Source organism: Oryzobacter faecalis (assembly GCF_046764005.1).
Lineage (GTDB): Bacteria > Actinomycetota > Actinomycetes > Actinomycetales > Dermatophilaceae > Oryzobacter > Oryzobacter faecalis.
The window spans coordinates 56,109-169,741 of the sequence record NZ_JBKOFW010000003.1 but is presented as its reverse complement, the minus strand read 5'-3'; the positions used below and the strand labels follow the sequence as shown (position 1 = coordinate 169,741).

Sequence of the window (113,633 nt, the reverse complement as noted above, 5' to 3'; positions counted from 1 at the left end):
GACGAGGAGCGGGATGCCGGCGGTCGCCGTCACGAGCGCGTACACGACCGTGGTCACCGCGACCGCGTGCCGGCGGCCGACCCCCGCGTAGAGGGCCCCGCGGAAGTACAGCTCCTCGGCGATCCCGTTGACGACGGTGATGACGGTGACGAGCCCGAGCGACCCGACCCGGGCGTGGTCGAGCAGCTCCTGCACCGGGTCGCGGAGCACCGGCACCTGCGCGACGACGACCGCCCCGGCCATGAACAGCCCGAGCAGCAGGGCACCCAGGGCGAGGGACTGCACGACCGCCCGGCTCGAGCCCCGACCGGCGCGGGTGTGGGCCCGCCCCAGGTGGAGGGGTCCGGACAGCAGCGCCCCGACGGCCCACACCCCCGCGAGGGCGAACGTCGCCGCGTAGAACGTCGGGTCGCCGGGCTCGATCCGCAGGGCCCACGCGAGGACGGCCGCCCCGACGACGAGGGTCACCACGGAGACGACGCGCCGGCGCCGGAAGGCCCAGTCGGGCTCGGTGTGGTCACGCTCGACCGGCGTGACGAGCGCGGCACGGACGAAGGCGCGCAGCTCGGCGACGGGGTTCACCACGAGGCGCTCACCGCCCTCCGGGTCGCCCCGCCGTCACGAGCCGGCCCGCCGTCACGAGCCGCCCCCGGCCCACGCGGGGTCGGCGGCCGTGACCCGCGCGGGGTCGACGGTGCCGGGCTCGGGTCGGGGGTCGGCCCCGTCGCCGGCGATCGCGTCGGCGACGGCCCGGTCGAACGACAGCGCCCCGCCCTCGGGCTCGCCGACGTACCCCTCGAGGTCGTGCTCGGTGCGGACGACCTCGTGGAGCAGGCTCCCGACGAGCGGCTTGGCGACACCCGTGGGCACCGGCGTGACGAGGCCCACCCACTGGCTGGCCAGGTGCGGCGTCAGCACCGGGACGGTGACGATGCCGCGCGGCCGCAGCCCCGCGATCCGCGCGAACCGGGTGATCATCTCGCGGTAGGTGAGGACGTCCGGCCCACCGATGTCGAAGGTCCGGTTGACGTCCGGCGGCAGGTCGGCGGCCCCGACGAGGAGGTGGAGGACGTCGCGGATGGCGATCGGCTGGATCCGGTTGTCGAGCCACTTGGGGGTGACCATGACGGGCAGGCGAGTCGTGAGGTGCCGCAGCATCTCGAACGACGCCGACCCCGACCCGAGGATGACCGCCGCCTGCAGCACCGCGGTCGGGACGCCGCTCGCCATCAACAGGTCGCCGACCTCGACCCGCGAGGCGAGGTGGTCGCTCAGCGGCCCGTCGTCGGGGTGCAGCCCGGACAGGTAGACGATCCGGCCGACCTCGGCCTCGAAGGCCGCGACCCCGAAGGTGCGCGCGAGCTCGCGGTCGCGTTCGACGAAGCCACCCTCGCCGTCCATCGAGTGGAGGAGGTAGTACGCGACGTCGACCCCCTCGAGCGCCTCGCGCAGGACGTCGCGCGAGGTGGCGTCGCCCTCGACGACCTCGACCTCCGGCCGCCACCACCGCTCGGCGACCTTGGCCTCGTCGCGCGTGAGGACCCGCACCTGCCACCCCTCGTCGACGAGGCGGGGGACGAGTCGTGAGCCGATGTAGCCGGTGACTCCGGTGACGAGGGCGCGGCGGGGTTGGCTCACAGACGGTCCAGGGCCTGCTTCAGCTGCGCGCCCGTGTCGTTGCCCAGCTTCTCGAGGAACGGCTTGAGGATCGGCGCGGCGTACTTCGCCAGCCCCGTGAACGAGAAGTCGGCGCGGTAGGTGACGGTGGACCCGCCATCCGGCCCGGGGGTCACGGTGATCGTGTCGTGGCTCGTCGTCGTGTCGTTGCGACCGACGATGACGAAGCGCGGCTGGGCGACCTCCTGCGTCGTGTACTCGAGCTCGACCTCGTTGCCCATGAAGCGGGAGACGTTGCGGTACACCGTTCCCGGGCCCCCGTCACCGGAGACCAGGTCGCACGAGACGGTTCCGGAGTCCCAGTCGGTCGCGTTGGTGAAGTCGACGAGGTACGGGAACACGACGTCCGGGGCGGTGGTCGTCGTGACGGTCCGTTCGACGGTGGTCATCGGGCCTCCTTGCGGGCCAGTCGGATCTGTGCGACATCGAGGTAGTGCGTCGCGAACCCCGCTTCACAGTAGGCGAGGTAGAACTCCCACATGCGGCGGAAGGTCTCGTCGAACCCGAGGGTGCGGATCTCCGGCCACCGGTTGTCGAAGGTCTCCCGCCAGCGGCGGAGGGTCTCTGCGTAGTCGGTGCCGAACGCGTGGACGCGCTCCACGCGCAGCGACGTGGCGTCGCGGGTGACCTCGTGGATCGCCTGCATCGACGGGATGAGGCCACCGGGGAAGATGTACTTCTGGATCCAGCCGAACGAGCCGCGCGTCGCGAGCAGGCGGTGGTGCTCCATGAGGATGGCCTGGATGGCCACCGCGCCTCCGGGTGCGAGGACGTCGTCGATCTTCTGGAAGTAGGTTCCCCAGTACTCCTCGCCCACGGCCTCGATCATCTCGACGCTGACGACGGCGTCGAACCGGCCGGTGACCTCGCGGTAGTCCTGGAGGAGGACCTCGACCCGGTCGGCGACACCGGCGGCGGCGATCCGCTCCATCGCGAGCGCCCGCTGCTCGGCGGAGAGGGTCACGGAGACGACGGTCGCGCCGCGCCGGGCGGCCCGGATGGCGAGCTCGCCCCAGCCGGTGCCGATCTCCAGGACGCGGCTGCCCTCGCGCACCGACGCGGCGTCGAGGACGGACTCGACCTTGCGGACCTGTGCCTCGTGGAGGTCCTGGTCGGCGAGCGGGCGGGCGGGGTCGAAGATCGCCGAGCTGTACGACATCGAGGGGTCGAGGAAGGCCGCGAAGAGGTCGTTGCTCAGGTCGTAGTGGGCGCTGATGTTCGAGCGCGAGCCCTCGAGGGTGTTGCGCTGCCACCGGGGGATGGCGCGGTCGACGACGGCCCGCATCGACAGCAGCGGCCGCGGGACGAGGCGGCCCATCCGGGCGGCGAAGGGCATGAGGGCCCGGGCGAGGTCGGTGCCGGGGGCGGCGCGCCAGTCGCCGGCCATGTAGGCCTCGCCGAGTCCGATCTTCGGGTGGGCCTCGAGGCGGCGGTACAGCGCACCGGGACGGACGACGTCGAGGACCGGCGAGCCGGGGCCGCCACCGCCGACCTCGGTGCCGTCGGGGTAGCGCAGCCGCACGTCCATCCCCGCGACCGTGGCGTGGACGATCCGGCGGGCGACGGACCCACGGGTCAGCACGCGGGACAGGCCGAGCGTCGGGGTCAGCTCGAGCCGGGGGGCTTCGGTGGTCATCTCACACTCTCCAGCGAGGTGGCGGGACGGGGACGGACCGGGAGGCGGCGCAGCCACAGCCAGATGCCGTGCACCCGGATGAGCCCGCTCACCCGCTGTGTCATCAGCGGGTGTCGCAGCACCGTGCGCACGACGGCCGGCGTGGTGGCCGGCTCCGGCACCCCGGTGACCGAGGCGGTCACGAGGGGTTCGGCACCGACGAGCAGGCGGATGGCGACCCCGACCCTGCCGGGCGCGAGGTGGAAGCGGATGGCGTAGTCGCCCTCGACGTCGTTGAACGGCGAGACGTAGAACTCCTTGGCCGTGTCCGCGCGACCGGTGGCGTCGGGTCGCAGCACGTAGGCGTGCCGGCCGCCGTAGGTGTTGTGGACCTCGACGAGGACGGCCCGCAGGGCGCCGTCGGCGCCGAAGCACCAGAAGGCGCTCATCGGGTCGAAGGTGTGCCCGAGGACACGGGCGTTGGCGAGCATGACGATGCGGGTGACCTCGTCCGCGGCGATGCCCTCGCGCTCGAGGACGCGCAGCACGTTGGCGCGCAGCGCGCCCGTCCCCGGGTTCCCCGACAGGTGGTCCTCGCCGCGGAAGGTCGCCAGGGGCTGCAGCCACCGCGGCAGGCGCGGCAGGTCGTCGAGGTCGACGAGCCACTGGTAGTGGCGGTGGGTGAAGGCGTGCCGCACCGGCCGGTGGCGCGTGTGGTGGACCCGGCCCACGACGAGCGCCGGCAGGTCGGGCAGGTCGGCGACGGTGGTCACCAGGTGACCCCGAAGGCCGCGGCCGCCTCGACCCCCGACCGGCAGCCGTCCTCGTGGAACCCCCAGCCGTGGTACGCCCCGGCGAACGCCGTCGTGTCCGTGGCCAGCCCGGCCAGGCGGCGTTGGGCGCGCACGGCCGCGAGGTCGTACAGCGGGTGGCGGTACTCCATCGTGGCGACGACGCTCCGGGGGTCGATGCGCTCCGTGGCGTTGAGGGTCACGAAGAAGGGCTCCGCGGCCGGCAGCCCCTGGAGGCGGTTCATCCAGTACGTGACGACGGCGCCCTTCGCGGGGTCGGTGCCGACGAGGTAGTTCCAGGACGAGCGGGCCAGGCGGGCGCGCGGCATCAGGGACCCGTCGCGGTGCAGGACGGCCTCGTTGCTCGTGTACCTGAACGCGCCGAGGACCTCCTTCTCCCCCGGCGAGGGGTCGGCGAGGAGCGCGAGCGCGTCGTCGGCGTGGCAGGCGAGGACGACGCGGTCGAAGCGCTCGACGGTGCCCGAGCGGGTGCGGACCTCGACGCCGTCGAGCGCCCGCAGCACCGAGGTGACCGGGTCGCCCGACCGCACGTCGCGCAGCCGGGCCGCGAGGAGGTCGACGTAGGTGCGCGAGCCGCCGACGACGGTCATCCACTGGGGGGAGTCGCCCACGGAGAGCATCCCGTGGTGGTCGAGGAACTGGAAGAGGTAGCGGGCCGGGTAGCCGAGCGCCTCCTCGCCGCCGCTGGACCAGACGCAGGCGACGAGCGGAACCGCGTAGAGCCGGGTGAACGACTCGGGGAACCCGCCGTCCCGGATGAAGTCGCCGTAGGTCGTCGTGTCCTCGTCGGTCGTCTCGTCGAGGAAGGTGCGCGCGAGGACGTGGAAGCGGCGCACCGAGCGGAGCATCCCGACGTACTCGCTGTCGAGCAGCTGGCGTGGCCGGGCGACGAAGCCCTTGAGGCCGCGTCCGCCGGCGTACTCGGTGCCGGTCGCCTCGTCGCGGATGCTCATCGACATCTCGGTGTCGCGCGCCTCGACGCCGAGCTCGCCGAAGAGCCGTCGCAGCAGCGGGTAGGTGCGGTCGTTGTGGACGATGAACCCGCTGTCGACCCGCAGCTCCCCGACGGCCGTCTCGACCGTGTGGGTGTGCGCGTGCCCGCCGAGGCGCTGGTCGGCCTCGAGGAGGGTGACGTCGAAGGACCTGCTGAGGACGTGGGCGGCGGTGAGCCCGGAGACCCCCGCGCCGACGACGGCCACCCGCTCGCGGCGGGCGTCCTGTCGTGCGGCACCGTCCGGGGCGAGAGGTGGCATGGCCATGACCGTAGAACCCTCCGACCAGCGTCGTCAAATGTTTGTCAAATCTCCGTCACCGGGTTACGGTGGCTGTCGTGAGAGGTTCGGTCCCACCCACGATGCGGATTGGGGAGCTGGCGGCCCGCGTCGGCGTCAGCACCCACGTCCTGCGCGCCTGGGAGAGCCGGTACGGGCTGCTCAAGCCGATCCGGTCAGCAGGCGGCTACCGCCTCTACGGCCCCGAGGACGAGCGCCGGGTCCGCGAGGTCGTCGCGCTGCGCGACCAGGGGGTCAGCGCGGTCGAGGCGTCCCGGCGCGTGCTGGCCGCCGAGCGCGCCGGTGTCAGCGCCCTCGACCCGTCCCCGGGCGACGAGCGCGGGCACGCGGCGCCCCGGGCATCCGGTGAGGAGGTCACCGGTGACCCCGGCTCGGCCCCGTCGAGCCTGCGGGCCGACCCCCCGATGCTCGTCGCCCAGCTGCTCGACGCCGTCACCGCCCTCGACGAGGACCGCGCCCACGCCGTCCTCGACACCGCCTTCCTCGAGCGCTCGGTCGAGAGCGCGATCATCGACGTCACCCTCCCGCTCCTGCGCCGCATCGGCGAGATGTGGGAGCTCGGACGCATCGGTGTCGCCCAGGAGCACTTCGCGAGCAGCCTCCTGCGCCGGCGGCTCGGGGCGCTGTCCCTGACGTGGGGCGTGGGGTCCGGACCGGTGGCGGTGTTGGCCTGTCCCCCGGGGGAGTTCCACGACATCGTGCTGCTCGGCTTCGGGGTCCTGCTCGGTCGGGCGGGGTGGCGGATCCGCTACCTCGGTCCGGACACGCCGGTCCACTCCCTCGCCGGCGCGGCCCGCATCGCCCAGGCCGACGCCGTCATCCTCGCCTGCCGCCGTCCGTCGGGGTTCCGCGCCCACGGCGCGGCGCTGCGGCGCCTCGGCGAGCAGTACCCGCTGTGGCTGGCCGGGCGGGGGGCGACGCCGCGCGTCCTCGAGGAGGTCGGCGTCGGCCTCCTCGGCCCCGACCTGCTCGCCGCCGTCGCCGAGCTGACTGCCTCCGCCCGCGAGCGGCGGTCCCGCCGCGAGGCGACGGGCGCCGACCGGGCATCCGGGGACCACGCCGGCGCCGAACCGCCCACTGCCTGAGACCACCCGTTCGACCGCCACTCGCTCGAACGCACTCGCTCGACCTGGTTCTTTCGACCCACCGCCCGCCCGGCAGGAGGCCGCCCCATGACGCTGACCCACGACCGCCCGACCCCCGCAACCACCGACTCCGACGCTCCGGTGAGCCCGCCGCCCGGTGGGGTGGCCCCGAGGATCGAGGCCGCGCTGCACCCGCTGCTGCGCGGGCCGCTCCCGGTGCGCCTCCGGGCCTGGGACGGGTCGGAGGCCGGACCGGAGGACGCCACCGTCGTCGAGGTCCGCACGCCGCAGGCCCTGACCCGGCTGCTGTGGCACCCGGGCGAGCTCGGCGCGGCGCAGGCGTACGTCACGGGCGAGCTCGAGGTGCACGGCGACATCGGCGGCACGCTCGACCTCGTGCGGGCCACGGTCGCCGAGCGTGACCTCCCGCCGTTGACACCCGCGAGGGTCGCCCGCCTCCTCCCCGACCTCGTGCGCCTCGCCCGCGAGACCGGGGCGCTCGCCCGGCGGCCGGCCCCGCCGGCGACGCAGGCCGTCATCAAGGGGCGCCTGCACTCCCTCGCGCGGGACCGGGCGTCGATCAGCCACCACTACGACCTGTCGAACGACTTCTACGAGCTGCTCCTCGACGACCACATGGCCTACTCCAGCGCGTACTTCGCCGACGGGCCGGACATGGCGCTCGAGGACGCGCAGGCCGCGAAGCTCGACCTCGTGTGCCGCAAGGTCGGCCTGCGCGAGGGGATGCGCTTCCTCGACGTCGGGTGCGGGTGGGGGTCGCTGTCGCTGTACGCCGCGGAGCACTTCGGGGCGCAGGTCACCGGCGTGACGATCGCGGCCGAGCAGAAGGCCTTCATCGACCGCCGGATCGCCGAGCGCGGGCTCGGCGACCGGGTGCGGATCGAGCTGCGCGACTACCGCGAGATCGGCTCCGGCCCGTACGACGCCGTCGCCTCGCTCGAGATGGGCGAGCACGTGGGTGAGAAGAACTACGCGACGTACGCCGAGGTGCTGCACCGCTGCGTGCGCCCCGGTGGCTACGTCCTCGTGCAGCAGATGTCGCGCTTCGCCGGCCACCACCCCGGCGGCGGGCCGTTCATCGAGTCCTTCATCGCCCCGGACATGACGATGCGCCCGGTCGGGGAGACCCTCGGGTTCCTGCAGGGCGCCGGGTTCGAGGTCCGCGGGGTCCACGCGCTGCGGGAGCACTACGTGTGGACCGTCGACGCCTGGCACCGCACCCTCGAGGAGCGCTGGGCCGAGGTCGTCGACCTCATCGGCGAGGAGGCGGCGCGGGTCTGGCGGCTCTACCTCGTCGGCGGCTCGCAGGCGTTCCGGGACGGGCGGATGGGGGTCGACCAGCTCCTGCTCCGGCGCCCCGGCGGCCCGGCGGTCGTGTCCGACCCCGCGCGCTGATGGGCGGCACCCTCCTGGCCGTCTGCCTCGCGTCGCTGGCGACCGCGGCCGTCGCCATGGGGGTGACGGCCGTCGTCGCCCGCCGCCTCGGTCGGGTGGCGGTCGTCGACGTCGCGTGGGGGCTCGTGTTCGTCGCGATCGCCTGGGTGGCCCACCTCGTCGGGACCGGCTCCGTGCGCTCGCTGCTGCTCGCCGTGCTCGTCACCGCGTGGGGCGGGCGGCTGGCGTGGCACATCCGGCGGCGGGCCGTCGGCGCCGGTGAGGACCCGCGCTACGAGAAGCTGCTGTCGGAGGCGCCCGAGGGGCGGCGGTTCGCGTTCGCCGTGCGCAAGGTGTTCCTCGTCCAGGGCCTCGCGGCGTGGTTCGTCTCGCTGCCGCTCCAGGTGGCCGCGGCGACCGACCGCCCGCTGGGCTGGGTCGCGGCGCTCGGGGTGCTCGTCGTCGTCGTCGGCGTGACCTTCGAGGCGGTCGGTGACGCTCAGCTCGCGGCGTTCAAGCGCGACCCGGCGAACAGGGGGAGGGTCATGGACCGCGGGCTGTGGGCATGGACCCGACACCCGAACTACTTCGGCGACTCGGCGGTCTGGTGGGGCCTGTTCGTCGTCGCGGCGGAGGCCTGGCCCGGCGTCCTGACGGTGCTCTCGCCGGTCGTCATGACGTACTTCCTCGCCTTCGCCACCGGGGCCCGGCTGCTGGAGTCGGAGATGGCGAAGCGCCCCGGCTACCCCGAGTACATGGCGCGGACGAGCATGTTCGTCCCACTCCCCCCTCGGAAGCGCGCCCGCCGGCCCTGACGCACGCGGGCGGCACACGCGCCCGGGCGGGTCCCCTGTCCGCGGACTACGCTTTGCTCCCCCACACGAGGCAAAGCGGGCCGCCTCCCCACGCGACGCAGCCACTTTCACCCCACCACACGAAGCACAGCGCGCTGCCTCCCCACGCGACGCAGCCACCTTCGCCCCACCACACGAAGCACAGCGCACTGCTCCCCCGGGGGAGGCAAAGCGTACTGAGCGCACACACCCGTACGCGACGGCAGCCGGGCGACGTGGCCAGGCGCCGTCGTCAGCCCACGATGAGCATGGCGGTCAGCCGGGCTGGTCGTCGACCGTGGCGTCGTCGGGGTTGGGGTTGACCGATGCGATGCGGTTGACGGGCGCCGCCTCCCACCGTTCAGCCGCCGATGGCCTGCGCCACCCCGTGGATGACGAGCCCCGCCAGCGCGCCCACGACCGTGCCGTTGATCCTGATGAACTGCAGGTCGCGACCCACGTGCAGCTCGATCCGCTCGGCGGCCTCCTTGCCGTCCCACCGGTCGACCGTGACCGAGATGACCTCGGCGAGCTCGTGGCCGTAGGTGTTGACGAAGAACGAGACCGCCTCTCCCAGACGGGCCTCCAGCCGCCCCCGCCACGCCTCGTCCTCGACGAGGTGGCGCCCCAGGTGCTCGAGCAGCTCGTCGCCGCGGGTGTGGAAGTAGGAGGTGTCGTCGTCCATCGCCACCGTGAGCGCCGCCCGGAACGAGCGCCACAGCCCCACTGCGGTCTCCGGTACCTGGGGGTGGGTCAGCAGCCGCTCCTTGAGGGCCTCGGCCCGCGCCATCACCTCCTCCTCCTCCTGGAGGTCGGTCGCGAGCCGGGCGAGCAGGTCGTCGAACGCCTGCCGCGCCGGGTGGTGGGGGTCGTCGGCGATGTCGCGCACCCAGGCGAGGACCTGCTGGTAGGTCCATCCGATGACGCGCTCGTCGAGCCAGGGCGGGCTCCACCACGGGGCGCGGTCGCCGAGGACGGCCGCGTAGGTTCCCGGGTTGGCGCCCAGCCACGCGTGGAGCTCTTCGAGGGCGAGGTCCACGACGCCGTGGTGGGTCCGGTCGGCCACGACGTCGGCGAGCAGCGCCCCCGCGATCGGGGCGGCGGGCTCGCGCACGAGCCGCGGCACGAGGAAGTCCTCGACGATCGAGCGCACCTCCTCGTCGGAGAGCCGCCCGAGCCCGGCCCGGGCCACCCGCACGACTTCGGTCATCACCCGGCGCCGGTGGGCGGGCGACCCGAGCCACTCCCCGACCCGCTGCCCGACGCGGGCCGCGGCCAGCCGCTCACGGGCGATCTCCTCGGTGAGGAAGTTCTCGGTGACGAACTCCTGCAGGTTGCGCCCGATCTCGTTCTTGCGTTTGGGGATGATCGCCGTGTGCGGCACCGGGAGCCCGAGGGGGTGCCGGAACAGCGCGGTCACGGCGAACCAGTCGGCGAGCGCCCCGACCATCGCCGCCTCCGCCGCCGTGTTGACGTACCCCCAGACCCCGTCGTGCGGCAGGCGCAGCGTCACGACGAACATGACCGCCGCGAGGAGGAGCAGGGAGAGCGCGAGCAGCCGCATCCGCCGCAGGCCCGCGCGACGGGCCTCGTCGGCAGGGGAGGGCGCCATGAGACTCACCCGCCGATCCTCCCCCATCAGGCCTCGGCCGACCCGCGGCGGCGCGCCTACGCTGGGTGCGTGCGCTTCCTCAACGACCTCCGGCCGCAGCTCGACCTCACCTACGACGACGTGTTCATGGTCCCGAACCGGTCGACGGTGACGAGCCGCCTCGACGTCGACCTCGCGACGGTCGACGGCAGCGGCACGACGATCCCCCTCGTCGTCGCCAACATGACGGCCATCGCCGGGCGCCGGATGGCCGAGACGACGGCCCGCCGCGGCGCGCTCACGGTCATCCCGCAGGACATCCCGGTCGAGATCGTCCGCGACGTCATCGCCTGGCAGAAGAGCCGCCACCTCGTCTATGACACCCCCATCACGCTGTCGCCGACGATGACCGTCGGCGAGGCGCTCGTCCTGCTCCACAAGCGCGCCCACGGCGCCGCGGTGGTCCTCGAGGGCGAACGACCGGTGGGCCTGGTCACGGAGACCGACCTCACCGGGGTCGACCGGTTCACCCAGCTCGAGGACGTCATGGTCCGCGAGATGGTCACCCTCCCCGACGGCGTCGACGTCGAGGACGCGTTCGACACCCTCAGCCACGCCCGCCGCCGCCTGGCGCCGGTCGTCGCCGAGGACGGACGCGTCGTCGGCATCCTCACGCGGTCCGGGGCCCTGCGCGCCCACCTCTACTCCCCCGCGACCGACGCCGACGGCGACCTGCGGATCGCGGCGGCCGTCGGCATCAACGGCGACGTCGCCGCGAAGGCCAAGGAGCTGCTCGAGGCCGGAGCCGACACGCTCGTCATCGACACCGCCCACGGCCACCAGGAGAAGATGCTCGACGCCCTGCGGGCGGTCCGCGGCCTGGACCCGCAGGTCCCCGTCGTCGCCGGCAACGTCGTCTCCGCCGCCGGTGTGCGCGACCTCGTCGAGGCCGGCGCCGACATCGTCAAGGTCGGAGTGGGTCCCGGCGCGATGTGCACGACCCGGATGATGACCGCGGTCGGCCGCCCGCAGTTCTCGGCCGTCCTCGAGTGCGCCTCTGCCGCAAGGGAGCTCGGCAAGCACGTCTGGGCCGACGGCGGGGTGCGCCACCCGCGCGACGTCGCTCTCGCCCTCGCCGCCGGCGCCTCCAACGTCATGATCGGCTCGTGGTTCGCCGGGACGCTCGAGTCGCCCGGGGACCTCTACACCGACGAGAAGGGCCGCCAGTACAAGGAGTCGTTCGGGATGGCGTCGAGCCGCGCCGTCCGCAACCGCACCGCCACCGACTCGGCGTACGACCGCGCCCGCAAGGCCATGTTCGAGGAGGGCATCAGCACCGCCCGGATGTACGTCGACCCGGCCCGCCCGAGCGTCGAGGACGTCATCGACGAGATCGTCGCGGGCCTGCGCAGCTCGTGCACCTACGCCGGCGCTCGCACCCTCGAGGAGTTCCACGAGAAGGCGACCGTCGGGCTGCAGAGCACCGCCGGTTTCGCCGAGGGCCGCCCGCTCCACACCTCTTGGTGAGTCCCCACTTTCCCGCCTGATGCCGGAACCTTCGGTGGGGCACCCCGAAGCTCGGGGTGCCCCACCGAACCTTTCGGCATCAGGCGGGAAAGTTGAGGCGGGGGGGGTGGGGGTCGCCGGGGTGGGTTGGCAGGATGGCGCCATGCCCTACGACGTCGATGCCGTCCGCGCCCGCTTCCCCGCGCTCGCCGAGGGCGCGGCCCACTTCGACGGCCCGGGCGGCAGCCAGGTCCCCGACGTCGTCGGCCGCGCCGTCGCCGACACCCTGACGAGCGCCATCAGCAACCGGGGGACCGTCACGCCGTCCGAGCGACGGGCGGAGGCGGTCGTCACCGACGCCCGGAACGCGCTCGGCGACCTCCTCGGAGCGGACCCGCGCGGGATCGTGTTCGGGCGCAGCGCGACCCAGCTGACGTACGACCTGTCCCGGGCGCTCGCCAAGCAGTGGGGTCCCGGCGACGAGGTCGTCGTCACGCGCCTCGACCACGACTCGAACATCCGCCCCTGGGTCCAGGCCGCCGAGGCCGTGGGCGCCACCGTCCGCTGGGTCGACTTCGACCCGGTGACCGGTGAGCTGTCGGCGGAGGCCGTCGCCGACGTCCTCAGCGAGCGCACCCGGCTCGTCGCGACGACCGCCGCGTCCAACCTCATCGGCACCCGACCACCGGTGTGCCGCATCGCCGACCTCGCGCACGAGGTGGGGGCGCTGCACTGGGTCGACGGGGTCCACGCCACGGCCCACGCGTCGGTCGACCTCCCGGCCCTGCGGGCCGACGTGTGGACGTGCTCGCCCTACAAGTTCCTCGGGCCCCACTGCGGCGTGGTGGCGGCCTCCCCCGAGCTCCTCGAGGGCCTCCACCCCGACAAGCTGCTGCCCTCCACCGACGCCGTCCCCGAGCGGTTCGAGCTCGGCACCCTCCCGTACGAGCTGCTCGCCGGCTCGACGGCCGCGGTCGACTTCCTCGCCGCCCTCGCCGACACCGACGCCCTGGGCGAGCCCGGTCACCCCCTCCCGGACGCCGGCCACGACACGCGGCGCGAACGGTTGGTCGCCGGGATGAAGGCGCTGCACGCCCACGAGCAGGCCCTCCTCGACGTCCTCGAGCCGGCCCTGCGCGACCTGCCCGGGGTCACGGTCCACAGCAACGCGGCGAAGCGGACCCCGACCCTGCTGTTCTCCGTCGACGGGCGCGACCCGCAGGAGGTCCGCAGCGCCCTCGCCGAGCGCGGCGTCAACGCCCCGGCGGGCAACTTCTACGCCATCGAGTGCTCGCGGCACCTCGGCCTGGGGGACGCGGGCGCCGTGCGCGTCGGCCTGGCCCCCTACTCCTCGCAGGACGACGTCGCCCGCCTCCTCGACGGCCTGCGCGAGGTCACCCGGTGAGCCCGGCCCCTGCGACGCGCCACGACCCGGTCCTCGTGACCGGCTGCTCGACCGGGATCGGACGCGCCACGGCCGAGGCGCTCCTCGACTCGGGCCACACCGTCTGGGCCACGGCCCGGCGCCCCGAGACCCTGGCCGACCTCGCCGCGCGCGGCGCCCGGACCACCGCGCTCGACGTCACCGACGAGGCCTCGATGACGGCAGCCGTCGCCGAGGTGGTGGACGCCCACGGCCGGGTCGGCGCGCTCGTCAACAACGCCGGCTACGGCGAGTACGGCGCCGTCGAGGAGGTCGACCTCGACAAGGTGCGCGCGATGTTCGAGACGAACGTCTTCGGGCTCGCCCGGATGTGCCAGCTCGTCCTGCCCTCGATGCGAGCGTCCGGGTCCGGCCGCATCGTCAACATCGGCTCCATGGGTGGGCGCTTCACCTTCCCGCTGGGCGGCTACTACCACGCGACGAAGTACGCGGTCGAGGCGCTGAGCGATGCCCTTCGGGTGGAGGTTCGAGGCTTCGGCATCGATGTCGTCCTCGTCGAACCTGGCGTCACGAGAAGCGAGTTCATCGGTACCGCTGGCAGCTCTGACGGACTCGGCGACGCCGACGGCTCGCCCTATGCGTCCATGCGCGACTCCGTCGGCCGCACGAACGCCGAGGCCTACGACAACCGGATGATGTCCGCCTCCTCCTCGAGCGTGGCCGGCGTCGTCGTCAAGGCCGTGGAGGCCGCCCGGCCCCGGGCCCGCTACCTCCTGACCCCGGGCGCGCGCGTCATGGCCGTCACGCGGACCGTGGCGGGAGACCGCGGCTGGGACGCCCTCATGGCCCGGCGGTTCGGTCTCTGATGGTCGCCCTGCTCGAGCCGCTCGAGGCGCCGGTCCACCCCATCGAGGCGCTGCGGCGCATCGCCTTCCTCCTCGAGCGCACGCGCGCCGGCACGTACCGGGTCGAGGCGTTCCGCAACGCGGTGAAGACGCTCAAGACGGTCCCCGTCGAGGAGGTCGAGGAACGAGCGGCCGCGGGCTCCCTCCAGGAGCTGCCCGGCATCGGGAAGTCGACGAGCGGTGTCATCGAGGAGGCGGTGAACGGCGAGGTGCCCGCGTACCTCGCGACGCTGCAGGAGAGGTCGGGCGGCGCCCTCGTCGACGGTGGCGAGGAGCTCTACGCGGCGCTGCGGGGCGACTGCCACCTGCACAGCGACTGGAGTGACGGCGGCAGCCCGATCGACGAGATGGTCCTCACCGCGATCGAGCTCGGCCACGACTGGATGGTCCTCACCGACCACAGCCCACAGCTGCGCGTTGCGAACGGCCTCACCGTCGAACGGCTCACGAAGCAGCTGGCCGTCGTCGACGCCGTGAACCGGTCCGTCGGAGAACGCTTCCGGCTCCTCAAGGGGATCGAGGTCGACATCCTCGACGACGGCTCGCTCGACCAGACCGACGCGATGCTCGCGAAGCTCGACCTCGTCACGGCGTCGGTCCACAGCAAGCTGAGGATGAACCGCGCCCCGATGACGAGCCGCATGGTCGCGGCGGTGTCGAACCCACGCGTCAACGTCCTCGGGCACTGCACGGGCCGGCTCGTCGAGGGCTCCCGCGGCACCCGGGCACAGTCCGAGTTCGACGCCCGCGCCGTCTTCGAGGCCTGCGCCGAGCACGACACCGCGGTCGAGATCAACAGCCGGCCCGAGCGCCGCGACCCTCCTGACGAGCTGATCCGCCTCGCCCTCGACATCGGCTGCCTGTTCTCGGTCGACTCCGACGCGCACGCTCCGGGGCAGCTCGACATGAAGGCGTACGGGTGCGAACGCGCCGAGCGCCTCGGCGTCCCATGGGACCGGATCGTCACCACGTGGGACGCCGACCGCGTCCTCGCGTGGGCGAACCAGGGACGGTGAGCGCGGTGGCGCGGGTGACGACGGCGATGGACGGGCTCCTGCGGGTCGACCCCTCGTCCGGGGAGGCGCCCTTCGAGCAGGTCCGCCACCAGCTCGCCGAGGCGGTCGGCGACGGTCGCCTCCCCCCGGGGGCGAGGCTGCCGACCATCCGCGGGCTCGCCGGCGAGCTCGGCCTCGCGGTCAACACCGTGGCCCGGGCCTACCGCGAGCTCGAGGCCGCCGGGCTCGTCCTCACCCGGCGCCGGCTGGGCACGGTGGTCTCGGCGGAGGCGGCCACGGAGCCTGCCGCGACCGTCGCCCTCCGGCTCGCCGCCGCCGACTACGCCCGGGCCGCGCGGGCCGCCGACTGCACCGAGTCGGAGGCCGTGGGACTCGTCCGCGACGCCTTCCGACGACTGTCCTGAGCAGGTCCGGGCCCCGTTTTGGTGGCCGCGGCGTTGTCCCCTATGCTTTCGGAGTCCTCGACGGATCCGAGCGCCGGGTTGCTGACGAAGAGGGTCCGAGGAGATCGGGTCCCCATCGTCTAGCGGCCCAGGACCCCGCCCTTTCACGGCGGTAGCACGGGTTCGAATCCCGTTGGGGATACGCACCAGGTCTTGCACCACACAAGGCCCCGTAGCGCAGTTGGTTAGCGCGCCGCCCTGTCACGGCGGAGGTCGCGGGTTCGAGTCCCGTCGGGGTCGCTCCTTCATGGAAGGGCCGGTTCGCCGGCCCTTTCGGGCAAGGTCCGGCCAGGTAGCTCAGTTGGTACGAGCGTCCGACTGAAAATCGGAAGGTCGGCGGTTCGACCCCGCCCCTGGCCACCACCCGTCGCCGCAGGTCACCCGACCTGCGGCGATTCGCGTCCCGGCACGACGGGTGGCCGGTGAGGGCCGATGACGTCCTGGACGAGGTTGGCTCCTCGGGTCGGGCCTCACAGCCCCCTCATCCGCAGCGCCGCCTGTGTGCGGTCCCGGACCTGGAGCTTCGCGAGCACGTTCGAGACGTGGTTCTGCACGGTCTTGAGGCTGAGCCCGAGCGCTCGGGCGATCTCGGCGTTCGACGACCCCTCGGCCAGGAGCGCGAGCACCTCCGACTCCCGCGGCGTGAGGGCGACCGGTGGTCGCGTCCGGTCATGGCCGGTGCCGCGGCCCGTCACGGTGCCACCGGCGGCCACGGTCCGGATCGCCGCGAGGACCTCCTGCTGGCCGGCCTCCTTGAGCAGGTAGCCGCTCGCGCCGACCCGCAGCGCCGAGGTCACGCTCGCCTGGTCGGCCTGCATCGTCAGGACGAGAACCCTGCAGTCGGGTCGCTCCGCGAGGATGCGTCGGGTGGCCTCCAGCCCTGGCATCCCGGGCAGGTTGAGATCCATCAGCACGACATCGGGACGGGTCTGCGACGCCATCGCCACGGCAGTGGCGCCGTCTCCCGCGGACCCGACCGTCACGATGTCCGCGACGGTCCCCAGGAGTCCGACGAGGCCGTCGCGGAAGAGCGGGTGGTCGTCGACGACGAGAACCCGCGTCACGGTGCACCTCCGGTACCCAGCGGAAGCCGGAGCAGCACCCGCGTGCCCCTCGACAGGCGGCTCACCTCGACGCTCCCACCGATCTCGCCCGCGCGCTCGCTCATGCTGCGCAGGCCAAGCCCCCGGGACCGGCCGGGGTCCTCCGACTCGACGGCTCCTCGGCCGTCGTCGGTCACCTCGAGGGCGAGCAGGCCACCAGAGACGGTCGCAGCCACCCGACAGCTCGTGGCCCCGGCATGCCGGACGACGTTCGTCAGCGCCTCCTGGGCGACCCGGAACGCCACGACCTCGACGGCTGCGGGGAGGGAGGGTCGAGCGGCAGGCAGATCGAGGGCGAGGTCCAGTCCCGCACCGCCGACCAGCTCGTGGCCCAGCTCGGCGACTGCGACGAAGAGGCCGAGGTCGTCGAGGGCGGGTGGCCGCAGCCCGTCGACGATCCGCCGCACCTCGACGACGGTCCCTCGCAGCCCGGCCTGGAGCAGGTCGAGCCGGGCGTCGACCTCCTGCCCGGACCGGGCCAGGTTCGTGATCGTGTCGACCTGGAAGCCGAGGCCCGCGAGAGCCGGTCCGAGTCCGTCGTGCAGGTCGCGCCTCAGCCGGCGGCGCTCGTGCTCGCGGGCGGCGACGAGGCGCTCCTGCGCCGCCCGTAGCTCCTCGACGAGCCCGGTGGTGTGCACCACCCCGCCCACCTGCCGCGCCACGTCGGCCAGCAGGCGGTTCTCGTGCTCGCGCAGGGCTCGACCGCTCCAGTGGAGGGCGCCGACCTCGCGTCCGTAGGCCGTGAGTGCGAGCCGTCGTGGGTCGGCACCCGGGCTCCCGCTCGCGGCGAGCGTGCGGCCGCTCCGGTCGGCGATCCGGACGTGGTCCAGCTCCATGCCGTCCGCGAGCTCGTCGGTGAGCGTGCGGAGGAGCGCGGGTCCGTCCGCGGCGTCGGCCAGGCGTCGACCCGTGTCGGCCAGCACCTCTGCGGGTGCGGCCCACCGGCCGTAGGTGAGCCGGTTCGCTCCCCTCTGGAGCGAGTCGCGCAGCGGGGCGAAGGCCACCGCGACCACGCCGGTGGCCACCCAGGGAAGCCACCGTGCCTCCTGCTCGGCGAGCAACGCCCCCACGCCGCCGACGACCAGCGCGTAGAGCCCGGCGAGCGCGACCGAGAGCCCGACCCACGTCACCGACCTGCTGAGCGCGACGTGGACGTCGTAGAGGCGACGCTGGAAGAGGGCGAACGCGACGGCCACCGGGACGGGCACCATGACCAGGGCGAACATCCACGGTCGCGCCCAGGGTGTGGCGACCACGGGAAGCAGGAGGAGCGGGAGGGCGAAGGCGGTCACGAAGACGAGCACGCGCTGGCGCTCCCAGTCGTCTCCGCGGCGCCATCGACGCACCATGGCGATGACGGCGAGCACGAGGCAGAGGAAGGCCAGGGCCAGGGCGCTCACGGCCATGAGGTCAGCGGCCAGACCCCACCTGCCCCGCAGCCCGATCGGGTTGTCGACCTCGCCGAGCCGGGCGTCCAGGGGCACCGGGGCCAGGACCGACCCCAGGACGAGCAGGACGACGGACAGCACGCTCAGCCGCGCCGCGCGTCTGGGTGGCCGTCCGTCCGGGAACAGGAGGGGCAGCCCGACGACGAGCGCGACCCATCCGACCCCCCTGACAGCCGTCCCGGCCACGCCCGCGAGGACCGCCGCCTCGCCGCTCCCGGAGGTGCGGACCGCCAGGGCGATCAGCGCCTCACCGGCTCCCCAGGCCGCCGCGCCGACGAGCATGAGGCGACCCACCCCGTGGCCCGGCCTCGCGAGCACGACGACCGTGCCGACGAGGGCGTAGCTCGCCACGACGGCGACGATCGACACGTCGTCGAAGAGGCCCCGACCGCTGGCCCCCACGAGCGCCGGGACCAGAGCGCAGGCGACGGTGAGGGCAGCACCGAGCGACGTCAGGGCTGCCCTCACCGGTCGCATGACTCACCTCGGCTCAAGACTGCACGAGCAGGGCCGGCTCCGCGGTCGTTCCCGCGGATTCCACGCGCGGTCCGCGACGGAGGAGGACGACGGCGGTGCCGACGAACCACACGAGCCAGACGAGCGTGCCGATGTCCTGCCACTCCACGGCCGTCAGCGGGGGCGAGGCGAAGAGGGTCAGGGCCGTGACGACCCCGAAGCCCCCGACCCACTTCACGTGCACGCCGTCCGAGATCGCCGACAGGGCGACGCCCAGGGTCGCCCCACCGAGCAGGAACGCGCTCAGGAAGTGGGCGAACAGCCGGATGTTGTTGATGGCGAACGCGGTGTCCGTGTCGAGGCCGCTCTGTGCCCCGTACATCGCCGCCGCACCGGCCGGGAACCCGACCGCCATGACGACGGCGACGTAGGCGAGGCCGCACCCGAGTGCGCTCCATGACGCCCAGCGACCTGCCTCGCTCCGGGTGCCGAAGCACCGGGCCAGCATGACGAGCACGGGGACGAGCAGGACGAAGCCGAACGCCTCGAGCAGCCCGCCGGTGAACGACCGGGTGAGGTTGCCCGCGACGTAGGAGTCCTCGATCCCCTGGACGCCGTCCGCGAACAGCGGGCCCTGCTGGAGCCAGAGGCCCGCGAAGATGAGCAGGACGTGGGTGAGTGCGAGGGCCCCGGCGGTTCGCCGGAGTGGGACGGGGACGTGCGACATGGTGCGCTCCTCGGGTGGGGCCACGACCGCCGGTCGGCTGTGGCGTCCCTCGAGGATCGCGACGGTGTGGCGCGGTGGCACGGGCCACCTTCCCGGAACACCCGGGAAGTCCTCCCGGTCGACGTCCGAGCCCCGCGGCCCGGGCTCAACAGGAGGCGGCAGCAGCACCCGAACCGAGCTGGAGCAGCTGCGGCGTCGTGGGGGTGCAGCAGCCGGGCGCGGTGTCGCCGGACTCGTCGAACAGGCCTGCGCCGCCGCAGACACCCGTCTCGGGAAGGGTCAGCTCGACGCGCGCGGCCGCCTCGTGGTCACCGGCGATCGCGGCGACAACCGAGCGCACCTGCTCGAAGCCCGTCATCGCGAGGAAGGTCGGGGCGCGCCCGTAGGACTTCATCCCGACGAGGTAGACGCCCGGCTCGCCGTCGTGGGACAGCTCGGCGACGCCGTGGGGGTACACGGTGCCGCAGGAGTGGACGTTGGGGTCGATGAGCGGGGCCAGGCGGACCGGCGCCTCGAGGCGCCCGTCGAGGTCGAGCCGCAGCTCGCCGAGGATCGTGTGGTCGGGCCGGAACCCGGTGAGTCCCACGACCTCGTCGAGGCCCGCGACGACGTCACCGTCCTCGCTGCGCAAAGCCACGCTGCTCCCGACGAGCTCGACCGCGGCCGTGCGGAACCCGGTGACGACCCGGACGTGGCCGGCCTCGACCGCGCGCCGCGCCCGCTGCCCGAGGGCCCCGCGCGCGGGGAGCTCGTCGGCCTCACCGCCCCCGAAGGCGTCACCGATGCCGCCGCGGCGCAGCACCCACACGACCTCGGTCCCGGGAACCCGCTCGGCGAGCGCCGCCAGGGCGACGATGGCGGTCAGGGCCGAGTGACCTGCTCCGACCACGGCCGTGGTGCGGCCGCTGTAGCGCGCGACGTCGGCGGGGTCATCGACGTCCGGGACCCGGTAGGCGATGCGCTCGGCCGCAGCGCGCTCACCGTCGGCCGGGTAGCCGTCGCCGCCGATCGGGTTGGGCCGCAGGAACGTTCCGGAGGCGTCGAGGACCGCCGCTGCGGTGACGCGGGTCGGTCCGCCGTCCTCGGCCTCGACGTGCACGGTGAACGGCTGGTCGGCGCGGCCCGAGTCGACGACGCGGTCGCGGCCCCGCCGGGCGACGCCGGTGACCGTGGCCCGGTACCGGACCCGGTCGCCGAGGGCGTCGGCGAGCGGCTGGAGGTAGGAGTCGGCCCACTCCGCGCCGGTCGGGTAGCCGTCGGGGTCGGGCGCGACCCATCCGGCCTGCTCGAGGAGGCGACGCGCGGCTGGGTCGACGAGCTCGGACCAGGGCGAGAACAGCCGCACGTGCCCCCACTGCCGGACGGCGGCGCCCGCGCGAGGACCGCGTTCGAGGACGAGGACGTCGAGCCCACGCTCGACGAGGTTGGCGGCGGCGGCCAGGCCGGTCGGTCCGGCGCCGATGACGACGACCGGGTGCGTCGTCTCCACGATGGCGGCGGTCATGGGGTGCTCCTTGGTTCGATGAACGTCGATGTGTGGACATCTTGCTCGTGGATATCGACAGATGTCAAGATAGACCCATGTCGAACTCCTTGACCCTCGAGCGGGCCTCCGCGCCGGTCCCGGACGTGGGCTGCTGCCCGCCGCTGACGCGGAAGGCCCTCAGCGCCGACCAGGCCGAGACCGCGGCGGTGGTGTTCAAGGCGCTCGGCGACCCCGTGCGGCTGCGGATCTTCTCGATGATCGCCTCCTCCCCCGGCGGCGAGCTGTGCGTGTGCGACGTCCTCGACGTCGGTGTCTCGCAGCCCACGGTGAGCCACCACCTGCGCAAGCTGCGCGAGGCCGGTCTCGTCACGAGCCGCAAGGACGGCACGTGGGTGCACTACCGCGTGGCCCCGGAGGTCCTCGCGGCGACGGCCGCCCTCCTCGAGTCCCCGGCCTGAGAACCGCCGTCGTGGCCACCCCATCGACCCGGGAGTCGGTCCACGACGAGCTCGAGCGCGTTCGCCGCCGCTTCCACGACCTCGTGGACGGCGCCACACCCGCCGACCTGCGCCGGGGCTCGGACGGCACCCGCTGGACCAACGGGCAGCTGCTGTTCCACATGCTGCTCGGCTTCTTCGTCGTACGGAGCCTGCTGCCCCTCGTCCGCTTCCTCGGCCGTCGCCCCGCCGGCGCCGGGCGCGCCTTCGCCGCGGTCCTGGACGCGGGAACCCGACCGTTCCACGCCGTCAACCACCTCGGCGCCTGCGGTGGGGCACTCGTGCTGCGGGGTCCGCGCCTCCTGCGACAGGCCGACCGCACCATCGCCGGGCTGCACCGCGCCCTCGACCGCGAGACCGAGGCCACCCTGGCGCTGCACATGCCGTTCCCCCAGGGGTGGGACCCCTACTTCACGGACCACATGAGCGTGCTCGACGTCTACCACTACGGGACGGTGCACTTCGAGCACCACGAGCGCCAGCTGACGCTCGGGGCGCCCACCTGAGGGCGCCGCCGCGGGTCAGGCGCGCACCGGCTCGACGCCGAGCTCGTCGAGGAGGAGCAGGACGCGCGCCTTGATGTCGTCGCGGATGGGGCGGACGGAGTCGACGCCCTTCCCGGCCGGGTCCTCGAGCTCCCAGTCCTCGTACCGCTTGCCCGGGAAGATCGGGCAGGTGTCGCCGCACCCCATGGTGATGACGACGTCGCTGGCCTGCACGGCGTCCGTGGTGAGGACCTTCGGGGTCTCGGCGGTGATGTCGATGCCCTCCTCGGCCATCGCCTCGACGGCGGACGGGTTGACCTGGTCGGCCGGCGCGGACCCGGCGGACCGCACCTCGACGGCGCCGCCGGAGAGGTGGTGGGTGTACGCCGCGGCCATCTGCGAGCGCCCGGCGTTGTGGACGCAGACGTAGAGGACGGACGGCTTCGTGGCGGTGGTCATGGAGGGCTCCTCGAGCGGGTGGTGGCGGACGGGTGGGTGGGTCAGAGGTCGCGCAGCAGCGCGGTGACGGGGTCGATCTCTGGGGGGAGAAGACACCGTCGTGGGAGTAGGCGAGATCCTCGGTGATCCCGACGTAGGATCCGCGGCGCGGGTGGCGGCGCTCATGGCCGGGTCCTTCCTCAGACCGGGGTCGAGCGGGAGGGGTGCGGGAGGACGACGTCGTCGGCGCGGGTGGCGGCGTCGGGGTAGAGCGCCAGCGTCATCGCCACGCCCACGACGAGGCCGACGAGCTGGGCCCCCACGAAGGCCGGAGCGGACGCGGGGGCGATGCCGGCGAAGGTGTCGGAGAAGACGCGGCCGACCGTGACGGCCGGGTTGGCGAACGACGTCGAGCTCGTGAACCAGTAGGCGGCTCCGATGTAGGCGCCGACGGCAGGGGCGGCGAGCGCCCCGCGACCACTGCGCACGAGCGCGAAGACCAGCGCCACGAGCACGCTCGTGGCGACGACCTCGGCCAGCAGGTGCGGCCCCGTGGCACGCTCGGTGCTCGACAGCGTGGTCGGGGCGCCGAACATGAGGTTGGCGAGCACGGCGCCGCCGACCGCGCCGACGACCTGGGCCGCGGCGTAGGCACCGACCTCGGTCAGGGCCAGCCCGGTCCCCGCGCGGCGCCCGATGAACCAGTCGGCGAGCGACACGACGGGGTTGAGGTGGGCTCCGGAGACGGGCCCGACCATGAGGATGATGACGGTGAGCCCGAGGACCGTGGCGGTGCTGTTCTCGAGCAGCTGCAGCCCGACGTCACCCGGCGAGAGCCGCTGGGCGGCGATGCCGGACCCCACGACGACGGCGACGAGGAGGGCGGTGCCGAGCAGCTCGGCGAGCAGGCGGCGCGGCAGGGGCGGCACGTCCGGGTGGGTCACGCGACCATGTTGACGCCAGCGCCATCGCTCAGTCAAACTTGAGTCAATGAACGTTGAGGAAACTGACGGACTGCGCCGCCGCGCCACGCTCCACAGCGCGCTGGGCGACGTGACGCGGCTGCGGATCGTCGACCTCCTGGCGCTCAGCGACCGCTCCGCCTCCGAGCTCGGCGCCTCCCTGTCGATCCCCTCCAACCTCCTGGCGCACCACCTCAGGACGCTCGAGGCCGTGGGCCTGGTCACCCGCCGCCCCTCGGAGGGCGACGCCCGACGCTCGTACCTGACCCTCAGCGCCCACGACGAGTGGGTGCTGCGCGACGCCGGCACCGACAGGCAGCCGGTGCGCGCGTCCCGGGTCGTGTTCGTCTGCACCGCGAACACCGCGCGCTCGCACCTCGCCGCCGCTGCCTGGCGGCGCGTCAGCGCCGTGCCCGCGGCCTCCGCCGGGACCCACCCGGGGGAACGGATCCACCCCGGCGCCCTGGCCGCGGCGCAGCGTCACGACCTGGAGGTGCCCGACGTGGCGCCACGCGTCCTCGACGAGGAGGCGGGCGACGTCATCGTGACGGTCTGCGACCGCGCCCACGAGGAGCTCGACGGGCGCGACTGGGCGCACTGGTCGGTGCCCGACCCGGTCGTCGTCGACACCCGGCGGGCCTTCGACGAGGCCTACGAGGAGCTCACCGCACGAACGACCCGACTGGCCGGCCTGGTGGGAGCGCCGCGCCGCGGCTGAGCCTTCGGAGCCGTCAGCCGTGGCGGCTGCGCGACACCTGGGGCAGCACCGACGCACGCAGTGCGGCGGGCACGTCGCCGGCGGGGACGGGCCGGCTGAACAGGTAGCCCTGGAGCTCGTCGCAACGGTGCTCCGCCAGGAACACGGCCTGCCTCTCGGTCTCGACGCCCTCGGCGACGACCTTGAGGCCGACGCTGTGGGCGAGGGAGACGATCGAGGCGAGCATCGGCGCCTCCGGCGGGTCGCACTCGCCGATCTCCGCGACGAAGGAGCGGTCGATCTTGAGCCGGTGCACCGTCAGCGCGCGCAGCCTGCTGAGCGAGGAGTACCCCGTGCCGAAGTCGTCGATGGAGAGCCGCACACCGAGCCGGTCCAGGGGCTCGAGCGCGCGCCTGACGCTCTCCTCGTCGGCGAGGACCGTCTCGGTGATCTCCAGGTGCAGCGCCGCCGGCGGAAGCGCGTGCTCGGCCAGCACGCCGACGATGTGCTCGGCGAAGCCGGGGATGAGCAGCTCCTGGTGCGAGACGTTCACGGAGAGGCCCACGTGCGGCCACTCCTCACGCCACCGGGCTGCGTCGCGGCACGCCGTCCGGAGGACGAGGCGCCCCAGGTCGACGATCATCCCGGTGCGCTCTGCCGCGGCGAGGAACTCCGCCGGCGGGAGGAGACCGCGCTCCGGGTGCTCCCACCGCACGAGCGCCTCGACCGCGACCGGGGCACCGGTGGTCGTCTCGACGATGGGCTGGTAGTGCACGGTGAGCTCGCCGTCGGCGAGCGCGCGACGGACCTGCGCATCCAGGTCGAGGCGCCGGATCGCCTCCAGGTACATCGACGGGTCGAACTCCCGGACCCGATCGCGTCCCTCGTCCTTGGCGGCGTACATCGCGAGGTCGGCGTTGCGGATCATCTCGTCGAGACCTGCCGCGGTCGCGCCGGGAGCCACCCCGATGCTGCACCGGACCTCGACCGTCGTGCCCTCCAGGCGGATGGGTGCCCGCACCTCCCGGAGGACGCGCTCCGCGATCCGCATCGCCGTCGTGCGGCCCGCGCCGCGCAGCAGCACGGCGAACTCGTCACCCCCGAGCCGCACCACCGTGTCGACGGTCCGGACGCACCGACCGAGCCGGTCACCCACCTCGAGGAGGACGGCGTCCCCCGCCGCGTGCCCGAGGCTGTCGTTGACCTGCTTGAACCCGTCCAGGTCCAGCAACAGCAGCGTCGCGTCCGCGGTGGAGCCGTCGGAGTCCTCGGCGCGCCGGAGCAGCGCGCGGTTGCCGAGCCCGGTCACGGAGTCGTGGAAGGCGAGCCGCTCGAGGTCGGCGGCCTGCTGCTCGAGGAGCTCGCGCTGGGTGTGGAGGTGTGCCACGGCGCCCTCCAGCTGGACCGCGAGCGCCCTCTCGCGGTCGAGGTCGCCCGCGAGGAGCGAGGTCCGGTAGATGACCAACGACACCGTCACGACGGTCGCCACCAGGAGGACCGTGCTCCGCTCGGGCGAGACGTGGGACAGCACCACGGTGAGCAGGGCCGCGCACAGCAGCAGCACCTGGCGTGCGGCGCCGTTGCGGCGGGGCGTCCTCGTGGCCGCCGACCCCGGCTCGGCCGCGAACAGCCGGACAACCTCCGGGTGGGCGGCCATCGCCGCGAGGCAGCCCGCGGACACCATCCAGGTCACGAACAGCGGAGCGCCCATGACGAACGTGCCCGACGCGCCCTGCAGTCCGTAGATCGTGTCGCCCGTGATCTCCACGGCGATCCACGCCAGCAACAGCAGCCCCGGGCCGGAGGCGCGCAGCTGGCTGCCGACGGCCAGGCGAGCCGCCAGGACGAAGAGCAGCAGGGTGGCCGCCGGATAGGCGACCGCGACCAAGGTCGCGAGCGATGCCGTGCCCCCACGCAGCGTGGGGTGGACCACGGCGAGCCACAGCAGTGCCGACATCGAGGTGCTGAGGATGAGGGCGTCCGTCAGCGCGATGCGGCTCTCCTCCGCCCGGTCCCGGGCCCGTCCTCGCAGGACCATGACGAGAAACACCGCATAGGCGGCGTAGACGGTGAGGTAGGACGCGTCGACGAGCGACGGGAAGGGCAGCACGACCCCGGTGACGAGGGGGACGGGGTACCAGAAGAGCGACGTCACGAAGTACCCGGCCTGCGCGGCCAGGAGGATCGACAACGGTCCCCGACCTGCCGGCGTCCCCACCGTCCGCGCCGCGATGCATCCCACGGCCAGGGCCAGCGGGACGAAGTAGGCGACGACCTGCCACGCGCTGTTCCTCGGAGCGGACAGGAACCCGACCACCGCCCCGGCGGTCGTCGCGAGCACCACGTGCCAGGCACGGATCCCCGCCCAGGGCGTGGTCGGATCCGGCACCTCGCCGCTGTCCGCGACCGTGTCCGGCCTCGGCCCGCCACGGGTCGAGGTCCGACCGGACGGTGTCACGACGCCCGCAGGGTCTCCGGGCCCCGCCCAGGGATGTAGTCCACACCCGGGACGGGCACCCTGATCCCACCGTTCTGCACCCGGCCCCGGGCCTCGGCGCAGATGACCTCGAGGTCGGCGTTGAACAGGTCGGCACCCTCGGAGTGGGCCAGGAGCAGCCGGTCCAGGCTGGTGACCCGGTGGGTCCACTTGAGCAGCTTGTCCGGCCCGAGCGCCTGCCGGATCGGCCGGATCGAGGCCAGTCTGGCTCGGTCACCCCCCGACCACAGGCCGACGGAGACGATGAGGGCGCCTGCGGCCGAGGCGGTCGCGGCCGCGCGCTGGAGGTCCGCGACGGGGACGGATCCCCCCGGGAGGCCGACCTTGAGCTCGGCCGGCGCAGCGACGGCCGCGACCGCCCGCACCAGCCCGGCCAGGGACTCGATGCCGCCGCGCCCGAGGTCGGCCCCCGAGACCGGGAGGGCCACCTGCCGGGCACCGGCGTCACAGGCCCGCGCCGCCTCGGCGAGAAGCTCGTCGTGACCGGCCTCCTCCGCCCCCACGGTGGTTCCCACGACGACCCCGCTACCGCCCAGCGCACACACCGCGGTCGGAACGTCCTCCGGTCGGCACAGGAGGGTCGCGGCCCCGAGCTCGGTGGCGACCCGACACCGGCGCAGCAGCTCCGCCCGGTCGGCATCCAGGGCCGCGACCTCGACGAGGGCTGCGACGTCACGGACCGACAGGTACGTCCGCGCCACCGAGCTCGCCATCCTGGGGTGCAGCGTCCTCATGGCGCGCCGGCCGCGCCGCAGGGTTCCGGCACGACCTCGCCGGTCCGGGGCTCTCGTGTCGTCATCCGTTGCGCACCTCCGGTCGAGCAGGACGTGCCTGCCGGTGGTTCCCCTGCGCCAATGGGAACGGGTCGGAGCCGTTCCACCCCCGTTTATACCCCTCATCAGGGACCGGGCACCCCCGACGAACCGCCCGAGTTGGTGAAAAAGTACCGGGCGAGGGCCCTCTCCGGGACCCGGTCCGCCGCCCGCGTCGCGGTCAGGCCAGGTCGCGGAGCCGGGCGGCGACGGCCTCTGGCCGGGTGTCGGTCACCCAGCCGCCGACGCCGCTCTCGGAGCCCGCGAGGTACTTCAGCTTCCCCGGTCCGCGCAGCACCGACATCACCTGGAGGAGCAGGCGCGACACGTCGCGCCCGGCCCGCACCGGGGCCTGGTGCCACCCGGCGATGTAGGGGAGCCGGATCCTGCCGCCGTCGGCCGCGACGTGCACGCGGTCCAGCCGCCGCAGCAGGTCGAGGTAGAGCACCGCCAGCTCGTCACGCTCGGCGTCGTCGAGGGCGACGAGGTCGGGGACGTCGCGATGGGGTGCCACGTGCACCTCGAGCGGCCAGCGCGCCGCGTACGGGACGTACGCCGTCCAGTGCTCGCCCGTGAGGACGACCCGCGAGCCGTCGGCGCGCTCGGCGGCGAGGAGGTCGGCGCCGAGGAGCCGGCCGGTGCGCTCGTGGTGCTCGCGAGCCCGCGCGAGGACGACGGCGGTGCGCGCGGGGAGGTACGGGTAGCCGTAGACCTGCCCGTGCGGGTGGTGCAGGGTCACCCCGATCTCCTCGCCCCGGTTCTCGAAGCAGAAGACGTGGGCGACGTCGGGGTCGCGGCCGAGCTCGGCGGTGCGGTCGGCCCACACGTCGACGACGGTGCGGACCCGCCGCGGGGTGAGGTCGGCGAAGGTCGAGTCGTGGTCGCTCGTGAAGCAGACGACCTCGGTGCGGCCGAGGGCCGGGCGGTGGAGGTACCCCTCGGGTGCGACGACGTCGTCGTCCGCCACCGGGGCGTAGGAGGGGAAGCGGTTCTCGAACACGACGACGTCGTAGTCGGCCTCGGGGATCTCCGAGGCGCCACCGCTGCGCCCGGCCGGGCAGAGGGGGCACTCGTCGCGCGGCGGCAGGAGGGTGCGGTTCATCCGGTGCCCGGCGACGGCGACCCAGTCGCCGAGGAGGGCGTCGTAGCGCAGGTGTCCCGCGAGCTCGCGCGGCCCGAGGTCGCGGGTGTCGACGGCGCGCCGCTCGGGTGCGCCCTCCGTGTCGTCGTAGTAGATGATCCGGCGGCCGTCGGCGAGGGTGCCGACGGTGCGCCGGACCTCGTGGGCGAGCCTCATCCCGCGCCCGAGGACGTCACCGGACCCGTCCGCACGGAGGCGCCGGAGGCCGCACCCGAGGCGGGCGCGGCGAGCACGAGCTGCTCGACGCTGTCCTCGAGCACGGCCCGGGCCCGCGCGGTGATGCCCGAGTCGGTGATGAGCGTGTCGACCTCGCGCAGGGGCAGGAACGTCGACAGCCCGACGATCCCGAACTTCGAGTGGTCGGCGAGGACGCACACCGCACGGCTGGCGCGCACCAGCGCTCGGTTCGTCTCGGCCTCGACGAGGTTCGGCGTCGTGAGGCCGGCACTCTCGTCGATGCCGTGGGCACCGAGGAAGAGCCGGTCGACGTGAAGCCCCTGGAGGGCGTTGACCGCGACCGGTCCGACGAGCGCGTCCGAGGGCGTGCGCACCCCGCCGGTGAGGACGACGACGTGCCCCGCCGACTGGGTCTCGTGCAGCAGCTGCGCGACGGGGACCGAGTTCGTCACGACGGTGAGCTGGGGCAGGTGCCGGATGGCGCGGGCCAGCTCGTAGGTCGTCGTCCCGGCCGAGATGCCGATCGTCGCCCCGGGCTGCACGAGGCGTGCGGCCGCCGCGGCGATGGCCTGCTTCTCGGCGGTCATCAGCGAGGACTTCGCGCTGAAGCCGGGCTCGTCGGTGGCCCGCGGCTGGACGGCGATCGCGCCGCCGTGGACCCGCTCGACGCGGCCCTCGGAGTCCAGGCGCTCGATGTCGCGGCGCACCGTCATGTCCGAGACGCCGAGCTGCTCGACGAGGTCGGAGATCCGGGCGGCACCGGTGCTCTCGACGATGGAGACGATGGCGGCGCGACGCTGGGTGGCAAGCACGGTCAACCCTCCCGCACCACGGCCGCACCGCGTGCCGGAACGGGCACGACGGGGCCGACCTCGCGGCCGCTGACGAGGTCGTGACCGGCCGCGGCGACCTCGCACGCCGTGCCCGTGTGGTTGAGGACGAAGAGCCAGGAGCCCTCCTGCGACCGGCGGCGGACGACCTCGACACCCGCGGGCGCCCGCGCGGCGGGGGCCACCCCGGCCTCGGTGAGCAGGCGCTCGAGGACGCCGCCGAGGAGGTCGTCGTCGGGAAGGGTGCCGAGGTACCAGGCGACACCGTCCTCGACGGGCCGGCGGGTCAGCGCGGGGCGGCCGGCCAGCGGTCCCTCGGCGTACGCGAGCAGGGCCTCGGCGTCCTCGGCGGTCGTGCGGGCGTCCTCGCTCCAGGTGCGGCCGCGTCCTCCGGCCGTCGACGCGGGTCCGGCGAGGGCGACCTCCTCCTCGACCCGGAGGGGGAAGAACTCCTCGACCCGGACGCCGAGCAGGTCGCGGAAGGCCCCCGGGTAGCCGCCGAGCCGGACGTGGTCGTCGGGGGTCGCGACGCCGGACAGGTAGGTGACGAGGACGTGGGCGCCGGCCCGCGCGGCTGCCTCGACCGCCGCCGCGTGCTCGTCGGAGACGAGGTAGAGCGTCGGGACGACGACGACGCGGTAGCGCGAGAGGTCGGTGCCGGGGTGGACCACGTCGCACGTGACGCCCCGGTCGCGCAGGAGGCGGTGCACCGTGTGGGCCGCCGTCACGTAGTCGACCGCCGCGGAGGGCATGCACGGGCCGGCCAGCGCCCACTGCGCCTCGTAGTCCCACAGGAGGGCGACCTCGGCGTCGACCGTCGAACCGACGACCTCGCCGAGCCGCCCGGCCAGGGCCCCGAGCTCGCACACCTCACGGAAACGGTCGCTGTCCTCGCCGGCGTGCGGCACGAGCGCCGAGTGGAACTTCTCCGAGCCGGCCCTCGACTGCCGCCACTGGAAGAACCCGAGCGCGTCGGCCCCGCGGGCGACGTGGGCGAGGGAGTCCAGGACGGTGCCGCGCGGCGGCTTCGCGGGGTTGACCGGCTGCCAGTTGACCGCGCTCGTCGAGTGCTCCATGAGCATCCAGGGGCGGCCACCGGCGAGGCCTCGGGTCAGGTCGCCGTGGAAGGACAGCTCGGCCTGCGGGTGCGCGAGGCTGTCGACGACGTAGTGGTCGGTGCTGACGACGTCCTGCTCCGGGGCCCAGTCGTGGTAGTCGAGGAGCCGGAACTGGCTGAGCGTCATGAAGTTCGTCGTCACCGGCACGTCGGAGGAGTGGCGGCGGATGACCTCCTTCTCGGCGCGGTAGAAGTCGAGGAGGGTGTCGGACCCGAAGCGGGAGTAGTCCAGGACGTGGGTCGGGTTGCTGAAGGTCGTCGTGATCCGCGGCGGGAGGACCTCGTCCCAGGCGGAGTACCGCTGGCTCCAGAACGCCGTCCCCCACGCCTCGTTGAGGGCGTCGAGGCTGCCGTACCGGCGCTCGAGCCAGCGTCGGAACGCGACGGCGCAGGTGTCGCAGTAGCAGGGCAGGTTGTGGCAGGCGTACTCGTTCGACACGTGCCACATCGCCAGGGCCGGGTGGTCGTGGTAGCGCGCCGCGATGCGGTCGGTGAGGGCGAGGGCGAGGTCGCGGTAGAGCGGCGACGAGGGGCACCAGGCCTGCCGGCTGCCCGGCCAGAGGGTGCGTCCCTCGCGGTCGACGGGGAGGATCTCGGGGTACGCGGCGGACAGCCACGGCGGCGGGGTCGCGGTGGCGGTGGCGAGGTCGACGGCGATCCCGTGCTCGGCGAGCAGGTCCATGACCTCGTCGAGCCAGGCGAAGTCGTACTCCCCCTTCGACGGCTCGAGCCACGACCACGAGAAGACGCCCAGCGTCACGAAGCTGACCCCGGCGGCGCGCATGAGGCGTAGGTCCTCGTCCCACGTCGCGCGCGGCCACTGCTCGGGGTTGTAGTCGCCACCGAAGGCGACGCGGTCGGACGGCCACGGACGCATGACGGACAGTCTGATGAGTGGTCCGAACAGTTGTCAACAGATTCCAACACGTTCTGTCCGGGCGTGACGATCTCCCGACGCCATCACGGCCGGCGCGAGTCACGACCGGCACCCGGCCGCATCGCCCCGTCCCAGCACGTTTGACAGCCGAAATGTGACAGTAGAACGTCTTGACAGGCCGCCCGCGGCTCAGCACACTCGGGTGATCGCCGATGTTTGATTCTGATGCAAAGTGTCGGAATCTGGCCCGTCAAAGGAGACAACCATGGCTTTTCCGGCACCGCGATCGAGCCGCCTCACCGGCTCCGTCCCCGCATCCGTCGCCGCCCTGAACCGCCGCACCCTGCTGGGGGGCGCCCTCGGAGTCGGAGCCCTCGCCGGGCTCGGCGCCTGCGGCAGCGACTCGCCCTCCACCGGTGGCACGGGTGGTGGCGGCGCCGCCGGCCCGGTGAAGTTCGGCATGAACGAGGCCAAGGGTTCGGGCCCGGCCTACGAGCGCCTCGCGGCGATGGCGGACGCGTACACGAAGAAGACCGGCGCCCAGGTCTCCCAGAACGCCGTCGACCACAACACGTTCCAGGAGAGCATCACCACCTACCTGCAGGGCACCCCCGACGACGTCTTCACCTGGTTCGCCGGCTACCGCATGGCACAGTTCGCCGAGGGCGGCCAGATCGCCGACATCAGCGACGTCTGGCCGATCGACGGCCTGGGTGACGCGTTCAAGAAGGCGTCGACCGCGGCCGACGGCAAGCAGTACTTCGTCCCCGTCAGCTACTACCCGTGGGCCGTCTTCCACCGGAAGTCGGTCTTCGAGAAGAACGGCTGGACCCAGCCGAAGACCCTCGACGAGCTCAACGCCCTCATGGAGGACATGCAGGGGAAGAAGGTCACGCCCTTCGCCTTCGCGGCCAAGGACGCCTGGGCACCGATGGGCACCTTCGACATCCTCAACATGCGGATCAACGGCTACGACTTCCACATGGCCCTCACCAAGGGCGAGAAGACGTGGGACAGCCCCGAGGTCAAGAAGGTCTTCGAGACCTGGAAGACCCTCCTCCCGTACCACCAGGAGAACTCGCTCGGCCGCACCTGGCAGGAGGCCGCGACCTCGATGGCCAACGGCGAGTGCGGCATGTACCTGCTCGGAACCTTCGTCGTCGACGGCGTGCCCACCGAGGCCCAGGAGGACCTCGACTTCTTCACCTTCCCCGAGCTCGACGCCTCGATCGGCTCCGACGCGCTCGACGCCCCCATCGACGGCTTCTGCGTCTCCTCCAACGCGCAGGACGAGGACGCGGCCAAGGCGTTCATCAAGTGGCTCGGCACGGCCGAGGCCGCCGACGCCGCCAACAACGCCGCCTCCGCGCCGATGATCGCGGCGAACTCCGGTGCGAGCACCGCGAAGTACGGCGAGCTGCAGAAGAAGTCCGTGGAGGTCGTGCAGAACGCCAAGTCGATCGCCCAGTTCCTCGACCGCGACACCAACGCCGACCTCGCCAACACGGTGATCACGGCGTCGCTCCAGGAGTTCATCAAGGCGCCGAACGACATCGACAAGATCACGGCCTCCATCCAGCAGCAGGCGCAGTCGATCCTCGGCTGAGGCCGCGGACCGGGAGCACCCCATGGCCACAGCAACACGACGCCGGCAGCCACGGCGGGTCGAGAAGAAGAGGGGGACGCGTGACCGGCTGGTCATCGCGGCCATGGTCGGCGTGCCGACCGTCCTCGTCATCTGGCTCGTCTGGCTGCCGGCGCTGGCGTCCGTCGCGCTGTCGTTCACGAAGTGGAACGGCTTCAAGCTCAGCACCCTCGAGTGGGTCGGCACGAAGAACTACGTCGACATCGCCACGATCTACCCGCCGTTCTGGCCGGCCATCCGGCACAACGTCATCTGGCTCCTCTTCCTCTTCGTGCTCCCGACGATCCTCGGCATCCTCCTCGCCGTCGTCCTCGACCGCGAGATGCGCGGGAGCCGCTTCTACCAGACGGCGTTCTACCTGCCGGTCGTGCTCTCGATGGCGCTCGTCGGCTTCATCTGGCAGCTGTTCTACTCGACCGACCAGGGCCTCATCAACGAGCTCACCGGGGCGAACGTCGACTGGTACGGCGACCCCGACATCAACCTGTGGTCGGTGCTCGTCGCGACGGCGTGGCGGCACACCGGGTACATCATGCTGCTCTACCTCGCCGGGCTGAAGGGCGTCGACGCGTCCCTGCGCGAGGCGGCGGCGGTCGACGGCGCCAGCGAGGTCAAGACGTTCTTCAACGTCATCTTCCCCGTGATGCGGCCGATCAACCTCATCGTCATCGTCATCGTCGTCATCGAGTCCCTCCGGGCGTTCGACATCGTCTGGATCATCAACAAGGGCCGCAACGGCCTCGAGCTGATCTCGGCGCTGGTGTCGCAGAACGTGATCGGTGAGGCGACCCGCTACGGGTTCGGCTCCGCACTCGCCGTGATCATGATGGTCATCTCCTCGGTGTTCATCACGATCTACCTCCGCATCGTCTTCAAGGAGGAGCGCCGATGAGCGCCACCGCCACGGCCCCCGCCCCGACGTCGACGAAGGCCCCCACCGAGCGCAGTGGCGGCGTCATCAACCGACCGCGCGGCCGCGTCGCCACGGTGATCATGATCGTGCTCGCGCTGCTCTGGCTCTTCCCGATGATCTGGGCGGTGCTCAACTCGTTCCGCGAGTACTCGTACACCCAGACCAACGGCTACCTGTCCTTCGGCGGCTGGACCCTCGACAACTACAAGGACGCCTGGAACCGGGGCAACTTCGGTCTCCACTTCAAGAACTCGCTGCTCATCACCGTCCCGGCGGTGCTGCTGACGCTGTTCCTGTCCTCGCTCGTGGCGTTCGTCCTGGCCCGGTTCTCGTACCGGTTCAACCTCACGCTGCTCGGCGTGTTCCTCGCGGCCAACCTCCTGCCCCCGCAGGCGCTGCTCATCCCCGTGTTCAAGATGTTCCGCGAGATCCCGCTGCCCACCTTCATGAGCGAGAGCGGCACGATGCTCAACAGCTACTGGGCGCTCATCCTCGTCAACACGGCGTTCCAGCTGGGCTTCTGCACCTTCGTCCTCAGCAACTACATGAAGACCCTCCCCTACGAGATCTACGAGTCCGCCGAGCTCGACGGCGCGAGCGTGTGGCGCCAGTACTGGCAGTTGACGATGCCGCTCGTGCGCCCCGCGCTCGCGGCGCTGGCGACGCTGCAGGTCACGTGGATCTACAACGAGTTCTTCTGGGCCACCGTGCTCCTCTCGCGCGGCGACAAGTACCCGGTGACCAGTGCGCTCAACAACCTGCGCGGCCAGTTCTTCTCCGACACCAACCTCGTCGCGGCCGGGTCGGTCATCGTCGCGCTGCCGGTGCTCATCGTCTTCTTCGTCCTGCAGAAGCAGTTCGTCTCCGGGCTCACCCTGGGGTCGACGAAGGGATGACGGTCACGACGTCCGTCCTGCGCGGTGGTGGCGCCCTCCTCGTCCTCGGACAGGAGGGCGACCGCCTGCCGGCCGTCCTCCACTGGGGCGCCGACCTGCCCGACGGGGCCGTCGCCGACCTCCGGCTGCTGCGGGACGCGCCGGTGCCCCACAACGCGCTCGACGAGCCGTGGGACCTCACCGTGCTGCCGACCTCCGGCGACGGCTGGCTCGGCACACCCGGCGTCTCGCTCCACCGGGCCGGCGGTGCCGCTGCTCCGCGATGGGTCGCCACGGTCACACCGGAGGACGGGCGCGTCGTCATCGGAGCCGAGTCCGCGGCGGCGCGGGCGCGGGTGGACCTCGCCTACGCGCTCGACGAGCACGGGGTCCTCACGGTGTCCTCGGCCATCACGTCGACCGCGGCGGAGGACGAGGCGCCCCTCGACGTCGCGGCCCTGCGGACGCTGCTGCCGCTGCCGACCCGCGCGGACGAGCTGCTCGACCTCACCGGCCGGTGGACCCGGGAGCGGGCGCCGCAGCGCCATCCCCTGACCGACGGCAGCTTCGTGCGCTCCGGGGCCCGCGGTCGCACCGGCCACGACGCGACCCTGCTGCTCGTCGCCGGCACCGCGGGCTTCGGCTTCCGGCACGGCGAGGTGTGGGCGGCGCACGTCGCGTGGAGCGGCAACCACCACCACCTGGCCGAGCGGCTCCCCGAACCGGCCGGCGCCCACGCCGCCGTGCTCGGTGGCGGCGAGTCGCTCGCGCCGGGCGAGGTGCGCCTCGGGGCCGGAGAGACGTACACCGCGCCCGACGTCGTCGCCGTGTGGTCGGACGGCGGGCTCGACGGGCTCACGAACCGGCTTCTGCGGCACCAGCGTTCCGCCACCGACTACCGTGCCGGGCGACCCCGCCCGCTCGTCCTCAACACGTGGGAGGCCGTGTACTTCCAGACCGACCTCGACCACCTCAAGCGCCTGGCCGACACCGCGGCCTCGATCGGCGTCGAGCGGTTCGTCCTCGACGACGGGTGGTTCGGGGGGCGGCGCGACGACACCCGGGGCCTGGGCGACTGGCAGGTCTCCCGCGACGTCTGGCCCGACGGGCTGGGACCGCTCGTGGACCACGTCCGCGCCCTCGGCATGGAGTTCGGCCTCTGGTTCGAGCCCGAGATGGTCAACCTCGACTCCGACCTCGTCCGCGCGCACCCGCACTGGGTCCTCGGGCCGGCCGACGGGCCGCCCCGGGCCTCGCGCCACCAGCAGGTCCTCGACCTCGCGAACCCCGACGCCTTCTCGACCGTGCTCGAGGCGATGAGCGCCCTCGTCGGCGAGTACGGGATCGACTTCGTCAAGTGGGACCACAACCGCGACCTGCACGAGGCGGTGCGCTCCGACGCCCGCGGCACCGACCGGCCTGCCGTCGGCGAGCAGACCCGGGCGGCGTACCGGCTGCTCGACGAGCTGCGGCGCCGCCACCGCGACCTCGAGATCGAGTCCTGCTCCAGCGGCGGCGCCCGCGTCGACCTCGGCGTGCTCGCGCGCACCGACCGGGTGTGGACGTCCGACTGCAACGACGCCCTCGAGCGGGTCGGCATCCAGCGCTGGACCGGGCTGCTCGTCCCGCCGGAGCGGATGGGGACCCATGTCGGTCCGCCGCGCGCGCACACGACGCACCGCCACCTCGACCTCTCGTTCCGGATGCTCGTCGCGCTCGGGGGCCATGCCGGCCTCGAGTGGGACATCTCCACCTGCGGCGACGACGAGCTCGAGGCCCTGCGGGCCTGGGCCGGGCTCTACCGCGAGCTGCGCCCCCTCCTCCACGGCGGCGACGTGGTGCGGTCCGACCACCCCGACCCGACGCTCGTCGCCGGCGGCGTGGTCGCTGCCGACCGGTCGGCCGCGGTGTTCACCGTGGTGCAGGTGGAGACCGGCCGGGGTGTCACGCCGGGGGTGCTACCGCTCCCGGGCCTGGACCCCGACCGCCGGTACCTCGTGCGGGTCCGGGAGGAGGCCGGCCTGCCGGAGACCCTCCAGGTACGGTCCCCCCGGTGGTTCGAGGACGCCCGCTCGTCGGGGGTCGAGGTGTCGGGTGCGGTGCTCGGTACCGCCGGTCTGCCCCTGCCCGCCCTCAGCCCCGCCCAGGGCTTCCTGCTCCACCTCGTCGCGCGCTGAGGGCCAGGACGCTGGCCGCGCCCGGCCCGACGACCAGCCAGACCGCCAGGCCGAGGCCGACCTGGGGGATCCAGGACCGCAACGCCGAGGAGTCGCCGGAGTCGCCGACGACGCGGATGGCGACGAGCAGGACCCCCACGGCGACGGCTCCGGCCAGGACCGCGCGCGCGAACGTGCGCCACTCCGCGACCATCCGGCTCCTCGTGCCCCAGCTCGGCGAGGCCGCAGGTGCCGGACCGGCGGCGAGGCGGTGGGCGACCCGCGCGTCGGCCCACCGGACCATCCGGTGACCGAAGGCGACGGAGAAGCCCAGGTAGAGCGCAGCCAACCCGTGGGCCACGGCCGGGGTTCCCCCGGCGCGCAGGTCGACCACGGTGAACCCCAGCAGGGCGAGGTCGACGACGGGCACCCCGGCCAAGAGCCACGCCCCGAGACGCGGCCGCTGCAGGGCATAGCGAGCCAGGAGGCCGGCCGCCAGCACGACCCAGAACCCCACCTCGCACGCGATGATGGCCGCATAGATCACTGGCGCTCCTCAGGTTTCGACACAGTCGTATCAGAACCTTTATAGCACGCTCGTGCTACAACAGTCCTGTGCCGAGGACCGTCGACCACGTCGCCCGGCGTCGCGAGATCACCGAGGCCGTGTGGCGGCTCGTCCGGCGCGAGGGCATCGTCGGGGTGTCCGTGCGGAACGTGGCCGCCGAGGCAGGGACCTCGGCCGGCGCCCTGCGCCACTACTTCGCCACCCAGGACGAGCTGCTCGCCGCCGCCCTGACGTCGGTCGTGCAGCGCGCCACCGAGCGCGTCGGCGACCTCGACGGCCTCCGCGGACGGGAGGGCGCTGCGCGCGTCCTCGAGCAGCTCCTCCCCCTGGACGACGAGCGCCGCGACGAGGTGGCCGTCTACCTCGCCTTCCTCGGCCGCCCGCTGACCGACCCCGCCCTCGTGGCCGTTCGGGACGAGATGGAGGCGCTGAGCAGGGAGGCGGTCACGGTCGCCGTGACCCTGCTGGACCGCGACGGCCTCCTCGGTCCGGGGACGACACCGGAGGAGGCCGTCGCCCTCCTCTACCCGCTGCTCGACGGGCTGGCCCTGCACGGGGTCCAGTGGCCGGCTCGCTACCCGCCGCGGCGCCTGCGGGCGGCCCTCGACCGCTTCCTCGACACCCTCGCGGGCTCGCGGGCATGACCGCGCGACCGCTCCTCGGGTTCGGGCTGCCGGTGTCGGGCTCGTGGGCGACGCCCGCGATGACCGTCCACGTCGCCCGTCGGGCCGAGGAGCTCGGGTACGCCTCGCTGTGGACCTTCCAGCGGGTCCTGCGGCCGGTCGACGCCTCCTTGTCCCCGGGGCACCGTTCGGTCCTCGACCCGGTGGTCGCCCTCGCCCTCGTCGCCGGGCACACCTCCTCCATCGGCCTGGGGACGGCGACGCTCTGCGCCCCCTTCACCCCGCCGGCCCTCCTCGCGAAGACCCTCGCGTCCCTCGACGTCGTCTCCGGCGGGCGGCTCACGGCCGGCCTCGGCATCGGCTGGCTGCCCGAGGAGTACGCGGCCGCCGGCATCCCGATGACGCGGCGCGGCGCACGCATGGAGGAGTACCTGCGCTGCCTGCACGCCCTGTGGACCGAGGACCCGGTCGAGTTCCACGGGGACTTCTACTCCGTACCCCGCTCGCACGTGGCTCCCCGCCCCGTCCAGCGGCCGCACCCGCCCGTGCTGCTCGGCGGGACGGCGGGCTCGGCGCTGCGCCGGGCCGGTCGCCTGGCCGAGGGCTGGATCGCCGGCAGCATGCACGACCTCGAGACGGTGGCGGGGTCGGTCGCGGTCGTCCGCGCGGGCGCCGTCGAGGCCGGTCGCGACCCGGGTGCGCTGCGCGTCGTCGTCCGAGCGGTCGTCGACCTCCTGGACACCGACCCCGGCCCCGCACGGACCCCGTTGCAGGGGACGCGCGAGCAGGTCCTCGAGGACGTCGCTGCCCTCGCGGCCGTGGGTGTCACAGAGGTGTTCCTCGACCTCAACCTCTCGCCCCGCGTGGGCGACCCTGACGCCGACCCGGCCGCGGCGCTCGACCACGCCGAGCAGGTGCTCGAGGCCTTCGCACCCCGTTGACCCACGTCACCGACGACACGTCGTGCCGATGACGGCGCGCCCCGGCCGCATTCGCACGAAACCGGTTCCGCAGCCTTCTCGTGGAGGTGATGCACCGAGGGTGGCATCGGAACACGCTCATCGGCGGCACACACCGCCGGCTCGGCGAGTACCTTCCATGGCGATGGACATCGAACTGCTCGTCATACCGGACTGCCCCAACGACGCCGCCGCCTGTGAACTGATCGCGACCGCCGTCGCAGACACCCGAGTGGAGGCCACCGTCACCCGCACCATCGTCGCCAGCCCAGACCAGGCGCGGCAACGGCGGTTCGCCGGCTCCCCAACCATTCTGCTCAACGGCCTCGACCCATTCGCTCGGCCCGACGCACCCGTAGCACTGTCCTGCCGGCTCTACGCCACCCCCGACGGACTGCGAGGCATCCCAGCACTGCGCGATCTGAGAGAAGCTCTCAAGCGGGTCGCCGCAGGCTAGACCGCCCGAGCGATCGACCGCTCGTGCCGCGCGCAGGCGACCGCGGCCTTGCACCCATCTATGGGGAGGACTGGACTGCGCCACGGCCTGGTGCCTCTGGGTCGCCCCGACGGGTCGCGGCGAGGACAAGCGCGGCGAGGGCGAAGCCGAGCCCGGGGCCTGACGGAACGTGTCCGACGAGAGCGGTGCCGCCAGTGACGGAGCCCGCGCCGAGGGCTGCCACCATCCACGCACTCGGGAGGCCCACGGCGGCGTCGCGTCGAAGGACGATGCCAAGGACCACCAAGGCGACAGAGGTGGCGACGAACCCGAGGCCGGTGAGCATGAACCCGATTCCTCCGACCATGTCGTTGGGAATCGCGTAGTCGCCGAAGATGCCGATGGCCACGAGCCCCAACCCGACGAGGACCGCGCTCCAGCTGCGGCGAAGGCGGACGGTGAACGATGACCGGCGCAGTGCGAGCCCGCGGGCGAACCCGGTCAGCCCCAGCACCCAGGCGCCCAGATAGACGAGCCCGTAGAGGTCATGGACGGTCGTCGAGCCGGGAGCGATCACCGCGACCCTGCTCAGCGGGGCCTCCATCGCGGCCAGCCATCTCGGAGGCATCTCGTCCGGGGAGCCGTACGCGCTGAAGAACGAGAGCGCACATGCCTGCGTCAGGATGAGCGCAGTCAGTCCGCCCAGCGCCAGGCCCCACCGGACACGCGTCGTCGATGCCCACACCCGGTCATCGTGGCCTCGGACGGCGCAGGTGTTGCAGCCCTCCAGGCCGCAGGAAGGTCAGAGCTCCACCTCGGTGCGTGTCGACGTCCGACCATGCTGCTTTGACGGTGGACGCGGCCCGGCATCGCTCGGTGCGGCTCAGAAGCCTCCGGGCCCGGCCACTCCTGTCGCGGGCGGCTTGCCGTATGCCTTCTTCTCCACGCCGCATCTTGTGCAGGTGTCGTAGCCGGCGTTCGGTCCGCCCATCTCCCGGTTGACGTGGTGCTGCCACCTGTGACGCCCGAGCAAGCACCGCAGATCCTTCATGGGGGCCACCTCCACAGCGCGACGTTGCTCAACTTTCGCGCCGTCGCGACAAGGCGTCAATGTCGGGCAACTCGCGACGACCCGACGCGGCGGGCGTCAACCTGCGGCGAACGGCTCGTCGGACGCGGCCCAGCCGGTGAGGCCGACGACGCGCAGGACGACGACCTCCTCGAACGGCTCGTCGACGTACTGCGGGTAGCGGCCCGCGAGCAGTCGCGACAGGCGGCCCGCGGCTCCCTCGGGGGGGACGGGTTCGTGCCGCAGCGTGGCCCGCACCCACCACAGGCGCGTCCAGTCGTCGCGGTCCCAGCATTCGACGAGGAGCGCTGCCCGGGGATCACCCTCGAGGTTGCGGTTGCGGCGCAGCCGGCCCGAATCCTTCGGCTTGACCCGGTCGACGCCGAAGCCGAGCAGGTCGCCGTCGACGGCGAAGGCGCACGGCACCGCGTCGACCCCGCGCTCGGGATGGAGCGTGGACAGCACACCGTGGTCGGCGGCCAGCAGCCGCGCGCGCGCCTCCTGGGGGGTGAGTCTCACGGCGCCCCCCCGGCGGGGTCGCTGTCGCAGGCCGGCAGGCGCAGCGAGACCCGGGCGCCCCCCTCGGGTGAGGGACGCACGGCCAGCTCGCCGTCCATCGCCTCGGCGAGGCGGCGCGCGAGGCCCAGGCCGAGCCCGAACCCGTCGGCCCCCTCCGGGTGGTGGACCCACGGCGTGAAGACCGTGGCCATCATGGCCTCGGGGATCCCGGGTCCGTCGTCGCTGACCTCGACGGTGACCCACTGCCCGCCGTCGGAGGCGGGGGCCTCGGCGCCGAGGACACGGACCGACACCTGCCCACCGTGCGAGCCGTGCTGCACGGCGTTGCGCAGCAGGTTCAGCACGACCTGGACGACACGCCGCGCGTCGGCCCGGGCGTGCACCTGCGCCGGGGGCCCCAGCACCAGGCGCACCTCTCGGGATCGTGCGAGGGGGGTCACGAGGTCGATGGCCTCCTCGGCGGCTCGGCGCAGGTCGACCTGCTCAAGGCGCAGCGGGAGGGCCGCCGCCTCGACCTTCGTCAGGTCCAGGACGTCGGTGACGATGTCGAGCAGGTGGTGGGCCGCGACGTCGATCTGGCGCAGCGCCTCGCCGCGTCGACGCTCGTCGAGGTCGAGGGTCGAGAGCAGCTCGGTGAACCCGGTGATGGCCTGCAGCGGGCTGCGGATCTCGTGGCTGACGGTCGTGAGCAGCTGGGACTTGGCCTGGCTGTGCCGTTCGGCGGTGGTCCGGGCGACCTCGGCCTCGCGGCGGGCCTGCTCGGCGTGCCGGACGGCCTCGCGCTCGGTCAGGTCGAGCACCGTCACCACGACCGCCGTGGGAACGCCGGCGGCATCGTGGATCGCCGAGGCCGTCGCCTCGGCGCTTCGTTCCTGCCCGTCGTGCGTGGTCACCCGCACCTCCTGGGTGACGGTGCCGGACCCGACCGTCAGCCAGCTCTCGAAGAGCGCCTGCTGGCCCGGCGGGGCACCGAGCAACGAGGTGACCGGTTCGCCGGCGAGGCCCGAGGCGGGGACGCCGATGAGCCGCTCGGCCGCGGTGTTGGCCCGGGCCACCCGCAGGTCGAGGTCGAGCAGCAGCATGCCGGCGGCGTTGTCCTCGAAGGAGCGCCGGAACAGCTGCTCGTTGGCGATGAGCTCGTCGAGGACCCGGGTGTGCTCGATGACCACCGAGGCGAGGTAGCAGAAGCGGTCCACGAGCCGCTGCTCACGGGCCGAGGGCTCGTGCGGCTCGCGATGGTAGAGGGCGAAGGTCCCGACCGGCCGGCCGTCACGACCCCCGATGGGCGTCGACCAGCACGCGACGACGCCGGCCTCCCGGGCCGCCTCGCGGAAGTCCCGCCACCGGTCGTCGGTCCTCACGTCCTGGACGACGACCCGCCGGTTCAGGTACGCCGCCGTGCCGCAGGACCCCGCGGACGGTCCGGGCTCGATGCCGTCGATCGTCGCCATGTAGGAGGCCGGCAGGCGGGTGTCCGAGCCGTGACGGAGGCGTCGCCGGGCCCGGTCGTAGAGCAGGATCGAGGCGAAGGAGTCCGGGATGAGCTCCTCGATCGCCACCACGACCCGGTCGAGCATGAGCCGGCGGGAGGCGCCACGGGCCACGAGGTCGAGGATCTCGGTGTGCCGGCGGAGCAGGGCGGCGGCGTCCTCGGGTGAGAAGCCCACGTCATCCGCGGCGTCGGCGTCGAGCGAGGCCGCCCAGGGGCGGGTCACGACGACACGTCCAGCTGGTACCCGACACCACGTACGGTACGCAGCAGGTTCCCGTGACCTGCCGCGTCGAACTTCCGCCGGACCCGGTGCACGTGCTCGGTCACGGTGGCCTCGCCGAGCCAGTCGGGCGACTGCCAGACGCGCTCGAGGAGCTGGTGGCGACTGAACACCTGGCGCGGGTGGCCGGCGAAGAAGGTCACGAGGTCGAACTCCCGCGCCGTGAGGGCGACGGCCACGCCGTCGAGCCAGACCTCCCGGGTGCCGAGGTCGATCCGCAGCGGCCCCACGGTCCGGCGCTCGCCGAGGTCTGTCGTGGCGCGGCGCAGGACCGAACGCACCCGGGCCACGAGCTCCCCCGGCGAGAAGGGCTTGACGAGGTAGTCGTCGGCACCGAGGTCGAGGCCGACGATGCGGTCCGTCTCACCGCTGCGCCCCGACAGGATGATGACGGGCAGGCTCCGCGGCGCACTCGTGGCTCCGGTCCGCACGGCCTTGAGGACGTCGAGACCACCCGGCGGGGGAAGGGTCAGGTCGAGGACGACGAGGGCGGGAGGGTTGGTGGCGATGGTGTCGAGGGCGGCGCGGCCGTCGGCGGCCTCGACGGTGCGGTACCCCTCCTCGTGCAGCTGCCACCGCACGACCGTCCTGATGCCCTCGTCGTCGTCGACGATGAGCACCAGGGGCTGGTGCAGGTGCTCGCGGGACCTCGCGAGGCTGGTGGGCTCGGCCACGCCACCAGCGAACCACACTCTCACGGCGCCGGCCGAGACGTTGATGGGGCATTGATCCGGCGTTGGGCGGAGGGTGACATCGGGCCGCGACGGTCTGAGGGTGCCCACCACGAGCGCAGTCCCTGACGACGTCGGCGCCCAGTTGCTCGACCGGACGACGGCGCGGCTCGTGGCGGACGCCGGCCGCGTCCGCGACGCCCTCCACGGGTCGCGGGTCACCTACTCCCCGAAGGTCTTCATCCCTCTCACGCGGCTGTGCCGCGACCGCTGCGGGTACTGCACCTTCGCGGCCGCGCCACGCTCGGTCTCCTCGCCCTACCTCAGCGTGCAGCAGGTCCTCGACATCGCCGGCCGCGGTGCGGAGACGGGGTGCCACGAGGCGCTGTTCACCCTGGGCGAGGCACCCGAGGACCGCTACCCCGAGGCGAGGGCGTGGCTCGACGAGCGCGGCCACGCGTCGACCGTCTCGTACCTGGCCGAGGTGGCCGGCGCGGTGGTCGGCGAGACCGGGCTGCTGCCCCACGCCAACGCGGGCGCCCTCGACCCGGCGGAGCTGGCGCTCCTTCGGACGGTGTCGGTCTCCCAGGGGATGATGCTCGAGACGCTGCGCGAGGACCTCGCGGCCCACCGGGGCGCGCCCGACAAGGTGCCCTCCCGGCGCCTGGCCACCCTCGAGGCCGCCGGCCGGCTGCGGATCCCGTTCACCACGGGGATCCTCGTCGGCATCGGCGAGACCGAGGCCGACCGCCTCCTCGCGCTCCTGGCCGTCCGTGAGGCGCACGAACGGCACGGTCACGTGCAGGAGGTCATCGTCCAGAACTTCCTGCCCAAGCCGGGGACCGCGATGCGAGGGCACCCCGCGTGCCCGCACGAGGACCACGTGCGCGCGGTGGCGTTGGCCCGCCTGGTCCTGCCCCCCGACGTCCACGTGCAGGCACCCCCCAACCTCTCGGCCCCGGGCGAGCTCGCGGACCTGCTCGCCGCGGGGATCGACGACTGGGGTGGGGTCTCACCGGTCACGCCCGACCACGTCAACCCCGAACGGCCGTGGCCGGCGCTCGACCTGCTGCGGGCGGTGACCGAGGACGCGGGGCACACCCTGGCCCCCCGGCTGACGATCTACCCCGAGTTCGCCGGCGACCCGGCGCGCTGGACCGACGACGACCTGCACTTCGCGGTCCTCGACCGGGCGGACGCCCAGCTGCTCGCCCGCGACGACCCGGGCGCCGTCTGGCCCGAGCGCCACGAGGCCGCGGCCAACGTCGGCACCGGCGCCGAGGTCGTCCAGGTCGGCCGGCGTTCCTCGGCCTGGTACTCCGGGGCGAACGCGCACCCGCCCAGGCTCGTCCCGGGGCGCCCGGCGGCGCGGGGCGCGGTCCGGGAGGTGCTCGACGGCGCGGCCCTGGGCCAGGAGCTGGGTGAGGAGGAGCTGCTGACCCTGTTCGGGGCGCGCGGTCCCGAGGTGGCCGCGGTCGCGGAGGCCGCGGACCGGCTCCGGCGCGACCTCGTCGGGGACGACGTGACCTTCGTCGTCAACCGCAACATCAACTACACGAACGTGTGCACCTTCCGGTGCACCTTCTGCGGGTTCTCCAAGGGACCGCTCTCGCTCAACCTGCGCGGGCACCCCTACCTCCTCTCCGTCGACGAGATCGTGGCCCGCACCGTCGAGGCGAGGGCCCTGGGGGCGACGGAGGTGTGCCTCCAGGGCGGCATCCACCCGAGCTTCGACGGCGACTTCTACGTCGACGTGACCCGGGCCGTGCACGAGGCCGTCCCCGACATCCACCTCCACGGGTTCACCGCCCTCGAGGTCGTCGAGGGCGCCCGGCGGCTCGGTGAGCCGCTTCCCTCCTACCTCTCCCGGCTCAGGGAGGCCGGCCTGCGCTCGCTGCCGGGAACCGCGGCCGAGATCCTCGACGACGAGGTCCGACGAGTGATCTGCCCCGACAAGGTCACCACCGACGAGTGGCTCGACGCCCACCGGGCCGCGCACGGTGTCGGGCTGCGCAGCAACGTGACGATGATGTTCGGCTCCGTGGAGCAGCCGGTGCACTGGGTGCGGCACCTGCTGCGGACCCGGGCGCTGCAGCGGGAGACGGGCGGCTTCACCGAGTTCGTCCCGCTGCCGTTCGTGCACATGGCCGCTCCCGTCTACCTCAAGCGCCGCGCCCGGCGTGGCCCCACCTGGCGCGAGACGGTGCTCGTGCACGCGGTGGCTCGCCTCGCCTACGGCGCCGACATCGCGCACGTCCAGGCCTCCTGGGTCAAGCTCGGCCGGGACGGCGCGCTCCAGCTCCTGCGGGCAGGCGTCGACGACCTCGGCGGCACCCTCCTCGACGAGAACATCAGCCGGGCTGCCGGCGCCTCGCACGGGCAGGCGATGGCCGTTGCCGACTTCGAGGAGCTCGCAGCGGCCGCCGGCCGGCGTGCACGACAGCGCACCACCCTGTACGAGTCCGTCTCCGGCGCCGCGGTCGCGCCGGTCGCATGAAGGAGGAGGGACCCGGGTCGTGGCGATCGAGCACCTGCGCCGTCGGACGCGGCGCGTCAGCGTCGCGCGGCTGCCCCTGGCCGTGGGCGAGTTCACTGCGGTGGGCTACCGCGACCGCCTGCGTCGCGAGCACGTCGCCCTCACCCACGGGAGGGTGTCCGGCGGCACCCCGCTCGTCCGCGTCCACTCCGAGTGCCTCACCGGTGACGCCTTCGGCTCACTGCGGTGCGACTGCGGGGAGCAGCTCGCGGCCGCGCTGGACCGCATCGCGGCCGCAGGGAGCGGGGCGCTGGTCTACCTGCGCGGCCACGAGGGCCGCGGCATCGGCCTGGTCAACAAGCTGCGCGCCTACGAGTGGCAGGACCGGGGCCTGGACACCGTCGATGCCAACCTCGCCCTCGGCCTCCCTGTCGACGCCAGGGACTACCGGCCTGCGGCCGCCATCCTGCGCGACCTCGGCATCGAGCGCCTCCGCCTCCTCACGAACAACCCGGACAAGGTGCGGGCGCTGGGACGGGCCGGGGTCGACGTCGTCGAGCGGGTGCCCCTCGTCGTCACACACCGGTCGGACAACGTGCGCTACCTGAGGACGAAGGCGACCCGGATGGGACATCTGTGGCCGGCCACGCCCGAGGCGTGAGCGGCGGCCTGCCGTTCCCGGCACTCCCGGCCACCCGGCGGTGGGCGGTCGTGGTACCGGTCAAGGGTGGGCCCACCGCGAAGAGCCGTCTCGACCTCCCCGCGGGAGCGCGGATGGCGCTGGCCGAGGCCTTCGCCCGCGACACCCTCGCCGCCCTGCTGGCCGCACCGTCGGTCGCCTCCGTCCTCGTCGTCACCGGTGACGACGGCACCGTCGGCTGGGCGCGGTCCCTGCACGCCGGGACGGTCGCGGACCCCGGCGGAGGCCTCGACGCCGCCGTCGCCGCAGGGGTCGAGACTGCCCGTCGAGCCGCCGTGGACCGGGTCGCCGTCGTCCTCGGCGACCACCCCGCCCTCCGGGCCGTCGAGGTCGAGACCGCCCTGCTCGCGGCCTCCCGGCACGAGCGCGTCGTGCTCGCCGACGCCCAGGGCAGCGGGACCGCGCTGCTCACCGCCCCCGTCGGGGCGCCGCTGCCCACGGCCTTCGGCGCCGGCAGCGCCGGGGCGCACAGGGCCCTGGGACACCACGTCCTTCGGCTCGACGTCCCGGGCCTACGGCTCGACGTCGACGACGCGGCCTCGCTGGCCACGGCGGTGCTCCTGGGTGTCGGCGCCGCCACCCGGGCGGCGCTTCAGCGCTTGGACCTTCCGGCGACCGGGTCCGCCCCCGGTGACTCGAGCCGCAGTCAGGCGTCGTCCGCGCCTGCCGCCAGCGCCTGCCGGAGCTCGCGCTTGAGCACCTTGCCGTAGTTGTTCGTCGGGAGCCCCTCCACGACCCGGTACTCCTTTGGTCGCTTGTACCGGGCGATGCGCTCGAGACAGGTGCGGTCCAGCTCGTCGGCGGTGGGAGGTGCGGCGTGGTCCATCGGCACGACGAACGCCACGACGGACTCGCCCCACGTCGGGTCGGGCCGGCCCACGACGGCGACCGCCCTCACCCCGCGATGGTGCAGGAGGGCCTCCTCGACCTCGCGCGGGTAGATGTTCATGCCACCACTGATGATGAGGTCCTTCGAACGGTCGCGCAGGGTCAGGTACCCGTCGTCGTCGAAGGCCCCCATGTCCCCCGTGTGCAGCCAGCCGCCCCGCAGCGTCTGCGCGCTCTCTTCCGGCTGGTTCCAGTACCCGGCCATCACGACGTCGCCGCGCACGACGACCTCCCCGACCTCGCCGGGGGGCAGGGCGCGGTCGTCGGCGTCGACCACGCGGACCTCGACGTCGGTGCGGGGGAACCCCACGCTCTGCAGTCGCTCACGCCACCGAGGGTGGTCGCGATCGGCGTGGTCGGCCCTGGTCAACGCGGTGATGGTCATCGGCGTCTCCCCCTGGCCGTAGATCTGGGCCAACCGGGGCCCGAAGACGTCGAGGGCGTCCTCGAGGTCGGCGAGGTACATCGGCGCACCGCCGTAGATGATCGTCTTGAGATGGTCCGGCGCAGCGGCGGCCACCGCGGGGTCCCGGGCCAGCCGGGTCACCATCGTCGGGGCCGCGAAGAACGAGGTCCCCGGCCACCGACGCAGCAGCGCAGCGACCTCGTCGCCGTCGACCCCTCCGGACTCCGGCACCACGCTGGTCGCGCCCCGCGCGACGTGCGGCAGACCGTAGAGCCCGGACCCGTGGGACAGGGGGGCGGCGTGGAGGATGCAGTCCTGCGGCGCGACCGGGTCGATGTCGGCGAAGTAGCTGAGGGACGCGAGCAGCAGGTTGCGTGCGGTCAGGGTCGCGCCCTTGGGCCGGCCCGTCGTCCCGCTCGTGTAGAACAACCACGCCGGGTCCTCCGGGGCGAGGTCGACCAGCGGGATGCCGGCTGCGCCGGCCAGCCGCTCCCAGCGCTCGCCCGGGGCGACCACGACGTCGCGGAGCGAACCCACCCGCCCGAGGAGCGACGCGACGTCTTCGGCGTGCTCCTCGTCCGTGACGGCGACGGAGGTCCCGCTGTGCTCGAGGACGTAGGCGACCTCCTCGCGGTGCAGTCGTGCGTTGACGGGGACGGCCACGAGGCCGGCGTGCCACACGGCGTACAGGGCCTCGAGGTACTCGGGGCGGTTGCGCATGACGATCGCGACCCGGTCGCCGGGCGCCAGGCCCAGCTGCGCGTGCAGCCCACCGGCCAGCGCGCCCGTCCGCGAGGCCCATGCGCCCCACGTGGCGTGCACCCGAGCCCCCTCGGCGATGGCCGGGTCGGCGCCGCGCCTGCGCCCTTGGCGCTCGACCCACACGGCGGGGTTCATCGCCCGGCTCCTGCCCGCGCGGGCGGGCAGGCCACCGAGCCGGGCTCGACGAGCCCCAGCGGGACGGACTGTTCCGCCGACGCCCTGGACCCGACCTGCAGCCTCACGATCGGAGCCTACGAGCGCCACCGGGACCGGGACAGACCTCGGCGCCGGTGTTGAGGGCCCGTTGATCGAGCGTTGTGACCTCTGCCAACAGCCGTGGATAGCGTCCGGACGGAGATCGGCTCCAACCATCCGTGACAACGACGTCCAGGAGGCGCATCCGCCATGAAACTCGCTCTCTACCTGCCCAACTTCCGCGACAAGGTCACGGTGAAGGAGCTCGAGGACCTGACCGCGCTCGCGGAGGAGCTCGACTTCGACTCGGTGTGGACCCTTGACCGGGTCGTCGTCCCTGAGGCGTCCGACCGCGAGGAGCTCCAGTACTCCTTCGGGATGATCGAGGGCTTCCCGACCCAGCTCCCGGTGATCGCGCGCGGCGAGTGGTTCCAGGGGTGGCCGCTCATCCCGTGGCTCGCGGCGAAGACGTCCAAGGTCCGCATCGGGATGAGCATCATGAACACGCCGTTCCGCGCACCCGGTGTGATCGCCGCCGAGCTCGCGACCGTCGACCACCTCTCGGGGGGCCGCCTCAACGTCGGCTTCGGATCGGGCTGGATGCCGGAGGAGTTCGCCGCGGCGAGCGCGGCCGACATCTTCCCGAAGCGACACTCCCACGTGCGCGAGACGATCGAGGTCTGCCAGGGCATCTGGAGCAACGACCTCTTCGAGTACCACGGCGAGTTCGCCGACTTCGACCGGTGCGGGTTCGGCGTCAAGCCGCTCCAGCAGCCGCGCCCGCCGATCTACTTCAGCGGGCTGCGCGACCCGAAGCGCTCAGCGAACCGCATCGCCAAGTACGACCTCGACGGCTGGATCGGCATCAACGACACCCCGGAGGAGCTCGCGACGTGGCGCGGCCCCATCCGCGAGGAGCTCGACAAGCTCGGTGCGGCCGACAAGCTCGACACCCTCGAGATGTGCTCGATGTACTGGTTCGTCATCACCGACACCGAGAGCGACCAGACCCCGATGGGCAAGGGCAGCAACATCCTCGTCGGGACCAAGGGGCAGATCACCGACAACCTCAAGCGGCTGCGCGACGTCGGCCTGACGATGCCCCTCATCTGGCCGCCGTTCCGCGACGTGCCGACCGAGAAGACCATGGCGGACCTGCGCGTGCTCAAGGAGGAGATCCTCCCCGCGGTCGAGGCGGGCTGACGCTCAGGCGCCTGCGGGCGGGCCGGCGGCGCCCTCGTCGCCGGCCCGCTCGGCCCGCTCGGCGCGCAGCGCGGCCTTGACCTCGGTCTTGAGGATCTTGCCGACCTTGGAGCGCGGCAGGTCCGGCCACACGTGGACCACCTTGGGGGTCTTGACGCCGCCGAGCCGCTCACGGACGAACGCGATGACCTCCGCCGGCTCGACGGTGCGCCCGGGACGGGCCTGGACCACGGCCTCGACCCTCTCGCCCCACGTGTCGTCGGACCGCCCGACGACGGCGACGTCCTGGAGGTCCGGGTGCTGCATGAGGGCCTGCTCGACCTCCGCCGAGTACACGTTGAACCCGCCGGTGATGATCATGTCCTTCGCGCGGTCGACGATGAAGAGGAAGCCGTCGTCGTCGAGGTAGCCGATGTCGCCGGTGTGGTGCCACCCGAACCGGCTCGCCTCGGCCGTGGCCTCGGGGTTCCTGTAGTAGCCCGGCATGACGAGCGAGGAGCGCAGGACGATCTCGCCCCGCTCGCCGCGGTCGAGGACGCGCCCGCCCTCGTCCATGATCGCGACGGTCACGAGCGGGGCCGGGCGGCCCGCGGAGGAGAGCCGCTCCTCGGCGACCGACCCGTCGGGCCGGAAGTGGTCGGCCGGCGGCATCATCGACACCATCATCGGCGCCTCGGTCTGGCCGAACAGCTGCGCCATGACCGGCCCGATCCGGTGCAGCGCCTCCTCGAGCCGCGCCTTCGACATCGGCGCCGCGCCGTACCAGAAGCACTGCAGCGAGGACAGGTCCGTGGTGTCGAGGGCCTCGTGCCCGAGGACCATGTAGATGAGCGTGGGCGGCAGGAAGGTGTGGGTGACCCGGTGCCGCTCGATGCGCGCGAGGAACCCACCGACGTCGGGTGCCCGCATGATGACGACCTCGCCACCCAGGCACATCACCGGGAAGCACAGCACCCCGGCGGCGTGCGTGAGGGGCGCGAGGGCGAGGTAGACCGGTCGGCCCTCGAACGGGTAGCCGAGGAGGGTCAGGGCGGTCATCGTCTCGAGGTTGGTGCCGGTGAGCATCACGCCCTTGGGCCGCCCCGTCGTGCCGCCCGTGCCGACGATCATCTGGAGGTCGTCGACGGCAGGTCGGTCGACGGGCTCGGGCGACCCGTCGCCCCGGGTGAGGAACTCCTCCCAGCCGAGGGTGTCCTCGACGTCGCCGTCGAGGCAGACCCACGTGTGGACGTCCGGCAGGTCGGCCCTGATCCGCTCCACGAGCGGCGCGAAGGCGTTCTGGAACACCAGGACCCGGCAGTCGAAGAGGTCGAGAAGCTCGCGGTTCTCGGCGGCCTCGTTGCGCGGGTTGACCGGGCACCAGACGGCGCCGGCGCGGCTGATGCCGAAGACGGTCGAGAACGCGACGGGGTCGTTGGCCGACAGGATCGCCACGCTGTCGCCGGGCTCGACCCCGCAGGCGGCGAGAGCCGCCGCGACCCGGTGCGAGAGCGCCTGGACGTCGGCGTACGACAACGACCCGTCGTCGGTCGTGAGGCAGGGCGCCGACGGGTCGAGGGAGACGCCCTTGTCGAGGTGGTCGACGATCCGCACGAGGTCAGGACCCGGTCAGCGAACGGTCACATGCCCATGCCGCCGTCGACCGGGAGGCCGACGCCGGTGATGAACTTCGCCGCGTCCGAGGAGAGGAAGACGACGGCGTCGGCCATGTCGTCGACCTGGCCGAGCCGGCCGGCGGGGGTGAGCTCGACGACCGCACCGACCGCGGCCTCCGGGGAGGGGAACAGCCCGAGCTCGGCGACGTCGTTGGCCAGCCCCGCACCCATCGGGGTGGGGACGAGGCCGGGGTAGATGCAGTTGACGCGCACGCCGTAGCCGAGCTTGCCCGACTCCATCGCCGCGACGCGGGTCAGCCGGTCGACGGCCGACTTCGTCGCCGAGTACACCGAGATGCCCGGGAAGGCGATCGTCGCGGCGACCGAGGCGACGTTGGTGATGCTCCCGCCCTTTCCGGCGGCGCCGCCGGGGCGCATCGCGCGCAGCCCGTGCTTGAGGCCGAGGGTGGTGCCGAGGACGTTGACGGCGAGCATCTTCTGCACGTCGGCCGCGGACACCTCGGTGACGAGGCTCGTGATCTCGATGCCCGCGTTGTTGACGAGGATGTCGAGGCCGCCGAGCCGCTCGACCGTCTCGGCCACGGCCGACTCCCAGCCGGCCTCGTCGGTGACGTCGAGCCGGACGAACCCGTGTCCCTCACCGAGGCCGTCGGCGACCTGCTGCCCGCCGTCCTGGATGTCGGCGACCATGACCTTCGCGCCGGCGGCGGCGAGCGCCTGCGCCATCCCCTCCCCGAGGCCCTGGGCCGCGCCGGTGACGAGGGCCGTGCGCCCGGTGAGGTCGATCGAGGTCATGGCGGGCTCCTTTGCCGGCGGGGCGGCGCGGACGGCCGCCTGGGGGACGCCGGTCGGCTGGGCGGTGGTGCCTGCGGCCGACCGGCGTTGCCCCAGCGTCGCGCGCCTCCTTGACACCTGTCAAGGGATTCCTTGACACTCGTCAAGGCGGTGCGGGTCCGGGGTCCGCCCCACGAGGAGGAGGCGTCAGCGTGTCGCAGGCCGTGGTCCACGAGCTCGACCGGTTCGAGCGGGTCGACAAGTTCGAGGCGCGTCGCGCCGAGCTCGCCGACGCCACCCTCGAGACCCTCGGCGAGCTCGGCTTCGCCCGCACCAGCCTGCGTGAGATCGCCCGGAAGACCGCCTACTCGCACGGCCTCCTCCACTACTACTTCCGCGACAAGGTCGAGCTGATCACCTACTGCGTGCGCCGGTACAAGGAGCACTGCGTCACCCGCTACGACGAGATCGTGGCCACCGCAGGCGGCCCCGACGAGCTGGCTGCCCTCTTCGCCGACGCCCTCGTCGCCACCCTGCTCGAGGACACCGCGATGCACCGCCTCTGGTACGACGTGCGCTCCCAGGCGATGTTCGAGGGTGACCTGCGCGCCACGGTCGGCGACCTCGACCGCCAGCTCGAGGCGATGGTGTGGCGGGTGGTCTCCCGGTACGCCGAGCTCGCGGGGCGCCTGGCCGCGGTTCCGTCGCCCACCGCCTACGCGGTCTTCGACGGCCTCTTCGAGAACAGCCTCGTGCGGCACATCGCCGGCGACACCGGCGCCGCCGAACGCCTGCGCGGCGACGCGGTCTGGCTCATCGGCACCCTCGTCCGCGACTGACCGTCACCCCGCCCCCTCCGCCGCCCTCCGCCACCCCCGCTGCCCCTGCCCCCTCCGCCCCCCTCCGCCCCCGGTCACGTCCTCCAGCCGCGTGCTACCGCCCAGTACGCGTCGTGATCACGACACTTACCGGGCGGTAGCACGCAGCGGAGGGCGGGCGACAGGCTGGCGGGGGGTCGGGCGCGTCGGGCATGGTCGGGCGGGCGGGTGCTGGTCAGCTGCGGCGGGGCCTGGCGTACGCCCGGCGGGCCCAGGCCCAGCCCACCACCGTGAGGACGGCGACCCAGCCGGCGGCGACCACCCCGGTGCCCGCGTCCAGCGGCGTCCCGAGCAGCAGCCCGCGCAGGGTGTCCATGATCGGGGTGAACGGCTGGTACTCGGCGAACCACCGCAGCACGGTCGGCATCGACCCGGTCGGCACGAACCCGCTGCCGAGGAACGGGAGCAGGACGAAGGGGAGCGGGTAGTTGCTCGCGTTCTCGACGGTGCGCGAGACGAGGCCGAGCGCCACCGACACCCACGAGACGGCGAACGCGACCCCGGTGAGGAGGACGAGGGCCAGCAGCCACTCGACGGGACCGGCGGTGGGGCGCGCCCCGACGGCGAGCCCTGCGAGGACGAGGACGACGACGGAGGCGACCGACTGGAGGGTCGCGGCGAGGGCGTGCCCGGACAGGACCGCTCCCGGCGAGATCGACAGGGTGCGGAACCGGTCGACGATGCCCTGCTGGATGTCCATCGCGACCGATGTCGACGTCCCCTGCGCGATCGACCCGATGGTCAGCAGGAGGATGCCCGGGAGGACGTAGGCGGCGTAGTCGCCCCGGTCGCCCACCGCACCGGGCGGGGCCGCGGGGCCGAGGCCGGCACCGAGGGCGCCGCCGAAGACGAAGACGAAGAGCAGGAGGAAGATCACGGGGATCATCAGGACGATGACCGTGAGCTCGGGGTAGCGCAGCACGTGGCGCAGCTGTCGGCCGAGCATCGTCATCGAGTCGGCGAGGACGTGGGACCTGGCGCCCGCTGCGCGGGGCGGGGTCGCGGTGACGGCGGTCATCGGAGGGCCTCCTCGGTGGTGGGGTCGGGACGGCGGCTGCGCCCGGTGAGGGCGAGGAAGACGTCGTCGAGGTCCGGTGTGCGCACGGTGAGCCCCTCGAGCGGGACCCCCGCGCCGTCGAGCCGCACGAGCAGCTCGCGCAGGGTGGTGACGTCACCGTCACCGGGGACGTCGAGGGCCAGCGCCTCGGCGTCGGGCTCGCCGTGGCCGAGGGTGCTCGCCGCGAGGGCGAGCGCGTCGGCGTCGGGGAAGGTGAGCCGGACGTGCCCACCGGGGACGAGCCGCTTGAGCTCGGCCGGGGTTCCGTCGGCGACGACCGTGCCGCCGTCGAGGAGCGAGACGTGGTCGGCGAGCTGGTCGGCCTCCTCGAGGTACTGCGTCGTGAGGAGGACGGTCACCCCCTCCGTGACGAGCTCGCGGACGATGGCCCAGGTCGCGCGGCGGCTGCGGGGGTCGAGGCCGGTCGTCGGCTCGTCCAGGAACAGCACGCGCGGCCGGCCGACGAGGCCCATGGCGAGGTCGAGCCTGCGGCGCATCCCTCCCGAGAAGGTCGACGGCCGCTGGTCGGCGACGTCGGACAGGTCGAACCGCTCGAGCAGCTCGGTTGCCCGAGAACGGATCTCGTCAGCCGGCAGGTGGTGCAGCCGGCCCATGAGGACGAGGTTCTCGCGGGCGGTGAGAAGGTCGTCGACGGCGGCGAACTGCCCGGTGAGGCCGATGGACGCCCGGACGGCGCGGCCGTCGGTGGCGACGTCGTGGCCGCAGACCCGGACGGTGCCGCCACCGGGAGCGAGCAGGGTCGAGAGGATGTTGACCATCGTCGTCTTGCCGGCCCCGTTCGGCCCGAGCAGGGCGTGGACGGTCCCGGCCTCGACGGTGAGGTCGACGCCGTCGAGGACGACGTGCTCGCCGTACGCGAGGTGGAGGTCGCGGACCTCGACGGCCGCGGTCGTGGTGGTGGCCATGGTGGGTTCCCTTCTCGCTCAGGCTCGGTGGAGGACGACGTCGCCGTAGCCGGCGCGCACGCGGAGCTCGACGGTGGGGTCGCCTTCGGCCGGGGCGCCGAGCTCCGTGAGCTCGCTGCGGACGGCTCCGTGTCGGGCCTCGACGTCGAGCCAGGCGGCGACCCCCTCGGCGACGCCGATGTCGACGCGGCCGTACGTGCTGTCGACGGTGACCAGACCGCCCTCCACGCGCCGGATCCGGACGTCACCGGCCGAGGTCTTCGCCACGACGTCGGTACCGGGGTGCTCGACCCTGACGTCTCCCATCGAGGTCGAGGCCCGGACCGAGCCCTGCACGCGTCCGACCGAGACGTCACCCGCCGAGGTGCGGGCGACGACGTGACCGCCGGCGTCCCCGACCCCGACGGCGCCCATAGACGTCCGCAGGTCGGCGTCGCCGGCCACGCGCTCGACGCGGACGTCACCCATCTCCGTGCGGGCCGCGACCTTCTCGACCCGCTCGAGGCTGATGTCGCCCATCTGGCTGTCGACGTCGACGACGCCGAGGGCGCCGGTCGCGACGACCTCGCCCCAGCCGCGGACGTCCAGCGCGGAACCCTCCGGGAGGGCCACCTCGACGTCGACCCGGTCGCCACCGCCGAAGAGGCTCCGCAGGCGGCCCAGGCCCGTGCGTGGGGAGCGCACGATGACGCGGCCCGGGGTGTGGTCGACCGTGACCCGGGCGGCAGCGTCGACGTCGCCCTGCCGGGCGGGGTTGTGGGGCCGGACCTCGACGACGGTCTCGTCGGTCGCGGTCGCCCGGAGGCGGAGGGTGGCCCCGGAGACGTCGACGTGGAGGGCGACGGGCTCGGGCGTGGCGAATCTGGGCATGACGGCATCTCCCGGTGTCGGGTCGTGACGGTGTGGGGTCGTGGTGGTCCGGCCGTGGCCGGCGGAGGGCCGGTGCTAGCGCACCCAGCCGGTGACGCGCTGCCCGGTGGTGACCGTGGGCGCGGGGACGGGGGCGGGCCGCTCGGAGAGGGCGGCACCGACCGTGCGGACGAGCCAGGCGTTGACGGACATCCCGGCGGCGTCGGCGGCCTCCTCGATGCGCGGCTTGAGCCGCTCGGGCAGGCGCAGGCTCAGGCGCGCCGTGCCGCCCTCGTCACCGTCGTCCGCCGCCGGGGCGAGCGGCTCGGTGACCGCCGCCGGGGCGACCGCCTCCGGCGGGGTGACGACGAGGTCGGCGTCCCGCCCGCGCAGGCGGACCTCCACCGACCCGGGCGCGAGCCGTTCGGTGATCTCGGCCGATGCCTCGACGAGGGCGTCGAGGACGACGAGCCGCGCGGAGGACTCCAGCGCCTCGGCGAGCTGCTCCGCCAGCGCGACGGCCTCGTCACCACCGGCCCGGGCGGAGGCGAGGAGGTCACGCTGGAGGCGAGCGGCGTAGGGCAGGAGGTCCATGACGCCATCATGACACCATCTTGACGTCATCCGCAAGCAATATGGCGTCATGATGACGCCACGTGGTCGATGCCCGCCGCGGGGCGCGTGTGCCCGGGTGGCCGCCCGGGCGACCACCCGGGCACACGACCCGGGTCAGGGCAGGCTGAGGCGGTCCGCGATGGACCGTCCGACGGCGGCGAGGAGCCTTGCCGTCAGTGCGCTGTCGCGCGAGGGATCACGGTCGGTGAGGTCGCCGAGGACGTGGACCGCCCGGATCCCGGCCGCGCGCCACACCTCCTCGGCGAGGTCACACCGGCCGACGACGAGCTCGACCGGCACGCCGCGTGCTCGTGCCCGCCCCGCCACCGCCCACGGCAGCTTCCCACCGGGTGTCTGCTCGTCGAGCCGACCCTCGCCCGTGACGACGAGGTCGCACCCGTCGAGGACGCCGCCGAGGTCGAGGAGATCGAGGAACCAGCCCGCGCCGGGCACGACCCGCCCGCCGAGGAGCAGCCCCGCCCACGCCGTCCCGCCGGCTGCGCCGGCGCCCGGGGCGGCGGCCAGCACCCGGGCCCCGGTCACCGCGCTCTCTGCCCGGGAGACCAGCGCGTCGAGCCGCCGGGCGAGGAGGTCCACCGTGGCGCCGTCGGCCCCCTTCTGCGGTGCGAACACCGGCGCGGCTCCGCGCGGTCCGAGGAGCGGGTTGTCCACGTCGGTCGCGAGGACGAGGTCGACGCCCCCCAGGGACGCGACGGCGGGACCGACGTCCAGCCGGCCCCCGTCGTCGACGGCGCCCAGCGCCTCGAGCATCCCGAGGCCGCCGTCGGTGCTCGCACTTCCGCCGAGCGCGAGGACGACCCGCCGCGGCCGCCGGGTGAGGACCTGCCGCAGTGCCAGCCCCACCCCCTGCGACGAGGCGCCCAGCGGGTCGGGGCGGCCACCCGGCAGCAGGGTGGGACCGCAGGTGTTGGCGACCTCGACGACGACGGTGTCCCCACGCCACGCGACGGCGGCGCGCACGGGCGCCCCCGTCGGACCCGGCACCTCGACCTCCTCGGGCGAGAACCCGGCGGCGACCGCCGCGTCGACGCTGCCCTCACCACCGTCCGCGAGCGGGCGGGACCGCACCTCCGGGGGAGCCGGGTGGGACCGCAGACCCTCGGCGAGGGCGGCCGCGACCTCCGCGCTCGTCAGCGACCTCTTGAACGAGTCGGGCGCGAGGAGCACGCGCGTCCGGGCCACCCGGGTCAGTCCTGCTGGTCCGGGTCCACCGCCGCGAGGACGGCGGCGGCGCCGAGAGCGAGGAGGGCGGCATCCGTGGTGACCGCCAGGCAGCCGATGCCGTGCGCCCGCAGCCGCGCGACGTTGCCCGGCGTCCCGGCGAAGGCCCCGACGAGGACGCCGTGCCGCCGACCGGCCTCGACGACCCTCGACAAGGGGTTGCCCGGGGTGGTGTCGTCGAGCAGGGCGTCGACCGGCACCCCGAGGGAGAGGGCGAGGTCGAGTGGTCCGACGAACAGGCCGTCGACCCCCGCGAGGGCGGCGATGTCGTCGACGTCGGTCAGTGCTCCGGCCGTCTCGACCATGACCCAGCACTGCTGGGCCGCGTCGGCGGTCGCCGGCTCGGGGGCCAGCGACCCCCACATCGGAGGAAAGGGCCCCCAGCTGCGTTCGCCTGCAGGCGCGTACCGAGCCGCGCGGGCCACGACCTCCGCCTGGGCCGTCCCAGTGACGGACGGGACGACGGCGGCCAGCGCCCCCGCGTCGAGGGCCGCACCGATCCACGCCGGATCGACCCCCGGCACGCGCACGAGGAACGGGACGGGCGCTCCGTGCAGCGCGCGCGCGAGGGCGTGCAGGGCCGCGCGGTCGACGGGTCCGTGCTGGGCGTCGAGCGCCACCCAGTCGAAGCCCGACGCCGCGAGCCGCAGGACGAGGTCGACGTCGGCGGTGGCGGTCCACACACCGCGGGAGGGGTCCATGCGGCCATCGTGCCAGCGGACCCGGTCTCCGACCCGTCGGTCAGCCGTCCGGCCCGAGGGCCCGCACCGTGTCGATGGTGTCGGCCTCCTCGGCGCCCTTGTCGTCGCGGTACCGGATGACGCGGGCGAACCGCAGCGCCACCCCGCCCGGGTAGCGCGAGGACCGCTGGAGCCCGTCGAGGGCGATCTCGACGACCTGCTCGGGGCGCACCTGGACGACGTAGCCGTCGGTCTCCCCCACGGCGAGCTCGGTGAAGCGTTCGGTCTGCCAGCGCAGCATCTCGTCGGTCATGCCCTTGAAGGTCTTGCCGATCATGACGAAGCCACCGGTGTCGGGGTCGCGGGCGCCGAGGTGGATGTTCGACAGCCAGCCCCGCCGGCGACCTGATCCACGTTCGACCGCGAGGACCACGAGGTCGAGGGTGTGTGTGGGCTTGACCTTGACCCAGCCGCTCCCCCGGCGTCCGGCCGCGTAGGGCGCGGCGCCGTCCTTGATGACGACACCCTCGTGCCCCGCCGCGACGAGGTCGTCGAAGAACCGTTGTGCCGCGGCGGGGTCGGTGGTGAGGAGCCGCGGCACGAGGAGGTGTGGTGCCAGCGCCGTGAGGACCTCGTGGCGCTCGAGCGCGGTGGCGTCGACGAGGTCGTGGCCGTCGGCGTGGAGGACGTCGAAGAGGTACGTGGTGAGGGGCACCTCGGCCCTCAGCCGCTGGACGTCGGTGGAGCTCGCCGTGCGCGAGCCGGTGACCTGGAACGGTGCCGGCCGCCCGTCCTCCTCGATGACGATGGCCTCGCCGTCGAGGACGAGGTCGCCGCCGGGCAACGCGGCCACGGCCTCGACGACCTCCGGGAGACGCTCGGTGACCTCGTCGAGGCTGCGCGTGAAGACCGTGACGTCGCCGTCGCGGCGGTGGACCTGGACCCTGATGCCGTCGAGCTTGCCGTCGACGAGGAGCGGCCCGTCGCCCACCGAGGCCAGCGCCTCGTCGGTGGTCTTCGCCGAGCCCGCGAGCATGGGCCGCAGCGGACGGCCGACGACGAGCCCGACCTCCTCGAGGGCGGCCCGCCCGCCGCGTGCGGCGACCTCGGCCACGACGTGGGTGAAGCCCGCGAGCATGACGGCCCGGCGCACCACGGCGTCCGGGACGTCGAAGGCCTTGGCGACCGCGGCGAGGACGACGCCGTCGAGCGCCCCCTGCCGCAGGTTGCCGGTGACGAGCTGGGTGAGGAAGGCCTGCTCGTCGGCGGTCGCGAGCCCCATGAGCCGGGCCAGCTCGGCGCGACGTGCGGCCGCCGAGCCCGAGCCGGTCGTCGTGGCGAGCGCGGTGAAGGAGGCGTCGACGTCGGCGACGGTGAGGGAGGACGCGGCCGCGGGCTCGGGCAGGGAGCCGAGGGAGCGCCATCCCACCCCGAGCCGGCGCTGCGGCAGCCACCCGGACAGGAAGGCCACGACGGTGCCCACCTCGTCCGCGGCCGCCGAGGCGACGAGCGCGGCGATGGCGTCGGTCTTCGCCGTGCGCGAGCGCGTTGCGGCGACGGCCCGGGACACGGCCACGAGATCGGCGAGCGCGACGGTCATCCCGCCATCCTGCCGCCCCCACCGACAGCGCGGGGCCACGCGGCAGACGGCAGTGCGGGGCACCGGGTGGTGGTCCCGGTGCCCCGCACTGCCGCGCCCGACGCGCGAGCCGGCCCCCTGATCGGCCGACCCGCCCCGGCGTCAGGAGCGGGCGATGCCCGCGGCCTCGCTGGGCGTGGTGTCACCCTCGGCGAGCAGGGGCTCGTCGGCCGCCTCGACGGTGAGGGCGAACTCGTCGCCGTGGAGCGTAGCGCCCGTGACGACCGCCTTCTCGACCGCCGCCTCCGCGTAGCGACGACGGACCACGAGGGGGTCGTCACGCAGGTCGCGGACGAGGGCCCAGGCCAGGCCGACCATGACGAGCGCGAACGGCAGGGCGGCCACGATGGTGACGTTCTGGAGCCCGGTCAGCGCGGAGTCGCCGCCGACGAGCAGCATCACCGCGGCGACGGCCCCGGTCGCGACACCCCAGAACACGACGTTCCAGCGACTCGGCTCGAGGGTGCCGCGCTGCGACAGGGTGCCCATGACGATCGACGCGGCGTCGGCGCCCGACACGAAGAAGATCGCGACGAGCACCACGACGACGACGGTGGTGACACCGGCGAACGGCAGGGTCTCGAGGAGGCCGAAGAGCTGGCCGTCGGCGGTGGCCGCACCGGCGAGGTCGACGCCGTGTGCTGCGCGCTGATGCCGGCGCCGCCGAAGATCGCGAACCACACGAGGCTCACGAGGCTGGGGACGAGCAGCACGCCGGTGACGAACTGGCGGATGGTGCGCCCCCGCGAGATCCGCGCGATGAACATGCCGACGAACGGCGTCCACGACAGCCACCAGGCCCAGTAGAAGACGGTCCAGCCGGACAGCCACTCGGCCATGCCGTCACCGCCCGCGGCCTCGGTGCGCGCGGACATCATCGCGAGGTCCTGGAGGTAGGAGCCGACCGCGGTCGGGACGAGGTCGAGGATGAAGACGGTCGGGCCGACGAGGAAGACGAACCCCGCAAGTCCCACGGCGAGAACCATGTTGGTGTTCGACAGCCACTGGATTCCCTTGGCCACACCTGACACCGCGGAGACGATGAAGGCCACGGTGAGCAGCGCGATGACGCCGACCAGGACACCGTTGCCGACCGCGCCGAGCCCGGCGACGACCTCGAGGCCGGAACCGATCTGGAGGGCGCCGAGACCGAGCGAGGCGGCCGAGCCGAACAGGGTCGCGAAGATCGCGAGCATGTCGATGACGCGACCGGCGGTGCCGGTGGCGCGCTCCTCACCGATGAGCGGGATGAACGCCGACGAGACGAGCTGGCTGCGGCCCTTCCGGAAGACCCCGTAGGCGATGGCGATGCCGACGACGGCGTAGATGGCCCACGGGTGGAGGGTCCAGTGGAACAGGGTGGTCGCCATCGCGGTCTGGACGGCGTCGGCGTTGCCGGCCTCGCCCGTCCCGGGCGGCGGGGTGACGAAGTGCGAGAGCGGCTCGCTCACGCCGTAGAACATCAGGCCGATGCCCATGCCGGCGGAGAACATCATCGCGATCCACGACACGGTGCGGAACTCCGGCTCCTCGTCGTCGGCACCGAGCGGGATCTGGCCGAAGCGGCCGAGCGCGAGCCAGATGACGAAGGCGACGAACGCGGAGGCGAGGACGACGAACAGCCAGCCGGTGTTCGTCACCGTCCAGTCGAGGGCGGCGCCGGACGCCGACCCGAGGGTCTCGGTCGAGAGGAACCCCCACGCGACGAACGCGACGGCGATGGCCGCGACGACGCCGAAGACGACGGTGTCGACGCGCGACCCGCGGGCGGGCTGCTCGACGACGTCGATGCCGATGACGGGGTGCTGCGGCTGCTCGGGCGTGCCGGTGTCGTCCGGCGACGGGGTCGTGGGGTCGGGCGCGCTGGCGTCCCGGGGCGCGGAGGTGCGGTCGGATGTTGTCTGGGTGCTCACTCGGGGGGTCGCCGCCGGTCGTGCCGGTGGCTCGTCCTTCCGTTCTCGGAGGGTGCCACGCAGCAGTGCGTGACGCGTCAACCGGTCCACCGAACCAGAGCCGCCACGGGCCCGGCCAATCGGCGCGCCGCGCGCGACAGGTCTCGGCTTGACGCGCTCCCACGCCACTGACCTGCGGCGATGCAGGCTCTCGACGCCGCGCGGGGTGCGCCGGCCGCGAGAGCCTTGTCACACACGGATCCGGAACCGGGCCGGAGGGGCGGCTTCGGCGAGGCACCGCAACCTTCGGTGAGGCACCCCGAAGTTCCCGGTGCCTCACCGAAGGTTCCGGCATCAGGCGGGAAAGTCGGGACGACGTCAGTCGACGACCAGTCGGTATCCGATGCCGGGTTCGGTGATGACGTGTCGCGGGCGCGAGGGGTCGGTCTCGAGCTTGCGACGCAGCTGGTTGCCGTAGACGCGAAGGTAGTTCGACTCGCGGCCGTATCCCGGCCCCCACACGGCGCGGAGCAGGTCGACCTGGGTCACGACGGTTCCGCGGTGGCGGGCGAGCTCGGCGAGGAGACGCCACTCGGTCGGGGTCAGGTGCACGGGCTCGTTGCCGCGCGACGCCTCCAGCGTCGCGAAGTCGACGCTGAACGAGGTGGTCACGACGGGCGCGATGCCGGCCAGGGACTCGCCGCCGCCGCGGCGCAACGCCGACCGGACCCGCGCCATCAGCTCGTCCATGCCGAAGGGCTTGGTGACGTAGTCGTCGGCGCCCTCGTCGAGCGCCTCGACCTTGTCGTCGGACTGGTGCCGCGCGGAGAGGACGACGACGGGCACCGAGGAGCGCAGACGGATGCGCCGCAGCACCTCCACGCCCTCGAGGTCGGGCAGGCCGAGGTCGAGGACGACGAGGTCCGGGGGCGCGTCCTCCACGGTGGACAGCGCGTCGGCGCCGGTGCCGACCTCCTCGACGTCGTACCCGCGCGCCCGCAGGTTGATCCGCAGCGTCCGGCGGATCGTCGGGTCGTCGTCGACGACGAGGACGCGCTGGCTCACGGGGCTCCCTCCGGACGGGCGCTGGGCAGGTCGACGACGACGGTGAGGCCACCGCCCGGTGTGTCCTCGGCCCCCACGGTGCCACCCATGGCCTCCGCGAGGCCACGGGCCACGGCGAGCCCCAACCCCACCCCGTCCCCGCTCGGAGCGTCCCCGTGACGCTGGAACGGGAGGAAGATCCGGTCGCGATCCGCCTCCGGCACACCGGGTCCGGTGTCCACGACCCGGATCTCGGTGCGGTCCCCGATCCCCGACGTCGCGACCCGCACCCGCCCCGGACGGGGCTGGTGCCGCAGCCCGTTCTCGACGACGTTGCCGAGGACGCGGTCGAGAAGCCCGGGGTCGGCCTCGACGACCCGTGCGTCGTCGTCGAGGCACCACTCGACGCGCTCCGGCTCGGCCACCGCCCGGACGACGCCGGGGACGACCTCCCCGAGGTCGACCGGCCTGGGGTGGGCCACGAGCGCCCCGGCCTGGAGCCGGGACATGTCGAGCAGGTTGCCGATGAGGGCGTCGAGGCGGTCGGCGGAGTCCTCGATGGCGGCCTCGAGCTCGGCCTCGTCCTCGGGGCTGAAGGTCACCTCGTCCGAGCGGAGCGAGCCGATCGCGGCCTTGATGCCGGCGAGCGGGGTGCGCAGGTCGTGGGAGACGGCCGAGAGCAGGGCCGTGCGCGCGCTGCTGTCACGGGCCAGGGCGGCCGCCTCCGCCGCCGACGTCTGGAGGGTCCGTCGCTGGAGGATGGCGCCGGCGTGCGCGGCGAACGCGGCGAGCAGCCGCTGCCGTCCGGCGGGGACCGTGGCGCCGACGAGGACGAGGTCGTGCTCGCCGTCCGCCTCCTCGCGCGGGAGCCCCGGACGGCGCAGGTCGTCCGGGCCCAGTGTCGGGTCCGTCACGGCGACGACGCGCGCCGGCTCGTCGCCGGACGGTCGCCGCACCACGGCCGCGGCCTCGGCCCCGAACATGTCGAGCGCCTGGCGGAGGAGGAGCGACATCTGGTCGGTGGAGCCGAGCAGGGTGTGGCTCAGGTCGGCGAGGGCCGACGCCTCCGCCTGCGCCCGGACCGCCCGGTCCGCGCGGCGGGCACTGCGGTCGACGACCCAGGCGACCGCCGCGGCGACGAGCCCGAACACCACGAGGGCCACGGCGTTCTCCGGCTCCGCGATCGTCAGCCCACCGGTCGGCGGGGTGAAGAACCAGTTGAGGAGCAGCGAGGACGCCACCGCTCCGACCAACGCCGGACCCATCCCCCCGAGCAACGCGATGAGGACGCTGAGGAGGAGGAAGAGGGGGACGGTGAGCGGGAGGTCGGGGTCCTCCGGGAGCCCGACGAGGGCCTCCGTGAGGACGACGGGGCCGATGACGGCGAGGAGGTAGCCGAGCCGGACCCGGCGCCGCGGCAGGCCCCCGCGCGGCGCCCGCCAGCCACGCCCGGCCGCGAACCGGTGGGTGACGACGTGGACGTCGATGTCGCCCGACTCGGTGATGACCTCCTCGGTCGTGCTGGGGGACACCAGGGTTCGCCACCGAGGCCGCCGTGAGCTGCCGATGACGACCTGGCTCGCGTTCACGCCACGGGCGAAGTCGAGGACTGCCTCGGCGAGGTCGTCCCCCGTGACGGTGTGGAAGGTCCCGCCGAGCTCGGTCGTGAGGCGGCGCTGTCCCGCGAGGTCCGGAAGGGCCGGCGCCGCGAGCCCGTCGGCGCGAGCGACGTGCACGGCGAGCAGCTCGCCACCCGCCCCCCGCGCGGCGATGCGGGCGCCGCGCCGCAGGAGCGCCTCCCCCTCCGGGCCACCGGAGACGGCGACGACGACCCGTTCGCGCGTGGGCCACGTGGCGTCGATCCCGTGGTCGGCGCGGTACCGGCCCAGGCCCTCGTCGACCCGGTCCGCGAGCCAGAGCAGGGCGAGCTCCCTCAGTGCCGACAGGTTGCCGACACGGAAGTAGTTGGCGAGGGCGGCATCGACCTTCTCGGGGCGGTAGACGTTCCCGTGCGCCATCCGACGGCGCAACGCCTCCGGCGACATGTCGACGAGCTCGATCTGGTCGGCCCGCCGCACGACCTCGTCGGGGACCGTCTCCCGCTGCACGACACCGGTGATCGACGTGACGGCGTCGTTGAGTGACTCGAGGTGCTGGATGTTCACCGTGCTGATGACGTCGATGCCGGCGTCGAGGAGCTCGTCGATGTCCTGCCAGCGCTTCTCGTTGCGCGACCCCGGGGCGTTCGTGTGCGCGAGCTCGTCGACGAGGGCCACCTGCGGCCGGCGGGCGAGGACGCGGTCGAGGTCCATCTCCTCGAGGACGGCCCCGCGGTGTGTGAGCCGGGCGCGGGGCACGACCTCCAGCCCCTCGAGCTCGGCCCGGGTGTTCGGCCGGTCGTGGGTCTCGACCAGCCCGACGACGACGTCGGTGCCGCGGTCGAGGCGGCGGCGCCCCTCGTCGAGCATGGCGACGGTCTTGCCCACCCCGGGAGCCGCCCCGAGGTAGATGCGCAGCCGTCCGCGTCCCATGGCGCCATTCTCACCCGTCGCCGAGTGCGGCCAGGGCCACGTTGAGCTCGAGGACGTTGACCCGGTCCTCGCCGACGACACCGAGCGGCGCCTCCCGGATGTGCTCGCGGACGAGGGCCAGGACCTGCGCCTCGTCCAGGTCGCGCGCCTTGGCCACGCGCGGCGCCTGGAAGCGGGCGTACTCCGGGGAGATGTCGGGGTCCAGCCCGCTCGCCGAGGCGGTCAGTGCGTCGGCGGGGATCCGCTGCGGCGCAGCGGGGTTCGCCTCGCGCAGGGCATCCTCTCGTTCCGCCACGGCGGCGGCGAGGTCGGGATGGGACGCGCCCAGGTTCGACCCGCCGCTGGTCTCGCCGGAGGCGTCGGACGCCGACGGCCGTCCCTGGAACCACTCGGGCCCCGAGGGCGGCTGGCCGAGGAGGGCGGACCCCACCTCCCGCCCGCCGACGACGACCGGCTGGCCGGCCGCGCGGTCGGGGACGAGTTGGCCGACGCCCAGGATCGCGGCGGGGTACAGGACACCGCACACGACGGTGAGGACGAGGAGCGCCTTGGCGGCGGCGGCGAGCTGGCGGGTCATGTGGTCACCTCAGAGACCGGGGATCTGGGACACGAGGAGGTCGATGGCCTTGATGCCGACGAAGGGCACGACGATTCCCCCGAGGCCGTAGACGAGCAGGTTGCGCCGCAGCATCGCGTGGGCGGACAGCGGGCGATAGCGAACGCCCCTGAGCGCCAGCGGGATCAGCGCCACGATGATGAGCGCGTTGAAGACGACCGCGGAGAGCATCGCGGACTCGGGGCTGGACAGGCGCATGACGTTCAGCGCCTGCAGTCCGGGGACGATGCCGACGAACATGGCCGGGATGATCGCGAAGTACTTCGCGAGGTCGTTCGCGATGGAGAACGTCGTCAGGGCGCCCCGGGTGATGAGCAGCTGCTTGCCGATGGCGACGACGTCGATGAGCTTGGTCGGGTCGGAGTCGAGGTCGACCATGTTGCCGGCCTCCTTCGCCGCCGACGTGCCCGTGTTCATCGCCACACCGACGTCGGCCTGGGCGAGCGCCGGGGCGTCGTTGGTGCCGTCACCGGTCATCGCGACGAGGCGCCCGCCCTCCTGCTCCTGCCGGATGAGCGCCATCTTGTCCTCGGGCGTCGCCTCGGCGAGGAAGTCGTCGACCCCGGCCTCCTCGGCGATCGCCTTGGCCGTGAGGGGGTTGTCGCCCGTGATCATCACCGTGCGGATGCCCATGGCGCGCAGCTGCTCGAACCTCTCGCGCATCCCGGGCTTGACGACGTCCTTGAGGTGCACGACCCCGAGGACCCGCGGCGCCTCGCCCGGGGCGGCCTCGGCCACGACGAGCGGCGTCCCGCCGGACGCGCTGATGCCGTCGACGTGGACCTCGAGGTCGCCGGAGACCGTCCCGCCGTTCTCGCGGACCCAGGCGGACACCGCGCTCCCGGCGCCCTTGCGAACCCGCGTGCCGTCGGGGAGGTCGACGCCCGACATCCGGGTCGTCGCACTGAACGGCACCACCTCGGCGCCGGTCCGGCGGAGGGAGACGACGTCGCCGAGCACCGCGGCCACGACGCCGTCGGTTTCGTCGGCCACGACGAGCTCGACGATCGAGCGTCCCTCGGGCGTCTCGTCCGCGAGCGAGGCGAGGTGGGCCGCGCGGGCGAGGTCCGCGCGCTCCACCGAGTGCACCGGCACGAGCTCGCTCGCCCGCCGGTTGCCGAAGGTGATCGTGCCCGTCTTGTCCAGGAGGAGGGTGCTGACATCGCCGGCGGCCTCGACGGCCCGCCCCGACATGGCGAGGACGTTGCGCTGCACGAGCCGGTCCATGCCGGCGATGCCGATCGCCGAGAGCAGGGCGCCGATCGTCGTGGGGATGAGGCAGACGAGGAGCGCGACGAGGACGACGAGCGAGAGGCGCCCGCCCGAGTACACCGCCATCGGCTGGATCGCCCCGACCGCGAGGACGAACATGATCGTCAGCGTCGTGAGCAGGATCGACAGCGCGATCTCGTTCGGGGTCTTCTGCCGCGACGCGCCCTCGACGAGCGCGATCATCCGGTCGACGAACGTCTCGCCCGGCTTGCTCGTGATCCGGACGACGATCCGGTCGGAGAGCACCGTGGTCCCGCCGGTGACGGCGCACCGGTCCCCGCCGGACTCCCGGATGACGGGGGCCGACTCCCCGGTGATCGCCGACTCGTCGACGGTCGCGACCCCCTCGACGACGTCACCGTCGCCGGGGATGACTTCCCCGGCCTCGACGACGACGTGGTCGCCGAGCACGAGGGCGGTGCCCGCGACCTCCTCCTCCGAGCCGTCGGCGCGCAGCCGCCGGGCGGTCGTCTCGGTGCGCGTGCGGCGCAGCGTCTCGGCCTGGGCCTTGCCACGCCCCTCGGCGACGGCCTCGGCGAGGTTGGCGAACAGGACGGTGGCCCACAGCCAGAGGGTGACCGCGACCGCGAACACCGAGGGCTCGAGGACGGACAGCGCCGTCGTCAGCACCGACCCGACCCACACGACGAGGATCACCGGGCTGCGCCAGAGGTGGCGCGGGTCGAGCTTGGCGAACGCCGCGGGCAGGTTCTGCCAGGCGGTGCGCGCGAGGGTCGAGGTCATGACAGCGCCTCCGCGACCGGTCCCAGGGCGAGGGAGGGGAAGAACGTCAGGCCGGCGACGACGACGACGGTGCCGATGACGAGGGTGGTGAAGAGCGGGGTGTGGGTGGGCATCGTCCCGGGCGTGACCGGTCGGCGCCGCTGCGCCGCGAGCGATCCCGCGAGACGCAGGACGAGGACGATCGGCAGGAAGCGGCCCACGGCCATGCATCCCGCGAGCAGCAGGTTGAGGAAGGGCTGGTCCGCCGAGAGGCCCGCGAACGCCGAGCCGTTGTTGTTCGCCGCCGAGGCGACGGCGTACATCAGCTCGCTGAGACCGTGCGTGCCCTCGTTGAGCCGGGCGTCGAGCGAGACGGGGAGGACGACGGCGAGACCGGTGCCCAGGAGCACCAGCGCGGGCATCGTCAGGGTCACGAGCGCCGCGCTGGTGACCTCCGAGCGACCGATCGTCTTGCCGAGCAGCTCGGGCGTGCGGCCGACCATCAGGCCGGCGATGAACACCGCGAGCACGACGACGACGAGGTAGGAGCAGAGCCCCGTCCCGACCCCGCCCGGCGACACCTCGCCGAGGAGCATGCTGAGCAGCGGGACACCGCCGCCGAGGGCGCTGTACGAGTCGTGCATCGAGTTGACGGCACCGGTCGAGGTGCCTGTCGTGGCGGCCGCGAAGAGCGTCGACCACGGGAGGCCGAAGCGCACCTCCTTGCCCTCCATCGAGCCGAGCGGGCCCGAGGACGCCGCAACCTCCGCCCAGGTGGTGAGGACGACTCCGGCGAGGAGCAGGGTGCCCATGACCGCGGCGGCGACGGCCCCCTGGCGGCGGTCGCGGACCAGGAGGCCGAACGTGTACGGGAGGGAGAACGGGATGAGGAGGAGCAGGACGATCTCGAGGACGTTGGTCCACGGGCCGGGGTTCTCGAACGGGTGGGAGGAGTTGGCGTTGAAGAACCCCCCGCCGTTGGTGCCGAGCTCCTTGATGGCCTCCTGCGAGGCGACCGGGCCGCCCTGGACCACCTGCGACACCCCCGTGAGGGTCTCGATGGTGTGCGGCGCGGCGAGGTTCTGGATGACGCCGCCGAGCAGCAGCAGCACCGCGGCGACGGCCGCGAGCGGCAGGAGGACGCGCACGGTCCCGCGGACGAGGTCCACCCAGAAGTTGCCGACCCGGTCCGTCTCCGCGCGGGCCAGGCCGCGCACGACGGCGATCGCCACGGCGAGGCCGGTGGCCGCCGAGACGAAGTTCTGCACGGTGAGCCCGAGCATCTGGACCGTGTGACCCGTGCCCGCCTCGCCGGCGTAGGACTGCCAGTTCGTGTTCGTCGTGAACGAGACGGCCGTGTTGAGCGCGGTGTCCCAGTCCATCGACCGGTCGAGCGACCACGGCAGCCGACCCTGGACGAGGACGAGCACGAACAGCAGCGCGACGGAGGCCGCCGCGAGGGCGAGCACCGAGCCGGCATACCCGCTCCAGCGCTGCTCGGTGCGCGGGTCGACGCCCACGACCCGGTAGATGACACGTTCGACGCGCCAGTCGGACTCGTCGATGAAGACGCGGTGCAGCCACGACCCCAGCGGCACGTGGGCGGCCGCCAGCACGGCGGCCACGAGGAGGACGGCGGCGCCGGTCTGGACGGCGGTGCTCATCGTCGTCCCTCAGAACCGGTCTGGGTGGACGAGGGCGTGGGTCAGGTACGCGAGGAGGAGCAGGGCGATCGTGCCCGCGAGGAGGTCGTGCCACATGCCGTCCACGCAAGCAGCGGCGGCGCGGTCGCCCGGGGTCGCTGATGCCCCCCGACGGTGTCTTGACGCGATCCTGACGCCACGCCCTCCCCGCACCGGAATCGACCAATAGGTCGATCTCAGCACGCCCTCCCCGTAACGGAATCGACCAATAGGTCGATCTCAGCACGCCCGCCCGCGTACGCATCCAGCGGTCAGCGGGCGTGGAACTCCGGGTCGCGCTTGCCGAGGAAGGCCCGCACGCCCTCGCGGTGGTCCTCGGTGGCGGCGAGGCGGCGCTGCCCGGCGTCCTCGCGGGCCAGGGCGGCCTCGACGTCGAGCGAGGCGGCGTTGACCGCAGCCGCCGTCTCGCCGAGGGCCCCCGTGGCGCCCCGGGCGAACGAGGCGAGGAGCAGCTCCGCCCGGGCCGCGAACTCCTCGGCGGGCACCGACTCGGCGACGAGCCCCCAGTCGGCGGCGGTGCGGCCGTCGAGCCGCTCCCCCGTCATCGCGAGGCGGAGGGCGCGTGCCCTCCCGACCGCTGCCGTCACCAGGGCGGTCGCGCCGCCGTCCGGCATGAGCCCGATCCGCGCGAACGCCAGCACGAAGGGCGCCTCGTCGGCGGCCAGCACGTAGTCGCAGGCCAGGGCCATCGGCACCCCGATGCCCGCCGCGACCCCGTGGACGAGGGCCACGGTCGGAGTCCGGGCAGCGAGCAGCGTGCGCACGACCTCGGCACCTGCATCGAGCACGCCCATGTCCGCACCCGACTCCGACAGCGGTGCGCCGGAGCAGAACCCGCGCCCCTCCCCACTGAGTGCGATGACGCGCACGGCCGGGTCGTCATCGAGGCGCCGCACGGCCGCGACGACCTCGGCGCACATCGCCGGGTCCACCGCGTTCAGCCGGTGCGGAGCGTCGAGGACGACGAGCCCGGCACCGCCCTCGACCTCGACCCGGACGCGGGCGGCGGGCTGTTCGGGGTTCTCGCTCATGGCCCCCATCGAACACCCTCAGGCCTGGTGGACGGCGCCGCATCCGACGAGCGCCGAGACCTCCTCCTCGGAGAACCCGTGGCTCGTCAGCCACGCGACGGTGTCGGCCCCCGGTGCAGGCTCCGGTCCGGGGTCGAGCGACGGCGTGCCGGACAGCCGGGGCGGCGTGCGGGGTACCGGGTGCCCGGACGGCCCCGGAGCGAAGGTCCCCCGCGCGGCGAGCTGGGGGTGCGACGCGGCCTCGGCGAGCGACAGCACCGGCGCGACGCAGGCGTCCGACCCGGCGAAGTGCTCGGCCCACGCGTCCCTCGTCCGCAGCCGGAAGGCGGCCGCGAACGCCGCACGCTGCGCCGGCCACCCCTCCGTGTCGTACTGGTCGACCCCGACGTCGACCCCGAGACCGTCGACGAGGGCCCGCCAGAACTCCGGCTCGAGGGCCCCCACGGCGACGAACTCCCCATCGGCGCAGGCGTACACGTCGTAGAACGGCGCCCCGCCGTCGAGGAGGTTGGCCGCTCGCTCGTCGCGCCAGCCTCCCGCGCCGAGGAGGCCGTGGACGAGGCTCGCGAGGTGCGCCGCGCCCTCCACCATCGCCGCGTCGACGACCTGGCCGCGTCCGGTGCTCGACCGCGAGACGAGGGCCGCGAGGATGCCGGTCACGAGGTACATCGACCCGCCCGCGAAGTCGGCGACGGGTGGGACCGGGACGACGGGGCGCTCCTCCGGCCCGAGGGCGTGGAGCGACCCGGACACGGCCGCGTAGGTGAGGTCGTGGCCCGCACTGCGTGCCCACGGACCCGTCTGGCCCCACCCCGTCATCCGGCCGTGGACGAGCCGCGGGTTGCGCGCCAGGCACTCCGACGGCCCGAGCCCCAGCCGCTCGGCGACGCCGGGCCGCCACCCCTCGACGAGGACGTCGGCCTCGTCGACGAGGCGCTGCACGAGCGCCCGACCGTCCGGGTGCTTGAGGTCGACGGCGATGCTCGGCCTCGACCGCCGCAGCCCGCCGGCGAGCGCCAGCGGGTTCGTCTCGTGCGGGCGGTCGACCCGGACGACATCGGCCCCCAGCTCGGCGAGGACCATCCCGGCGAAGGGCACCGGGCCGATGCCGCCGAGCTCGACGACCCGGATGCCCGCGAGCGCCCCGCCACCCGCGTCCGACCCCGGACCCACCCCCGGCGGGACGATCACGACGGCACCCCGCGCACCGAGACCGCCGGGGCCCGGTCGCCGCGGATCGACGCGACCATGTCGACGACCCGCCGGGTGGCCCGGACGTCGTGCGCCCGGAACACCGTGGCGCCGAGCCACGCCGCGACCGCCGTGGCGGCCAGCGTGCCCTCGAGCCGGTCGTCGGCCTCGAGCGCCAGCGTCTCGCCGACGAAGTCCTTGCGCGAAAGCGCCTGCAGCACAGGGAACCCCAACGCGACGACGGCCTCGGTGTGCCGCAACAGCGTCAACGAGTGCGCCGTGGTCTTGCCGAAGTCGAGGGTCGGGTCGACGAGCACCCGGTCGGCCGCGACCCCGGCCTCCACGGCCCGCGCGGCCCCCTCACCCAGCACGCGCAACGCGTCGTCGACGACCCCGAGCGGCTCGGGCGGGTAGGTCACGCCCACGGGGTCGGTCCGCGGCGGCAGCCCGCCGGTGTGCGAGACGACGTACCCCGCTCCCACCGACGCCGCCACGTGGACGAGGTCGGGGTCGGCCCCCTGCCACGTGTCGTTGACGAGGTCCAGGCCCGCCTCGGCCGCCGCCGTCGAGGCCACCGACGCCCGCCAGGTGTCGAGGCTGAGGACGAGGTCCGGATGTGCGTCCCGGGCGAGGGCGAGGAAGGGCACGACCCGCTCGACCTCCTCCTCGGCCGACACGACCGGCCCCTCCTGCCCGGCCCGGACCCCACCGACGTCGACGACGTCGGCGCCGGACTCGACCGCCTCGTCGAGGGCGCGCCGGGCGGAGTCGAGGTCGCTGTGCCGGTTGCCGGACCAGAAGGAGTCGGGCGTGCGGTTGACGATGGCCATGACCGCCGGCCGCGCGGCGGAGAACTCTCGGCCGCGCAGGCGGAGGACGGCCGGGGGCGCGGGAACCCGCGCCGGCACCGTCACCGGGCCGCCGGGACCAGCTCGCGCAGCCCCGGGAGCACCTGCTCGGTGAAGGTCGTGAGGAAGCGCTCCTGGTCGTGCCCGGGTCCGTGGACGACGAGGTGGTCGAACCCGAGGTCGGTGTAGACGCGCATGGCCTCGACCACCTCCTCCGGCTCGGACGCGACGATCCAGCGCTTGGCGACCTGCTCGATCGGCAGCTCGTCGGCCGCCTTCTCCATCTCGGCCGGGCTGTGGATCGAGTGCTTCTGCTCGGCGGTGAGCGACAGCGGCGCCCAGAACCGCGTGTTCTCCAGGGCCTGTCCGGGATCGGGGTCGTAGGACACCTTGACCTCGATCATCCGGTCGACCGCGTCGGCCGCACGCCCGGCCTTCGACAGCCCCTCGTCGACCGCCGGCACGAGCTGGTCGGCGTAGAGCTCACGCCCCTTGCCCGAGGTGCAGATGAACCCGTCCGCCACGCGCCCGGCGTACCGGGCGACCATCGGGCCACCCGCGGCGACGTACACGGGCACCGGCTCCTCCGGGCGGTCGTAGATCGCGGCGTCCTCGGTTCGGTAGTACTCCCCCTCGAAGCTCACCCGGTCCTCGGTCCACAACCGGCGCATCAGCTGCACCGACTCACGCAGCCGGGCGAACCGCTCCTTGAACTCGGGCCACTCCCCCTCGCCGACCGACCCGACGGCGACCTCGTTGAGGGCCTCGCCCGTGCCGACCCCGAGGAGCACCCGCCCCGGTGCCAGACAGGCCATCGTCGCGAAGGTCTGTGCCACCACCGCCGGGTTGTAGCGGAAGGTCGGCGTCATCACGGACGTCCCGAGGACGACCCGCTCGGTGCGGGCGAGGACCCACGCCATCCACGCCATCGAGTTCGGCGCGTGACCACCCTCGAGCCGCCACGGCTGGAAGTGGTCCGAGACGGTCACCGAGTCCAGCCCCAGCTCCTCGGCGCGCACGGCGTAGCCCGCGAGCTCCTCGGGCGAGAACTGCTCCGCCGACGCCTTGTAGCCGACTCTCAGCACGACACGCTCCTCGATCGGTGGGTGGGACCTGGCCCAGTCTCACATCCCTCCGACCGTCGGACCCCTCCTGTCGAGGTCTAGCGTTGTGGCATGGCCACGGACCTCATCGACCTCACCGGCCACGAGCAGGTCGCCTTCTGCCGCGACCCGGAGACCGGGCTGCGCGCCGTCATCGCCCTCCACGACACCGCCCTCGGGCCGGGTCTGGGCGGCACCCGGTTCCACCCCTACGCGTCGATGGACCACGCCCTCGCCGACGTCCTGCGCCTGTCGCGCGCGATGACGAGCAAGAACGCCGTCGCCGGGCTCGACCACGGCGGCGGCAAGGCCGTCATCGTCGGCGACCCCACCCGGGACAAGACACCCGAGCTGCTCCGCGCGTACGGGCGCTTCGTGGAGTCCCTGGGGGGCCGCTACGTCACCGCGTGCGACGTCGGCACCTACGTCGCCGACATGGACGTCGTCGGCGAGTCGACCCGCTGGGCCACCGGCCGCTCCCCCGAGCGCGGCGGCGCCGGCGACTCCTCCGTGCTCACCGCGTGGGGCGTCTTCCAGGGGATGCGGGCCGCTGCCCAGCACGTGTGGGGGGAGCCGACGCTCGCCGGGCGCCGGGTCGGGATCGCCGGGGTCGGCAAGGTGGGGCGCCGGCTCACCGAGCACCTCCTCGAGGACGGCGCCCACGTGGTCGTCACCGACGTCTCCGACGACGCGGTCCGGTCGCTGCTCGCGGATCACCCGCAGGTCACGGCCGTGGCCGACGCCTACGACCTGGTCCGGACCGACCTCGACGTCTACAGCCCCAACGCGCTCGGTGGCGCCCTCGACGACCACACCGTCGACGTCCTGCGCGTGCAGGTCGTGTGCGGCGGCGCCAACAACCAGCTCACGAGCGAGGGCGGGGGCGGCACCGCCGACCGGCTCCGGGCGCGCGGGATCACCTACGCACCGGACTTCCTCGTCAACGCGGGCGGCGTCATCCAGGTGAGCGACGAGCTGAACGGCTTCGACATGGACCGCGCCCGGGCCCGGACCACCGGGATCTTCGACCAGACCCTCACGGTCCTGCGCGAGGCCGACGAGCACGACGTCAGCCCCGCGGTGGCCGCCGACCGCCTCGCCGAGCGGCGGATCGCGGCCGGCGGACGGCGACCCTGGCTGCCCGGCGACCCGGTCGGGACCCGGGGCTCCTGAGCCCCCGGCCTCCTCCGGCCGGGCGTGGCCGGGAACACGGCGCGCCGGTGCGCCGTTGTCCGGGACGGCGTCGCCGGACCGCCCGCTGTCATGTACCGTTGGCGCCACGACACACACACGATTCCCGGGACCGCTCCGCGACGTGGGATGACCCCAGAAACGGGGCCGTCCGACTCGCGATGCCGCCCCGGCAGACGCACGAGGGGGTCACGCCATGGGGCGCGGCCGAGCCAAGGCCAAGCAGACGAAGGTCGCTCGCGAGCTGAAGTACTACAGCCCGGACACCGACCTCTCCGCGCTTGAGCGAGAACTACACGGAACCAGCCAGGGCGGTGGCCGCGCGACCAGCGAGGACCGCGACCTGGAGGACGAGGACGACTACGGTCAGTGGTCCTCGGGTCGGCGTTGACGCCGACCTGACCCGTCACCTCGTGCGACCCGCGCCGACGGCGCGGGCTCACGGGGTGCCAGTTCCCTGACCGGCCCCCGGTCGCGCATTCCCACAGGTGGGCCGCCCTCACGCGGTCCCCGGGCGGTCCTATGCTCGCCCCATGAGTGAGACGACGGTTGCCGCGACGCAGCGGCTCGGGGTCGAGACCACCGGCATCGAGATCATCGACGAGGCCGAGCGCACCGCCCGCCCCCGTGACCTGTTCTGGCCGTGGTTCGCGGCCAACGTGTCCGTCTTCGGCATCTCGTACGCGGCGTTCGTCCTCGGCTTCGGCATCTCGGTCTGGCAGGGCGTCCTCGTCACGGTGCTCGGGATCGTCGTCTCCTTCCTCCTCTGCGGGCTCGTGGCCATCGCGGGCAAGCGGGGCTCGGCCCCGACGATGATCCTGTCGCGGGCCTCGTTCGGCGTGACCGGGCAGAAGGTCCCCGGCGTCCTGTCCTGGCTCGTCTCCATCGGCTGGGAGACCTTCCTCGCCATCCTCGCGGTCCTCGCCACGGCGACGATCTTCGAGCGGCTCGGCTGGGGCGGGGGCACCGGCACGAAGGTCGCGGCGGCCGTCGTCGTCGCGCTGCTCATCGTCAGCGCCTCGGTCGCGGGCTACCACGTCATCATGCGAATGCAGTCGGTGCTCACGTGGGTCACCGGCGTCGTCACGGTCGTGTTCGTCGTCGTCGCGGCGGGGGAGATCGACTGGTCCGCGGTCGCCGCCGTGCCGTCGGGCTCCTTCCAGTCCGTCATCGGCGCCTTCGTCATGCTGATGACGGGCTTCGGTCTGGGCTGGATCAACATCGCCGCCGACTGGTCGCGCTACCAGCACCGGTCGTCGCCCGGTGCGGCCATCGTCTTCTGGAACACCTTCGGCGGCGCGATCGCCCCGGTCCTGCTCGTCACCTTCGGGCTGTTCCTCGCGGCGTCCGACCCGGCGATCCTCGAGGGCATCCCCGCCGACCCCATCGGCACCCTCGCCTCGGTCCTGCCCACGTGGTTCCTCGTGCCCTTCCTCGTCGCGGTGATCCTCTCCCTCGTCTCCGGGGCGGTCCTCGGCATCTACTCGTCCGGCCTGACCCTGCTCTCGCTCGGTGTGCGGATCCCGCGGCCGGCCGCCGCGCTCATCGACGGCGTCATCCTCACCCTCGGCACGTTCTTCGTCGTCTTCGTCGCCGAGGACTTCCTCGGCCCGTTCCAGAGCTTCCTCATCACCCTCGGGGTTCCGCTCGCCGCGTGGGCCGGCATCTTCATCGCCGACCTCGCGCTGCGCCGCAAGGACTACGACTGGGGCCGGGACGGGGCCGACGCGCTGTTCGACGTGCGGGGCCGGTACGGCGCCTGGGACTGGACCTCGATCGCGACGATGGTCGTGGCCTCCCTCGTCGGCTGGGGCCTGGTCGTCAACAACTTCGCCGCGGACGCCGCCTGGAACAACTGGCAGGGCTACCTCCTCGAGCCGCTCGGCCTCGGCACCTACGTCGACGACCCCGCCGGGCCCTACTGGGACGGCGCCTGGCCCTACTCGAACATCGGCGTCCTGCTCGCCCTCGTCATCGGGTTCGCCGTCACCTACGTCGCCCGCCGTCGCGCGGTCGCCCGCCAGGAGTCCGAGGCCCGCGCGGCGGCGCCCGCGGCCGAGCGGGCCCGGTGACCGCACCCGCCACCCCCGTGCCCGAGGTCGTCGACGGCGGCTGGCTCGTCGTCGTCGACCCGCAGGCGATCTTCGCCGACCCGACGACCTCGGCCTGGGGCTCGCCGATGTGGACGGAGGTCGCGCCGCGCATCGCCGCCCTCGCCGAGGCATACGGCCCCGAGCGCACCGTCGTCACGCGGTTCGTGGCAGACCCCTCGCTCGGCGGGTCGTGGGGGCCGTACTACGACGCGTGGCCGTTCGCCCTCGTCCCCGACGAGGACCCGCTCTACGCCGTCGTCCCCGAGCTCGCCAACGTCGCGGTGCACGTCGTGACGATGGGGACCTTCGGCAAGTGGCCGGGGCTGCGCGAGGTCGTCGGCGACGACGCGCACCTCACCGTCACCGGGGTGTCCACCGACTGCTGCGTGCTCTCGACCGTGCTGCCCGCCGCCGATGCGGGCGCGACCCTGCGCGTGTACGCCGCCGGGTGCGCGGGCTCGACCACCGAGAACCACGAGCGCGCGCTCGGCGCGATGGCCCTCTACGGACCGCAGGTCGCCGTCGTCTGACCCGGAGTCAGAGGACGCCGGTGAGGCGGAGGACGAGCGCCCCGGCGACGACCCCGAGCAGGGCCCCCGTCACCCCGTTCGCCCGCGCACCGAGGGCGTCACCACGCGCGAGGGTCGCCGTCGCGGCGAGGCCGGTGCACCAACCGAGGAACACGCCCGGGAGCACATCGGCGGCGATCCCGACACCGTCGACGCCACCGGGTGGCGAACCGGGCCGGACGACCTCGACCGCCCGGACCACCAGCGATGCCGCGACGAGGACGAGCGCGAGCCATCCCGCGAGTGCCACGCTCGCCAGCGTGAGCACCCCCACGGCCCAGCGCCGGGCCGTGGCCCAGCGCCGGGCCTCGACCACGTCGCGTCGTGTCCCGGGCACCGGCGTGGCCCCTGCGCCACGCGGGTGAGGGGGAGGGACGGGCACGGCGGTCGACACGCCCTCGAGGATGACGCCGTGGCGCGACCGCCGTCATGGGCCCCCGTACTCATCTCCCCGGCGCCCGCGAGGTCACGCACACCAGGCCTCGTGCAGCAGAAGGCCTCCTTCCCGGGCGCTGGCCCGGCCCGGACGCCGGGCCTCATCGTCATGCGCATCGACGACACCGTCGGGCCGGCACGTTCACCGTCCCGGCTCGGACCGTGGCGGTGTTCGTCCAGCGCTGAGGTGACGGCTCGATGGACACCCGGCGCGCGTCATCCGCTCGACGCGCGCCGGGCTGGATTGTGCGGCAGGCTCACCGGCCATGACCGGACACCACCGGAGGAACCGCACCCGCACCCTGGGCGTCGCCCTCACCCTCGCCCTGATCTCCGTCCTCGGCCTGGCCGCCACCCCGTCGCAGGCCGCGGCCCCCCTCACGGTGGCCCAGGCCATCGGCCAGCAGGACGGCTCGACCCAGACCGTCCGCGGCTACGTCGTGGGCCAGCCGACGGCGACGAACACCGTCGTGACGTCGGGCTACCCGAACGACTACGCCCTCGCCATCGCCGACACCGCGTCGACGACGAACACCTCGCAGATGCTCTACGTCCAGATCCCCTCGGCGTTCCGCGCGCAGTGGGGGCTCAGGACCAACCCGACCCTCAAGGGCAGGCAGATCGACGTCACCGGCACGCTGGCCGCGTACTTCTCCCACCCCGGGATGACGGGCACGTCGGCCTTCGCGTTCGCCGGCGGCACCCAACCACCGCCCGGCGGGACCAGCCCGTGGGACAGCACCTACTACGCGCCGGCCGTGGGCAGGACGGGCAGCGCCCTCAAGACCTCGCTCCACGACATCATCGACGGCAACACCCGCCTGACGTACGACCAGGTGTGGGAGGCGCTCAAGGACACCGACCAGGACCCGAACAACTCGGCCAACGTGCGCACGCTGTACTCCGGTCTCTCCCTGTCGAAGACGTTGAACGGCGGGGACCCGGACGACTGGAACCGTGAGCACACGTGGGCCCAGTCGCACGGCGGCTTCGGCACCGTGGCAGGTCCCGGCACCGACGTGCACCACCTGCGCCCCGAGGACGTCACGGTCAACTCGACCCGCGGCAACAAGGACTTCGACCTCGGCGGCAGTGCCGTCAGCCAGTGCTCCGACTGCTGGACCGACAGCGACTCCTTCGAGCCGCGCGACGCCGTCAAGGGTGACGTCGCCCGGATGCTCTTCTACATGGCCGTCCGCTACAACGGCGACGACGGCTTCGCCGACCTCGAGCTGAACAACACGGTCAACGGCTCGACGGCCTTCCACGGCAAGCTGTCCGTCCTCCTGCAGTGGAACACCGAGGACCCCGTGGACGGTTTCGAGATGCGGCGCAACGACCGCATCCACGCGGCGTGGCAGGGCAACCGCAACCCGTTCATCGACCACCCCGAGTGGGCCACGTCGATCTGGGGCTAGGGGTCAGGCCGTCGGGTGCTCTCCGACGACCTGGACGGCTCCGCCCTCGACACCCTTGGCGCCCCGGACGACCTCGACGCCGTCCTCGACCGGTGCCGTGGCGGCCTCGTGGACCTCGCCGATGACCCACGTGCGGATGCCGCGGGCCTCGAGGTGGGCGACTGCGGCGCCGACCCCGGTGGGGGGCAGGACCGCGACGAAGCCGACGCCCTGGTTGAGGGTGCGCTCGAGGTCGGCTCGGGGGACGCCGCCGAGGGCCTGGACCGTGGAGAAGACGGCCGGCGGGGTCCACGTCGCGCGGTCGAGCCGGGCGTGCACGTGCCGGGGGAGGACGCGGGCCAGGTTGGCGGCGAGCCCGCCACCGGTGACGTGCGAGAGGGAGTGGACGTCGACGCCCTCGAGGCGGACGAGGTCGAGCAGGTCGGCGGCGTAGACGCGGGTGGGCTCGAGCAGCTCCTCACCCAGGGTGCGCCCGAACTCGTCGACGTGGCGGTCGAGCTCCCAGCCGGCGTGGGCGACGACGCGGCGCACGAGCGAGTACCCGTTGGAGTGCAGACCACTGCTCGCGAGGCCGAGGACGACGTCGCCCGGGACGACCCGCTGCGGACCGAGGACGTCGGCGTACTCGACGACCCCGGTGGCCGCGCCTGCGACGTCGTACTCGTCGGGGTCGAGGAGCCCGGGGTGCTCTGCGGTCTCGCCTCCGACGAGGGCGACCCGCGCCTGCTCGCAGGCGCGCGCGATCCCGGACACGATCGCGGCGATCCGCTCGGGGACCACCGTGCCCGTGGCGATGTAGTCGGTCATGAAGAGCGGCTCGGCGCCGCAGACGACGATGTCGTCGACGACCATCCCGACGAGGTCGAACCCGATGGTCTCGTGCCGGTCGAGGGCCTGGGCGATGGCGACCTTCGTGCCGACGCCGTCGGTGCTCGTCGCGAGGACGGGGCGCGCCATCCGGGCGATGGCTGAGGCGTCGAACATCCCCGCGAAGCCCCCGAGCCCGCCGAGCACCTCCGGTCGCGTCGCGCGCCGGACGCTCGCCTTCATCAGCTCGACGGCCTTGTCACCGGCCTCGACGTCGACGCCGGCCTCGGCGTAGGTGATGGAGGTCGGGGTCGGCTCGCTCACGCCGGGCAGCCTACCGGCGCCCCGACGCCGCCCTCCCCCGCGTCCGCCCGCTCCATCCTCGAGTCGTGTGCCCAGCTGGCTGCCGGGGCGGCCAGCTGGGCACACGAGGCGGGCGGGGGTGGGTCAGAGGGCGCGGATGATGTCCTCGACGCGGTCCTTGGCGTCGCCGAAGAGCATCTGGGTGTTCTCGCGGAAGAACAGGGGGTTCTGCACCCCGGCGTAGCCGGTGGCCATGGAGCGTTTGAACACGATGACGTGGGCGGCTTCCCACACCCGCAGGACGGGCATCCCGGCGATCGGGGAGGTGGGATCCTCCGCGGCGGCGGGGTTGACGGTGTCGTTGGCGCCGATGACGAGGACGACGTCGGTGTCGGCGAGGTCGTCGTTGACCTCGTCCATCTCCAGGACGATGTCGTAGGGGACGTGGGCCTCGGCGAGCAGGACGTTCATGTGCCCGGGCAGGCGCCCGGCGACGGGGTGGATCCCGAACCTGACGTCGACGCCGCGTTCACGCAGCTTCGCGGTGAGGTCGGCGACGGGGTACTGCGCCTGCGCCACGGCCATCCCGTACCCGGGGGTGATGAGGACCGAGCGGGCGCTGGTGAGGAGCTCGGCCGCGCCCTCGGCGGTGACCTCGCGGTGCTCGCCGTAGTCGACGTCGGCCGACACCGTGCCGCCCTCGACCCCGAAGCCGCCGGCGATGACCGAGAGGAACGAGCGGTTCATCGCGCGGCACATGATGTAGGACAGGTAGGCACCGGAGGAGCCGACGAGGGCGCCGGTGATGATGAGCAGGTCGTTGCCGAGGAGGAAGCCCGCGGCGGCGGCCGCCCAGCCGGAGTAGCTGTTGAGCATCGACACCACGACGGGCATGTCGCCGCCGCCGATCGAGGCCACGAGGTGCCACCCCAGTGCGAGGGCGACGAGGGTGACCACGCCCAGGACGGTGGCGCGCACCGCGACCGCGTCCGCAGGGAGCAGGACGTAGACGACGGTGAGGACGACGAACGCGACGATCGCGCCGAGGTTGAGCCAGTTGCGCCCGGGCAGCATGAGCGGGGCGGACCTGATCCGCGCCGACAGCTTCAGGAACGCCACGATCGAGCCGGTGAACGTGACCGCGCCGATGAAGACGCCGACCATGACCTCGACGTCGTGGATCGCCGGGTACGCGGTGGTCTCGTAGGAGGAGTTCCACCCGACGAGGACCGCGGCGAGCCCGACGAAGGAGTGCAGCATCGCGATGAGCTCGGGCATGCCGGTCATCTCGACCTTCTTGGCCCGGTCCAGGCCGATGACCGCGCCGATCGCCATCGCGACCACGACCAGAGCGAGCCCGGCCCAGCCCGAGCCCTCGCGGTCGACCCCGCCGGCGCCGGCGTCGACCCCGCCGGTCGCGGCCAGGACGGTGACCACGAGCGCGATCGCCATCCCGGCGATGCCGAAGCGGTTGCCGTTGCGTGCGGTCTCGTGCCGCGACAGCCCGGCGAGGGCGAGGATGAACAGCAGCCCCGCGACGATGTAGGCGCCCTGGACCAGGGTGAGGGAGAGCGTCATCGGGTGGCCCCCTCGCGGCGGAACATCTGCAGCATCCGCGCGGTGACCCGGAACCCGCCGAACACGTTGACGCTCGCGACGAGGATCGCCACGAACGCCAGCGCCGACACCGCGAGCGAGTCGTGCCCGACCTGCAGCAGCGCCCCGACGACGATGATCCCGCTGATCGCGTTGGTCACCGACATCAGCGGGGTGTGCAAAGCGTGGTGGACGTTGCCGATGACGTAGAACCCGACGACGACCGAGAGCATGAACACCATGAAGTGCCCGAGGAAGGGCGCCGGCGCGAACGCCGCGACGAGGAGGAAGACCGCGGCGCCCGCGACCGCGAGGCCGAGCCGGCGCTGCGGGGTCAGCCACGGCTGCCTCGGCTCCGGGGGTGGGGCGGGCTCCACGGCCGTCCCGGCCGCGGGTGCGGCGGACACCTGCACCGGCGGCGGCGGCCAGAGCACCTCGCCGTCGCGCACGACCGTCATCCCGCGCTGGACGACGTCGTCGAGGTCGAGGACGAGCTCGCCGTCCTTGCCGGGGGTGAGGAGCTTGAGCAGGTTCACCAGGTTCGTGCCGAACATCTGGCTCGCCTGGGTGGGCAGCCGCCCCGGGAGGTCGGTGTATCCCAGGATCGTCACCCCGTTCGCGGTCACGACCTTCTGCCCGGCCACGGTGCCGGCGACGTTGCCGCCGTTGGCTGCGGCCATGTCGACCACGACCGAGCCGGGCTTCATCGACGCCACCATCGACTCGGTGAACAGGCGCGGCGCGGGACGGCCCGGGATGAGGGCCGTGGTGATGACGATGTCGACGTCGGCCGCCTGCTCGGCGTACAGCGCGGCGGCCTTGGCGTCGAAGTCGGCGCTGGTCTCCCTGGCGTACCCGTCGGCCGAGGGGCCGGTGTCCTCGATGTCGATGCGCAGGAAGTCCGCGCCCATCGACTCCACCTGCTCGGCCACCTCCGCGCGGGCGTCGAAGGCCCGCACGATCGCGCCGAGCGAGCGCGCGGTGCCGATCGCGGCCAGGCCCGCGACGCCGGCCCCGACGACGAGCACCTTGGCCGGGGGGACCTTCCCGGCCGCGGTGACCTGGCCGGTGAAGAACGAGCCGAACTCGTGCGCGGCCTCCACGACCGCGCGGTAGCCGCCGATGTTCGCCATCGACGACAGCACGTCCAGGGACTGGGCGCGGCTGATCCGCGGGACGGCGTCCATGGCGAGCGCCGTGACCCCGCGCGCCGCGAGCGCCTCGACGAGGTCCGGGTTCAGCGCCGGCCCGATGAGCGAGACGACGACCTGGCCCGGTCGCAGCAGCGCCAGCTCGGCCCCGCCGGGCGCGTTGACCTTCAGCAGGACGTCGGCGTTCCAGACGGCCTCGTCGATGACGTCGGCGCCGGCGCGCGCGTAGGCCGTGTCGTCGAAGGAGGCCTTTGCCCCGGCTCCGGACTCCACGAACACCGCGTAGCCGAGGGCGCGCAGCTGCTCGACGGTCTTCGGGGTCGCGGCCACGCGGGTCTCACCCGGCAGCGACTCCCTGGGCACTCCGATGCGCACGGACGATCCTCTCGACGACGTGGGCGGTGGGTCGAACCTAGCGGCTCGACCCATCGCGGCGAGAGGTCACGACACGGTGCTCCCGTCCAGTGGGACGTGCAGGGCGGTCGGCATGGTGCGGAAGCGTTGCCGTCGGGGTCGGTGAGGACGACCCGGACACGGACGTGGGTGGGGACCGTCGCCCTGCCGACGATCCCCACCCACGTCCCGGGTGTGGCCCGGGGGTCAGCCCTCCGTGCGGCGGAACCCGCTGCGCTCGGCGGCTGCCTCGTCGTAGAACCACACGTCGGGCTCGCCGTCGTCGTAACCGGGGTCCCCCGGGGAGCGGAACGTCATCGAGTCGCGGAAGCCCTGGACGGCGTGGTCCAGCGGCTGGGCTCCGTCGTCGAGCACCGCGGCGGACCCGACGCCGAAGCCGCCGTCGCGCAGCTCGTGGAACTCCGAGATGCGCCGAGCGGCCCGCTCACCGGGTCCCTGGTCGGTGCCCGTCGGGAGGTCCTCGGTGCCGGAGGCCGACTGCTCGGCGACCCCGGCGCCGTCCGTCGTGTCGGCGCCGGTCGTGGTGTCGGTGGTGTCCGAGGTGCCGGCGGCGTCGGAGGTGCCCGCGGTGCCGGCCCACGACCCCTCGGTCGTGCTCGAGTCGCCGTCGAGGTCGGACCGCTCCTCCTCGAGGCGCTCGGCGCGGGCCTGGTTCTCCTCGAGGAGCTCGCCCTCGTCGGCCGCCCAGTCGCGCTCGGGCGTGGTGTCGAAGCGGTCCGCGCCCGTGACGGCCGGGGAGTCCTCGGCGGAGGCCGCGACCTCGCCACCCGCCTCGGCCTCGGCGTGCGCCTCGTCACCGAGGGTGTCGTCGTGGGACGCGGTGGACCCCGCCCCGGAGTCGGCACCGGCATCGGCGTCGGCACCGGCACCGGCACCGGCGTCGGCGCCGGCATCCGCACCGGAGTCGTCGGCGTCGGCACCTGCTCGGAGGTCCCCGGCACCCGTGGTGCTGTCGTCGCGCGCGAGCTCGACCGGCGGGCTCTGGTCCTCGGCGAGGACGGGCTCGGTGGAGGCGTAGGCGTCGATGTCACCGATGATCTGCGCACCGTCAGCGGCGTCGGCACCGGCATCCGCACCCGCATCGGCACCTGCGTCGGCGTCCGCACCCGCGTCGGCACCGGCATCCGCACCCGCATCGGCGTCCGCACCCGCGTCGGCACCGGCGACGGAGTCGGAACGAGAGTCGGCACCGGCATGCACACCCGCGTCGCCCCCGGTGTCCGCGGCGGAATCAGCACCGAGGGCCGCCGCGCCTGCGGCGCTGTCGTCGCGCGCGGGCTCGACCGGCGGGCTCTGGTCCTCGGCGAGGACGGGCTCGGTGGAGGCGTACGCGTCGATGTCGCCGATGATCTTCGCGCCGTCGCCGGCGTCGGTGTCGTGCGAGGTCGACGCGCCCCCCTCCGCTCCCCGGCCCTCGGCCACGGCCTCGTCGTCGGCAGACTCGTCAGAGGACCCGTCCTCAGCGGCGCTCGTCGCCGCGGCGGCTCCGGCGGCGCCGGTGCCGAGGGCGGCGGCCGCGGTCCCGCTCGTCCGGGCGGCCTGCGCGTCGCGCTCGGGCTCCGTGTCGGCGGTCGGCGGGCCCCCCCATTCCCCGGACGGTGACTCCGTGTCGCGCGAGAGGTCGGCGGCGGTCTGGTCCTGCACGCGGTTCTCGTCAGCCATACCGGTGCCCATACCCGAGGAGGGAGCCGGGGAAACCGCGGTGGAGCCCGCGCTCTCGGCGTCCACGTCGTCGCGGTAGTCGGCGGCGCTCGCGACCCGCTCGCTGTCCGTCACGTCGGAGGCGGTCCGGGACGGCACCTGCTGCCGGTCGGCGTCCTCGGTGCGCGACCCGCGCTCGTCGCCCCAGGTCGAGGCCCCGACGGCCGCGGCACCCGCAGCAGCGGCGACGGGAGCGGCCGGAGCGGCCCACGCGCCACTCGCCCGCGCCGCCTCGGCCGCCTCGGCCGCCTCGCGCCGCTCGGCCCGCGTGGCCGGCCGGGCGTCATCGGACCACGCGCGCGACGCCTCGGTGCCGGCACCCGCGGCCGGGCCGTCCGCACCGGGGCCGTCCGCCGACTCGTCCGCCACCCGCTCGCCCGCCACCGGCTCGGCCGCCACGGGGGCGAAGGCCGACTCCCCCACATCGGGGTCGATGTCGTCGGCCCGGCGCATCGTCGTCTCGTACTCGCGCCGGGTGGCTTCGGCGGCGGCGCGCTGCTCGGCGGCCTCCTGCTCGAGCCGGGCGGCCTCACGGGCGCGCTCCTCGGCCTCGGCGCGGGCGACCGCGGCACGCTCGTCGGCCTGCTCGGCGAACGCCTGCTGGCCGGTCATCGTCGCACCGATCTCCTCGGCGCGCCCACGCAGCTCGGCCGCCTCCACGCGGTGCTCGTCCCGTTCGGTCGAGCGCCGTCGGAGGAACCAGAGGACCACGAAGGCCACGACGAGCAGGACGAGGAGGAGCAGGAGGAGGCGGGTGGCGTTCATCAGGGATCCTGTTCGTCGGCGGTGCCCGGAGGCGCGTCGCGCCACAACCTACTCCGCGAGATCGCGCCCGGGCGGACCGCATACGGGCGCGGCTCAGAGGCCCAGCTCGGCGACCGTGGCCTCGCGCATCTCGACCTTGCGGACCTTGCCCGTGACCGTCATCGGGAACTCCTCGACGACGCGGACGTACCGCGGGATCTTGAAGTGCGCCAGCTTCCCCGTGGCGAACTCGCGCACCGCCTCGGCGCTCAGCGGCTCGCGCCCGTCCCTCATCCGGACCCAGGCACACAGCTCCTCGCCGTACCTGTCGTCCGGGACGCCGATCACCTGCGCGTCGAGGACGTCGGGGTGGGTGAGGAGGAACTCCTCGATCTCGCGGGGGTAGATGTTCTCGCCGCCGCGGATCACCATGTCCTTGATGCGGCCCGTGATCTGCAGGTAGCCGTCGTCGTCCATGACTGCGATGTCGCCCGTGTGCATCCACCCGTCGACGAGCACCTCGGCCGTCTTCTCGGGCTCCTCCCAGTACCCGAGCATCACCGAGTACCCCCTCGTGCAGAGCTCTCCCGGGGTGCCGCGCGGAACGGTCTCGCCGGTGACGGGGTCGACGACCTTGACCTCCAGGTGCGGGTGCACCGTCCCGACGGTGCCGACCTTGCGCTCGAAGGTGTCGTCGGTGCGGGTCTGCGTCGACACCGGCGAGGTCTCGGTCATGCCGTAGCAGATGGTCATCTCGTCGATGCCGGAGTCGATGAGCTGCGTCATCAGCGAGGCGGGGCACGGCGAGCCGGCCATGATGCCGGTGCGGACGCCGGACAGGTCGTACGAGCCGTGGTCGGGCAGCGCCCACTCAGCGATGAACATCGTGGGGACGCCGTACAGGCTCGTGCACCGCTCCTCCGAGGCCGTGGCGAGGGTCAGCGTCGGGTCGAACCCCGGAGCGGGGACCACCATGCAGGCGCCGTGGGTGAGCGCCGCGAGGTTGCCCATGACCATGCCGAAGCAGTGGTAGAACGGCACCGGGATGCAGATGCGGTCCTCCTCCGTGTAGCGGCACAGCTCACCCACGAGGAACCCGTTGTTGAGGATGTTGCGGTGCGAGAGCGTCGCACCCTTCGGGAATCCCGTTGTCCCCGAGGTGTACTGGATGTTGATGGCGTCATCCGGTGTGAGCTCGCGCTGCACCAGGTGCAGCCGTTCGAGGCTCACCGCGTCGGCGCCCGCGACGAGCTCGTCCCACGACGGCTGCCCGATGACGACCACGTGCTCGAGCGCCGGGGACTCGGCCCGCGACTGCTCGACCATCGCGACGTAGTCCGAGGTCTTGAACGACGCCGCAGTCACGAGGACCCGGATGCCGGCCTGACCGAGGACGTAGGTCAGCTCGTGCGTGCGGTAGGCCGGGTTGATGGTGACGAGGATCGCGCCGACCTTGGCCGTGGCGAGCTGGACGAGAACCCACTCGTGGCAGTTCGGCGCCCAGATCCCGACCCGGTCGCCCTTCTCGACACCCAGGGCGACGAACCCGCGCGCGAGCCGGTCGACCGCCGCCCCGAGCTCAGCCCACGTGAAGCGGACCCCTGCAGCGCGGTCGACGAGGGCGTCGCGGTCGCCGAAGCGTTCGACGGTGGCGTCGAGGCAGTCGCCGATCGTCTGCTCGAGCAGCGGGGGCTCGGTGGGCCCGGCGACGTGGGACGGGGCGGGGTCCGGGGCCGTGGTCATCGAGGGTCCTTCCGGCGACGGGGCGGGGTCCCGACCAGCCAACACGTCCGGCTGACGCGCGGCAACCGGTCCGCTGCCGGGGCCGACGCAACGGTGATGATGGGCGCGTGGGAGTGCGTCAGCGGTACCGAGGCCGGATCGCCGGGGTGGGGTCGTCCTCCGGGGTCCGGGTCGTCGTGGGGTGGTGGGACGAGAGCCCGTTCGGCGCCTTCGCCGACGCGATGGTCGAGACGGCCTCGGGGCACCGGGTGCTGCTCGCGCCGTCGGAGGAGGTCGCCGAGCTGGTCGCCAGCACCTACACCTTCGACGAGGTCCGCCTCGAGCCGGTCGCCGTCGTGCCCCGGCCTTCCGGCGGTGGATGGACGGTGGAGTCGCCCTCCCTGGCCGTGACGGTCGCCCTGGGAGGGCGGACCGCCCTTGGCCGGTGGCTGCGCCTCGTCCCGCCCGGGCTCGCCGGGTCCCCGGCGTTCGCGACCCTGGCCGACCCCGTGGCGCGGGTCGCCCTCCGGGGCGTGCGCACGCGCGGTGTGGCCCGCGCCGGGCGCCGGGAGTACTACGGGGCCACGGACGTCCGGGCCGTCACCGCGCTCGCCGGCACCTTCGACGGGGCCGACCTCGGTGCGCTGCGCCCGGTCGACCCCCCGTGCCGGTTCGGGTTCTCCTCCACCCCGCGGCGCCCCTCGGTCACCGAGGTGACCACGACCATCGTCACCGCCTGAGCCGGATGGACGAGTCGAGTGGCCACGACACGCTGACGGATCGCCCGGAGCATCAGCGCGTCGTGGCCACTCGACAGGCAGGCCGGGTCATCGGGGCTCGGGGGCGCCGTCGGTCCCGTCGGTCCCGTCGATCCGGAGGCCCGAGGGGTCGAGGTGCAGCTCCCGGGCGAAGCGTGTCAAGGTCAGCCGACGCCGGGGTGCCACGTGGACGTCCTCCGCGAAGATCTCGAGGAGCGTCCACCCCTCGGCGGCCGCAAGGGCGACCCGCTGCGCGTCGATGCTCCGGCGTCGACGGTCGGCGTGGTCCTCGCCCTGGTACTCCCCGACGACGCGCTGCGCCCTCCAGACGAGGTCCCCCTCGAGGAGCCATCCGCCCTGGCGGTCGTTCACCTGGCCGTTGACCTCCGGCTCGGGGAACCCGGCACGGTGGAACATCAGCCGTGCGCGGGTCTCCATCGGCGAGCGCACGCCGGCGCGGACGAGGTGCAGGGCGGCCGTGAGGCCCTCCAGGCCCCTCGGCCTCACCCGCGCTGCGAGCCCCCGGGCGAGCCCGGCCACGCCGCCCGGAACCCGGTTCGCCACGGCATCACCCACCACGACGAGGTCGTCCACCCCGAGCCCACGGACCAGAACCTCCCCGAGGTCGACCCAGGTGTCGAGGGGCCCGACGACCCGCACCCCCCGCAGGACGAGCACCTCCCGGCTCTCGAGGCCCCGGTGGCCGATGCACCCCCTCCGGCGGATCCGCGGGCGGTCGGTCGAGCGGATCACGTCGAGGGCCTGCTGGAGCTCGAGCACCCGGGGTAGTGGCAGGCCCAGCAGGGCTGCGGCCGTCACGTGCGAGAAGGCGCAGTCAGGCGGGAGCGCCTTCGCGAAGGCCGCGGCGCGGTTCACGGCTCCGGAGACCGCCGAGGTCGAGCGCACCGACCGGGTGGGGAGGACGAGGTTCCCGTGGCGGAGCCGGGACCGGGGCAGCCCGAGGGAGCGCAGCTCGGAGACCGAGAACGGACCCCGTCGCAGCGCCTCCGGCAGCTCGGGGCCCAGCATCGGGACACCGTGCCGCACGCGCGGGTCTGCCGTGCCGCGTCATCCACAGGGCCCGGGTCGAGTGGCGGCGTCAGGGGTGAGGCGCGGGGGCGGTCAGGGGCGGCGGTGTGCGGGGGCGTCAGGTGCGAGGGGTGATGCGCAGGAGCCTGTCGTCGGACCCGTTGGTCGTCGTGACGTAGAGGGCGCCGTCGGGCCCGAGGCGCGCGGCCCGCAGCCGCCCGTAGCGGTCGTTCGTCTCCTCGGGGACCGACACCTCCGCGAGGGTCCCGTCCTCCTTCAGCGTGAGGACGAGCAGCTTGGCCCCCTTGAGCGCGGTGACGACGAGCGCGCCGTCGAGGCCGCCCCACTGGTCGCCGGAGAGGAACTCGGCGGCACAGATGGCCTGGGTCGTCCGCCCCGACTGCCAGATCGCGGGCACGGCGTCCGGGAACCGCTCGGTGTCGGTCATCGCGACGGACTCGTCGTAGGAGTCGGAGCGGCCACCTCGCGACGGGTCCCATCCGTAGTTGGCGCCGGCCTCGATGCGGTTGACCTCGTCGTTGTTCGACGGGCCGTGCTCGGCGGTGTAGATCTCGCCCGTCCCGGGGCGCACGGTGACACCCTGGATGTTGCGGTGCCCGTAGCTGTACACGTACTTCTCGCGCGCATTCGAGGCCGAGGCGAACGGGTTGTCCGGCAACGGTTTCCCGGTCTCGAGGTGGAGCCGCAGCACCTTGCCGCCGAGGCTGGTGCGGTCCTGCGGATGACGCGCTCGCGCGACGTCGCCGGTGCCGACGAGCAGCGCCCCGTCGGCCGCGAGCGTCGGCCGGCACCCCGAGTGGCGGCCCGACGAGATCGGCAGCCCGGTGAGGAGGTCCCGCACCCGCTCCGCCGACCGTCCGTCGGCGGACAGCCGCCAGGTGACGAGCCGGACGTCCTCGGGCTCACCGCCCTCCTCGTGCGTCTGGCACGTCGTGAACAGCCGCGACGAGGCGAAGTCGGGGTGCACGACCATCCCCATGAGACCGCCCTCGCCAGAGACGTAGACGTCGTCGAGGTCGGCGTCGACCCGCGTGGTGCGCGACCCCGGACGCGTCCCCGAGACGAGCGAGATCCGGCCCGGGCGCTCGGTGACGAGGACCTTCCCGTCGGGGAGGAAGCCGATGTCCCACCCGTGCTCGAACCCCGAGGCCACCTCCTCGACGGCGAGGGCCGGGACCGCGGTGCTCTCCGGCGCCGGGGACGGTGTCGGGGTGGCGGAGGACGAGGTCGAGCCGGTGGACCGCGGCGGCGGCACCTCCCCGGTGTCGGCTTCCGACGAGCACCCGGCGAGGACGGCCGCCGCGACGAGCGCAGCCGTGGCGACGGGGGCGGCGAGGCGGGGTCCCATGCCCCAGTCTCACCCGAGGAGTGCAGGATCGGTTCCGGTGCGACCCTGATCGTGACTCCTTCGCCATCGTCCCCGGCCGACGGCCCCGCGACCACCGACGGGCGCGTGGGTCAGCCGGGATCCGGGGTGCCGAGGTCGGCGACGGCCCGCTCGTAGTCGCGACCGAGGACCTCGAGGTCGGCGCGGTACTCCGCGATCCGGCAGCCGCGGCCGTTCGGCTTGAGGAGGATGCCCTCGCGGGCCCACCGCTCGCGCACCTCGTCGAGCAGGCCCACCGGGAGGTCGCCGGAGGCGTTGGTGACCCGCCACCACGTGACGTTCGACCCGTACAGCCTCATGATCGAGCCGACCTGCCGCGGGCCGATGCCCACGAGCGCCGCGAGGTCGCCGTACGACACGACCGTCCCGCGCGGCACCTGCTCCACCGCCCTCAGCACGCGCTCCACGACGACGTCTTCCACGCGCTCGAGTGTGCCCGAGGTGCGAGGGCGGGTCGCCGGGGGTGGTCAGCCGTGCCCGCACGGACCTACATTCGGCGCAGGCCCGACGGTCGGGCCGGTGGAGGTGGTCGCGATGTCGGTGCCCAGGTCGCTCGCGGTCGTCGGGCTGCTCGTCCTCGGGGTCCTGGCGCTGCCGGTCCTCGCGTCCTTCCTCGACGGGCCCGGCACCGAGAACCTCATCATCCCGGCGGACCTGGTCCTCATGGCCGTCGTCGGGGCGCTCGTCTGGCGCCTCGTGCCCGCCCCCGCCGGTGCCGAGGTTCCCCCGGCCCGGACCGCCCTCGTCGGTGCCGGCATCGGGGTCGCCGCGGCCGCCGTCGGCCTCGTCCTGTTCTTCTTCCTGCTCAGCGGGTTCCGCGGCGCCTGAGCCGCACCTGCCCACGGGACCGCGCGTGGGGGACGCCACGCGAAACACGGCAGCGGTGGCGCGGACGGGCTGCGAGACTGGCGGGCATGCGCCGGATCGTCCAGAGCAAGAAGCTCCAGCACGTCCGTTACGACGTCCGGGGACCGATCCTCGTCGAGGCCCAGCGGCTCGAGGCCGAGGGGCACAAGATCCTCAAGCTCAACATCGGCAACACCGCCCCGTTCGGCTTCGAGGCGCCTGAGGCGATCGTCGCCGACATGGTGCACAACCTCCCCGACAGCCAGGGCTACGCCGACTCGCGCGGCATCTACTCGGCCCGCACGGCCGTCGCGCAGTACTACCAGTCGCACGGGCTGCAGGACACCGGCGTCGACGACGTCTACATCGGCAACGGCGTCTCCGAGCTCATCTCGATGGTGCTCCAGGCATTCGTCGACGACGGCAACGAGGTGCTCGTCCCCGCCCCCGACTACCCGCTGTGGACCGGCGCCGTGTCCCTGTCCGGCGGCACCCCGGTGCACTACCGGTGCGACGAGTCGAACGGGTGGAACCCCGACCTCGAGGACATCGAGTCCAAGATCACCGAGAACACCCACGCGCTCGTCGTCATCAACCCGAACAACCCCACGGGGGCCGTCTACTCGGAGGAGACGGTTCGCGCCCTCGTCGACATCGCGCGGCGGCACCGGCTCGTCCTCATGGCCGACGAGATCTACGAGAAGATCCTCTTCGACGACGCCGTCCACCACCACGTCGCGACCTTCGCCGGCGACGACGTCCTCTGCCTCACCTTCAGCGGGCTGTCGAAGGCGTACCGCGTCTGCGGGTACCGCGCCGGCTGGGTCATGGTCAGCGGGCCGAAGCACCTCGCCGAGGACTTCCTCGAAGGCCTGACCCTCCTGTCGAACATGCGGATGTGCGCGAACGTCCCTGCGCAGCACGGGATCCAGACCGCCCTCGGCGGCTACCAGTCCGTGCAGGAGCTCATCGGGCCCGGCGGCCGCTTCCGCGAGCAGAGCAAGCTCGCCTCGAGGTTGCTCAACGAGATCCCGGGCGTCTCGTGCGTCGAGCCGATGGGTGCGCTCTACTGCTTCCCGCGCCTCGACCCCGAGGTCTACCCGATCGAGAGCGACGAGGCGTTCGTCATCGACCTGCTGCGCGCGAAGAAGATCCTCGTCACCCACGGCACCGGCTTCAACTGGTTCGAGCCCGACCACTTTCGCCTCGTCACGCTGCCCGACACCGAGACGCTGACCGAGGCGATCGGTCGGATCGCCGACTACCTCGAGACGCTGCGGGACTGACGACCCGATGGCGTCCGGTCGCCCCACGCCGGTCGACCCGGCCGTCCTCGGCGCCGTGGCGGCGGGTGGCGTCGTCGGCTCGCTCGGCCGGTGGGCGGTGGGTCTGTCGCTCCCCCACGACGCCGGGGCCTTCCCGTGGGCGACCTTCGTCGTCAACGTCAGCGGTGCCCTGGCGATGGGGCTCCTCGTCGCGTTCCTCGTCGGGCGCCCGGGCACCCACCGGCTGGCACGGCCCTTCGTCGGCGTCGGCGTCCTCGGGGGGTGGACGACCTTCTCGGCCCTCGCCGTCGAGGCCGTCACGCTGGCGGAGGGCGAGCACGTCCAGACCGCGGTGGCCTACGTCGCGGCGACCTTCCTCGTCGGCACGCTCGCCGTCGGTGCCGGGCTGGCGGCCGGCCGGAGGGTGTGGGTCCCGTGACGGCCGTCGACGCCCTCCTCGTCGCCCTCGGTGCCGCCGTGGGCGCGCCCCTGCGCCTCCTGGCCAACCACCTCGCCCACGAGCGCCTCGGCACCACCCCGGTCGTCGGCACCCTCACCGTCAACGTCATCGGGTCCGCCGTCCTCGGCGCGCTGGCGGGTGCGGCGGTCGAGGGAGCGCCGCTCGCGCTCGTCGGGACGGGGTTCTGCGGTGCGCTCACGACGTTCTCGACCCTCGCCCTCGAGCTCTGGGACGCGTTCGAGGACGACCGTCCCGTCGAGGCGGCCGCGGTCACCGGGCTCTCCGTCGTCCTCGGCATCGGCGCCGCGGCCCTCGGCTGGTGGCTCGTGCCGGGATGACGCGGAGCCGTACCGACATCGTCCGATAGGTCGATCTCGGGACGCCGGCCCTCGGGTGGGCCCTTGCGGGTCGAGGCGCCCGGCTAGGCGCCGGGGAGCCACTCGAGGAGCTTGGCCCGCACGTCCGCCCGCCCGAAGAACGAGCTGTGGTCGACACCCTCGGACGCCGGGATGACGAACGGGTCGGCGACGGGGAAGCCCTTCGCCCCGGCGACCGTCCACCCGTCGGTCGGCACGACGAGGTCGTTCGCGACCGACCCGAAGACGACGTCGGTGCCCCTGTCGCGGGCGATCCGACCCAGGCCCGACCCGGGCGGTGGCTCGAAGTCCGCGGCGATGACGCGGTAGGTCGCCGACGAGCCCGGGGTGTCGTTGAAGGCCTTGAGGTCCTCCCCCGACGGGTTCATCGACATCAGCCCCGGCATGCCCTTGGTCGCACCGACGGCGAGCTGCTTGACGATGGTGAGGACGAGGCCGAGGGCGTCGCCGAACCCGCTGCTCGGGATGAACTGGGCGAGGTTGGTGATGCGGTCGAGGTAGGCGCCCAGGTGGTCCGGGTCGGCGAGCGCGGTCCCGGCGTTCGGCGGCGCGACCATGACGAGGTTGCGGACGGTGAGCCGCCCGTCGAGGCCCAGCTCGGGGCCGCGCTCGGCCAGGGCGCGACCCACGAGGCCGCCGCGCGAGTGGGTGACGACGTCCACGGTGAGGTGCACGCCGTCGGGGACGACCGAGGCGAACCACTCGACGTTGTCGTTGGGGCTCACGGACACGGTGTGGTGGTCGAACGCGAACACCCTTCCGCCGTACCGCCGGTCGAGCTCGGCCACGGTGTCGTCACCGAGGGCCGCGAAGGCGCTGTCGGCCATCGCGAAGGTGCCGTGCACGAAGAGGAGGGCGGGACCCGCCGCCAGCCGGGCCCAGGCGGCGTCGTCGACGCCGTCGACCGCGCGGGCGCGGTGGGTCGCCGGGTCGAAGGGCCGCACGAGCATCCGGCGGTGCTTGGACTCCCACGACGACGACAGCCGCTTGCCCACCACCCCGAGCACCGGGTCGACGAGAGGGAAGACGAGGACCTTGAGGACCTTGGTCCCGAGGGCGCCGAGCAGCCCGCGCTGCCCGCCCTCGGCCGCCTCGGGTGCGACGACCGCGCGCGGCACCCGGTAGGTGCGCCGCGCCCCGCCGCGCTGGGCGACCTCGTCGGTGGGGACGTCGTCGGGCAGGTGCCAGGTCAGCGAGCCGTCCTCGGCCTTGTAGAGCAGGACCTGCCCGTTGCCCTCGCCGGGTGCGGGGACCTCCACGACGATCTCGCTGCCGCCACCGGACGCGCGCGTCCCCCCGGCGTCGTCGAGCTCGCCGGGCCCGGTGATCTCGACCGTGAGCTGCTCGCTCATCCCGGCCTCCGCCACCGCCTCGAGGAAGTCGCCCGACGCGTCCTCGGCGGCCCGCATCCCGGGGCTCGCGGGCGGGTGGACCTCGGCGGTGCCGGTGAGGCCCGGCGTCGTGAGCGTCACCTCCCCGATCGTGACGGCGAGTCCCTCGGGGCTCAGCTGCTCGGCCATGGCGTCCTCCTGCGTGGCGGTCGTGCGGTGGGTGTGGGCGGGTCGGGTGGGGCGGGTCGGTTCCGTGGTCGGTCAGCCGGTGCCGGCGCGCGTCAGCCGCAGGCGGGGGTGGGCGAGGAGCTGGAAGGCGACGAGGGTGGCCGTGACGCCGGGCGTGCCGGCCGTGACGGCCTCCTCGGTGTAGCGGGCCCGGATCCGGCGGACGACCTCGGCGACGGGCAGCGGGTCGGCGGCGGTGAGGGCGTGCGCGTACACCTCGTCGGCGACGCTCGCGGCCACGTCGTCGTCGACGTTCCACAGGGGGGCGAGCACCGCCCCCGCACCGATCTTCAGCAAGGTGGCCGCGAACCCGCCGTAGGAGCCCAGGACCTCCTTGTTCGCCCCCACCTGGCAGGCGTTGAGGAAGACGAAGGGGCCGCGGTCGAGCCGGCCGTTCTCGACCTGCACCGGCGTGAGGAACAGCTTCGTCGGCGCGGCGCCGTCCTGGCGCTTCACGAGGACGATGCCCTCCTGGTTCCCCGTCGCGTCGAACATGCCGTGCAGCGCCACGTGGAGGACGTCCGCCGGCGGGGTGCCGCGCAGCAGCGCGACGACGGCCGCGAGGTCGGGCGCGACGCGGGAGGCCGCCGGGGTGAACAGCCCGGCGACGCGGTCGGCCTCGGCGGTGGCGGCCTCGAGGACGCTGACACCCGTGACCCCCGTGTAGTCGGCCGTCACGACCGCTCCGTGCTCGACGGTCACCTCCGCGCGCGGCACCGGCCTCGGCACGCGGTCGGTGAGCAGCCAGCGCGAGATCGCGACGTGGGCGCCGAGGAACGGGGAGGTCCCGCCCCAGGGGGTCTCGAGGTCCAGGTGGGCGATCTCCCACGGGACGATGAGCTCCTCGGTGAGGAGGAGGACGGTCGGCGCCGTGGTCCGTCCCGGCTCGGTCACGAGGGCCCGGATCGTCGCCGCGATGCCCGGCGGGACCGCCTCCCCGATCCGGTGCGCGCGCCCGGCGAGGTCGAGGTAGTCGGAGTAGCGGTCGGTGGAGAACTGGATGCCGCGCCGCGTGTCGAGCGCGAAGGCCGTGGTCTCCTCCCCGATCGTCGCGGCGTTGGGTGCGTCGGGCACGGGCAGGTCGCCCCCGCCGGCGTAGGCCGTCCACACCCAGGTGCCCGAGCCCCGCTCGGAGGCGACGACCCCGAGGACGAGGTCGGGGGCCGCCACGCCGAGGAGCGGTGAGAGGTCGAGGAGCTCGGCGTCGCGGGGACGGGGGACGACGGCGTCCTCGACCGCCCCCTCGTCGTCGACGGCGACGAACGAGCGCCATGCGACGCCGACGAGCTGGCCCTCCGCGAGGTAGTGGACCCCGATCCGGCGGGTCGCGGGCGCCTGCTCGAGCCACTGCGCGGTGAACGTCACGTCGACCGTCGGGTACGGCTCGTCCGCCGTGACCGTGAGCGTGTGCCGGGTCGCACCCTCCGGGACGAGCGAGGCGGGGTCGTAGACGAGGACGACGTCGACCGGGCCGCCCACCCTCATCGGCCCCGTCCTCACGAGCCCGGGCGAGGGCCGGGGAGCCAGCCCGACCGTGACGGTGAAGGGCCGCTCGACGACGACGACGTCCGTGCGTCCTGTGTCGGAGGCGATGTCGAGGCGCGGGTGGGCGGGTCGCCCCTCCCCGGCGTGGCCGCTGCGGGTCACGACCGGCTCGTCGTCGCCGGTGCCGGGCGCCGGTGCCGGCGGCGCCGGCGGTGCCGACGGCGCCGGTGGGGAGAGCGGCAACGGGGGCGGCGACATCCCCGGGGCGGGCGGGGGTGGCGGCGGGGGTTCGGCACCCGCCGTCGGCGGCGCGCCCTCGAGGTCGTCCGGCGGCGGCGCGGACGTCAGGTGCTCGCGGGGCTCGCGGACTCGGGCGACCAGCTCGAGCAGGTCGGCGACCGCGGCCGGGTCGGCCCCGGCACGCACCGCCTCGGTGAGCCCGCGGACCAGCCGGTCGGTCGGGGCGGTCGCCAGGACGACGGCGACGGGCTCGACGAGGTCCGCTGCGGTGGAGGCGATCCGCACCAGCCGGTCGACGGGGAGGCGAGCCGGGTCGAGCATCGGGGCGAGGCGCACCGCCGCGGCCGCCAGGGCGGCGCGCTCGTCGCCGGACGCCGCCTCCGCCTGCTCGAGGACGTGGCGGACGAGGTCGCCCGCGGCCACGGCGGGAAGGGGACCCAGGTCGTCCTCGGAGGCGTCCTCGAGGGCGACCGCGAGCCGGGCGCCGGTGAGGGCCCGCAACAGCTCGGCCCGCCGGATCGACCGCTCGGTCGCGCCGACGCCGGCGCTGCCGCGGAGGGACGGGCCAGCCGTGTCGCGGGCCTCCCGGGCCAGCCGCGCGAGGAGGACCCCGCCCACGTCGGTGCGGCGGTCGCCCGCGGCGGCGAGCGTGGCCCGCTGCTCCGGCGTCAGTCCCAAGCGCGCGAGCCCGGCCAGCAGTTGCTCACCCGTCGGCCCGCCGTCGGGCGCGACCGCCTCGACGAGCTCCGTCCACGCCTCACCGGCCATGTGCAGCCTCCTCGCCCCCGAGGAGCACGGCGCCCCGGGACTGATACGTGCCCCCTGCTCGATGTATCAGCGGGGCGGTTCGCGGCTCTGGGATGATGAGGAGAACGCGCGGACCCGAGAGGGGGTCGACGATGGCGGCACGAGACTACGAGGACTTCGACCTGCTCGTCGAGGGCCTGCCGGACGGTCGCTACCGAGCGCGTGTCCTCGCGGGTCCCACCGGGCCCACCCCCGCCGTGGAGTTCGCGCTGCCCTTCGAGCAGACCGTCCTCGAGAACCTGCTCCTCAAGCTCGACCCCGGGCGCTCGGGAACCCGCAGGGGTACGGCGAACCCCCAGGTCACGGCCGCTCGCGACTTCGGGTCGCCGCTGTTCGACGCCGTCTTCTCCGGGGTGGTCGGCCAGGCCTGGGCCACCGCGCGGACGGCCGTCGGCGGGCACGGTCGCGGACTGCGGCTGAGGCTGCACCTCGCGGAAGCACCGGCGATCGCGTCGCTCCCGTGGGAGCTGCTCCACGACAAGTCGACCAACTCCTACATCGCCCAGTCCGAGCGCACCCCGATCGTCCGTTACCTCGACGTCCCGGACACCCTCGACCCACTACCCCTCGACGGGCCGCTGTCGGTCCTCGTCGTCATCTCCTCGCCGTCGGACCTCCCCGAGCTGGACGTGGGGGCCGAGTGGGGCCGGGTCACCGAGGCGCTCGAGGAGAAGACCGCCGCCGGCCTCGTCCGGCTCCGCCAGCTCGAGGAGCCGACGGTCAGTGCGCTCGGGCGGCACCTGCGGCGTGAGGACGTGCACGTCCTCCACTTCGTCGGGCACGGCGACTACGACGCGTCGATCGAGGACGGGGTCCTGTACTTCTGCGACGGGTACGGCCGGTCGTCGCCGGTCACCGCGTCGGTGCTCGGGCCGTACGTCCACGACCACGACCCGTTGCGGCTCGTCGTCCTCAACGCGTGCCGGTCGGCCAGCGTCGACAGCGACGACCCGTTCGGCGGGATGGCGCAGGGTCTGGTCCAGCAGAACGCGAGCGCCGTCGTCGCGATGCAGTTCCCCATCACCGACCGCGCCGCGGTGACCTTCACGGGGGAGCTCTACGGGGCGCTCGCCGACGGGCTGCCGGTCGACCAGGCCGTGGCGAGCAGCCGCAAGGCCCTGGCGGCCGACTTCGGCGCCGAGTGGGCCACCCCGGTCCTCTTCCTCCGCTCCGACGACACCCAGCTGTTCACCGAGCTCGTCGCGGCGCCACCGGCCGAGGTCGCGCCACCGGCTCCCCCGCCCCCGGCAGCCGACCCGGCACCGACGCCTCCCCCGGTGCCGCCGGTCCTCCCCGTGCCCGTGATGACGCCCTCGCCGGGCCCTGCCGAGCCGGCAGCCCCGCCGGCCACGGACGTCGAGCGCACCGCGGCTGCGGAGCCCTCGGCCGAGCCCGTCGCGACCGTCGAGGCGGCAGCGACGGCCGAAGCGCCGTCCTCCGAGGAACGCTCGGCCGGTCCACCGACCGTGGTGCTCCCGCCCGTGCCCCCGACGCCACCGACACCCGACCCCGACCCCGTGCCCGGTCCGGACGACGACGACCACGAGCAGCCGCCGAACCGCCGCCTCCTCGCCGCCGTGGGTGGAGGGGTCGTCGCGGCCCTGCTCGCGGGCGGTGTCTGGCTCGCGACGTCGGGGGGCGAGGACCCTGATGACGGGCGGTCGGCCTCGTCGACCACCCCTGCCCCGACCGAGACGGCCACGACGCCGAGCCCGACGCCGACGGGGAGCGACACCCCGACGCCGACACCGACCCCGAAGGACCGTACGGGCCCAGCCCTCACCGCGGTGCGCTTCGCGACGCCGCCGCGCATCGACGGCTCCGCGGACGACTGGGACGGCGCGAAGGTCGTCGACGTCCGCACGAGGATCGCCGGCTCGAAGGCGGTGGCGGGGTTCGGCGCCAGGGTGCGCCTCGGCTGGGACGCCGAGAACTACTACGTCGTCGCCGAGGTCTCCGACGCGCAGGTCACGCAGACCCACGCCGCCAAGCCGTCGCAGCTGTTCAACGGCGACTCCATCGGCTTCGAGATCGGGTCGGACGTCGTCACGACCAAGCAGGCCGCCCTCTTCCCCGACGACTCACACGTCCTCGTCGGGCCGACCGAGGAGGGTGGCATCCTCGCCGCCCGGAACGTCGCACGAGGCAGCGCGTACGAGGCCGGCGGCGTTCTCCAGGGCATCTTCGGCCTGGCGTTCGTCGACGGTGGCTACGTCCTCGAGGCAGCCATCCCGTGGACCGAGCTGGGGCTTCCCTCACCGGATCCCGGCACCACCCTCGCGACCAACCTCACCGTCAGCGACGCGGTCGCGTCGGGCGACAGCCGCGGCAAGCTCGCGGCGATGCTCTCGAACAACCCGGCCCGCAAGAACAACGGTGCGCCGTTCCGCCACCTCTACGGGACGGTCACCCTGACGGACTGACCACGCGGACGGCGCCGCTCACCGGGGCGGGTGGGCGGCGCCGTCTCGCGGTCACGCCGCGCGCGTCATCCCGTGACGGCGCCGAGCGCGTCCACGATGCCCGCGCCGTAGAACCCGTTGAACGCGGCCGTCCCGGTGCACGTGGCGGTGAACTCGGCGTCCCGGCCGACGTCGGCGTACGACTGCACCCCGCCGACCGGGCAGGCGTGGTCGGTGGCCGAGTCCAGGAGGATCCCGCGGACCCGGGCGGGCGCGAGCCCGAAGCCGAGGCGGCCGATGCGCTGGCCGTGCGCGGAGACCGCGAGTGCGGCCACGCCCGCCGCGTGCGGTGCAGCCATCGAGGTGCCCTGGAGGTACTGGTAGTACCCGCACACCGAGACGCCGTCCACCGTCCCGCACTGCCTCGTCGTCCCGAACGACTGGCCGAGCGGGGTGACGTTGCCGCCGGCGTCGACCTGACCCTCGGACCGCAGGACGTGGAGCGGCGCGGTCGAGAGGATCTGGTTGCCGTTCGTGCGGTACGTGGGCGTGCCCAGGCCGTCACGGAACCAGCCGCCCGGGGCGGAGAGCTCGATCTCGTCCGACGCGAGGTCGGTCGTGTGGTTCGAGAAGTCCGACTTGCGGCCCGACGGGCCGAGCGAGGAGACGCCGATGACGTACGGACCCTCGACGGGCAGGTCCCAGCAGGTCGCGTTGTCGATCGTCCGCGGGTGCTCGGTGCCTCCCGGGTAGTCGGGGCTGGAGGTGTCGGTGCGCGGCGCGGCGAGGTCCTCGTGGTTGTTGCCGAGCGCCCCGACGAGGGTGACGCCCTTGCCGTGGGCGTACGCGAGGGCGCGCTGCATCGTCTCGATGACGAGGTCCTGCTCGGCCGCCTGCTCCGGACTGTCCTCGGGGGCGCCGCCCTCGCAGCTGTAGAGCCACGGGTCGACGTAGAAGGACATGTTGACGACGTCGAGGCCGGCGTCACCGGAGTAGGTGAGGGCGTTCGCCGTCGGGCCGAGGAAGAAGAAGCCGCTGTCCTGGCCCGCGCGGACGTTGACGAGGTCGACCCGCGGCGCGACGCCGGAGAGCCCGAAACCGTTGAGCGAGGCCCCGATCGTGCCGGCGACGTGGGTGCCGTGCCCGTTGTCGTCGCGGTCGACGGGGTCCTTGCAGGAGGTGGACTCGCACGGGCCGTCGACCGCCGGGATGTCGGTCGTGAAGTTCCGCGACAGGCGCCGGTCGAAGTTCTCGGCGAGGTCCGGGTGCCGGCCGTCGACCCCGGTGTCCATGACTCCCACGCGCACCCGCGGGTCACCGAGCTCGATGGCGTGGGCCGCCTCGGCGTGGATCATGTCCATGCCCCAGAGCTTGGCGTCGAGGGGGTCGGAGGAGGTCGAGCCGCCGCCGGGCGGGCGTGCCACCGTCGTGCGGTTCGTCGTCCGCGCGGCCACCGGCCGTGCGGCCGCCTGGTTCTCGCGGAGGACGTCGTCGCGGTTGGGTCGCACGTCACGGGTGGGTCCCGCGTCGCGGCCGACGCGCGCGTCGGGTGAGCGGCCGACGACCCCGTCGCGGGCGGCCCCTCGCACCCCGTCGAGGCCGCGGGCCGTGCGGGCGAAGTCGGCGCGCGCCGACCGGACGGTGACGAGGCCGATGGCGCGGTTGACCGTGAGCACGGTCGCCCCCTCGGCCCTCAGGCCGCGCACGACGCGGTCGACGTCGGCGGTGCGCTCGGCGAGGACGGCGAAGCTCCCGGGCGTCGTGCCCGCCGCCGTGCTGCGGGGCGCCGTGGCGGCTGTGGCCCTGGTGGCGGGGGTGGCTCCAAGGGTCATTGCAGCCAGCGCCACGGCTCCGGTCGCGGCCAGGATGCGGGGGCGGCGCATGTGGGTGTCTCCTCCGGTGGTTGAGCCGGTCCCCCGGCCCACCGGGTGACCCTAGACCGGCGGGTGCCTCGCCCGCCGCGGTTCCGGTCCAACTCGCCGCGGCGCCACGGACCGTATGCTCCTGTCCCATGCGTCGTCGCCCCACCGGTCCGGCACCGGACGTCTTCGAGACGTTCGCCCACCGGGTCGAGCCCGACGAGCAGGCCACCCCCGCCCGGCCGGTCGCCGCGACGGTCGTCCGGTCGGCCGGCATCACCGTCGGCCTCATGGTCCTCACGTCGCTCGCCTTCGTCGGCGGCGCGTGGGTCGCCGGTGCGCGGCGCCCCGACCTCGCCTACAGCAACCTGCTGTGGGAGGGCGTCGTCGTCGCGCTGTGGTCGGTCGCCTGGGGTGCGCTCGCGGCGATGGGCGTGCTCGCCGTGGGAGTCCTCGCGGTCGGGGTGCCCTGGGTGCGGCGTCAGCGGGGATCGCGGGACGCGTCGGGGTCGCGCTCGACCTCGACCTCCTCGCCGTAGGACCAGCCGGCGGTCAGCGGCAGGGTGTCGCCACTCCAGAAGCGCCCGGGGTCGTACCAGTTCGTCGGGACGTCGGCGCGCAGGACGCCCATCGCCTCCAGCGTCGCGGCGACGACCTCGGCGCAGTAGGCGTCCTCGGGCCGGATCCCCTTGCGGTCGAGGGCTTTGCGGGTCAGGTGGGCGTCACGGCCCTTGAGCCAGCGCCACGCGAGGTTGGCGTGCGAGGGGAACGAGACCCCGTCGAGGCGGGCGATCGTCCGCAGCAGGGCGTCCTCCTCCTCCCGCCCGACGTCGGGGGAGAGCTGGCGCAGCCAGGCCCGCTGGCCGTACCGGACCTGCCACGTCGTGACGGCTTCACGCAGGTCGTGGAGCTGGACGCCACGGTGGTGGTCGCCCGTCCAGTGGTCGCGCATCGAGCGGCCGAGCTCGGCGTGCCACATGAGGGGTGGGAGGTCGTCGAGGACGACGGCCATCCCGACGTGGTTGACCGGGGAGTTGCTCGCGGTCTGGATGACGCGGTCGGCGACCGTCCCCCCACGGAAGATCCAGAGGTCGCCGGTCCGCGTCTGCGACACCGCCTCCTCGAAGGGGACGGCGGCGGCTCCGGAGCGGGTCGGTCGCGGCATGGCCCCAAGTCTGCCCACACACCGGTCGCTAGGGTGGCGCCATGCCCACGGCCAACCGCGTCTGGAAGCTCGTCGGCCTCGCGAGCGTCGTCGGGGTCGTCGCGACGGGGGCGCTCGTCGCGCGCAACGAGCGCGAGCGCCGGGCGTACACCCCTGACGAGGTCCGCGACCGGCTGCGCCAGCGGCTCGAGGAGTCGGGCGGCGCATCGCCCTCCGGGTCCGACCCCGACTGACACCCCGCCCCGGGCCCTCGCTCGCCACCCCTCGCCACCCCTCGCCCCACCCTCGCGAACGTGGGTGAAGACCGTCGGTGGGCCGACGATTGTCACCCACGTTCGCGGTGGGCCAGGGGCGCCGCTCAGCAGCGGACGAGGTCGTCGAGGCGGTCGTAGCCCTCGGCCATCCCCTTCTCCATGCCCGACGCGACCATGGCGTCGCGGCCCTCGACGGTGCGCCCGATGCTCCGGCCGCGCAGCCGGCTGCGGCCGTCGGCGAGGTCCTCGAACCAGAGGAACTCCAGCGCCACGTCGTCCGGGGCGCCGTCGAACTCGAAGGTCTGGAGGGCGAACTCGTCCTGGCGGACCGTGTGGAAGACGCCCCGGAACCCGAAGGTTCCGTGGTCGGTGACGTGCGCGTAGGCGTAGCCGCCCCCGGTCGTGAAGTCCCAGTGGTCGATGTCCATCTCGTAGCCGTGCGGGCCGAGCCACTGGCGGACCTTCGCGGGGTCGCGGTGTGCCTCGAAGACGGCCGCGGCCGGGGCGTCGAACTCACGGGTGAAGTCGATCCAGGGGACGCCGGCGGGGACGTCGAGGGTGAGGGTGTTCGTCGTGGTGGTCATGACTGCTCCTTGTCCGGTGGTGCCATCGTGGGGGGCGGTCCGGGCGGTGCAGGGCCGGGTGGACGCGGTGGCGACCAGGGCGTCGAGGCGTCGGTAGGCCCGCTCACGGTCGCGGCGGAGCCGGCCGAGCCGGGTCGTCCTGTCGTCCATCGCACTCCCTCTCCGTCCCGCCACTCAACCATTGGGTTGATGAACCGCTCTGTTGAGTACACCGTGGCACGGGCTCTTTGTCAACCTCTTGGTTGAACACATCGCGACGCGGACGTGGCACCGTCCCCCCGTCTCGGTCAGGCGGAGCGCAGGGCCGGCAGCGCCCGGGCCGGGTCGTCGAGGACGGACGCCAGGGCCGCGAGGGCAGCGCCGGTCGCTCCGGGTGCGTCGTCCTCGGGCGCCGTGGTGACCTCCGGCACGACCCAGCGCGCGGACAGCACGCGTCGTCGCAGCGCGTCCTCGAGGTCGGGCCGCACCAGCTCGGCGACCTGCCCGAGGTGCCCGCCGAGCACGATGGCCGGGACGTCGAGGACGTTGACCACCCCGGACAGCGCCACCCCGAGTGCCGAGGCCGCTCTGGCGACCGCCTCCCGGGCCCGGTGGTCACCAGAAGCGCTGCGGGACAGCAGGTCCCGCGTGGCGGATCCCTGCGGCAGCCCCGCCGCGGCGAGGAGGGCGTTGCGCCCGGCGTACAGCTCGAGGCACCCGGTCGACCCGCAGCGACAGGCGGGGCCTGCCGGGTCGACGCACACGTGGCCGACCTCGCCGGCCCAGCCGTGGCGGCCTCCGACGACCCGGCCGTCGACGACGACCGCCCCTCCGATGCCGACCTCCCCTGACAGGTAGAGGAAGTCGGCGAGGGGGCCGCGGCGCCCGGGCGCCGGCTCCGCGACGGCCATGGCCGCCAGGCTGGCCTCGTTGCCGAGCCGCAGCGGCAGGCCCGCGCTCGCGTCCTCCGGCACGAGTGCGGCGACGTCGACGTCGGACCAGCCGAGGTTGGGAGCGCGCAGCAGGCGCCCGGCGTCGCTCGCGACGATGCCGGGGAGCGCGAGCCCGGCCCCGACGACGCGGGAGCCGTCGCCGACCGAGGCGAGGACGCCGCGCGAGAGGGCCGCGAGCAGGCGCAGGGTCGGGCGCGGGGAGGACCCGGCGAGGTCGGCCGCCACGACCTCCTCCGCCACGACCTCCCCGCGCAGGTCGACGACTCGGGCGGCAAGTCGGCCCACGTCGACTTGGAGCCCGAGCCCGAGGACCCGGCGGCCGGGAGCGAGCGGGGTCGCCGGGCGCCCGGGCCGGCTGTGCGACGGCGGGTCCAGCTCGTCGACGAGCCCGGCGGCGACGAGCTCGTCGACGAGGCGCGAGACCGTGCTGCGCGTCATCGAGGTCGCGGCCGCCACACCGGCCCTCGACACCGGCTCGCGGGCGGCGCAGACCGTCCGCAGGACGAGGGCGAGGTTGGCCTCGCGCAGGCCCGACTGGCGGGCGGCCGGTGGTCCTGAGGGGTGGGGCACGGGTTGACCCTACCGAGTCGAGCGGTTAAGTTGCGTCACACAACAAACTCGACGAGGAGACACGATGACGCGCCAGCCCACCCCCGAGGACCGGTTCTCGTTCGGCCTGTGGACCGTCGGCTGGACCGGCACCGACCCGTTCGGCGGCCCGACCCGCCCGGCCCTCGACCCCTGGGAGTACAGCGACCGGCTCGCCGGGCTCGGCGCCTGGGGCATCTCCTTCCACGACGACGACGTCCACGCCTTCGACGCCGACGAGGCGACCAAGGACGCCCGGATCGACAAGCTCAGGGCCGCCTGCGACGCCGCCGGCCTCGTCGTCGAGATGGTCACGACGAACACCTTCAGCCACCCCGTCTTCAAGGACGGCGGCCTCACGGCGAACGACCGCTCGGTCCGCCGCTTCGGGCTGCGCAAGATCCTGCGAGCCGTCGACGTCGCGGCCCGCCTCGGGGCGACGACCTTCGTCATGTGGGGTGGGCGCGAGGGCGCCGAGTACGACGGGTCGAAGGACCTCCACGCCGCCTTCGAGCGCTACAAGGAGGGCCTGGACACCGTCGCCGCCTACATCAAGGAGCAGGGCCACGACCTGCGGATCGCCCTGGAGCCCAAGCCGAACGAGCCGCGCGGCGACATCCTCCTGCCCACCGTGGGGCACGCCCTCGCCCTCATCGCCGAGCTCGAGCACGGCGACATCGTCGGCGTCAACCCCGAGGTCGGCCACGAGCAGATGGCGGGGCTGAACTTCACCCACGGCATCGGCCAGGCCCTGTGGAGCGAGAAGCTGTTCCACATCGACCTCAACGGCCAGCGCGGCATCAAGTACGACCAGGACCTCGTCTTCGGCCACGGCGACCTCGCCTCGGCCTTCTTCACGGTCGACCTGCTGGAGAACGGCTTCCCCGGCTCCCCCGGCGCACCCCGCTACACCGGGGCCCGCCACTTCGACTACAAGCCCTCGCGCACCGAGGGGCTCGACGGGGTCTGGGAGTCGGCCAGGGCCTGCATGGCCACCTACCTGCTCCTCGCCGAGAAGGCCGCGGCCTTCCGCGCCGACCCCCGGGTGGCGGAGGCGTGGGAGCACGCGGGCGTCACCGAGCTCGCCACCCCCACCCTCGGTCCCGGTGAGACCGTCGCCGCGCTACGCGCCTCCGACGAGGGGTTCGACCCCGACGAGGCCGGCCGCCGCGACGGTGGTTTCGTCCGGCTCAACCAGCTCGCGATCGAGCACCTCGTCGGCTGAGGCCCGCGGACCCGTCGCGCGCCGCAGGACGATGGCGGCGATGTCGTCGTCGTAGCGGTCGTCACGCACCGCGGCGACGACCTCGTCCAGGGCGGTCCCGAGGTCGTCGGCGGCGAGGCGCGGGATCTCCTGCCCGAGCCGGGCCAGGCCTTCCGCGATGTCCTCCTCGCGACGCTCGACGAGCCCGTCGGTGAGCACGAGGATCGTGTCGCCGGCCGCGAAGGGCAGGCTCGTGCCGGTCCGCGGCTCCGTCGCCAGCCCGAGGGGCGGTCCGTCGGCGAAGGGCAGCTGCTCCACCGCCCCGTCACGCCGCAGCACCCACGGAGGCAGGTGGCCGGCGTTGGCCAGGTGGATCGTGTCGGCCTCCCCGTCGGCGAGCAGGTACGCGAGGGTGACGAGCTGCTCGGTGCCGTACCGCTGGATCATGCCGTCGAGCTTCGACAGCACGACCTCGGGGGCGGGGTCGACCGACGCGAACGCCCGGACCGACGCCCTCATGCCCGCCATCGCCGCCGCTGCGGCGACGCCGCGTCCCATGACGTCCCCGACGAACGCGACCATCCGGCCGTCGTCGAGGGCGAAGGCGTCGTAGAAGTCACCGCCGACGTCCGTGCGCCCGGACGGCAGGTACGCGCAGTGCACCTCCCACACGTCGGTGCCCGACACGGTCTCGGGGAGGACGGCGCGCTGGAGCTGCTCGGCGACGGCGCGGGTCTGGCTGTACAGCTCGGCGTTGTCGAGTGCGCTCGCCGAGCGGCGGGCCAGGTGCTCCGCGAAGCTGACGTCGTCCTCGCCGTAGCGGCGCCCCTCGTCGGTCGACACCCAGGTGAGGACGCCCATCGCCCGTCCCCGCACGAGGAGCGGGACGGCGAGCGCGCTGCGCAGCTGCAGCTCGCGCGCGACCCGGAGGTGCTCCTCGTCGCGCGCCGCCTGCTGGAGCATCTCATCGGTGATGTCCGGGAAGAGGAGGGGTCGTCCGGTGCGGACGACCTCCATCGCGCCGTACGGGCTGTCCGGGTCGGGGGGCCACCGTTCGTGCAGGGCCATGGCGAGCTCGACCTTCGTCGGGTCGACGTGGGCGACGGCGAGGCGGTGCAGTGCGCCGTCCCGCACGACGTCGATGGCGCACCAGTCGGCGAAGTCGGGGACGGCGAGGCGCGCGACCCGCTGGATCGTCACCGACAGGTCCAGGCTCTTGGCGAGCTCGATCGACGCCTCGGCGAGGAAGGCGAGCCGGGCGGTCTGCTTGGCCGCGACCTCCGAGGCCTCGATCCGCTCGAACGCCTGCGCACACGTGTCGGCGAGGATGTCGAGGAACTCGAGCTCGGCGGGGTGCGGGTCGGCGGCCCCGGGGATGGACAGGTGGATGGCCCCGCGGGTGTGGCCGGCAACCCGCAGCGGAACGGTCACCACGGTCCGCTCACCCCGGCTCGCGTTCGGGAGGTCGGGGTACCGCGCGGCGATGGCGTCGGCACCCACGATGACGAGGCGCTGCCCGGTGCGGACGACGTCCGTGACGGTCGAGGCGCGGTCCATGGGGATGACCTGCCACTCCGAGGCCTCGAGCGCCCCGATGCCCCGCACGCCGACGAGGCGGAGGTGGTCGTCCTCGACGAGGGCGAGGGCCGCGATCGTCGCCCCGAGGGCGTCGGCCATGTGGTGCGTGACGATCTTCGTGACGGCGGTGACCGAGCCCGCGGTCGTCAGCTCGCTCGTGACGCGCGCCAGCTGCGCCAGGTTCTCCCCCACCTGTCGGGGCATGCGCGGCTGACGCCGGCCGAAGGGCTCGCTCACCCATGGATCCTTGCAGGTCAGTACCGGGGTGTCAGTAGTCCGGTCGGACGATGCGCTGCGTCACCACCGGGCGCGTCGGTCAGGCGCAGTCGCGGCAGACCCCGGTGCCGGGCTTGGACTCCTGTGAGCGGTGGCAGAGCAGGAAGCAGCTGATGCACGAGAACTCGTCGGCCTGGCGCGGGAGCACCGTGACCTCGAGCTGGAGGCCGGACAGGTCGGCGCCCGGCAGGGTGTGCCCGTCGACGGCCTCGGTGTCCTCCTCGAGCAGGTCGACCGCGGTGCGCGCGCCCGTCGACCGCAGCTCCTCGAGGCTCTCGGCCTTGTCCTCCTCGCCCTCCCGGAGTCGCGGGGCGTCGTAGTCGGTGGCCATCTGCTGCCTCTCGTCCAAGGATGGGGCCGGGGCCCGGGGGTGCTGAGTATGTCGAGGTCAGCGGGCCGTGTCAAAGGTTTGTCTCATCTGTCGGCCGAACCGTGCCGGCACCCTTGGGGGAGGGCGCACCTCGGCGTCGTACCCACCCAACGGCGACCGAACCGTTCGTGTTCCCTCCGGTGGCCGCGTGCCCGGTGGGCACAATGGCCCGATGGACCTCGAGGGCGTCGCGCGCGACCTGTACGCGCTCGCCCCGCAGGAGTTCACCGCGGCCCGCAACGAGCGTGCCGCGCAGGCCCGGGCATCGGGCGAGCGGCCACTCGCCGACGAGGTCAGGCGCCTGCGCAGACCGTCCGCGGGGGCGTGGGTGCTCAACCTCCTCGCCCGCGAGCGCCCGGAGGACGTCGGCGCGGTCGTCGAGCTCGGCGCCCGGCTGCGCGAAGCGATGGGCGTGCTCGGCGCCGACGAGCTGCGCGCCCTCGACCGGCAGCGCCGCGACCTGACGCGCGCGGTGGCGGCGTCCGGGGCGGCCCTCGCCCGCGACGAGGGGCAGCGCGTCCCTGCGGCCACCCTCGCGGCGGTCGAGGAGTCGCTGCGCTCCGGGATGGTCGACGAGGGCGCCGGGGCCGCCCTCCTCACCGGCCTGGTCGTCGAGACGTTCTCCTCGACCGGTCTCGACCCGGTCGACCTCACGACGGTGCTCGCCGTGCCCGGGGCCGTCCCACCACGGCTCAGCGCGGTGTCCGGCTCGGACGCCTCGGCCGGCTCGGGCGGCTCGCGCGCGCCCTCCGACGACCCCGCGGCCGCGCACCGGGCCGTGGTCGCCGCCGCCCGCGCGGAGCTGGGCGCCGCCCGCGACGCCCGGGCCGCGGCGGAGGACGAGGCGGCCGCAGCGGCGCGGGCGGCGACACGGACCCGCACGGCCCGGCTCGAGCTCGAGGCCCGCCGGGACGAGCTGGCACGAGCGCTGCGGGCCACCGACACGGCGCTCGCCACGGCCGTCGCCGAGGAGGCCGCCGCCGAGGGAGCGGTCGAGGCGGCGGCCGGTGCCGTCGAACGGGCGCGGGCAGCGGAGGCCGAGGCGCGGGCGGCCGTCGACACCGCCCTGAGCCCGTGAGGTGAGGGCATCCTGTCCTGGGGCGAGCCGCCCCACCGACGAGAGGACCGTCCGTGCGACCGCCCACCCCTGACCCGCCCGAGACCCGCCCGCTGGCGGCCCTGTGGCACCGGTACCGCCGCTACCGTGGTCGGTTCGCCCTTGCCGTCGCGATGTCGGCCGTCAACAAGGTCGCCGACGTCGTCCCCGAGCTGCTCATCGGTGCGGCCGTCGACGTCGTCGTCCGCGGGTCCGACTCGTTCGTCGCGGCGGTCCTCGGCGTCGAGTCGCGCTACACCCAGCTGGTCTGGCTGGCCGTGGCCAACGCCGTCGTGTGGGTCGTCGAGTCGGCGAGCGAGTATGTCGCGGCCCTGCTGTTCCGGGGCCTCTCCCAGTCGGTCGAGCACGACCTGAGGGTCGACGCCTACGAGCACGCCCAGCGCCTCGACCTCGGCTGGCACGAGTCCCGGGCCCAGGGGGCGACCCTGGCCACGGTCAACGACGACGTCAACCAGCTCGAGCGGCTCCTCGACGTCGGCGTCCCGGCGATCTGGCAGACCTTCCTCAACATCGTCATCGTCGGCATCGTCTTCGCGGTCGCGTCGTGGCAGCTGCTCGTCCTCGCCTTCGTGCCGATCCCCGTCATCATCGTCGCCTCGTTGCGCTACCAACGGCGCCTCGAGCCGCTGTACCACCGGGTCCGCGAGGCGGTCGCGTCGCTGTCCGGGGTGCTGAGCGCGAACCTGTCCGGACTGGCGACGATCAAGGCCTTCGCCGCGGAGCGGGTCGAGGCGTCACGGGTAGCCGAGGCGTCGTCGCGCTACCGCGAGGCCAACGTCACCGCCATCCGGTCCTCCGCCGCCTTCGTCCCCCTGGTCCGGATGGCGATCCTCGCCGGCTTCACGTGCACCCTCCTCGTCGGCGGGTTCCGGGTCCTCGACGGCGACCTCGCCGTGGGGCTCTACTCGGTGCTCGTCTTCATGACCCAGCGGTTGCTGTGGCCCCTCACCGACGTCGCCGAGGTGCTCGACCTCTACCAGCGGGGCCGGGCCTCGACGGCGCGGATCCTCCGCCTGCTGGCCGAGCCCGTCGAGACCCGGGAGGGCGAGCTCGAGCTGCCCCGCTCCGGCACGCCCATGGGTGTCGAGTTCCGTTCCGTGAGAGCGGGGTACGGCGCTGGGCCCGACGTCCTCCACGGCATCGACCTCGTCGTGCCCGGCAGCGAGACGCACGCGGTCGTCGGGTCCACGGGGGCGGGGAAGTCCACCCTGCTCCGGCTGCTGCTGCGGTTCGACGACCCGCGCTCCGGTGAGGTCCGCGTCGGCGGCCACGACCTGAGGACGCTCACGTGGTCCTCGCTGCGCGGAGCCATCGGGTACGTCGCCCAGGACGTGCACCTGTTCGCGGGCACGGTGCGCGAGAACATCGCGTACGGGCGGCAGGGTGCGACCGACGCCGAGGTGCTGCGGGCGGCCGACCACTCCGCCGCGACCGAGGTCGTCGACCGGCTGCCAGGCGGGCTCGACGCCCGCGTCGGGGAGCGCGGCGTCACGCTCTCCGGTGGTCAGCGCCAGCGGCTCGCCCTCGCCCGCGCGCTGATCCGCGAGCCCGCGGTGCTCGTCCTCGACGAGGCGACGAGCGCGGTCGACAACGAGACCGAGGCGGCCATCCAGCGCTCGCTGCGCGAGGCCACGCGCGGACGCACTGCCCTCGTCGTCGCCCACCGCCTGTCCACCGTGCGGCACGCGGACCGGATCTGGGTCCTCGACGACGGGCGCGTCGCCGAGGCGGGGACCCACGACGAGCTCGTCGCCCTCGGCGGGACCTACGCCGGGCTGTGGGCGGTCCAGACCGGCGAGGCCGCCCCCACCTGACCGGGCCTCGTCCCGGCCTCCGCCCCTCCGACCCCCCGGCCCCCCGGGCGCCCGGGCGGGCGTCCATCACGCCCTCTGCCGCGACCTACCGCCTGGTCGGTGTCGCGATCGCGACCTCTACCAGGCGGTAGGTCGCGACGTCACCCCGGGTGAGGTGCGGGCATCCGTGGCGAGCGCGGGTCAGCGGCGGCGGGCCACCTTGCGGACGACCGCCTCGCCGCCCAGCTGGATCGCCTGGACGATGGCGATGAGGACGACGACCGTCGCGAGCATCAGCTCGGTGTTGAACCGCTGGTAGCCGTACTTGATCGCCACCGTGCCGAGGCCGCCCGCACCGATCGCGCCGGCCATCGCGGAGTAGTCGACGAACATGACGAGCGTGAGGGTCACACCGGCGAGGAGGGCTGGGAGCGCCTCCGGCAGGAGGACCTTCGCGATGACGTCCAGGTGCGTCGCGCCCATCGCCTGCGCCGCCTCGATCCGGCCCCGGTCGATCTCGCGGAGCGCGGTCTCGACGACCCGGCCGAAGAACGGCGCGGTCCCCGCGGTGAGGGGGACGATGGCGGCGGTCGCGCCGAGCGAGGTGCCGACGATCGCCCTCGTCACGGGGATCAGCACGATGAGGAGGATGAGGAAGGGCAGCGAGCGGCTGATGTTGACGAGCAGCCCGAGGGGGAGGTTGACCCACCGGTTGGGGAGCAGCCCGTCCGGCGCGGAGACGTAGAGGGCGATGCCGATGAGC

At 73.7% G+C, this 113,633-nt stretch carries 100 protein-coding genes, 3 tRNA genes and 1 pseudogene (2 of these 104 cut by a window edge); 42 read left to right on the top strand and 62 right to left on the bottom strand.

What is annotated here, in order from left to right:
• The 6 genes in view from ACK8HX_RS07465 to ACK8HX_RS07440 are tightly spaced (at most 51 nt apart) and all read right to left on the bottom strand, a layout consistent with a single transcriptional unit that may run on beyond the window.
• On the bottom strand, positions 1-585 hold the 5' portion of the coding sequence (locus ACK8HX_RS07465; RefSeq protein WP_411940046.1) for a CPBP family glutamic-type intramembrane protease. 141 nt of this gene lie to the left of the window's left edge; only the first 585 of its 726 coding nucleotides appear in the window; the start codon lies at positions 583-585; its stop codon lies beyond the left edge, outside the window.
• Positions 586-636: 51 nt separating this feature from the next.
• Positions 637-1,638 carry an NAD(P)H-binding protein gene (locus tag ACK8HX_RS07460; RefSeq protein WP_411940045.1) on the bottom strand — a complete coding sequence of 334 codons (1,002 nt, stop codon included), beginning with the start codon at positions 1,636-1,638 and terminating at the stop codon, positions 637-639.
• Positions 1,635-2,066: an SRPBCC family protein gene (locus tag ACK8HX_RS07455; RefSeq protein ID WP_411940044.1), complete on the bottom strand. Its 432-nt coding sequence runs from the start codon at positions 2,064-2,066 to the stop codon at positions 1,635-1,637. The genes ACK8HX_RS07460 and ACK8HX_RS07455 overlap by 4 nt, the downstream gene beginning before the upstream one ends.
• A complete protein-coding gene (locus ACK8HX_RS07450; protein WP_411940043.1) occupies positions 2,063-3,313 on the bottom strand; it encodes a class I SAM-dependent methyltransferase in 1,251 nt (416 codons plus the stop codon). The genes ACK8HX_RS07455 and ACK8HX_RS07450 overlap by 4 nt, the downstream gene beginning before the upstream one ends.
• The gene (locus ACK8HX_RS07445; RefSeq protein ID WP_411940042.1) at positions 3,310-4,065 is read right to left on the bottom strand and encodes a DUF1365 domain-containing protein; all 756 of its coding nucleotides are present in this window, start codon (positions 4,063-4,065) and stop codon (positions 3,310-3,312) included. Before ACK8HX_RS07445 ends, ACK8HX_RS07450 begins: the two co-directional genes overlap by 4 nt.
• Positions 4,062-5,357, bottom strand: coding sequence for an NAD(P)/FAD-dependent oxidoreductase (locus ACK8HX_RS07440; RefSeq protein WP_411940041.1), 1,296 nt, complete (start codon positions 5,355-5,357; stop codon positions 4,062-4,064). Before ACK8HX_RS07440 ends, ACK8HX_RS07445 begins: the two co-directional genes overlap by 4 nt.
• 101 nt (positions 5,358-5,458) lie before the next feature.
• Between ACK8HX_RS07440 and ACK8HX_RS07435 the strand changes: the two genes are divergently transcribed.
• The 3 genes from ACK8HX_RS07435 to ACK8HX_RS07425 all read left to right on the top strand — a co-directional run bounded on the left by ACK8HX_RS07435 (position 5,459) and on the right by ACK8HX_RS07425 (position 8,691).
• The gene (locus ACK8HX_RS07435; RefSeq protein ID WP_411940040.1) at positions 5,459-6,481 is read left to right on the top strand and encodes a MerR family transcriptional regulator; all 1,023 of its coding nucleotides are present in this window, start codon (positions 5,459-5,461) and stop codon (positions 6,479-6,481) included.
• An 87-nt stretch (positions 6,482-6,568) separates the two neighbouring features.
• Entirely contained in the window at positions 6,569-7,897 is a 1,329-nt protein-coding gene (locus tag ACK8HX_RS07430; RefSeq protein WP_411940039.1) for a class I SAM-dependent methyltransferase, read from the top strand.
• Positions 7,897-8,691 carry a DUF1295 domain-containing protein gene (locus ACK8HX_RS07425; protein ID WP_411940038.1) on the top strand — a complete coding sequence of 265 codons (795 nt, stop codon included), beginning with the start codon at positions 7,897-7,899 and terminating at the stop codon, positions 8,689-8,691. The genes ACK8HX_RS07430 and ACK8HX_RS07425 overlap by 1 nt, the downstream gene beginning before the upstream one ends.
• Before the next feature lie 379 nt (positions 8,692-9,070).
• On the opposite strand, the gene ACK8HX_RS07420 is transcribed toward ACK8HX_RS07425, so the two are convergent.
• Positions 9,071-10,321 (bottom strand): DUF445 domain-containing protein, encoded by a 1,251-nt coding sequence (locus ACK8HX_RS07420; protein ID WP_411940336.1) that lies wholly within the window; start codon positions 10,319-10,321, stop codon positions 9,071-9,073.
• 69 nt (positions 10,322-10,390) lie between these two features.
• Here ACK8HX_RS07420 and ACK8HX_RS07415 point away from each other — a divergent pair, with 69 nt between their 5' ends.
• The 8 genes from ACK8HX_RS07415 to ACK8HX_RS07380 all read left to right on the top strand — a co-directional run bounded on the left by ACK8HX_RS07415 (position 10,391) and on the right by ACK8HX_RS07380 (position 15,917).
• On the top strand, positions 10,391-11,827 hold the full coding sequence (locus tag ACK8HX_RS07415; RefSeq protein WP_411940037.1) for a GuaB1 family IMP dehydrogenase-related protein: 1,437 nt from the start codon (positions 10,391-10,393) through the stop codon (positions 11,825-11,827).
• A 142-nt stretch (positions 11,828-11,969) separates the two neighbouring features.
• Complete coding sequence (locus tag ACK8HX_RS07410; protein WP_411940036.1) at positions 11,970-13,211, top strand: cysteine desulfurase-like protein; 1,242 nt, start codon at positions 11,970-11,972, stop codon at positions 13,209-13,211.
• Entirely contained in the window at positions 13,208-14,056 is an 849-nt protein-coding gene (locus tag ACK8HX_RS07405; RefSeq protein ID WP_411940035.1) for an oxidoreductase, read from the top strand. The genes ACK8HX_RS07410 and ACK8HX_RS07405 overlap by 4 nt, the downstream gene beginning before the upstream one ends.
• On the top strand, positions 14,056-15,111 hold the full coding sequence (locus tag ACK8HX_RS07400) for a PHP domain-containing protein (protein WP_411940034.1): 1,056 nt from the start codon (positions 14,056-14,058) through the stop codon (positions 15,109-15,111). Before ACK8HX_RS07405 ends, ACK8HX_RS07400 begins: the two co-directional genes overlap by 1 nt.
• A 5-nt stretch (positions 15,112-15,116) precedes the next feature.
• Entirely contained in the window at positions 15,117-15,515 is a 399-nt protein-coding gene (locus ACK8HX_RS07395) for a GntR family transcriptional regulator (protein WP_411940033.1), read from the top strand.
• 108 nt (positions 15,516-15,623) lie between these two features.
• Positions 15,624-15,696, top strand: a tRNA-Glu gene (locus ACK8HX_RS07390).
• Between the two features lie 24 nt (positions 15,697-15,720).
• Positions 15,721-15,794: transfer RNA gene (locus ACK8HX_RS07385), tRNA-Asp, on the top strand.
• Positions 15,795-15,840: 46 nt separating this feature from the next.
• A tRNA-Phe gene (locus tag ACK8HX_RS07380) sits at positions 15,841-15,917 on the top strand.
• A 107-nt stretch (positions 15,918-16,024) separates the two neighbouring features.
• Here ACK8HX_RS07380 and ACK8HX_RS07375 read toward each other — a convergent pair.
• The 4 genes from ACK8HX_RS07375 to ACK8HX_RS07360 all read right to left on the bottom strand — a co-directional run bounded on the left by ACK8HX_RS07375 (position 16,025) and on the right by ACK8HX_RS07360 (position 20,792).
• Complete coding sequence (locus ACK8HX_RS07375; protein WP_411940032.1) at positions 16,025-16,618, bottom strand: response regulator; 594 nt, start codon at positions 16,616-16,618, stop codon at positions 16,025-16,027.
• A complete protein-coding gene (locus ACK8HX_RS07370; protein ID WP_411940031.1) occupies positions 16,615-18,582 on the bottom strand; it encodes a histidine kinase in 1,968 nt (655 codons plus the stop codon). Before ACK8HX_RS07370 ends, ACK8HX_RS07375 begins: the two co-directional genes overlap by 4 nt.
• A 13-nt stretch (positions 18,583-18,595) precedes the next feature.
• On the bottom strand, positions 18,596-19,288 hold the full coding sequence (locus ACK8HX_RS07365; RefSeq protein ID WP_411940030.1) for a hypothetical protein: 693 nt from the start codon (positions 19,286-19,288) through the stop codon (positions 18,596-18,598).
• A gap of 145 nt (positions 19,289-19,433) precedes the next feature.
• Positions 19,434-20,792: an FAD-dependent oxidoreductase gene (locus ACK8HX_RS07360; RefSeq protein ID WP_411940029.1), complete on the bottom strand. Its 1,359-nt coding sequence runs from the start codon at positions 20,790-20,792 to the stop codon at positions 19,434-19,436.
• Positions 20,793-20,869: 77 nt separating this feature from the next.
• On the opposite strand from ACK8HX_RS07360, the gene ACK8HX_RS07355 reads away from it, so the two are divergent.
• On the top strand, positions 20,870-21,232 hold the full coding sequence (locus ACK8HX_RS07355; RefSeq protein ID WP_411940028.1) for an ArsR/SmtB family transcription factor: 363 nt from the start codon (positions 20,870-20,872) through the stop codon (positions 21,230-21,232).
• 11 nt (positions 21,233-21,243) lie between these two features.
• Complete coding sequence (locus ACK8HX_RS07350) at positions 21,244-21,777, top strand: DinB family protein (protein WP_411940027.1); 534 nt, start codon at positions 21,244-21,246, stop codon at positions 21,775-21,777.
• Between the two features lie 15 nt (positions 21,778-21,792).
• On the opposite strand, the gene ACK8HX_RS07345 is transcribed toward ACK8HX_RS07350, so the two are convergent.
• Together ACK8HX_RS07345 and ACK8HX_RS07340 are read right to left on the bottom strand one after the other, a co-directional pair.
• Entirely contained in the window at positions 21,793-22,215 is a 423-nt protein-coding gene (locus ACK8HX_RS07345) for an arsenate reductase ArsC (RefSeq protein WP_411940026.1), read from the bottom strand.
• 179 nt (positions 22,216-22,394) lie between these two features.
• Positions 22,395-23,138, bottom strand: a complete 744-nt coding sequence (locus ACK8HX_RS07340) for an aquaporin (protein ID WP_411940025.1) — start codon at positions 23,136-23,138, stop codon at positions 22,395-22,397.
• Between the two features lie 46 nt (positions 23,139-23,184).
• Between ACK8HX_RS07340 and ACK8HX_RS07335 the strand changes: the two genes are divergently transcribed.
• Positions 23,185-23,874: an arsenate reductase/protein-tyrosine-phosphatase family protein gene (locus tag ACK8HX_RS07335; RefSeq protein ID WP_411940024.1), complete on the top strand. Its 690-nt coding sequence runs from the start codon at positions 23,185-23,187 to the stop codon at positions 23,872-23,874.
• A gap of 13 nt (positions 23,875-23,887) precedes the next feature.
• On the opposite strand, the gene ACK8HX_RS07330 is transcribed toward ACK8HX_RS07335, so the two are convergent.
• From ACK8HX_RS07330 to ACK8HX_RS07310, 5 genes are all read right to left on the bottom strand, one after another.
• Positions 23,888-26,242 (bottom strand): putative bifunctional diguanylate cyclase/phosphodiesterase, encoded by a 2,355-nt coding sequence (locus ACK8HX_RS07330; protein ID WP_411940023.1) that lies wholly within the window; start codon positions 26,240-26,242, stop codon positions 23,888-23,890.
• 65 nt (positions 26,243-26,307) lie between these two features.
• Entirely contained in the window at positions 26,308-27,063 is a 756-nt protein-coding gene (locus ACK8HX_RS07325; protein ID WP_411940022.1) for a beta/alpha barrel domain-containing protein, read from the bottom strand.
• Between the two features lie 280 nt (positions 27,064-27,343).
• Positions 27,344-28,459 (bottom strand): galactose-1-phosphate uridylyltransferase, encoded by a 1,116-nt coding sequence (gene galT, locus ACK8HX_RS07320; RefSeq protein ID WP_411940021.1) that lies wholly within the window; start codon positions 28,457-28,459, stop codon positions 27,344-27,346.
• Positions 28,456-29,292, bottom strand: a complete 837-nt coding sequence (locus tag ACK8HX_RS07315; protein ID WP_411940020.1) for a DeoR/GlpR family DNA-binding transcription regulator — start codon at positions 29,290-29,292, stop codon at positions 28,456-28,458. The genes galT and ACK8HX_RS07315 overlap by 4 nt, the downstream gene beginning before the upstream one ends.
• 2 nt (positions 29,293-29,294) lie before the next feature.
• Positions 29,295-31,304: a beta-galactosidase gene (locus tag ACK8HX_RS07310; RefSeq protein WP_411940019.1), complete on the bottom strand. Its 2,010-nt coding sequence runs from the start codon at positions 31,302-31,304 to the stop codon at positions 29,295-29,297.
• Between the two features lie 265 nt (positions 31,305-31,569).
• On the opposite strand from ACK8HX_RS07310, the gene ACK8HX_RS07305 reads away from it, so the two are divergent.
• From ACK8HX_RS07305 to ACK8HX_RS07290, 4 genes are read left to right on the top strand one after another with little or no spacing between them, the layout of a single operon-like run.
• Positions 31,570-32,910 carry an ABC transporter substrate-binding protein gene (locus ACK8HX_RS07305; protein ID WP_411940018.1) on the top strand — a complete coding sequence of 447 codons (1,341 nt, stop codon included), beginning with the start codon at positions 31,570-31,572 and terminating at the stop codon, positions 32,908-32,910.
• A gap of 22 nt (positions 32,911-32,932) precedes the next feature.
• Positions 32,933-33,841, top strand: coding sequence for a carbohydrate ABC transporter permease (locus ACK8HX_RS07300; RefSeq protein WP_411940017.1), 909 nt, complete (start codon positions 32,933-32,935; stop codon positions 33,839-33,841).
• Complete coding sequence (locus tag ACK8HX_RS07295) at positions 33,838-34,758, top strand: carbohydrate ABC transporter permease (RefSeq protein WP_411940016.1); 921 nt, start codon at positions 33,838-33,840, stop codon at positions 34,756-34,758. The genes ACK8HX_RS07300 and ACK8HX_RS07295 overlap by 4 nt, the downstream gene beginning before the upstream one ends.
• Positions 34,755-36,914, top strand: coding sequence for an alpha-galactosidase (locus ACK8HX_RS07290; RefSeq protein ID WP_411940015.1), 2,160 nt, complete (start codon positions 34,755-34,757; stop codon positions 36,912-36,914). Before ACK8HX_RS07295 ends, ACK8HX_RS07290 begins: the two co-directional genes overlap by 4 nt.
• Here ACK8HX_RS07290 and ACK8HX_RS07285 read toward each other — a convergent pair.
• Positions 36,871-37,440, bottom strand: coding sequence for a hypothetical protein (locus ACK8HX_RS07285; protein ID WP_411940014.1), 570 nt, complete (start codon positions 37,438-37,440; stop codon positions 36,871-36,873). The two genes, ACK8HX_RS07290 and ACK8HX_RS07285, sit on opposite strands and share 44 nt — an antisense overlap.
• Positions 37,441-37,508: 68 nt before the next feature.
• Here ACK8HX_RS07285 and ACK8HX_RS07280 point away from each other — a divergent pair, with 68 nt between their 5' ends.
• From ACK8HX_RS07280 to ACK8HX_RS07270, 3 genes are all read left to right on the top strand, one after another.
• Positions 37,509-38,105, top strand: a complete 597-nt coding sequence (locus tag ACK8HX_RS07280; protein ID WP_411940013.1) for a TetR/AcrR family transcriptional regulator — start codon at positions 37,509-37,511, stop codon at positions 38,103-38,105.
• The gene (locus ACK8HX_RS07275) at positions 38,102-39,025 is read left to right on the top strand and encodes a TIGR03619 family F420-dependent LLM class oxidoreductase (protein ID WP_411940012.1); all 924 of its coding nucleotides are present in this window, start codon (positions 38,102-38,104) and stop codon (positions 39,023-39,025) included. Before ACK8HX_RS07280 ends, ACK8HX_RS07275 begins: the two co-directional genes overlap by 4 nt.
• A gap of 163 nt (positions 39,026-39,188) precedes the next feature.
• Positions 39,189-39,500 carry a DF family (seleno)protein gene (locus ACK8HX_RS07270; protein ID WP_411940011.1) on the top strand — a complete coding sequence of 104 codons (312 nt, stop codon included), beginning with the start codon at positions 39,189-39,191 and terminating at the stop codon, positions 39,498-39,500.
• Between the two features lie 58 nt (positions 39,501-39,558).
• Here the strand turns inward: ACK8HX_RS07270 and ACK8HX_RS07265 are convergent, their stop codons facing one another.
• From ACK8HX_RS07265 to ACK8HX_RS07250, 4 genes are all read right to left on the bottom strand, one after another.
• A complete protein-coding gene (locus ACK8HX_RS07265) occupies positions 39,559-40,224 on the bottom strand; it encodes a hypothetical protein (protein WP_411940010.1) in 666 nt (221 codons plus the stop codon).
• Between the two features lie 402 nt (positions 40,225-40,626).
• A complete protein-coding gene (locus ACK8HX_RS07260) occupies positions 40,627-41,067 on the bottom strand; it encodes a PNPOx family protein (protein ID WP_411940009.1) in 441 nt (146 codons plus the stop codon).
• Complete coding sequence (locus ACK8HX_RS07255) at positions 41,064-42,782, bottom strand: ATP-binding protein (protein ID WP_411940008.1); 1,719 nt, start codon at positions 42,780-42,782, stop codon at positions 41,064-41,066. The genes ACK8HX_RS07260 and ACK8HX_RS07255 overlap by 4 nt, the downstream gene beginning before the upstream one ends.
• Positions 42,779-43,513, bottom strand: coding sequence for a response regulator transcription factor (locus ACK8HX_RS07250; protein ID WP_411940007.1), 735 nt, complete (start codon positions 43,511-43,513; stop codon positions 42,779-42,781). The genes ACK8HX_RS07255 and ACK8HX_RS07250 overlap by 4 nt, the downstream gene beginning before the upstream one ends.
• A gap of 100 nt (positions 43,514-43,613) precedes the next feature.
• Between ACK8HX_RS07250 and ACK8HX_RS07245 the strand changes: the two genes are divergently transcribed.
• Genes ACK8HX_RS07245 through cofC form a run of 3 tightly spaced genes read left to right on the top strand, consistent with a single transcriptional unit; the run spans position 43,614 to position 47,396 of the window.
• Entirely contained in the window at positions 43,614-46,007 is a 2,394-nt protein-coding gene (locus ACK8HX_RS07245) for a bifunctional FO biosynthesis protein CofGH (RefSeq protein ID WP_411940006.1), read from the top strand.
• A 19-nt stretch (positions 46,008-46,026) separates the two neighbouring features.
• Positions 46,027-46,647 (top strand): GTP cyclohydrolase II, encoded by a 621-nt coding sequence (gene ribA / locus ACK8HX_RS07240; RefSeq protein WP_411940005.1) that lies wholly within the window; start codon positions 46,027-46,029, stop codon positions 46,645-46,647.
• Complete coding sequence (cofC, locus tag ACK8HX_RS07235; protein ID WP_411940004.1) at positions 46,644-47,396, top strand: 2-phospho-L-lactate guanylyltransferase; 753 nt, start codon at positions 46,644-46,646, stop codon at positions 47,394-47,396. Before ribA ends, cofC begins: the two co-directional genes overlap by 4 nt.
• On the opposite strand, the gene ACK8HX_RS07230 is transcribed toward cofC, so the two are convergent.
• Positions 47,333-48,877, bottom strand: a complete 1,545-nt coding sequence (locus ACK8HX_RS07230; RefSeq protein WP_411940003.1) for an AMP-binding protein — start codon at positions 48,875-48,877, stop codon at positions 47,333-47,335. The two genes, cofC and ACK8HX_RS07230, sit on opposite strands and share 64 nt — an antisense overlap.
• A gap of 270 nt (positions 48,878-49,147) precedes the next feature.
• Between ACK8HX_RS07230 and ACK8HX_RS07225 the strand changes: the two genes are divergently transcribed.
• Positions 49,148-50,140: an LLM class flavin-dependent oxidoreductase gene (locus ACK8HX_RS07225; RefSeq protein ID WP_411940002.1), complete on the top strand. Its 993-nt coding sequence runs from the start codon at positions 49,148-49,150 to the stop codon at positions 50,138-50,140.
• 3 nt (positions 50,141-50,143) lie between these two features.
• On the opposite strand, the gene ACK8HX_RS07220 is transcribed toward ACK8HX_RS07225, so the two are convergent.
• Together ACK8HX_RS07220 and ACK8HX_RS07215 are read right to left on the bottom strand one after the other, a co-directional pair.
• Positions 50,144-51,733: an acyl-CoA synthetase gene (locus tag ACK8HX_RS07220; protein ID WP_411940001.1), complete on the bottom strand. Its 1,590-nt coding sequence runs from the start codon at positions 51,731-51,733 to the stop codon at positions 50,144-50,146.
• Positions 51,734-51,759: 26 nt separating this feature from the next.
• Complete coding sequence (locus ACK8HX_RS07215; protein ID WP_411940000.1) at positions 51,760-52,551, bottom strand: SDR family NAD(P)-dependent oxidoreductase; 792 nt, start codon at positions 52,549-52,551, stop codon at positions 51,760-51,762.
• A gap of 191 nt (positions 52,552-52,742) precedes the next feature.
• Here ACK8HX_RS07215 and ACK8HX_RS07210 point away from each other — a divergent pair, with 191 nt between their 5' ends.
• Positions 52,743-53,369 carry a TetR/AcrR family transcriptional regulator gene (locus tag ACK8HX_RS07210; protein WP_411939999.1) on the top strand — a complete coding sequence of 209 codons (627 nt, stop codon included), beginning with the start codon at positions 52,743-52,745 and terminating at the stop codon, positions 53,367-53,369.
• Between the two features lie 214 nt (positions 53,370-53,583).
• Here the strand turns inward: ACK8HX_RS07210 and ACK8HX_RS07205 are convergent, their stop codons facing one another.
• From ACK8HX_RS07205 to fgd, 18 genes and pseudogenes are all read right to left on the bottom strand, one after another.
• Positions 53,584-54,426 carry an ABC transporter permease gene (locus ACK8HX_RS07205; protein WP_411939998.1) on the bottom strand — a complete coding sequence of 281 codons (843 nt, stop codon included), beginning with the start codon at positions 54,424-54,426 and terminating at the stop codon, positions 53,584-53,586.
• Positions 54,423-55,391, bottom strand: coding sequence for an ATP-binding cassette domain-containing protein (locus tag ACK8HX_RS07200; protein ID WP_411939997.1), 969 nt, complete (start codon positions 55,389-55,391; stop codon positions 54,423-54,425). The genes ACK8HX_RS07205 and ACK8HX_RS07200 overlap by 4 nt, the downstream gene beginning before the upstream one ends.
• A gap of 18 nt (positions 55,392-55,409) precedes the next feature.
• Positions 55,410-56,261, bottom strand: coding sequence for a DUF4097 family beta strand repeat-containing protein (locus tag ACK8HX_RS07195; protein WP_411939996.1), 852 nt, complete (start codon positions 56,259-56,261; stop codon positions 55,410-55,412).
• A 75-nt stretch (positions 56,262-56,336) separates the two neighbouring features.
• On the bottom strand, positions 56,337-56,834 hold the full coding sequence (locus ACK8HX_RS07190; protein ID WP_411939995.1) for a histidine kinase: 498 nt from the start codon (positions 56,832-56,834) through the stop codon (positions 56,337-56,339).
• 135 nt (positions 56,835-56,969) lie between these two features.
• Positions 56,970-58,058 carry a glycerate kinase family protein gene (locus ACK8HX_RS07185; RefSeq protein ID WP_411939994.1) on the bottom strand — a complete coding sequence of 363 codons (1,089 nt, stop codon included), beginning with the start codon at positions 58,056-58,058 and terminating at the stop codon, positions 56,970-56,972.
• A 5-nt stretch (positions 58,059-58,063) separates the two neighbouring features.
• Positions 58,064-58,798 carry an HpcH/HpaI aldolase family protein gene (locus ACK8HX_RS07180; protein WP_411939993.1) on the bottom strand — a complete coding sequence of 245 codons (735 nt, stop codon included), beginning with the start codon at positions 58,796-58,798 and terminating at the stop codon, positions 58,064-58,066.
• Between the two features lie 40 nt (positions 58,799-58,838).
• Positions 58,839-60,377 (bottom strand): ATP-dependent DNA ligase, encoded by a 1,539-nt coding sequence (locus ACK8HX_RS07175; RefSeq protein WP_411939992.1) that lies wholly within the window; start codon positions 60,375-60,377, stop codon positions 58,839-58,841.
• A 141-nt stretch (positions 60,378-60,518) separates the two neighbouring features.
• Positions 60,519-62,212, bottom strand: a pseudogene (locus tag ACK8HX_RS07170) (BCCT family transporter).
• Between the two features lie 474 nt (positions 62,213-62,686).
• Positions 62,687-63,373 (bottom strand): response regulator, encoded by a 687-nt coding sequence (locus ACK8HX_RS07165; protein ID WP_411939991.1) that lies wholly within the window; start codon positions 63,371-63,373, stop codon positions 62,687-62,689.
• A complete protein-coding gene (locus ACK8HX_RS07160) occupies positions 63,370-65,883 on the bottom strand; it encodes a sensor histidine kinase (RefSeq protein WP_411939990.1) in 2,514 nt (837 codons plus the stop codon). The genes ACK8HX_RS07165 and ACK8HX_RS07160 overlap by 4 nt, the downstream gene beginning before the upstream one ends.
• A gap of 10 nt (positions 65,884-65,893) precedes the next feature.
• Complete coding sequence (gene kdpC / locus ACK8HX_RS07155; protein WP_411939989.1) at positions 65,894-66,460, bottom strand: potassium-transporting ATPase subunit KdpC; 567 nt, start codon at positions 66,458-66,460, stop codon at positions 65,894-65,896.
• A 9-nt stretch (positions 66,461-66,469) separates the two neighbouring features.
• Positions 66,470-68,515 carry a potassium-transporting ATPase subunit KdpB gene (gene kdpB / locus ACK8HX_RS07150; RefSeq protein WP_411939988.1) on the bottom strand — a complete coding sequence of 682 codons (2,046 nt, stop codon included), beginning with the start codon at positions 68,513-68,515 and terminating at the stop codon, positions 66,470-66,472.
• A complete protein-coding gene (gene kdpA / locus ACK8HX_RS07145; RefSeq protein ID WP_411939987.1) occupies positions 68,512-70,158 on the bottom strand; it encodes a potassium-transporting ATPase subunit KdpA in 1,647 nt (548 codons plus the stop codon). Before kdpA ends, kdpB begins: the two co-directional genes overlap by 4 nt.
• Positions 70,159-70,167: 9 nt before the next feature.
• A complete protein-coding gene (locus ACK8HX_RS07140) occupies positions 70,168-70,254 on the bottom strand; it encodes a potassium-transporting ATPase subunit F (RefSeq protein WP_411940335.1) in 87 nt (28 codons plus the stop codon).
• A 194-nt stretch (positions 70,255-70,448) separates the two neighbouring features.
• Complete coding sequence (locus tag ACK8HX_RS07135; protein WP_411939986.1) at positions 70,449-71,228, bottom strand: enoyl-CoA hydratase-related protein; 780 nt, start codon at positions 71,226-71,228, stop codon at positions 70,449-70,451.
• An 18-nt stretch (positions 71,229-71,246) separates the two neighbouring features.
• Positions 71,247-72,419, bottom strand: a complete 1,173-nt coding sequence (locus ACK8HX_RS07130) for a CaiB/BaiF CoA transferase family protein (RefSeq protein ID WP_411939985.1) — start codon at positions 72,417-72,419, stop codon at positions 71,247-71,249.
• The gene (gene folP / locus ACK8HX_RS07125; protein WP_411939984.1) at positions 72,416-73,333 is read right to left on the bottom strand and encodes a dihydropteroate synthase; all 918 of its coding nucleotides are present in this window, start codon (positions 73,331-73,333) and stop codon (positions 72,416-72,418) included. Before folP ends, ACK8HX_RS07130 begins: the two co-directional genes overlap by 4 nt.
• Positions 73,330-74,352 (bottom strand): glucose-6-phosphate dehydrogenase (coenzyme-F420), encoded by a 1,023-nt coding sequence (gene fgd, locus ACK8HX_RS07120; RefSeq protein WP_411939983.1) that lies wholly within the window; start codon positions 74,350-74,352, stop codon positions 73,330-73,332. Before fgd ends, folP begins: the two co-directional genes overlap by 4 nt.
• Positions 74,353-74,442: 90 nt before the next feature.
• On the opposite strand from fgd, the gene ACK8HX_RS07115 reads away from it, so the two are divergent.
• The 4 genes from ACK8HX_RS07115 to ACK8HX_RS07100 all read left to right on the top strand — a co-directional run bounded on the left by ACK8HX_RS07115 (position 74,443) and on the right by ACK8HX_RS07100 (position 78,184).
• Positions 74,443-75,543, top strand: coding sequence for a Glu/Leu/Phe/Val family dehydrogenase (locus tag ACK8HX_RS07115; protein WP_411939982.1), 1,101 nt, complete (start codon positions 74,443-74,445; stop codon positions 75,541-75,543).
• A gap of 214 nt (positions 75,544-75,757) precedes the next feature.
• Entirely contained in the window at positions 75,758-75,952 is a 195-nt protein-coding gene (locus ACK8HX_RS07110) for a DUF3073 domain-containing protein (RefSeq protein WP_411939981.1), read from the top strand.
• 142 nt (positions 75,953-76,094) lie between these two features.
• Positions 76,095-77,633: a purine-cytosine permease family protein gene (locus ACK8HX_RS07105; protein ID WP_411939980.1), complete on the top strand. Its 1,539-nt coding sequence runs from the start codon at positions 76,095-76,097 to the stop codon at positions 77,631-77,633.
• Positions 77,630-78,184 (top strand): cysteine hydrolase family protein, encoded by a 555-nt coding sequence (locus tag ACK8HX_RS07100; protein WP_411939979.1) that lies wholly within the window; start codon positions 77,630-77,632, stop codon positions 78,182-78,184. The genes ACK8HX_RS07105 and ACK8HX_RS07100 overlap by 4 nt, the downstream gene beginning before the upstream one ends.
• A gap of 7 nt (positions 78,185-78,191) precedes the next feature.
• Here the strand turns inward: ACK8HX_RS07100 and ACK8HX_RS07095 are convergent, their stop codons facing one another.
• Positions 78,192-78,560, bottom strand: coding sequence for a hypothetical protein (locus ACK8HX_RS07095; RefSeq protein ID WP_411939978.1), 369 nt, complete (start codon positions 78,558-78,560; stop codon positions 78,192-78,194).
• 364 nt (positions 78,561-78,924) lie between these two features.
• Here ACK8HX_RS07095 and ACK8HX_RS07090 point away from each other — a divergent pair, with 364 nt between their 5' ends.
• Positions 78,925-80,076, top strand: coding sequence for an endonuclease (locus tag ACK8HX_RS07090; protein ID WP_411939977.1), 1,152 nt, complete (start codon positions 78,925-78,927; stop codon positions 80,074-80,076).
• A 3-nt stretch (positions 80,077-80,079) separates the two neighbouring features.
• Here the strand turns inward: ACK8HX_RS07090 and purM are convergent, their stop codons facing one another.
• The 5 genes from purM to ACK8HX_RS07065 all read right to left on the bottom strand — a co-directional run bounded on the left by purM (position 80,080) and on the right by ACK8HX_RS07065 (position 88,535).
• Positions 80,080-81,207, bottom strand: coding sequence for a phosphoribosylformylglycinamidine cyclo-ligase (gene purM / locus ACK8HX_RS07085; protein WP_411939976.1), 1,128 nt, complete (start codon positions 81,205-81,207; stop codon positions 80,080-80,082).
• A 123-nt stretch (positions 81,208-81,330) separates the two neighbouring features.
• The gene (gene pntB / locus ACK8HX_RS07080; RefSeq protein WP_411939975.1) at positions 81,331-82,764 is read right to left on the bottom strand and encodes a Re/Si-specific NAD(P)(+) transhydrogenase subunit beta; all 1,434 of its coding nucleotides are present in this window, start codon (positions 82,762-82,764) and stop codon (positions 81,331-81,333) included.
• Positions 82,761-84,308 carry a Re/Si-specific NAD(P)(+) transhydrogenase subunit alpha gene (locus ACK8HX_RS07075; protein WP_411939974.1) on the bottom strand — a complete coding sequence of 516 codons (1,548 nt, stop codon included), beginning with the start codon at positions 84,306-84,308 and terminating at the stop codon, positions 82,761-82,763. Before ACK8HX_RS07075 ends, pntB begins: the two co-directional genes overlap by 4 nt.
• Before the next feature lie 225 nt (positions 84,309-84,533).
• The gene (locus tag ACK8HX_RS07070) at positions 84,534-86,813 is read right to left on the bottom strand and encodes a sunset domain-containing protein (protein ID WP_411939973.1); all 2,280 of its coding nucleotides are present in this window, start codon (positions 86,811-86,813) and stop codon (positions 84,534-84,536) included.
• A 93-nt stretch (positions 86,814-86,906) separates the two neighbouring features.
• The gene (locus ACK8HX_RS07065) at positions 86,907-88,535 is read right to left on the bottom strand and encodes an AMP-binding protein (protein ID WP_411939972.1); all 1,629 of its coding nucleotides are present in this window, start codon (positions 88,533-88,535) and stop codon (positions 86,907-86,909) included.
• Between the two features lie 107 nt (positions 88,536-88,642).
• Between ACK8HX_RS07065 and ACK8HX_RS07060 the strand changes: the two genes are divergently transcribed.
• Entirely contained in the window at positions 88,643-89,254 is a 612-nt protein-coding gene (locus tag ACK8HX_RS07060; RefSeq protein WP_411939971.1) for a hypothetical protein, read from the top strand.
• A gap of 87 nt (positions 89,255-89,341) precedes the next feature.
• Here the strand turns inward: ACK8HX_RS07060 and ACK8HX_RS07055 are convergent, their stop codons facing one another.
• From ACK8HX_RS07055 to ACK8HX_RS07045, 3 genes are all read right to left on the bottom strand, one after another.
• Positions 89,342-90,301, bottom strand: a complete 960-nt coding sequence (locus ACK8HX_RS07055) for a hypothetical protein (protein ID WP_411939970.1) — start codon at positions 90,299-90,301, stop codon at positions 89,342-89,344.
• Between the two features lie 118 nt (positions 90,302-90,419).
• Complete coding sequence (locus ACK8HX_RS07050) at positions 90,420-91,670, bottom strand: PQQ-dependent sugar dehydrogenase (RefSeq protein ID WP_411939969.1); 1,251 nt, start codon at positions 91,668-91,670, stop codon at positions 90,420-90,422.
• Between the two features lie 110 nt (positions 91,671-91,780).
• Positions 91,781-92,131, bottom strand: coding sequence for an MGMT family protein (locus ACK8HX_RS07045; protein ID WP_411939968.1), 351 nt, complete (start codon positions 92,129-92,131; stop codon positions 91,781-91,783).
• Positions 92,132-92,243: 112 nt separating this feature from the next.
• Between ACK8HX_RS07045 and ACK8HX_RS07040 the strand changes: the two genes are divergently transcribed.
• The 4 genes from ACK8HX_RS07040 (at position 92,244) to ACK8HX_RS07025 (ending at position 94,618) form a co-directional block, all read left to right on the top strand.
• Positions 92,244-92,537, top strand: a complete 294-nt coding sequence (locus ACK8HX_RS07040) for a hypothetical protein (RefSeq protein ID WP_411939967.1) — start codon at positions 92,244-92,246, stop codon at positions 92,535-92,537.
• An 86-nt stretch (positions 92,538-92,623) separates the two neighbouring features.
• On the top strand, positions 92,624-93,841 hold the full coding sequence (locus tag ACK8HX_RS07035; protein ID WP_411939966.1) for a pyridoxal phosphate-dependent aminotransferase: 1,218 nt from the start codon (positions 92,624-92,626) through the stop codon (positions 93,839-93,841).
• Positions 93,842-93,848: 7 nt separating this feature from the next.
• A complete protein-coding gene (locus ACK8HX_RS07030; RefSeq protein WP_411939965.1) occupies positions 93,849-94,259 on the top strand; it encodes a fluoride efflux transporter FluC in 411 nt (136 codons plus the stop codon).
• Positions 94,256-94,618, top strand: coding sequence for a fluoride efflux transporter FluC (locus ACK8HX_RS07025; RefSeq protein ID WP_411939964.1), 363 nt, complete (start codon positions 94,256-94,258; stop codon positions 94,616-94,618). The genes ACK8HX_RS07030 and ACK8HX_RS07025 overlap by 4 nt, the downstream gene beginning before the upstream one ends.
• 83 nt (positions 94,619-94,701) lie before the next feature.
• Here ACK8HX_RS07025 and ACK8HX_RS07020 read toward each other — a convergent pair whose 3' ends face one another.
• Together ACK8HX_RS07020 and ACK8HX_RS07015 are read right to left on the bottom strand one after the other, a co-directional pair.
• Positions 94,702-96,177: an esterase/lipase family protein gene (locus ACK8HX_RS07020; protein ID WP_411939963.1), complete on the bottom strand. Its 1,476-nt coding sequence runs from the start codon at positions 96,175-96,177 to the stop codon at positions 94,702-94,704.
• A gap of 72 nt (positions 96,178-96,249) precedes the next feature.
• Complete coding sequence (locus tag ACK8HX_RS07015; RefSeq protein WP_411939962.1) at positions 96,250-98,709, bottom strand: CHAT domain-containing protein; 2,460 nt, start codon at positions 98,707-98,709, stop codon at positions 96,250-96,252.
• A 131-nt stretch (positions 98,710-98,840) separates the two neighbouring features.
• On the opposite strand from ACK8HX_RS07015, the gene ACK8HX_RS07010 reads away from it, so the two are divergent.
• Positions 98,841-101,171, top strand: a complete 2,331-nt coding sequence (locus ACK8HX_RS07010) for a CHAT domain-containing protein (protein ID WP_411939961.1) — start codon at positions 98,841-98,843, stop codon at positions 101,169-101,171.
• A gap of 65 nt (positions 101,172-101,236) precedes the next feature.
• Here the strand turns inward: ACK8HX_RS07010 and ACK8HX_RS07005 are convergent, their stop codons facing one another.
• On the bottom strand, positions 101,237-103,033 hold the full coding sequence (locus tag ACK8HX_RS07005) for a S8 family serine peptidase (RefSeq protein WP_411939960.1): 1,797 nt from the start codon (positions 103,031-103,033) through the stop codon (positions 101,237-101,239).
• 128 nt (positions 103,034-103,161) lie between these two features.
• Here ACK8HX_RS07005 and ACK8HX_RS07000 point away from each other — a divergent pair, with 128 nt between their 5' ends.
• The gene (locus tag ACK8HX_RS07000; RefSeq protein ID WP_411939959.1) at positions 103,162-103,548 is read left to right on the top strand and encodes a hypothetical protein; all 387 of its coding nucleotides are present in this window, start codon (positions 103,162-103,164) and stop codon (positions 103,546-103,548) included.
• Here the strand turns inward: ACK8HX_RS07000 and ACK8HX_RS06995 are convergent.
• Entirely contained in the window at positions 103,491-104,174 is a 684-nt protein-coding gene (locus ACK8HX_RS06995; protein ID WP_411939958.1) for a hypothetical protein, read from the bottom strand. The two genes, ACK8HX_RS07000 and ACK8HX_RS06995, sit on opposite strands and share 58 nt — an antisense overlap.
• A 41-nt stretch (positions 104,175-104,215) precedes the next feature.
• Between ACK8HX_RS06995 and ACK8HX_RS06990 the strand changes: the two genes are divergently transcribed.
• A complete protein-coding gene (locus ACK8HX_RS06990) occupies positions 104,216-104,407 on the top strand; it encodes a hypothetical protein (protein WP_411939957.1) in 192 nt (63 codons plus the stop codon).
• A 125-nt stretch (positions 104,408-104,532) separates the two neighbouring features.
• Here the strand turns inward: ACK8HX_RS06990 and ACK8HX_RS06985 are convergent, their stop codons facing one another.
• Positions 104,533-105,012: an SRPBCC family protein gene (locus ACK8HX_RS06985; RefSeq protein WP_411939956.1), complete on the bottom strand. Its 480-nt coding sequence runs from the start codon at positions 105,010-105,012 to the stop codon at positions 104,533-104,535.
• A gap of 287 nt (positions 105,013-105,299) precedes the next feature.
• Positions 105,300-106,514: an ROK family transcriptional regulator gene (locus ACK8HX_RS06980; RefSeq protein WP_411939955.1), complete on the bottom strand. Its 1,215-nt coding sequence runs from the start codon at positions 106,512-106,514 to the stop codon at positions 105,300-105,302.
• Between the two features lie 64 nt (positions 106,515-106,578).
• Between ACK8HX_RS06980 and xylA the strand changes: the two genes are divergently transcribed.
• Entirely contained in the window at positions 106,579-107,757 is a 1,179-nt protein-coding gene (xylA, locus tag ACK8HX_RS06975) for a xylose isomerase (RefSeq protein ID WP_411939954.1), read from the top strand.
• Here the strand turns inward: xylA and ACK8HX_RS06970 are convergent.
• Both ACK8HX_RS06970 and ACK8HX_RS06965 read right to left on the bottom strand, forming a co-directional pair.
• Entirely contained in the window at positions 107,656-109,551 is a 1,896-nt protein-coding gene (locus ACK8HX_RS06970) for a GAF domain-containing SpoIIE family protein phosphatase (protein ID WP_411939953.1), read from the bottom strand. The two genes, xylA and ACK8HX_RS06970, sit on opposite strands and share 102 nt — an antisense overlap.
• 79 nt (positions 109,552-109,630) lie before the next feature.
• Entirely contained in the window at positions 109,631-109,921 is a 291-nt protein-coding gene (locus tag ACK8HX_RS06965) for a DUF4193 family protein (RefSeq protein WP_411939952.1), read from the bottom strand.
• A gap of 211 nt (positions 109,922-110,132) precedes the next feature.
• Here ACK8HX_RS06965 and ACK8HX_RS06960 point away from each other — a divergent pair, with 211 nt between their 5' ends.
• Both ACK8HX_RS06960 and ACK8HX_RS06955 read left to right on the top strand, forming a co-directional pair.
• Complete coding sequence (locus ACK8HX_RS06960; protein WP_411939951.1) at positions 110,133-111,038, top strand: transposase; 906 nt, start codon at positions 110,133-110,135, stop codon at positions 111,036-111,038.
• Between the two features lie 53 nt (positions 111,039-111,091).
• Positions 111,092-112,891 (top strand): ABC transporter ATP-binding protein, encoded by a 1,800-nt coding sequence (locus ACK8HX_RS06955; protein ID WP_411939950.1) that lies wholly within the window; start codon positions 111,092-111,094, stop codon positions 112,889-112,891.
• Between the two features lie 180 nt (positions 112,892-113,071).
• Here the strand turns inward: ACK8HX_RS06955 and ACK8HX_RS06950 are convergent, their stop codons facing one another.
• On the bottom strand, positions 113,072-113,633 hold the 3' portion of the coding sequence (locus tag ACK8HX_RS06950; protein ID WP_411939949.1) for a methionine ABC transporter permease. 134 nt of this gene lie beyond the right edge of the window; only the last 562 of its 696 coding nucleotides appear in the window; the start codon falls outside the window, past its right edge; the stop codon is at positions 113,072-113,074.

Bases quoted from the DNA above. Each gene is read 5' to 3' on its own strand.
- ACK8HX_RS06985 (WP_411939956.1), bottom strand. From the start codon at position 105,012: ATGACCACCACGACGAACACCCTCACCCTCGACGTCCCCGCCGGCGTC.
- ACK8HX_RS07455 (WP_411940044.1), bottom strand. From the start codon at position 2,066: ATGACCACCGTCGAACGGACCGTCACGACGACCACCGCCCCGGACGTC.
- ACK8HX_RS06995 (WP_411939958.1), bottom strand. From the start codon at position 104,174: ATGCCGCGACCGACCCGCTCCGGAGCCGCCGCCGTCCCCTTCGAGGAG.
- ACK8HX_RS07035 (WP_411939966.1), top strand. From the start codon at position 92,624: ATGCGCCGGATCGTCCAGAGCAAGAAGCTCCAGCACGTCCGTTACGAC.
- ACK8HX_RS07325 (WP_411940022.1), bottom strand. From the start codon at position 27,063: ATGGCGAGCTCGGTGGCGCGGACGTACCTGTCGGTCCGTGACGTCGCA.
- ACK8HX_RS07345 (WP_411940026.1), bottom strand. From the start codon at position 22,215: ATGACCACCGCCACGAAGCCGTCCGTCCTCTACGTCTGCGTCCACAAC.
- galT (WP_411940021.1), bottom strand. From the start codon at position 28,459: ATGAGGCTCGCCCACGAGGTCCGGCGCACCGTCGGCACCCTCGCCGAC.
- ACK8HX_RS07115 (WP_411939982.1), top strand. From the start codon at position 74,443: ATGGCCACGGACCTCATCGACCTCACCGGCCACGAGCAGGTCGCCTTC.
- ACK8HX_RS07000 (WP_411939959.1), top strand. From the start codon at position 103,162: ATGCGTCGTCGCCCCACCGGTCCGGCACCGGACGTCTTCGAGACGTTC.
- ACK8HX_RS07290 (WP_411940015.1), top strand. From the start codon at position 34,755: ATGACGGTCACGACGTCCGTCCTGCGCGGTGGTGGCGCCCTCCTCGTC.
- ACK8HX_RS07365 (WP_411940030.1), bottom strand. From the start codon at position 19,288: ATGTCGCACGTCCCCGTCCCACTCCGGCGAACCGCCGGGGCCCTCGCA.
- ACK8HX_RS07090 (WP_411939977.1), top strand. From the start codon at position 78,925: ATGACCGGACACCACCGGAGGAACCGCACCCGCACCCTGGGCGTCGCC.
- ACK8HX_RS07055 (WP_411939970.1), bottom strand. From the start codon at position 90,301: ATGCTGGGCCCCGAGCTGCCGGAGGCGCTGCGACGGGGTCCGTTCTCG.
- ACK8HX_RS07435 (WP_411940040.1), top strand. From the start codon at position 5,459: ATGCGGATTGGGGAGCTGGCGGCCCGCGTCGGCGTCAGCACCCACGTC.
- ACK8HX_RS07360 (WP_411940029.1), bottom strand. From the start codon at position 20,792: ATGACCGCCGCCATCGTGGAGACGACGCACCCGGTCGTCGTCATCGGC.
- ACK8HX_RS07040 (WP_411939967.1), top strand. From the start codon at position 92,244: ATGTCGGTGCCCAGGTCGCTCGCGGTCGTCGGGCTGCTCGTCCTCGGG.
- ACK8HX_RS07205 (WP_411939998.1), bottom strand. From the start codon at position 54,426: ATGACCGCCGTCACCGCGACCCCGCCCCGCGCAGCGGGCGCCAGGTCC.
- ACK8HX_RS07070 (WP_411939973.1), bottom strand. From the start codon at position 86,813: ATGAACGCCACCCGCCTCCTCCTGCTCCTCCTCGTCCTGCTCGTCGTG.
- ACK8HX_RS06965 (WP_411939952.1), bottom strand. From the start codon at position 109,921: ATGGCCACCGACTACGACGCCCCGCGACTCCGGGAGGGCGAGGAGGAC.
- ACK8HX_RS07065 (WP_411939972.1), bottom strand. From the start codon at position 88,535: ATGACCACGGCCCCGGACCCCGCCCCGTCCCACGTCGCCGGGCCCACC.
- ACK8HX_RS06960 (WP_411939951.1), top strand. From the start codon at position 110,133: ATGGACCTCGAGGGCGTCGCGCGCGACCTGTACGCGCTCGCCCCGCAG.
- ACK8HX_RS07030 (WP_411939965.1), top strand. From the start codon at position 93,849: ATGGCGTCCGGTCGCCCCACGCCGGTCGACCCGGCCGTCCTCGGCGCC.
- ACK8HX_RS07300 (WP_411940017.1), top strand. From the start codon at position 32,933: ATGGCCACAGCAACACGACGCCGGCAGCCACGGCGGGTCGAGAAGAAG.
- xylA (WP_411939954.1), top strand. From the start codon at position 106,579: ATGACGCGCCAGCCCACCCCCGAGGACCGGTTCTCGTTCGGCCTGTGG.
- ACK8HX_RS07200 (WP_411939997.1), bottom strand. From the start codon at position 55,391: ATGGCCACCACCACGACCGCGGCCGTCGAGGTCCGCGACCTCCACCTC.
- ACK8HX_RS07050 (WP_411939969.1), bottom strand. From the start codon at position 91,670: ATGGGACCCCGCCTCGCCGCCCCCGTCGCCACGGCTGCGCTCGTCGCG.
- ACK8HX_RS07305 (WP_411940018.1), top strand. From the start codon at position 31,570: ATGGCTTTTCCGGCACCGCGATCGAGCCGCCTCACCGGCTCCGTCCCC.
- ACK8HX_RS07180 (WP_411939993.1), bottom strand. From the start codon at position 58,798: ATGGACCCCTCCCGCGGTGTGTGGACCGCCACCGCCGACGTCGACCTC.
- ACK8HX_RS07195 (WP_411939996.1), bottom strand. From the start codon at position 56,261: ATGCCCAGATTCGCCACGCCCGAGCCCGTCGCCCTCCACGTCGACGTC.
- kdpC (WP_411939989.1), bottom strand. From the start codon at position 66,460: ATGACCCGCCAGCTCGCCGCCGCCGCCAAGGCGCTCCTCGTCCTCACC.
- ACK8HX_RS07175 (WP_411939992.1), bottom strand. From the start codon at position 60,377: ATGACCGTCGCGCTCGCCGATCTCGTGGCCGTGTCCCGGGCCGTCGCC.
- ACK8HX_RS07140 (WP_411940335.1), bottom strand. From the start codon at position 70,254: ATGTGGCACGACCTCCTCGCGGGCACGATCGCCCTGCTCCTCCTCGCG.
- ACK8HX_RS07370 (WP_411940031.1), bottom strand. From the start codon at position 18,582: ATGCGACCGGTGAGGGCAGCCCTGACGTCGCTCGGTGCTGCCCTCACC.
- kdpB (WP_411939988.1), bottom strand. From the start codon at position 68,515: ATGACCTCGACCCTCGCGCGCACCGCCTGGCAGAACCTGCCCGCGGCG.
- ACK8HX_RS07010 (WP_411939961.1), top strand. From the start codon at position 98,841: ATGGCGGCACGAGACTACGAGGACTTCGACCTGCTCGTCGAGGGCCTG.
- ACK8HX_RS07190 (WP_411939995.1), bottom strand. From the start codon at position 56,834: ATGGACCTCCTGCCCTACGCCGCTCGCCTCCAGCGTGACCTCCTCGCC.
- ACK8HX_RS07430 (WP_411940039.1), top strand. From the start codon at position 6,569: ATGACGCTGACCCACGACCGCCCGACCCCCGCAACCACCGACTCCGAC.
- ACK8HX_RS07275 (WP_411940012.1), top strand. From the start codon at position 38,102: ATGACCGCGCGACCGCTCCTCGGGTTCGGGCTGCCGGTGTCGGGCTCG.
- ACK8HX_RS07335 (WP_411940024.1), top strand. From the start codon at position 23,185: ATGAACGTTGAGGAAACTGACGGACTGCGCCGCCGCGCCACGCTCCAC.
- ACK8HX_RS07425 (WP_411940038.1), top strand. From the start codon at position 7,897: ATGGGCGGCACCCTCCTGGCCGTCTGCCTCGCGTCGCTGGCGACCGCG.
- ACK8HX_RS07440 (WP_411940041.1), bottom strand. From the start codon at position 5,357: ATGCCACCTCTCGCCCCGGACGGTGCCGCACGACAGGACGCCCGCCGC.
- ACK8HX_RS07160 (WP_411939990.1), bottom strand. From the start codon at position 65,883: ATGGGACGCGGACGGCTGCGCATCTACCTCGGGGCGGCTCCCGGGGTG.
- pntB (WP_411939975.1), bottom strand. From the start codon at position 82,764: ATGACGCTCTCCCTCACCCTGGTCCAGGGCGCCTACATCGTCGCGGGG.
- ACK8HX_RS07225 (WP_411940002.1), top strand. From the start codon at position 49,148: ATGAAACTCGCTCTCTACCTGCCCAACTTCCGCGACAAGGTCACGGTG.
- ACK8HX_RS07135 (WP_411939986.1), bottom strand. From the start codon at position 71,228: ATGAGCGAGAACCCCGAACAGCCCGCCGCCCGCGTCCGGGTCGAGGTC.
- ACK8HX_RS07270 (WP_411940011.1), top strand. From the start codon at position 39,189: ATGGACATCGAACTGCTCGTCATACCGGACTGCCCCAACGACGCCGCC.
- kdpA (WP_411939987.1), bottom strand. From the start codon at position 70,158: ATGAGCACCGCCGTCCAGACCGGCGCCGCCGTCCTCCTCGTGGCCGCC.
- ACK8HX_RS07005 (WP_411939960.1), bottom strand. From the start codon at position 103,033: ATGCGCCGCCCCCGCATCCTGGCCGCGACCGGAGCCGTGGCGCTGGCT.
- ACK8HX_RS07310 (WP_411940019.1), bottom strand. From the start codon at position 31,304: ATGCGTCCGTGGCCGTCCGACCGCGTCGCCTTCGGTGGCGACTACAAC.
- ACK8HX_RS07450 (WP_411940043.1), bottom strand. From the start codon at position 3,313: ATGACCACCGAAGCCCCCCGGCTCGAGCTGACCCCGACGCTCGGCCTG.
- ACK8HX_RS07420 (WP_411940336.1), bottom strand. From the start codon at position 10,321: ATGGCGCCCTCCCCTGCCGACGAGGCCCGTCGCGCGGGCCTGCGGCGG.
- ACK8HX_RS07215 (WP_411940000.1), bottom strand. From the start codon at position 52,551: ATGACCTCGATCGACCTCACCGGGCGCACGGCCCTCGTCACCGGCGCG.
- ACK8HX_RS07110 (WP_411939981.1), top strand. From the start codon at position 75,758: ATGGGGCGCGGCCGAGCCAAGGCCAAGCAGACGAAGGTCGCTCGCGAG.
- ACK8HX_RS07355 (WP_411940028.1), top strand. From the start codon at position 20,870: ATGTCGAACTCCTTGACCCTCGAGCGGGCCTCCGCGCCGGTCCCGGAC.
- ACK8HX_RS07230 (WP_411940003.1), bottom strand. From the start codon at position 48,877: ATGAACCCCGCCGTGTGGGTCGAGCGCCAAGGGCGCAGGCGCGGCGCC.
- ACK8HX_RS07105 (WP_411939980.1), top strand. From the start codon at position 76,095: ATGAGTGAGACGACGGTTGCCGCGACGCAGCGGCTCGGGGTCGAGACC.
- ACK8HX_RS07015 (WP_411939962.1), bottom strand. From the start codon at position 98,709: ATGGCCGGTGAGGCGTGGACGGAGCTCGTCGAGGCGGTCGCGCCCGAC.
- ACK8HX_RS07410 (WP_411940036.1), top strand. From the start codon at position 11,970: ATGCCCTACGACGTCGATGCCGTCCGCGCCCGCTTCCCCGCGCTCGCC.
- ACK8HX_RS06990 (WP_411939957.1), top strand. From the start codon at position 104,216: ATGCCCACGGCCAACCGCGTCTGGAAGCTCGTCGGCCTCGCGAGCGTC.
- ACK8HX_RS07295 (WP_411940016.1), top strand. From the start codon at position 33,838: ATGAGCGCCACCGCCACGGCCCCCGCCCCGACGTCGACGAAGGCCCCC.
- ACK8HX_RS07400 (WP_411940034.1), top strand. From the start codon at position 14,056: ATGGTCGCCCTGCTCGAGCCGCTCGAGGCGCCGGTCCACCCCATCGAG.
- ACK8HX_RS07020 (WP_411939963.1), bottom strand. From the start codon at position 96,177: ATGGCCGAGCAGCTGAGCCCCGAGGGACTCGCCGTCACGATCGGGGAG.